96 protein-coding genes (1 of these 96 only partly in view) are annotated in these 111,338 nt (G+C 33.1%); 53 read left to right on the top strand and 43 right to left on the bottom strand.

Going from position 1 to position 111,338, the window contains the following annotated elements:
* Positions 1 to 492: 492 nt before the first annotated feature.
* From thrS to JJQ60_RS16030, 11 genes are all read left to right on the top strand, one after another.
* Complete coding sequence (thrS, locus tag JJQ60_RS16080) at positions 493 to 2,439, top strand: threonine--tRNA ligase (protein ID WP_201922558.1); 1,947 nt, start codon at positions 493 to 495, stop codon at positions 2,437 to 2,439.
* Between the two features lie 79 nt (positions 2,440 to 2,518).
* A complete protein-coding gene (gene infC / locus JJQ60_RS16075) occupies positions 2,519 to 3,028 on the top strand; it encodes a translation initiation factor IF-3 (protein WP_074408604.1) in 510 nt (169 codons plus the stop codon).
* A gap of 61 nt (positions 3,029 to 3,089) precedes the next feature.
* Positions 3,090 to 3,287, top strand: coding sequence for a 50S ribosomal protein L35 (rpmI, locus tag JJQ60_RS16070; protein ID WP_201922554.1), 198 nt, complete (start codon positions 3,090 to 3,092; stop codon positions 3,285 to 3,287).
* Between the two features lie 95 nt (positions 3,288 to 3,382).
* Positions 3,383 to 3,727, top strand: coding sequence for a 50S ribosomal protein L20 (gene rplT, locus JJQ60_RS16065; protein WP_073320319.1), 345 nt, complete (start codon positions 3,383 to 3,385; stop codon positions 3,725 to 3,727).
* A 174-nt stretch (positions 3,728 to 3,901) separates the two neighbouring features.
* Complete coding sequence (locus tag JJQ60_RS16060; RefSeq protein ID WP_201922551.1) at positions 3,902 to 4,306, top strand: hypothetical protein; 405 nt, start codon at positions 3,902 to 3,904, stop codon at positions 4,304 to 4,306.
* A 7-nt stretch (positions 4,307 to 4,313) separates the two neighbouring features.
* A complete protein-coding gene (locus JJQ60_RS16055; protein WP_201922548.1) occupies positions 4,314 to 7,088 on the top strand; it encodes a PAS domain-containing hybrid sensor histidine kinase/response regulator in 2,775 nt (924 codons plus the stop codon).
* 42 nt (positions 7,089 to 7,130) lie between these two features.
* Complete coding sequence (locus JJQ60_RS16050) at positions 7,131 to 7,940, top strand: TrmH family RNA methyltransferase (protein WP_201922543.1); 810 nt, start codon at positions 7,131 to 7,133, stop codon at positions 7,938 to 7,940.
* 84 nt (positions 7,941 to 8,024) lie between these two features.
* Positions 8,025 to 9,257 carry a M48 family metallopeptidase gene (locus JJQ60_RS16045; RefSeq protein WP_201922540.1) on the top strand — a complete coding sequence of 411 codons (1,233 nt, stop codon included), beginning with the start codon at positions 8,025 to 8,027 and terminating at the stop codon, positions 9,255 to 9,257.
* A gap of 270 nt (positions 9,258 to 9,527) precedes the next feature.
* A complete protein-coding gene (locus JJQ60_RS16040) occupies positions 9,528 to 11,732 on the top strand; it encodes a RelA/SpoT family protein (RefSeq protein ID WP_201922537.1) in 2,205 nt (734 codons plus the stop codon).
* A gap of 30 nt (positions 11,733 to 11,762) precedes the next feature.
* Positions 11,763 to 12,230 carry a Fur family transcriptional regulator gene (locus JJQ60_RS16035; RefSeq protein ID WP_201922534.1) on the top strand — a complete coding sequence of 156 codons (468 nt, stop codon included), beginning with the start codon at positions 11,763 to 11,765 and terminating at the stop codon, positions 12,228 to 12,230.
* On the top strand, positions 12,230 to 13,501 hold the full coding sequence (locus JJQ60_RS16030; RefSeq protein WP_201922532.1) for an adenylosuccinate synthase: 1,272 nt from the start codon (positions 12,230 to 12,232) through the stop codon (positions 13,499 to 13,501). Before JJQ60_RS16035 ends, JJQ60_RS16030 begins: the two co-directional genes overlap by 1 nt.
* Before the next feature lie 87 nt (positions 13,502 to 13,588).
* Here the strand turns inward: JJQ60_RS16030 and JJQ60_RS16025 are convergent, their stop codons facing one another.
* Entirely contained in the window at positions 13,589 to 14,761 is a 1,173-nt protein-coding gene (locus tag JJQ60_RS16025; protein WP_201922530.1) for a TolB family protein, read from the bottom strand.
* A 471-nt stretch (positions 14,762 to 15,232) separates the two neighbouring features.
* Between JJQ60_RS16025 and JJQ60_RS16020 the strand changes: the two genes are divergently transcribed.
* From JJQ60_RS16020 to JJQ60_RS15980, 9 genes are all read left to right on the top strand, one after another.
* On the top strand, positions 15,233 to 17,110 hold the full coding sequence (locus JJQ60_RS16020) for an OstA-like protein (protein ID WP_201922527.1): 1,878 nt from the start codon (positions 15,233 to 15,235) through the stop codon (positions 17,108 to 17,110).
* A 54-nt stretch (positions 17,111 to 17,164) separates the two neighbouring features.
* Positions 17,165 to 18,358 (top strand): aspartate aminotransferase family protein, encoded by a 1,194-nt coding sequence (locus JJQ60_RS16015; RefSeq protein ID WP_201922524.1) that lies wholly within the window; start codon positions 17,165 to 17,167, stop codon positions 18,356 to 18,358.
* A 324-nt stretch (positions 18,359 to 18,682) separates the two neighbouring features.
* Positions 18,683 to 20,071 (top strand): tetratricopeptide repeat protein, encoded by a 1,389-nt coding sequence (locus JJQ60_RS16010; RefSeq protein ID WP_201922521.1) that lies wholly within the window; start codon positions 18,683 to 18,685, stop codon positions 20,069 to 20,071.
* A 79-nt stretch (positions 20,072 to 20,150) separates the two neighbouring features.
* Entirely contained in the window at positions 20,151 to 21,116 is a 966-nt protein-coding gene (locus tag JJQ60_RS16005; RefSeq protein WP_201922518.1) for a DUF368 domain-containing protein, read from the top strand.
* Between the two features lie 3 nt (positions 21,117 to 21,119).
* Entirely contained in the window at positions 21,120 to 22,145 is a 1,026-nt protein-coding gene (locus JJQ60_RS16000) for a DUF368 domain-containing protein (RefSeq protein WP_201922514.1), read from the top strand.
* On the top strand, positions 22,142 to 22,873 hold the full coding sequence (locus JJQ60_RS15995; protein WP_201922511.1) for a shikimate dehydrogenase family protein: 732 nt from the start codon (positions 22,142 to 22,144) through the stop codon (positions 22,871 to 22,873). The genes JJQ60_RS16000 and JJQ60_RS15995 overlap by 4 nt, the downstream gene beginning before the upstream one ends.
* Positions 22,874 to 23,042: 169 nt before the next feature.
* Positions 23,043 to 25,058 carry a DUF349 domain-containing protein gene (locus JJQ60_RS15990; RefSeq protein WP_201922508.1) on the top strand — a complete coding sequence of 672 codons (2,016 nt, stop codon included), beginning with the start codon at positions 23,043 to 23,045 and terminating at the stop codon, positions 25,056 to 25,058.
* A 5-nt stretch (positions 25,059 to 25,063) separates the two neighbouring features.
* Positions 25,064 to 25,690 (top strand): class I SAM-dependent methyltransferase, encoded by a 627-nt coding sequence (locus JJQ60_RS15985; protein ID WP_201922505.1) that lies wholly within the window; start codon positions 25,064 to 25,066, stop codon positions 25,688 to 25,690.
* A 274-nt stretch (positions 25,691 to 25,964) separates the two neighbouring features.
* Complete coding sequence (locus tag JJQ60_RS15980) at positions 25,965 to 29,411, top strand: starch-binding protein (protein ID WP_201922502.1); 3,447 nt, start codon at positions 25,965 to 25,967, stop codon at positions 29,409 to 29,411.
* 71 nt (positions 29,412 to 29,482) lie between these two features.
* Here JJQ60_RS15980 and mazG read toward each other — a convergent pair whose 3' ends face one another.
* From mazG to ruvX, 9 genes are all read right to left on the bottom strand, one after another.
* The gene (gene mazG, locus JJQ60_RS15975; protein ID WP_201922499.1) at positions 29,483 to 30,256 is read right to left on the bottom strand and encodes a nucleoside triphosphate pyrophosphohydrolase; all 774 of its coding nucleotides are present in this window, start codon (positions 30,254 to 30,256) and stop codon (positions 29,483 to 29,485) included.
* A 9-nt stretch (positions 30,257 to 30,265) separates the two neighbouring features.
* Complete coding sequence (locus tag JJQ60_RS15970; RefSeq protein ID WP_201922496.1) at positions 30,266 to 31,210, bottom strand: NAD(P)H-dependent flavin oxidoreductase; 945 nt, start codon at positions 31,208 to 31,210, stop codon at positions 30,266 to 30,268.
* Between the two features lie 92 nt (positions 31,211 to 31,302).
* A complete protein-coding gene (gene mnmA / locus JJQ60_RS15965; protein ID WP_201922479.1) occupies positions 31,303 to 32,490 on the bottom strand; it encodes a tRNA 2-thiouridine(34) synthase MnmA in 1,188 nt (395 codons plus the stop codon).
* Positions 32,491 to 32,594: 104 nt separating this feature from the next.
* Entirely contained in the window at positions 32,595 to 33,287 is a 693-nt protein-coding gene (locus JJQ60_RS15960; protein ID WP_201922477.1) for a toxin-antitoxin system YwqK family antitoxin, read from the bottom strand.
* A gap of 142 nt (positions 33,288 to 33,429) precedes the next feature.
* Positions 33,430 to 35,319, bottom strand: coding sequence for a membrane protein insertase YidC (gene yidC, locus JJQ60_RS15955; RefSeq protein WP_201922474.1), 1,890 nt, complete (start codon positions 35,317 to 35,319; stop codon positions 33,430 to 33,432).
* Between the two features lie 93 nt (positions 35,320 to 35,412).
* Positions 35,413 to 37,053: a CTP synthase gene (locus JJQ60_RS15950; RefSeq protein WP_201922472.1), complete on the bottom strand. Its 1,641-nt coding sequence runs from the start codon at positions 37,051 to 37,053 to the stop codon at positions 35,413 to 35,415.
* Positions 37,054 to 37,297: 244 nt separating this feature from the next.
* Complete coding sequence (locus JJQ60_RS15945) at positions 37,298 to 37,717, bottom strand: DUF5606 family protein (protein WP_201922470.1); 420 nt, start codon at positions 37,715 to 37,717, stop codon at positions 37,298 to 37,300.
* 76 nt (positions 37,718 to 37,793) lie between these two features.
* Positions 37,794 to 38,384: a peptide deformylase gene (gene def / locus JJQ60_RS15940; RefSeq protein ID WP_201922466.1), complete on the bottom strand. Its 591-nt coding sequence runs from the start codon at positions 38,382 to 38,384 to the stop codon at positions 37,794 to 37,796.
* 23 nt (positions 38,385 to 38,407) lie between these two features.
* Positions 38,408 to 38,818, bottom strand: a complete 411-nt coding sequence (gene ruvX, locus JJQ60_RS15935; protein WP_201922463.1) for a Holliday junction resolvase RuvX — start codon at positions 38,816 to 38,818, stop codon at positions 38,408 to 38,410.
* Positions 38,819 to 38,946: 128 nt separating this feature from the next.
* Between ruvX and JJQ60_RS15930 the strand changes: the two genes are divergently transcribed.
* The 3 genes from JJQ60_RS15930 (at position 38,947) to JJQ60_RS15920 (ending at position 41,817) form a co-directional block, all read left to right on the top strand.
* Positions 38,947 to 39,762, top strand: a complete 816-nt coding sequence (locus JJQ60_RS15930; protein WP_201922460.1) for a 2,3,4,5-tetrahydropyridine-2,6-dicarboxylate N-succinyltransferase — start codon at positions 38,947 to 38,949, stop codon at positions 39,760 to 39,762.
* A 71-nt stretch (positions 39,763 to 39,833) separates the two neighbouring features.
* Complete coding sequence (locus JJQ60_RS15925) at positions 39,834 to 40,898, top strand: glycosyltransferase family 9 protein (RefSeq protein ID WP_201922457.1); 1,065 nt, start codon at positions 39,834 to 39,836, stop codon at positions 40,896 to 40,898.
* 151 nt (positions 40,899 to 41,049) lie between these two features.
* The gene (locus tag JJQ60_RS15920) at positions 41,050 to 41,817 is read left to right on the top strand and encodes a glycosyltransferase family 2 protein (protein ID WP_201922454.1); all 768 of its coding nucleotides are present in this window, start codon (positions 41,050 to 41,052) and stop codon (positions 41,815 to 41,817) included.
* Here the strand turns inward: JJQ60_RS15920 and JJQ60_RS15915 are convergent.
* The 3 genes from JJQ60_RS15915 to JJQ60_RS15905 are packed head-to-tail and all read right to left on the bottom strand — an operon-like array spanning position 41,792 to position 44,496.
* A complete protein-coding gene (locus JJQ60_RS15915; RefSeq protein WP_236669148.1) occupies positions 41,792 to 42,589 on the bottom strand; it encodes a Kdo domain containing protein in 798 nt (265 codons plus the stop codon). The genes JJQ60_RS15920 and JJQ60_RS15915 overlap by 26 nt on opposite strands.
* Positions 42,590 to 42,592: 3 nt before the next feature.
* Complete coding sequence (locus JJQ60_RS15910; protein ID WP_201922452.1) at positions 42,593 to 43,390, bottom strand: glycosyltransferase family 2 protein; 798 nt, start codon at positions 43,388 to 43,390, stop codon at positions 42,593 to 42,595.
* Positions 43,390 to 44,496, bottom strand: a complete 1,107-nt coding sequence (locus tag JJQ60_RS15905) for a glycosyltransferase (protein ID WP_201922449.1) — start codon at positions 44,494 to 44,496, stop codon at positions 43,390 to 43,392. The genes JJQ60_RS15910 and JJQ60_RS15905 overlap by 1 nt, the downstream gene beginning before the upstream one ends.
* A gap of 96 nt (positions 44,497 to 44,592) precedes the next feature.
* Between JJQ60_RS15905 and JJQ60_RS15900 the strand changes: the two genes are divergently transcribed.
* From JJQ60_RS15900 to JJQ60_RS15870, 7 genes are all read left to right on the top strand, one after another.
* Positions 44,593 to 45,579 (top strand): glycosyltransferase, encoded by a 987-nt coding sequence (locus JJQ60_RS15900; RefSeq protein ID WP_201922446.1) that lies wholly within the window; start codon positions 44,593 to 44,595, stop codon positions 45,577 to 45,579.
* Positions 45,579 to 46,148 (top strand): L-threonylcarbamoyladenylate synthase, encoded by a 570-nt coding sequence (locus tag JJQ60_RS15895; RefSeq protein ID WP_201922441.1) that lies wholly within the window; start codon positions 45,579 to 45,581, stop codon positions 46,146 to 46,148. The genes JJQ60_RS15900 and JJQ60_RS15895 overlap by 1 nt, the downstream gene beginning before the upstream one ends.
* Before the next feature lie 101 nt (positions 46,149 to 46,249).
* Entirely contained in the window at positions 46,250 to 47,677 is a 1,428-nt protein-coding gene (locus tag JJQ60_RS15890; protein ID WP_201922425.1) for a CCA tRNA nucleotidyltransferase, read from the top strand.
* A 119-nt stretch (positions 47,678 to 47,796) separates the two neighbouring features.
* Positions 47,797 to 48,813 carry a COX15/CtaA family protein gene (locus JJQ60_RS15885; protein WP_201922421.1) on the top strand — a complete coding sequence of 339 codons (1,017 nt, stop codon included), beginning with the start codon at positions 47,797 to 47,799 and terminating at the stop codon, positions 48,811 to 48,813.
* Positions 48,814 to 48,854: 41 nt separating this feature from the next.
* The gene (locus JJQ60_RS15880; RefSeq protein WP_201922418.1) at positions 48,855 to 49,364 is read left to right on the top strand and encodes an IS1096 element passenger TnpR family protein; all 510 of its coding nucleotides are present in this window, start codon (positions 48,855 to 48,857) and stop codon (positions 49,362 to 49,364) included.
* 82 nt (positions 49,365 to 49,446) lie between these two features.
* On the top strand, positions 49,447 to 50,505 hold the full coding sequence (locus JJQ60_RS15875) for a nucleoid-associated protein (RefSeq protein ID WP_201922416.1): 1,059 nt from the start codon (positions 49,447 to 49,449) through the stop codon (positions 50,503 to 50,505).
* Between the two features lie 8 nt (positions 50,506 to 50,513).
* On the top strand, positions 50,514 to 51,287 hold the full coding sequence (locus tag JJQ60_RS15870; protein ID WP_201922413.1) for a sulfite exporter TauE/SafE family protein: 774 nt from the start codon (positions 50,514 to 50,516) through the stop codon (positions 51,285 to 51,287).
* 19 nt (positions 51,288 to 51,306) lie between these two features.
* On the opposite strand, the gene JJQ60_RS15865 is transcribed toward JJQ60_RS15870, so the two are convergent.
* Together JJQ60_RS15865 and JJQ60_RS15860 are read right to left on the bottom strand one after the other, a co-directional pair.
* On the bottom strand, positions 51,307 to 52,002 hold the full coding sequence (locus tag JJQ60_RS15865) for a hypothetical protein (protein WP_201922410.1): 696 nt from the start codon (positions 52,000 to 52,002) through the stop codon (positions 51,307 to 51,309).
* Positions 52,003 to 52,058: 56 nt separating this feature from the next.
* Entirely contained in the window at positions 52,059 to 53,126 is a 1,068-nt protein-coding gene (locus JJQ60_RS15860; RefSeq protein ID WP_201922407.1) for a hypothetical protein, read from the bottom strand.
* Positions 53,127 to 53,273: 147 nt separating this feature from the next.
* Between JJQ60_RS15860 and JJQ60_RS15855 the strand changes: the two genes are divergently transcribed.
* The 6 genes from JJQ60_RS15855 (at position 53,274) to JJQ60_RS15830 (ending at position 61,445) form a co-directional block, all read left to right on the top strand.
* Positions 53,274 to 54,173 (top strand): ABC transporter ATP-binding protein, encoded by a 900-nt coding sequence (locus tag JJQ60_RS15855; protein ID WP_201922404.1) that lies wholly within the window; start codon positions 53,274 to 53,276, stop codon positions 54,171 to 54,173.
* A gap of 4 nt (positions 54,174 to 54,177) precedes the next feature.
* On the top strand, positions 54,178 to 55,014 hold the full coding sequence (locus JJQ60_RS15850; protein WP_201922402.1) for an ABC transporter permease: 837 nt from the start codon (positions 54,178 to 54,180) through the stop codon (positions 55,012 to 55,014).
* A gap of 27 nt (positions 55,015 to 55,041) precedes the next feature.
* Entirely contained in the window at positions 55,042 to 57,870 is a 2,829-nt protein-coding gene (locus tag JJQ60_RS15845) for a T9SS type B sorting domain-containing protein (RefSeq protein WP_201922399.1), read from the top strand.
* Positions 57,871 to 57,919: 49 nt separating this feature from the next.
* The gene (gene uvrB, locus JJQ60_RS15840; RefSeq protein WP_201922396.1) at positions 57,920 to 59,926 is read left to right on the top strand and encodes an excinuclease ABC subunit UvrB; all 2,007 of its coding nucleotides are present in this window, start codon (positions 57,920 to 57,922) and stop codon (positions 59,924 to 59,926) included.
* Positions 59,927 to 59,962: 36 nt separating this feature from the next.
* The gene (locus tag JJQ60_RS15835; RefSeq protein ID WP_201922393.1) at positions 59,963 to 60,982 is read left to right on the top strand and encodes an adenosine deaminase; all 1,020 of its coding nucleotides are present in this window, start codon (positions 59,963 to 59,965) and stop codon (positions 60,980 to 60,982) included.
* A gap of 118 nt (positions 60,983 to 61,100) precedes the next feature.
* On the top strand, positions 61,101 to 61,445 hold the full coding sequence (locus JJQ60_RS15830; protein ID WP_201922390.1) for a 5-carboxymethyl-2-hydroxymuconate Delta-isomerase: 345 nt from the start codon (positions 61,101 to 61,103) through the stop codon (positions 61,443 to 61,445).
* A 73-nt stretch (positions 61,446 to 61,518) separates the two neighbouring features.
* Here the strand turns inward: JJQ60_RS15830 and JJQ60_RS15825 are convergent, their stop codons facing one another.
* Positions 61,519 to 63,678 carry a molybdopterin-dependent oxidoreductase gene (locus JJQ60_RS15825; protein WP_236669147.1) on the bottom strand — a complete coding sequence of 720 codons (2,160 nt, stop codon included), beginning with the start codon at positions 63,676 to 63,678 and terminating at the stop codon, positions 61,519 to 61,521.
* A 141-nt stretch (positions 63,679 to 63,819) separates the two neighbouring features.
* Here JJQ60_RS15825 and JJQ60_RS15820 point away from each other — a divergent pair, with 141 nt between their 5' ends.
* Positions 63,820 to 64,245, top strand: coding sequence for a hypothetical protein (locus JJQ60_RS15820; protein WP_201922387.1), 426 nt, complete (start codon positions 63,820 to 63,822; stop codon positions 64,243 to 64,245).
* A 65-nt stretch (positions 64,246 to 64,310) separates the two neighbouring features.
* Here JJQ60_RS15820 and JJQ60_RS15815 read toward each other — a convergent pair whose 3' ends face one another.
* Both JJQ60_RS15815 and JJQ60_RS15810 read right to left on the bottom strand, forming a co-directional pair.
* The gene (locus JJQ60_RS15815; protein WP_201922384.1) at positions 64,311 to 64,850 is read right to left on the bottom strand and encodes a DUF1569 domain-containing protein; all 540 of its coding nucleotides are present in this window, start codon (positions 64,848 to 64,850) and stop codon (positions 64,311 to 64,313) included.
* A 26-nt stretch (positions 64,851 to 64,876) separates the two neighbouring features.
* On the bottom strand, positions 64,877 to 67,261 hold the full coding sequence (locus JJQ60_RS15810) for a TonB-dependent receptor (RefSeq protein WP_201922382.1): 2,385 nt from the start codon (positions 67,259 to 67,261) through the stop codon (positions 64,877 to 64,879).
* A gap of 326 nt (positions 67,262 to 67,587) precedes the next feature.
* Between JJQ60_RS15810 and JJQ60_RS15805 the strand changes: the two genes are divergently transcribed.
* Both JJQ60_RS15805 and JJQ60_RS15800 read left to right on the top strand, forming a co-directional pair.
* Positions 67,588 to 68,598 carry a sensor histidine kinase gene (locus JJQ60_RS15805; RefSeq protein ID WP_201922379.1) on the top strand — a complete coding sequence of 337 codons (1,011 nt, stop codon included), beginning with the start codon at positions 67,588 to 67,590 and terminating at the stop codon, positions 68,596 to 68,598.
* A 1-nt stretch (position 68,599) separates the two neighbouring features.
* On the top strand, positions 68,600 to 69,358 hold the full coding sequence (locus JJQ60_RS15800; RefSeq protein WP_201922376.1) for a LytR/AlgR family response regulator transcription factor: 759 nt from the start codon (positions 68,600 to 68,602) through the stop codon (positions 69,356 to 69,358).
* Positions 69,359 to 69,391: 33 nt separating this feature from the next.
* On the opposite strand, the gene JJQ60_RS15795 is transcribed toward JJQ60_RS15800, so the two are convergent.
* The 4 genes from JJQ60_RS15795 to JJQ60_RS15780 all read right to left on the bottom strand — a co-directional run bounded on the left by JJQ60_RS15795 (position 69,392) and on the right by JJQ60_RS15780 (position 75,968).
* Positions 69,392 to 70,555, bottom strand: coding sequence for a hybrid sensor histidine kinase/response regulator (locus JJQ60_RS15795; RefSeq protein ID WP_201922373.1), 1,164 nt, complete (start codon positions 70,553 to 70,555; stop codon positions 69,392 to 69,394).
* Positions 70,556 to 70,590: 35 nt separating this feature from the next.
* Complete coding sequence (locus tag JJQ60_RS15790; RefSeq protein WP_201922370.1) at positions 70,591 to 74,106, bottom strand: two-component regulator propeller domain-containing protein; 3,516 nt, start codon at positions 74,104 to 74,106, stop codon at positions 70,591 to 70,593.
* 293 nt (positions 74,107 to 74,399) lie between these two features.
* Complete coding sequence (locus JJQ60_RS15785; RefSeq protein WP_201922368.1) at positions 74,400 to 74,834, bottom strand: Hsp20/alpha crystallin family protein; 435 nt, start codon at positions 74,832 to 74,834, stop codon at positions 74,400 to 74,402.
* Positions 74,835 to 75,557: 723 nt separating this feature from the next.
* Positions 75,558 to 75,968, bottom strand: coding sequence for a TerB family tellurite resistance protein (locus JJQ60_RS15780; protein WP_317194021.1), 411 nt, complete (start codon positions 75,966 to 75,968; stop codon positions 75,558 to 75,560).
* A 77-nt stretch (positions 75,969 to 76,045) separates the two neighbouring features.
* Between JJQ60_RS15780 and JJQ60_RS15775 the strand changes: the two genes are divergently transcribed.
* Together JJQ60_RS15775 and JJQ60_RS15770 are read left to right on the top strand one after the other, a co-directional pair.
* Positions 76,046 to 76,309, top strand: a complete 264-nt coding sequence (locus JJQ60_RS15775) for a DUF1456 family protein (RefSeq protein WP_201922361.1) — start codon at positions 76,046 to 76,048, stop codon at positions 76,307 to 76,309.
* Between the two features lie 71 nt (positions 76,310 to 76,380).
* On the top strand, positions 76,381 to 77,985 hold the full coding sequence (locus JJQ60_RS15770) for a class I SAM-dependent methyltransferase (protein ID WP_201922358.1): 1,605 nt from the start codon (positions 76,381 to 76,383) through the stop codon (positions 77,983 to 77,985).
* A gap of 6 nt (positions 77,986 to 77,991) precedes the next feature.
* Here JJQ60_RS15770 and JJQ60_RS15765 read toward each other — a convergent pair whose 3' ends face one another.
* The 3 genes from JJQ60_RS15765 to JJQ60_RS15755 all read right to left on the bottom strand — a co-directional run bounded on the left by JJQ60_RS15765 (position 77,992) and on the right by JJQ60_RS15755 (position 80,554).
* Positions 77,992 to 78,501, bottom strand: a complete 510-nt coding sequence (locus tag JJQ60_RS15765; protein ID WP_201922356.1) for a cupin domain-containing protein — start codon at positions 78,499 to 78,501, stop codon at positions 77,992 to 77,994.
* A gap of 70 nt (positions 78,502 to 78,571) precedes the next feature.
* Positions 78,572 to 79,765, bottom strand: a complete 1,194-nt coding sequence (gene sucC / locus JJQ60_RS15760) for an ADP-forming succinate--CoA ligase subunit beta (protein ID WP_201922352.1) — start codon at positions 79,763 to 79,765, stop codon at positions 78,572 to 78,574.
* A gap of 153 nt (positions 79,766 to 79,918) precedes the next feature.
* On the bottom strand, positions 79,919 to 80,554 hold the full coding sequence (locus JJQ60_RS15755) for an LON peptidase substrate-binding domain-containing protein (RefSeq protein WP_201922348.1): 636 nt from the start codon (positions 80,552 to 80,554) through the stop codon (positions 79,919 to 79,921).
* A gap of 152 nt (positions 80,555 to 80,706) precedes the next feature.
* Here JJQ60_RS15755 and lysA point away from each other — a divergent pair, with 152 nt between their 5' ends.
* On the top strand, positions 80,707 to 81,939 hold the full coding sequence (gene lysA / locus JJQ60_RS15750; RefSeq protein ID WP_201922344.1) for a diaminopimelate decarboxylase: 1,233 nt from the start codon (positions 80,707 to 80,709) through the stop codon (positions 81,937 to 81,939).
* Between the two features lie 202 nt (positions 81,940 to 82,141).
* The gene (locus JJQ60_RS15745; protein WP_201922341.1) at positions 82,142 to 82,654 is read left to right on the top strand and encodes an SRPBCC family protein; all 513 of its coding nucleotides are present in this window, start codon (positions 82,142 to 82,144) and stop codon (positions 82,652 to 82,654) included.
* Position 82,655: 1 nt separating this feature from the next.
* Here JJQ60_RS15745 and JJQ60_RS15740 read toward each other — a convergent pair whose 3' ends face one another.
* The 4 genes from JJQ60_RS15740 to guaA form a co-directional block, all read right to left on the bottom strand.
* Positions 82,656 to 82,880 carry a DUF3820 family protein gene (locus JJQ60_RS15740; protein ID WP_201922338.1) on the bottom strand — a complete coding sequence of 75 codons (225 nt, stop codon included), beginning with the start codon at positions 82,878 to 82,880 and terminating at the stop codon, positions 82,656 to 82,658.
* A gap of 22 nt (positions 82,881 to 82,902) precedes the next feature.
* Positions 82,903 to 83,439: a DUF922 domain-containing protein gene (locus JJQ60_RS15735; protein ID WP_201922335.1), complete on the bottom strand. Its 537-nt coding sequence runs from the start codon at positions 83,437 to 83,439 to the stop codon at positions 82,903 to 82,905.
* 407 nt (positions 83,440 to 83,846) lie between these two features.
* Complete coding sequence (locus JJQ60_RS15730) at positions 83,847 to 86,009, bottom strand: LysM peptidoglycan-binding domain-containing protein (RefSeq protein ID WP_201922333.1); 2,163 nt, start codon at positions 86,007 to 86,009, stop codon at positions 83,847 to 83,849.
* Positions 86,010 to 86,059: 50 nt separating this feature from the next.
* Positions 86,060 to 87,592 (bottom strand): glutamine-hydrolyzing GMP synthase, encoded by a 1,533-nt coding sequence (gene guaA, locus JJQ60_RS15725; RefSeq protein ID WP_201922330.1) that lies wholly within the window; start codon positions 87,590 to 87,592, stop codon positions 86,060 to 86,062.
* Positions 87,593 to 87,809: 217 nt separating this feature from the next.
* Here guaA and JJQ60_RS15720 point away from each other — a divergent pair, with 217 nt between their 5' ends.
* Positions 87,810 to 88,355, top strand: a complete 546-nt coding sequence (locus tag JJQ60_RS15720; RefSeq protein ID WP_201922327.1) for a pyridoxamine 5'-phosphate oxidase family protein — start codon at positions 87,810 to 87,812, stop codon at positions 88,353 to 88,355.
* Positions 88,356 to 88,374: 19 nt separating this feature from the next.
* Here JJQ60_RS15720 and bshC read toward each other — a convergent pair whose 3' ends face one another.
* Complete coding sequence (gene bshC, locus JJQ60_RS15715) at positions 88,375 to 89,967, bottom strand: bacillithiol biosynthesis cysteine-adding enzyme BshC (protein ID WP_201922323.1); 1,593 nt, start codon at positions 89,965 to 89,967, stop codon at positions 88,375 to 88,377.
* Between the two features lie 126 nt (positions 89,968 to 90,093).
* Here bshC and JJQ60_RS15710 point away from each other — a divergent pair, with 126 nt between their 5' ends.
* The 4 genes from JJQ60_RS15710 (at position 90,094) to JJQ60_RS15695 (ending at position 96,153) form a co-directional block, all read left to right on the top strand.
* Entirely contained in the window at positions 90,094 to 92,577 is a 2,484-nt protein-coding gene (locus tag JJQ60_RS15710; RefSeq protein WP_201922319.1) for a M14 family metallopeptidase, read from the top strand.
* 11 nt (positions 92,578 to 92,588) lie between these two features.
* Positions 92,589 to 94,748 carry a M3 family metallopeptidase gene (locus JJQ60_RS15705; protein WP_201922317.1) on the top strand — a complete coding sequence of 720 codons (2,160 nt, stop codon included), beginning with the start codon at positions 92,589 to 92,591 and terminating at the stop codon, positions 94,746 to 94,748.
* A gap of 98 nt (positions 94,749 to 94,846) precedes the next feature.
* Entirely contained in the window at positions 94,847 to 95,539 is a 693-nt protein-coding gene (locus JJQ60_RS15700) for a hypothetical protein (RefSeq protein WP_201922314.1), read from the top strand.
* Positions 95,540 to 95,964: 425 nt separating this feature from the next.
* Entirely contained in the window at positions 95,965 to 96,153 is a 189-nt protein-coding gene (locus tag JJQ60_RS15695; RefSeq protein ID WP_201922310.1) for a hypothetical protein, read from the top strand.
* Between the two features lie 152 nt (positions 96,154 to 96,305).
* Here JJQ60_RS15695 and rimO read toward each other — a convergent pair whose 3' ends face one another.
* Positions 96,306 to 97,607: a 30S ribosomal protein S12 methylthiotransferase RimO gene (gene rimO / locus JJQ60_RS15690; RefSeq protein WP_201922308.1), complete on the bottom strand. Its 1,302-nt coding sequence runs from the start codon at positions 97,605 to 97,607 to the stop codon at positions 96,306 to 96,308.
* Between the two features lie 138 nt (positions 97,608 to 97,745).
* On the opposite strand from rimO, the gene JJQ60_RS15685 reads away from it, so the two are divergent.
* Positions 97,746 to 98,852: a serine hydrolase domain-containing protein gene (locus JJQ60_RS15685; protein ID WP_201922305.1), complete on the top strand. Its 1,107-nt coding sequence runs from the start codon at positions 97,746 to 97,748 to the stop codon at positions 98,850 to 98,852.
* A 13-nt stretch (positions 98,853 to 98,865) separates the two neighbouring features.
* Here the strand turns inward: JJQ60_RS15685 and JJQ60_RS15680 are convergent, their stop codons facing one another.
* The 3 genes from JJQ60_RS15680 to JJQ60_RS15670 all read right to left on the bottom strand — a co-directional run bounded on the left by JJQ60_RS15680 (position 98,866) and on the right by JJQ60_RS15670 (position 102,855).
* Complete coding sequence (locus JJQ60_RS15680; protein ID WP_236669146.1) at positions 98,866 to 101,406, bottom strand: TonB-dependent receptor; 2,541 nt, start codon at positions 101,404 to 101,406, stop codon at positions 98,866 to 98,868.
* Positions 101,363 to 102,274 carry a FecR family protein gene (locus JJQ60_RS15675; RefSeq protein WP_201922302.1) on the bottom strand — a complete coding sequence of 304 codons (912 nt, stop codon included), beginning with the start codon at positions 102,272 to 102,274 and terminating at the stop codon, positions 101,363 to 101,365. The genes JJQ60_RS15680 and JJQ60_RS15675 overlap by 44 nt, the downstream gene beginning before the upstream one ends.
* A gap of 62 nt (positions 102,275 to 102,336) precedes the next feature.
* Positions 102,337 to 102,855 (bottom strand): RNA polymerase sigma factor, encoded by a 519-nt coding sequence (locus tag JJQ60_RS15670; RefSeq protein WP_201922299.1) that lies wholly within the window; start codon positions 102,853 to 102,855, stop codon positions 102,337 to 102,339.
* Between the two features lie 107 nt (positions 102,856 to 102,962).
* On the opposite strand from JJQ60_RS15670, the gene JJQ60_RS15665 reads away from it, so the two are divergent.
* Positions 102,963 to 104,057, top strand: a complete 1,095-nt coding sequence (locus JJQ60_RS15665; RefSeq protein ID WP_201922296.1) for a hypothetical protein — start codon at positions 102,963 to 102,965, stop codon at positions 104,055 to 104,057.
* A gap of 484 nt (positions 104,058 to 104,541) precedes the next feature.
* On the opposite strand, the gene ftsY is transcribed toward JJQ60_RS15665, so the two are convergent.
* The 4 genes from ftsY to rpmB all read right to left on the bottom strand — a co-directional run bounded on the left by ftsY (position 104,542) and on the right by rpmB (position 106,230).
* Positions 104,542 to 105,495 (bottom strand): signal recognition particle-docking protein FtsY, encoded by a 954-nt coding sequence (gene ftsY / locus JJQ60_RS15660; RefSeq protein WP_201922292.1) that lies wholly within the window; start codon positions 105,493 to 105,495, stop codon positions 104,542 to 104,544.
* Between the two features lie 129 nt (positions 105,496 to 105,624).
* The gene (locus tag JJQ60_RS15655; RefSeq protein WP_201922289.1) at positions 105,625 to 105,777 is read right to left on the bottom strand and encodes a DUF4295 domain-containing protein; all 153 of its coding nucleotides are present in this window, start codon (positions 105,775 to 105,777) and stop codon (positions 105,625 to 105,627) included.
* A 6-nt stretch (positions 105,778 to 105,783) separates the two neighbouring features.
* Positions 105,784 to 105,966: a 50S ribosomal protein L33 gene (gene rpmG / locus JJQ60_RS15650; RefSeq protein WP_201922286.1), complete on the bottom strand. Its 183-nt coding sequence runs from the start codon at positions 105,964 to 105,966 to the stop codon at positions 105,784 to 105,786.
* A 24-nt stretch (positions 105,967 to 105,990) separates the two neighbouring features.
* Complete coding sequence (rpmB, locus tag JJQ60_RS15645; protein ID WP_066313819.1) at positions 105,991 to 106,230, bottom strand: 50S ribosomal protein L28; 240 nt, start codon at positions 106,228 to 106,230, stop codon at positions 105,991 to 105,993.
* A 237-nt stretch (positions 106,231 to 106,467) separates the two neighbouring features.
* Between rpmB and JJQ60_RS15640 the strand changes: the two genes are divergently transcribed.
* The 3 genes from JJQ60_RS15640 to JJQ60_RS15630 all read left to right on the top strand — a co-directional run bounded on the left by JJQ60_RS15640 (position 106,468) and on the right by JJQ60_RS15630 (position 107,967).
* The gene (locus tag JJQ60_RS15640; protein ID WP_201922284.1) at positions 106,468 to 106,869 is read left to right on the top strand and encodes a hypothetical protein; all 402 of its coding nucleotides are present in this window, start codon (positions 106,468 to 106,470) and stop codon (positions 106,867 to 106,869) included.
* A gap of 80 nt (positions 106,870 to 106,949) precedes the next feature.
* Positions 106,950 to 107,351 (top strand): hypothetical protein, encoded by a 402-nt coding sequence (locus JJQ60_RS15635; protein WP_201922281.1) that lies wholly within the window; start codon positions 106,950 to 106,952, stop codon positions 107,349 to 107,351.
* Positions 107,352 to 107,574: 223 nt separating this feature from the next.
* Positions 107,575 to 107,967 (top strand): hypothetical protein, encoded by a 393-nt coding sequence (locus JJQ60_RS15630; RefSeq protein WP_201922278.1) that lies wholly within the window; start codon positions 107,575 to 107,577, stop codon positions 107,965 to 107,967.
* Between the two features lie 3 nt (positions 107,968 to 107,970).
* On the opposite strand, the gene JJQ60_RS15625 is transcribed toward JJQ60_RS15630, so the two are convergent.
* The 5 genes from JJQ60_RS15625 to JJQ60_RS15605 form a co-directional block, all read right to left on the bottom strand.
* A complete protein-coding gene (locus JJQ60_RS15625) occupies positions 107,971 to 109,224 on the bottom strand; it encodes a competence/damage-inducible protein A (protein WP_201922276.1) in 1,254 nt (417 codons plus the stop codon).
* Between the two features lie 5 nt (positions 109,225 to 109,229).
* Positions 109,230 to 109,568 (bottom strand): Hpt domain-containing protein, encoded by a 339-nt coding sequence (locus JJQ60_RS15620; RefSeq protein WP_201922273.1) that lies wholly within the window; start codon positions 109,566 to 109,568, stop codon positions 109,230 to 109,232.
* Positions 109,568 to 110,179, bottom strand: a complete 612-nt coding sequence (locus JJQ60_RS15615) for a fumarylacetoacetate hydrolase family protein (RefSeq protein ID WP_201922271.1) — start codon at positions 110,177 to 110,179, stop codon at positions 109,568 to 109,570. The genes JJQ60_RS15620 and JJQ60_RS15615 overlap by 1 nt, the downstream gene beginning before the upstream one ends.
* Before the next feature lie 21 nt (positions 110,180 to 110,200).
* Complete coding sequence (locus JJQ60_RS15610; protein ID WP_201922268.1) at positions 110,201 to 110,980, bottom strand: 3'-5' exonuclease; 780 nt, start codon at positions 110,978 to 110,980, stop codon at positions 110,201 to 110,203.
* 81 nt (positions 110,981 to 111,061) lie between these two features.
* Positions 111,062 to 111,338: the end of a metal-dependent transcriptional regulator gene (locus JJQ60_RS15605; RefSeq protein WP_201922265.1), read on the bottom strand. It continues 410 nt past the right edge of the window; 277 of the gene's 687 nt are visible here — the last part of the coding sequence; its start codon lies beyond the right edge, outside the window; it ends in the stop codon at positions 111,062 to 111,064.

The following is a 111,338-nucleotide window of genomic DNA, read 5'->3' as shown; positions in this document are numbered from 1 at the left end:
CCTATGAACTTCGCTTATCTCTCAAAGCGGGTGCAAATATACAACCCCTTTTTTAACCACCAAAACTTTTTTGAAATAATTTGAAAAAAAGTTTCCCAGAAAAAATAAAGCCCCAAAATCCTCAATGAACTCGCAAAAAGAACCCCCTTTTTGCGGGTGCAAACATAACACCTTTTTATAAACCAACAACACCTTTTACAATCTTTTTTTAAACCTTTTTACAACTAACTGATACACCATGACTTAAAATTAGAAAAACGGGATAACGATTGTAATGGCATCCTTTTTTAAAACTCACCATACACTCTACAAACCTACTTATTTGAATTAAAAAAGATATAATGGAAAGCGTGGTCAAGATCCCCAAAGGATCTTGAATCCTCCAAAATAACAGCAAAACTGAAATACAATAATTTAATCAATTAAATATATACTATATTATTGTATGGGTTTTATTATCGTATTATCTTTGCAGCTTTAATTAAAATAAAGATGATCAAAATTACATTACCGGATGGTTCGGTTAGAGAGTACAGCAGTAGCATTACAGCTATGGATGTTGCAAAAGATATTAGTGAAGGATTTGCCAGAAATGTTATTTCTGCACAATTTAATGGAACCACTATAGAAACCTCTACCGAGTTAACCCAAGACGGTAATCTAATTTTATACACATGGAGAGATGAAGAAGGAAAAACAGCCTTTAGGCATTCTACATCTCATGTTTTGGCCCAAGCATTAGAACAACTTTATCCAGGTGTTAAATTATCTATTGGCCCTGCTATTGATAATGGGTTTTATTACGATGTTGATTTAGGAGACAGAACTATTTCTGAAAAAGATTTTAAGGCGATTGAGGATAAAATGTTGGAAATCGCCAGAGGTAAACATGATTTTAAAATGAGATCGGTATCTAAGGCCGAGGCATTAGAAAAATATAAAGGAGAAGGAAATGAATATAAGGTTGAACTTATAGAAAATCTTGAAGATGGAACGATAACATTTTGTGACCATGACACCTTTACTGATTTATGTCGCGGTGGTCACATCCCGAATACTGGCATTATAAAAGCTGTAAAGATTATGAGCGTTGCCGGAGCATATTGGCGCGGTGACGAAAACAACAAACAGCTTACTCGTGTTTACGGAACATCATTTCCGAAACAAAAAGAGTTAAAAGAATATCTTGAATTACTGGAAGAAGCCAAGAAACGTGATCACAGAAAATTAGGAAAAGAGCTTGAGCTTTTTACATTTTCACAGAAAGTAGGTCAAGGGTTACCGCTTTGGTTACCAAAAGGAGCTGCTTTGAGAGATCGTTTAGAACAGTTTTTAAAGAAGGCTCAGAAAAAAGCTGGATATGAAATGGTAATGACACCTCATATTGGTCAAAAAGAGCTATATGTAACCTCGGGACATTATGCAAAATACGGTGAAGATAGTTTTCAACCTATCAATACACCTGCCGATGGAGAGGAATTTCTTTTAAAACCTATGAATTGCCCTCATCACTGTGAAATCTACAATAGTGCCCCATGGTCTTATAGAGATCTACCAAAACGGTATGCAGAATTTGGTACTGTATATAGATATGAGCAGAGTGGTGAGTTACATGGACTAACCAGAGTACGAGGCTTTACTCAAGATGATGCACATATTTTTTGTACTCCTGATCAGTTGGATGAAGAATTCAAGAAAGTAATTGACTTAGTACTTTATGTATTTGGGTCTTTAGGTTTTGAAAATTTTACAGCTCAGGTATCTGTAAGAGATCTAGAAAACCCCGACAAATATATTGGAGATGTCGCCAACTGGGAAAAAGCAGAGAATGCTATTATTAGTGCTGCCAAGGATAAAGGATTAGATTACGTTATTGAAAGTGGAGAAGCTGCTTTTTATGGACCTAAACTGGATTTCATGGTTAAAGATGCATTAGGCAGAAGCTGGCAATTAGGAACAATACAAGTTGATTACAATCTACCAGAACGTTTTGATTTAACATATAAAGGAAGTGATAACGAGTTACACAGACCCGTAATGATCCATAGAGCTCCTTTTGGAAGCATGGAACGATTTATTGCTATACTACTAGAACACACTGGAGGTAATTTCCCGTTATGGCTAATGCCAGAACAAGCTATTATACTCTCTATCAGCGAGAAATATGAAAAATACGCTGAAAAAGTTTTAAATTTGTTAGAAAATGACGAAATTCGCGCCCTTGCGGATCATAGAAATGAAACGATAGGTAAAAAGATAAGAGAAGCTGAAATGAATAAGTTTCCTTATATTGTAATCGTTGGAGAACAAGAAGAAAAAAATAATACAATATCTGTTCGTAAACATGGAGGAGAGGATTTAGGAGCGATATCTATTGAAAAGTTTTCCGAAATAATTACAGAAGAAATTAACAGAACACTAAAACCGTTTAACGGATAATATATAATAAACTAAGTTTAATTTAAATTTTTAAGCCATAGCAATAAGAAGAAGAAGGTCTCAAAAACCACTAAGAGTAATTAAAGAAGATGCTCACAGAATTAACCACAAAATTCGTGTTGATGAAGTGCGTCTAGTAGGTGACAATGTTGAAGTTGGTGTATACCCAACCAAAAAAGCACTTCAACTGGCAGAAGAACAAGAACTTGATCTTGTAGAGATTTCACCTAAAGCAGTACCTCCTGTTTGTAAAATAATGGATTATAAAAAATTCCTTTACGAACAAAAGAAAAGAGACAAAGCTTTAAAATCAAAAGCTACAAAAGTTGTTATCAAAGAAATTAGATTCGGACCTAATACCGATGAGCATGATTATGAATTTAAGAAAAAACATGCTATCAAGTTTCTTAGCGAAGGCGCTAAACTTAAAGCTTATGTTTTTTTCAAAGGTCGTTCTATCATTTACAAAGACCAGGGTCAGATATTACTTCTAAGATTAGCTCAAGAGCTGGAAGAGTATGGTAAAGTAGAACAGATGCCTAAATTAGAAGGTAAACGTATGATTATGTTTATTGCTCCTAAAAAATAAAGAATATAATTCTATTTGGAATTATTAAGATAATAAGTGAGATTATTAAAACAAGGATCAAATGCCTAAAATGAAAACAAAATCCAGTGCAAAAAAGCGTTTTAAGCTTACCGGTACTGGTAAATTAAAAAGAAAGCACGCTTTTAAGAGTCATATCTTGACAAAAAAATCTAAGAAGCGTAAGCTTGCTTTAACGCACGCAACATTGGTGCACAAAAGCGATGAAAACAGTATTAAAGAGCAATTACGTTTAAAGTAATAATCTTTTTAATCAGGTTAGAATTATTATAAACCGGGGAGTTAGGCTTTTAAAGTGTTGATTATCGACCGCCTTCTACCAAAAAATTTAAAATTATGCCAAGATCAGTAAATTCTGTTGCAAAAAGAGCTAGAAGAAAAAAAGTTCTTAAGCAAGCAAAAGGTTACTTTGGACGTCGTAAAAACGTTTGGACAGTAGCAAAAAATGCGGTTGATAAAGCGATGCAATATTCGTATAGAGACCGTAGAAATAAAAAGAGAACTTTCCGTGCTTTATGGATCACACGTATTAATGCAGGTGCCCGTTTACATGGTATGTCTTATTCTCAATTTATGGGTAAAGTAAAAGCTAATAACATCGAACTTAACCGTAAGGTTCTTGCCGATTTAGCAATGAACAATCCAGAAGCTTTTAAAGCGATTGTAGAAAAAGTAAAGTAATCTTTTAAATCATAAATACTATCTCACTTATATATAAAAAACCGCTCAAATGAGCGGTTTTTTTTGTTTGCATCTCTTTACAAAAAAGCACTTAATCGGTAAAATTGGTTTTTTATCTGTTAAAAATGAGAGAAAACCGTATTTTTTACCTATTTTTAACTAAACTAGACAGATATGAAAAAAAACTACTTCTTACTTACATCTGGATTACTTTTATTAAGTAATGGGTTATATGCTCAAGAACATAACACACATTCTGAGGGCTTATTAGGAGTCGAACAAATCTTTGGCTTATTAGAAATGCCTTTTCTAGCCATAGCACTTGTTTTCAGTTTTCTTACCGCTACAAGATTAAAAGGAGGTAAATTCGGATCAGGAATGACGTTATTGGCATGGGGTTTTGTAGTTATGGCATTAGGGCATCTTCATATGCAAATTGCCCATATTTTTAACTACAACATTTTTAAGAATATTTTTGGAGATACTTTAGGTAACTATATTTGGTTTATTGCCTTAATACTAACATGGGGGCTATCTGCATTAGGGTTTTACAAAATATATAAAGCTAGCAAAATATAATCCATAAATGATCAATTGGCTAAAAAGAATACTATCCCTACAAAAAGCCGATTTTCCAAAAAATCAAGAGGAACAGGAAATTACCAATCTCGTCGATTTTTTATGGAAAAAAATTGACGCACCCGAAAACAATACCGCTTTAAAAACAAAAATCGACGCTTTTAATGAGTATTCCTCAAGTAAAAAAATAGAAGCTTTACCAGAATTATATTTACTGCTTGAAGAATTCATTACAGAAAAGAATACGACTAATCGTCACAATAAAAAATCTATACAAGATTTAGTTTTTTTAAACTATAGTAACTTATTTAAGAATGTAAATTTTAAGTTGATATTTGAGCCTCTAAAGAAACAAGAACTATCTCTTTGCAAGGTTTTTCTTTTGCAAGTACTTAAAAAATCATCAGAATTAGTTGGCAATTATAATGACTCAAAAATTATAAAGATTGAAAAACACTTAAGCACTCCCTATGACTTTCAGTCTATAGATTTAATAAAAGAGAGGAAAAACTTATTAGATTTTTCTAATCAGATTTTCTTCAAAATGAAAAACGTTTTAGGTATAAATGCAATCACTAATATTTATTTACTGATTTATAAACAACATTTTCAATCCTATCATTTGCTTGATTCATTTACAGCTACACTCAATGTTATTCCCGAAGAAATTTTAGCAAAGGATCTTATTAATTTCCCGAGCAAGCAGCAAATGCTAAAGATGCTGCAAAAACAGCTATACAGTTTAGAAGAAATTAACGAACGTCTTACCGAAGAAATTATTGAGAAGAAGGAGGTTGAAGAAGAGCTAAAACATAGCGAACATCTGAAAACTACGATTCTGGAAACTGCAATGGATGGCGTAATTCTTGTAAACAGTGAAGGCACCGTACTTAATTGGAACAAACAAGCTGAAAACATTTTAGAAGTACCAAGAGAAGAAACTATCGGTAAAAGCCTATTTCCTCTTGTTCCTTATAAACTCAGACAAGAACTAAAAAGAAGTTTTAGCAACTACATAAAAACCGGAGATGATGAGCTAATCAATAAACGAGTAGAAACTTCTGTAAAAAGAAAAAATGGATCAACAGTGTATGTTGAACTTACCATTATAGCTATCGAAGCCAAAGATGATTTTCTTTTCAATGCATTTTTTAGAGATATCACGAATAAAAGAATAATTGACAACGAAATCAGAGAAGCAAAAGTCTTGGCAGAAAAATCTGCCAAAGCAAAATCGGTTTTTTTATCCAACATGAGTCATGAGATAAGAACTCCTCTAAATGTAATTCTAGGATTAACAAGTATTCTTCAAAAGAGTGATTTTAGCAATCCGGAAATAGACAAAAAAAATCTGGACGGGATCCAATTTTCTGCGGAGAATCTTTTGGTCTTAATTAATGATATTCTCGATTTTTCTAAAATTGAAGCTGGAAAGTTGACCTTACACAATACTGATTTTAACATCAGGGAACTTATTGCTAATATATCAAGAGGTTTTAAAATAAAAGCCGATGAAAAAGGATTAGAATACCAGATGCATATCGAATCTTCGGTTCCAAAATTCATTATTGGAGACCAATTAAGACTCAATCAAATCTTGATCAACCTTTTAGGAAATGCAATAAAATTTACTCATACAGGGGAAGTGGCAATTCATGTAAAAACGGAAAAGGTAGATGACACCTCTATTACAATAAATTTTTCTGTAAAAGATACCGGAGTGGGAATCCCAAAAAATAAGCTTAAGAACATTTTCGAGAGCTTCTATCAAGTCCATAAACCCGGGAAAAATAAAATAGAAGGCACCGGACTTGGGTTGTCAATTTCAAAACAACTTATAGAATTACAAGGAGGTCGGCTTAACGCGCATAGCGAATCGGGTATTGGATCTACTTTTGACTTCTCTATAACGTATAACAAAAGCAACTTTAAATCTTCTGATATAGATGTTACATCATCTACAAGTGAAGATATAAATAGGTTGGCGGGCATGAAAGTTCTCGTTGTTGAGGACAACAAAATGAATCAATTTTTTATGGCACAATTACTTTCTAACTGGAATATAGATGCCGATATTGCAGAGAATGGAAAAATAGCATTAGAAAAAATTGAAGATCATCCTTATGACTTGGTCCTTATGGATATGCACATGCCTGTTATGGACGGTCCTGAAGCGGCAGAACAAATTAGACAATCAAAAAATGCAAGAGTTAGTCAGACCCCAATAGTAGCATGTTCGGCAGATGTGTTTCCTGACTCAAAAAAGAAAGCAATCGAGTCTGGAATGAATTTTTATCTCACAAAACCACTTAGTGAAGATGCCTTAGAAGAAATACTTTACAGTCTAAACCCAAGGACAACCCCAAGCATAATTTCAAATCCTATACAACCAGATATCCCAAAAGAATCTGCTTCACCTGAGACTAAAAAAATCTGCAACCTCTCTTTCCTAAAAAAAACTTTTGATAACGATACCACTACGATTTTGGGAGTACTTCAAATGTTTATTGAAGAAACTCCTGACGACTATAATAAACTAAAACATGCTATTGAAAAACAGGACGCTGTACCAATAAAGGAATATTCTCATAAGCTTAAATCAAGTTTCAAAACTTTAGGAATACAAGAGGAATCTGTTACACTAGGAAAGATTGAACATCTTTCAAAAGAAAACAAATTAAACGAAGTTTCTGATTTATTTAGCAAATTAGATCAAGCGTATCCGAAAATAATTGAAGAAATTAGATTATCTATTAAAGAACTTACTACTTCAAATTCTTAAAAAGAACATATTTTATATTGCACTATCATTATCTTTGCTCTTATGCAAAACCAAATTACAAGTCTACAGAATACCAAAATAAAATCATTAATACAACTCAAAGAAAAATCCAGAATTCGAAAAAAGGAAGGTTGTTTTATTATTGAAGGGAAACGTGAAATTAAACTAGCCCTAAAAGGAAATTACACCATCAAGCAACTATACTATTGCCCTTCAATTGTATCAGATGTTGAGATTTCTTCCATTATTGACAATCATGATAATCAAATTGATCTTTACGAAATCACCATGGAGATCTATCAGAAGCTTGCATATCGCACAACCACAGAAGGAATTATAGCGGTGGCAAAGTCAAAAGACCTGGAGATTAAAAATTTGGTATTATCATCAAAAAAACCACTTATTCTTATTGCTGAAGCGCCCGAAAAACCAGGTAATATTGGCGCTTTACTACGCACAGCTGATGCTGCCCAATTAGACGCTGTTCTTATTGCAAATCCAAAAACAGATATTTATAACCCAAATATTATCAGATCTAGTGTAGGATGTTTATTCACTAATACTATTGCAACCGGAACTTCTAAAGACATCATTAATTTCTTAAAAAAACAAAAAATCAACATCTATGGAGCAGCATTACAAACCTCTGTAAATTATCACACTCAAGATTATACTAAACCCACAGCTATTGTCGTTGGTACAGAAGCAACCGGGTTAAGTGAAGACTTTTTGCAAAGCACCACCCAAAATATTAAAATCCCAATGAGTGGGGTGATAGATTCGATGAATGTATCGGTGGCAGCAGGAATTCTGATTTTTGAAGCCAAACGTCAGCGAAACTTTATAGACTAAAAGATAAAAAAGTAGCATTATAAATAAATTAAAATCATTACCTTTCGATTCCTACAAATCCCAAACTACTAATTACACTAACCAATGACCCCAGAATCTCTTTTTTATTTATTGATCACCATTATTATTATTGTATTTCTAATAGATTCTCTATTAGACATTCTTAATGCAAGACATTATAATGATGAAATCCCTGAAGAGCTTTCTGATGTTTATCCAAAAGAAGAATATCAAAAATCTATTGAATACAAGAGAGCAAATTATAAATTTAAGCTAGTATCATCCACTATATCTCTTTGTATCATGCTACTTTTTTTCTTTTTAGATGGTTTTGCATGGGTAGATAATTTTGCCAGATCAATTTCAGACAACTCAGTTGTCATTGGACTTATCTTTTTTGGCATCATAATGATAGGCAGTGACATTCTATCGACTCCTGTTGCCTATTATAAAATTTTTGTCATTGAAGAAAAATTTGGTTTCAATAAAATGACCACTAAAACTTTCTTCATTGATAAAATAAAAAGTATCATCATGATGGCTATTGTTGGTGGAGGGCTTTTAGCATTAATAATGTGGTTTTATGAAATTACCGGAAAATCTTTTTGGATTTATGCATGGGCATTAGTTTCGATCTTTACGATAGCTATGAATATGTTTTATGCAAAACTTATTGTTCCGATTTTTAACAAACAAACTCCCTTAGAACCTGGCGAACTTAGAGATACGATTAATGAATATTCTAAAAAAGTAGGATTTCAGCTAAAGGATATATTTGTAATTGATGGCTCAAAAAGAAGTACAAAAGCAAATGCATATTTTTCAGGGTTTGGAAGCGAAAAAAGAATTACACTATATGACACATTGATTAAAGATCTTAATAAAGAAGAAATTGTAGCTGTACTTGCACACGAGGTTGGGCATTATAAGAAAAGACACGTAATTTTCAACCTAATATTATCTATAGCCCTTACGGGAATAACCTTATGGTTCTTATCGCTTTTCATCTCAAACCCACTTCTTTCCGAAGCTCTAAGAGTTCAGGCTCCTTCATTTCATATAGGTCTAATAACTTTTGGAATACTCTATAGTCCAATCTCAGAAGTTACTGGGTTGATTATGAATGTTGTATCGAGAAAATTTGAATACCAGGCAGATGAGTATGCCAAAAACACATACAATAGCGAGGCGTTAATAAATAGCCTTAAAAAACTTTCTAAAAACAACCTTAGCAATCTTACACCACATCCTGCCATGGTTTTTATCCACTACTCTCACCCTACTCTATTACAAAGAATCAAAAAACTCAGAAAATAAACCATCTAGAGGGAACCCTGCTAGGCATCGGTAGGAAAATAATTTTGATTTTGTGGTAAGCCTTAAGGTATTTAAATCTCGATTATCGAGTAAAATCCATGAGATAAGTGCTTGGTGGTTACAATTCTTAGTTGTACTTTTAATTAATATTGCAAATTAAAAATTTGTGACAGATATCAACTTAAGGCACAATTTTTGACTTATAGTTAATATCATTAAGGGGGACATTGCACATGATACTAAATAGGGCTTTCTTATAAACTTTGTGATATGACCGAAGCTGCTATAGAGGAAGAAAACAAACAGATTGCTAAGCAATACAAAGAATTGCTTCGTATTAGTTATAGAGATCTTTCTAAAGAAGATAAAACACTAATACGTCAAGCATTTGACATTGCCGTTGACGCACACAAAGATCAACGACGTAAAAGCGGTGAAGCATACATTTTTCACCCTATCGCTGTTGCAAAAATTGTAGCAAGTGAGATTGGGCTCGATGCTACTTCTATTGCGGCGGCATTACTTCATGATGTAGTTGAAGATACAGAATACACCCTGGTTGATATAGAGCAAATGTTTGGAGAAACAGTAGCTCGTATTGTTGATGGCTTAACTAAAATATCTTCTCTAAAAAAAGATAGGGACATTTCCCTACAGGCAGAAAATTTTAGAAAAATGTTGCTTACTCTTAATGATGATGTACGAGTTATTATCATTAAGATTGCAGATCGTTTGCATAATATGCAAACAATGGATGCAATGCGACCAGATAAGCAAGTAAAAATTGCCTCAGAAACCTTATACATTTATGCTCCCTTAGCACATCGAATTGGTCTCTATAATATTAAAACAGAATTAGAGGACCTGGGATTAAAATATACCGAGCCTGAAGTCTATAAAGATATCCTTGAAAAAATTAAGGAAAGTAAGGAAGAGCAAGATGAATACATTAAAAGGTTTTCTGACCAGATACGTGTCGGATTAGATAGAGAAGGACTAAATTATGAAATAAAAGGAAGACCGAAATCGATTTTCTCTATTCGTAGAAAAATGGTAAAACAAAACATCGCTTTTGATGAAGTTTATGACAAATTTGCCATACGAATTATTTACAAGTCGGATCTTGAGAATGAAAAATTTATTGCCTGGAAAATATATACCGTAGTAACAGATTATTATCGCCCCAACCCTATTCGTTTAAGGGATTGGATTTCGCAACCTAAATCTACAGGTTATGAAGCTTTACATATTACTGTTATTGGTCCTGACAGCAAATGGGTCGAAGTACAAATACGAAGCGAACGCATGCATGAAATTGCCGAAAAAGGGTATGCAGCACATTATAAGTACAAAAACACTGAAGAAAAGCAAGATCAAGGACTAGATGGTTGGCTAAACAGATTGCAAGAAGCTCTAGAAAACTCTGAAACAAATGCCGTAGATTTTGTTGAAGAATTCAAACTAAATTTATACGCCAAAGAAATATTTGTTTTTACACCGGAAGGTGATTTAAAATCGCTTCCTAAAGGAGCCACTGCTCTAGACTTTGGTTTCAGCGTTCATACTGAAGTCGGGTTAAAAACTCGAGGAGCGCGAGTAAACGGAAAATTAGTTCCTTTAAGTCAAGAACTAAAAAGTGGAGATCAAGTTGAAATCATCACATCAACCAAATCAAAACCATCCTCTAGTTGGTTAGATTATGCCACCACAGCCAGAGCACGATCTAAAATTAAATCTGCATTACGAGATGAAAAGAAACAAATTGCAGAAGATGGAAAAGTTATATTAAAACGCAAATTACGCTCTCAAAAAATAACCATGAGCGAAAAAGTTGTTAATGAGCTTGTGCTATATTTTAAATTAAAAACAAGCCTTGACCTTTTTTATAGAGTTGGTATCGGAACCATAGACAATCAAAAAATCAAAGAATTCGCCAATACGCGTAGTAATGTCTTCATGAATTTTATTAAAAATAGAATTCGCAGAGGTAATATTAAAGACGTAAACAAGGAAGAAATTACTTCAAAATTTGATTTACTTGTATTTGGTAAAGATTCAGAAAAATTAGAATACAAACTGTCTAATTGTTGCAATCCAATCCCGGGAGATGATGTTTTTGGATTTATAACTGTAAATGAAGGTATAAAAGTGCATAAAAAGAATTGTCCAAATGCACTGCAACTACAAAGCAATTATGCCTATAGGATTATGCCTGCCAAATGGATAGACTCTAGCCAAGAAGAGTTTAAGGCGGTTATAAGACTTAACGGGATCGATAATATTGGTGTTGTTAATGAAGTAACACAAGTAATTTCTAACAATATGCACCTTGCCATCTATAATATGAATTTTGACACTAATGACGGCGTTTTTATAGGGAAAATCACGGTTGGGGTTACCAACAAAAATACCTTAAAAACTGTGATGAAAAATCTTTCAAAAATAAGTGGTATCGATAAAGTGGTTAGAGAATAAAAAATAATGTAACTTTGCTTTTTTAAGCTTATGAGTACTAGAGCAACCACACAAAACGACCAAAATATCGTTAAAAACGTGTTTACCAGTTTTTTAGAAGAAAACGGTCATAGAAAAACACCTGAACGATATGCCATACTTCAAGAGATTTATGAAAGTGATGAGCATTTTGATATAGAATCTTTATATATCAAAATGAAAAACAAAAACTACAGGGTTAGTCGTGCCACCTTATACAATACAATTGAATTATTGTTAGAATGTAAACTTGTTAGAAAACATCAATTTGGTCAAAACCAGGCGCAATATGAAAAATCATATTTTGACAGACAGCATGATCATCTTATTCTAACGGATACAGGAGATGTACTTGAATTTTGTGATCCAAGAATTCAATCCATAAAAAAAACTATAGAAGAAATTTTTAATGTAGACATTACAAATCATTCATTGTATTTCTACGGAACTAAAAAGAAACCAACTAATCAAGACAACTAATGGCAGTAAATTTATTGCTTGGTCTTCAATGGGGAGACGAAGGTAAAGGAAAAATTGTAGACGTTCTTACAAAAGATTATGATATAATAGCTCGATTTCAAGGGGGACCAAATGCAGGTCACACACTGGAATTTGACGGAATCAAACATGTATTACATACCATTCCAAGTGGTATTTTTCATGATAAAGCAATTAATTTAGTAGGTAATGGAGTAGTTATCGATCCAGTGATTTTCAAAAAAGAATTAGACAATCTGGATAAATTCGATTTAGACTACAAATCCAAATTACTGATTTCAAGAAAAGCACACCTCATCCTTCCTACACATCGAATTTTGGATGCAGCTTCTGAAGCTTCTAAAGGAAAAGCAAAAATTGGTTCTACTTTAAAAGGTATTGGCCCAACATACATGGATAAAACCGGAAGAAATGGTATTCGTGTTGGAGATTTAGAACTAAGTGACTGGAAAGAACGCTATCGTAACCTAGCCAATAAACATGAAGCAATGATCGACTTCTATGATGCGAAAATAGAATATGATCTTGAAGAATTAGAAAATGAATTTTTTGAAGCCGTAAAAACCTTAAAAACACTTAAATTTATTGATAGTGAAGAGTATTTACATCAAGCACAAAAAGATGGCAAAACTATTCTTGCTGAAGGCGCACAAGGATCTTTATTAGATATTGATTTCGGAACCTATCCTTTTGTAACCTCTTCTAATACTACCGCGGCAGGAGCATGTACCGGTTTAGGTATTGCTCCAAATAAAATCAAAGATGTTTTTGGAATTTTTAAAGCATATACGACACGAGTAGGTAGTGGCCCATTTCCAACCGAATTGTTTGACAAGGATGGAGAAACCATGGCACGTGTAGGACACGAGTTTGGAGCCACGACAGGAAGACCAAGACGATGTGGCTGGTTAGATCTTGTAGCCTTAAAATATGCTGTACATGTAAATGGAGTTACCAAATTAATGATGATGAAGGGAGATGTACTAAGTGGATTTAAAACCCTAAAAGTATGTACTGCATATAAATACAAAGGAGAAACTATTACACACCTGCCTTATAATATTGAACCTGAAAACGTAACACCAATTTATACAGAAATGAAAGGTTGGTCTGAAGATCTAACGGGTATGACAGATGCTTCTGAACTTCCTAAGGAACTTAATCAATATATAACTTTCTTAGAAAAGGAACTAGAGACACCAATTACTATTGTCTCTGTTGGACCAGATAGAACACAAACCATTCATAGGTAAATAAAAAAATTCGAAAGAATATATTTTATATAAAAAAAGAAGCTACTTAATGTAGCTTCTTTTTTTAGTTATTCTAATACAAAACCACTAAAACGAAGTGATTTTTTCTTCACTTGAGTGTATATCGATTACGCGTTCTACCTCTTTTATAGTCTCCGGCTTTTGACCAAAATATTTAGAAAATGAAACTAATTGTCTAAATCCATATATATCATCATCACCATCTCCTCCCATACGATTACTGGCAAAATATCCTATTTTACTTTCCTCATTAATAATAAAAGTGAAGTCATCCTCAGTACTATTAATTGGCACTCCAAGGTTATACACCCTTGCATTATTAGACTGATCAGGCATAACAACAAAAACATCTAAACCACCAAACCCAATATGACCATCACTGGCAAAAAATAATTTTCCTTTATCACTTACATATGGGAAAGTTTCGCGACCTTCGGTATTGATTTGTTCACCTAAATTTTGTGGTATACCAAAGCTTCCATCATCATAAATTTCTACAACGTATAAATCTGATTGACCTATACTTCCTGGCATATCGCTAGCAAAATACAAAAACCTGCCATCAGGAGATAATGTTGGATGAGCTATCGAATATTCATCACTACTAAAAGGCAGTTCTTCTACATTTTTCCATTTTCCATCTTCATAATAAGCCCTATATATTTTTAACAGAACATTCCCTTTTGTATTGGTTTTTGATTTTCTTTTAGAATAATTATTCCTGGTAAAATAAACTGTCTTGTTATCCTTACTAAAAGCTGCTGAAGATTCGTGAAATTTTGTATTTATACTCCCTTTCAATTTTCTGATTCTTTGTTTATCTGATCTTTTGGAGGTAGTAAATAAATCTAAAAAAGGTTGATTACTTTGATTGTCAAATGATTTAGAAATACTACTGACATTTCTTGAAGAAGAAAACACCAATTCGCCTTCAAAAAAAACAGGAGCATAATCAGAATGTTCTGAGTTTATATTCAAGAAATTTAGTTTAAAATTCCCTACCTCCTTCTCCACAACAGTGAGAGAATCCAACAAAGAATTATATTCATCCCCTCTCTTCAGAATTTCACCATCATCAAAGTATAGATTAAATGTTGATTTTAAATGCTTTTCATTGATGTCAACAAAAGCAACTTCGACAAAAGTTTCGTTTATTCTTTCTAACTGTTTCCATTGAGAAAATACTGCACCCCAACAAAAGAAAAAAAACAGCCCCCAAAGGTTTTTTTTCAATAGCATCTATTAGTTTTTTTGATGATTGTGTTATAAAACTTAATCTTTTTCTTCCCTACTTATATATAATATTATACGTCAAAAACCCTATTATTAAAGGTCAAGACAGATATTTACAAATTTAAAAGTGGGGTAAAAATCGAAACCATCCCCATAGTTTCGATAATAGTTTTTGTTGTTTTCCTAGTGCAATTTACTGATGCTTAAGCACATAAAGTGTTAAAAAAACTAAAAAAATTATAAAAACTCAGTTTCACTACCAAAAGTAGTGGCGTGCAGCCTACTAAAAACCATGTTTTTCTTCAAATCGATCAACCCAACTATTTCTTATAAACAGTAGATACCTTGCAACATAAATGAGATTCTGTAGTACTTATGAAGTATCCTATGATTAAAATTAGATAAAATTCTATTTCAATCACTTTAGAGCAATCATTAGATACAATTTTCGTTATTTTGCATACAAATTAAAAACCATTGAAAAACATACTATTCTATATATTTATCTCTTTTCTATTTTCTATAAGCGCATTTGCACAGGAAGGAAAACAAATCAAAGTTAAATCTGATCGAACAATCAAAGATGAAAACAGATTTCCTGGCGCAACAATATTAGCTAAAGTGGATACACAAGTTTATATGCAACATGAAGGAGTTGAGATCTGGTGTGATCAAGCCGTACACTATGGCGAGGATAAATTTGTTAGAGCTTTCGGTAATGTAAAAATGAAACAAGGAGATACCATTTCTATGATAAGCAAATATGCAGAGTATAATGGTAATACCCAATTTGCATATGCCAGTGATGATGTATTTATGGAAACCCCATCAAATACATTGCGAACGGATACCTTATTTTTTGACAGATTAAAGCAGCAGGCATATTATCGTAGTGGAGGAACTGTTAAAGACTCTGCAAATAATACACTAACCAGTAAGATTGGTCGTTATTTTATGGATAGAGATCAATTTTCTTTTAATACCAATGTAAAAGTAGTAAACCCAGAAAACACAATTGATTCTGATCGCCTGGATTATTTCCCTGAGCTTGATCATTTTTACCTTTATGGCCCTTCTACAGTGAAAGGAAAAGAAAGTACTCTATATTGTGAACGCGGGTTTTATGATACAGAAGTTAAAACAGGATATGCAATTAAGAATGCTCGAATCGACTATGATAAGCGTACCGTTTTTGGCGATAGTATTTTTTATAATAGTGCTGCCCAATTTGCATCTGCAACCAATAATATAAAAGTATTGGATACTGCTAATAATTCAGTAATCACAGGACATTATGCAGAGGTATTTAAAGATAAAGACTCTGTTTTTATTACCAAAAGAGCGCTAGCCGCAACATTACAAGAAAAAGATTCTATATTTATCCATAGTGATACCCTGATGGTAACAGGAAAACCCGAAAAGAGAATCATGAAAGGGTTCTATGATGTAAGAATATATAAAATTAACATGAGCGGTAAGAGTGATTCGATTAATGTAGATCAAACCACTGGATATACAAAGCTTATTGGCAGACCGATTCTTTGGGCTCAAAGAAATCAAATGACTGGTGATACGATAAAAATCATTTCGAACACCGAAACGGAAAAGTTGGATTCGCTTGTAGTATATCAAAATGCCTTTCTTGCTCAAGAAGATACCTTAAAAGCTGGTTATAATCAGGTAAAAGGGCAAATCCTCTATGGGTTATTTAAAGACAATGAAATCTATCAGGTAGATATTGATAAAAACACAGAAACCATTTTTTATCAAAGGGAAAGTGAAGGTAACCTTAAACTAATAGGGATTAATAAAGTGCTCTCTAGTTCCATTAAATTGTTACTAAATAATCAAGAGATTGAAGATGTCTATTATTATCAAAATATTGATGGCACTTTATACAGAGAAATTGATTTACCCCTAAATGCCAGGGAGCTCTCCGGTTTTAATTGGCGTGGTGATGAACGTATCAATAGCAAATCAGATCTTTTTAGAGGAGAATCGCCACCCAAACTTATTAAAATAAAAGGAATCCCTTTACCAGAAGATGAAGCCGATTTCTTTGATGAAGAAACTATAAAACGTATCGAAGACAACAAATCTGAAGGCTCTCGACTCTTAGAACAAGAACTTAAAGATGCTGAGCTCAAAGAGTCAAATGAACAATTAGATTCAATACTTCCAAAAAAAGAAATAAAAGAACAAATTGATTCAGAAAAGAAAAAGACAAAAAAGAAAACCTCTTTTATGGATCAGGATCTTAATCGTACTGCTAAACAAAGAGATAGTATAACAGTGACCACTTTACAATATCCTAAAAAAGAAATAAGAGATAGCATTAAGATTAGTAGTCAATAGTTGTGCTAATACTATATATACATCAAATTACTCAAAAGTATCTACAGATCAACTTTGAAAAAAGATTTTTTCAAATACCAGGCACAAACAACACCACATCCTTTGGCAATGGAGGTTTCTCATGCCGAGGGCACATATATATATGCTACAGACGGAAAAAAATATCTGGATTTTGTCGCTGGCGTATCGGCTTGCAGTCTTGGGCATAGGCACCCAAAGGTTGTTAGTGCCATAAAAGAACAATTAGACAAGTACTTGCACGTCATGGTGTATGGAGAATATATCCAACAACCAGCTGTATCTCTAGCCAAACTATTAGCCTCTAACCTTCCCGATCCTTTAGAAAAAACGTACCTTACTAATTCAGGAACCGAAGCCATTGAAGGATCTTTAAAATTAGCACGAAGAGTTACAGGACGCAGTCAAATTATCGCCGCCAGACAAGCCTATCATGGAAATACCATGGGGTCCATGAGTGTTATGGGCTTTGAAGAACGTAAACAAGCCTTTAGGCCTTTAATTCCAGATGTTCATTTCATATCTTTTAATGAAGAGGAAGATTTAAAAAAAATTACAAAAAAAACGGCGGCCGTAATTCTTGAAACCATACAAGGTGGTGCAGGATTTATTGAACCAAAGAACAATTTTCTAAAAAAGGTTAGAAAACGATGTGATGATGTTGGAGCTCTTTTGATATTAGACGAAATACAACCTGGATTTGGTAGAACAGGAAAACTATTTGGTTTTCAAAATTATAATATTACTCCTGATATTGTTGTTATGGGAAAAGGTATGGGAGGAGGATTACCTATCGGGGCCTTTACCGCTTCGACAGCAATGATGGATCAACTTCAGGATAACCCTAAATTAGGCCATATTACTACTTTTGGAGGAAACCCAGTCATTGCAGCTGCCGCTTTGGCAACATTACAAGAGGTTACCGACAGTGACGTAATGGCAGCTTCTTTAGAAAAAGAAAAATTGTTCAGATCCTTATTAATACATCCTCTAATTGAGGAAATAAGAGGATTGGGATTGATGTTGGCTATTATTACGTCTTCTGCAGAAATAACTAATGATATTATAATAAGATGTCAGGATAAAGGTCTAATCCTATTTTGGCTACTTTTTGAACCTAAAGCTATACGTATCACGCCCCCTCTAACGGTATCTGAACAAGAAATCAGAGAAGGTTGTGACATTATTCTTTCTGTTTTGGATGAAGTGAAGGATAGCAAAAAAATATAAAAATCTACCCCAGATATCATCTAAAAACCTTATCTTTAGTAGTGTATCTTCACAGAATGACGACTATATCAAATATAATAGCTTACTCAATTGTTAAACTCAATGCCATTAATAATTAATGGTACATATTTTGTTAATTAGTTTGTTAAAAACAATTGATTCCTGAAGTTCAATCATTCAATTTCATTTGTAATTTTAATACTTGAGGAAATCAATAATGCGAAAATAAATTGAGTATTGTAGTATTTTACTATTGTGACGTATAAGGGAAAAAAGTAATCAATAGTACTCCTATAATTTATTTCGCATCTTTAAAGAACGTGTATGAAGTTTAACCGCGAAGAAGAAAATAATTTCTCAATTACTCGATACGAGTCTATGCTGAGATCTAATGACGTTAAATTTTTTGATTCTGATGAGTTTGAATCTATTATTCATCACTACCTGGAAAACGGAAAAATAGCTAAGGCAAAAAAAGCAATATCTCTTGGTCTTTCTCAACATCCATCTTCTGTAAACCTAAAACTCTTACAAGTAGAAGTTTTGGTTTTTGAAGATCGTTTGGAAAAAGCAGACAATCTTTTGGCTCAATTACATGCATTAGAACCTGAAAACGAAGAGATTTATATCCAAAAAGCTAATATCCTATCCAAGCAAAATAATCATATCAAAGCTATAGAGCTATTGATGATGGCGCTAAGCTATACTAATGATGTGGCAGATGTATACTCCCTTATTGGAATGGAGTACCTCTTTATGGATGATTTTGAAAATGCAAAAATCAACTTCATGAGGTGCCTTGAAGCCGATGAACAGGATTATTCTGCACTTTATAACATTATCTATTGCTTTGATTTTCTAGAGCAACACCAAGAAGCTATAGAATACCTTAATATGTTTCTTAATAAAAATCCGTATTGTGAAGTTGCCTGGCATCAGGTAGGTAAACAATATTATGATTTAAAAGAATATGAAAAAGCCCTGGCTGCTTTCGACTTTGCAATTATAAGTGATGAATACTTTATTGGAGCATATTTAGAAAAAGGTAAAGTACTTGAAAAACTAAAACGCTATAATGAGGCTATAGAAAATTATCGCATTACTTTAGAGTTAGACGATCCTACTTCATTTGCATTATTAAGAATCGGAAAATGTCATGAAAAATTAGGCAATGATGATTTAGCTATTCAACATTTTTCTAAAACAGTACATGAAGACCCATTATTAGATAAAGGATGGATTGCTATTACTGATTTTTATCTACGCCAGCGCAACTATCAAAAAGCCTTGTATTATACCAACAAAGCAATCAATATTGATGGGGAAAATGTATTATACTGGAAGCGATATGCTAAAATAAATAATAGGTTAGCTTTTTTTGAAGAAGCCGAAAGAGGGTATCGAAAAGCACTCGAACTGGGCAACTACGAATTAGAAACCTGGTTAAATCGCTCTGATATTCTTAGATTTCTTGGCGAATCTGATGCTGCAATACAAAATCTATATCAGGCTCTAGAATTTTATCCGGAAAATGCAGAAATACAATATAGATTAGCCGGAATATATTACGAAATGCAAGATTTCGAAAAAGGCGAATACCATATCCGAAAGGCTCTAGAACAAGATTATGAGTATCATATTGTATTAGAAGAACTTTTTGAAAAAGTTTTTAACCTTACTTTGGTTCGAAATATTATTTCAGAGTATCAGTAATTTCAAAAAAAGACTTCTTTTTTTCTATTAAGTTTTGCATACATTTGTTTTGAATACAAATCGCAAAAAAATAGTTCGAATGCAAAGAAGTCTTAAGGACTACCTAGTTATTTCTCTAAAAGGCCTTGCCATGGGAGCTGCAGATGTAGTTCCTGGAGTTTCAGGAGGAACAATAGCTTTTATATCCGGAATCTATGAAGAATTAATAGAAACCATAAATACTCTAAATTTCTCTTTCTTTACTGTATGGAAAAAAGAAGGCTTCTTAAATGCCTGGAGAACGTATAATCTCTCTTTTCTCTCTACTCTCTTCTTAGGTATTGCCATTAGCATTTTATCACTGGCAAAGATTATAAAATGGCTACTACACAATGAACCTTTATTATTATGGGCATTTTTCTTTGGATTAGTACTTGCAAGTATTATATATATCGGAAAACAAATTACACAATGGAGACCTAAAGTATTTATTGGTATCCTGATCGCCGCAGTTATTTCATATCTAATCACTATTGCAGAACCTATAGCTTCTCCAGAAAATAACATATACCTTTTGTTTTGTGGATTTATCGCCATCATTGCTATGATACTACCTGGAGTATCTGGTGCCTTTATACTTCTTATCTTAGGAGCATATCAAACTTTTATAGACATTCTTAATCAACTTCGAGAAGGGTTAATTTCTATGGACTTTGATCTCTTATGGCAAGCCATTTATAAGATAGCAATTATTGCTATAGGTGCAATAACTGGTTTGAAATTGTTTTCTAAAGTACTTAATTGGATGTTTAAACATCACAAAAACACCACACTTGCAATACTTACTGGCTTTATGATAGGTTCTCTAAATAAACTTTGGCCTTGGAAAAAAGTAGTATCCTGGAGAATAAATTCTGAAGGACTCAAAGTACCGTATATTGAAAAAAGCATACTTCCCAATAATTTTGATGGTGATCCAAAGATCATCTGGGTGCTGTTATTTATTGCCATAGGTTTTTTATTAATTCTTATCTTAGAACGCCTTGCTGTAAAAAAAGCTGAATAACCTATGCAACAAAGTACCAGAACTTTTACTGATAGAATATTTCTCGTTATCAAAGGTCTTGCCATGGGTGCTGCGAATAAAGTACCTGGAGTTTCTGGAGGTGTAGTTGCCTTTGTTGCAGGTTTTTACGAAGAATTCATTTATTCGCTCCAGAAAATAAATCTAAAAGCATTTAAATTGTTTATTAATTTTAGGTTTAATAGCTTCTGGAGATATATCAATGGCCGATTTCTAGGACTACTTATTTTGGGAATGTTGATCAGTTATTTTAGCGTTTCTAAAATTCTAGATTACCTTATTATACATTATGAATTGTATGTATGGGCCTCTTTTTTCGGTATGATCGTGGGTTCTATATATTATATCGTAAAAGATTTTAATGACTGGAGCAAGCGAAATATTTTTTTAATCACTATAGGTACCATAGCCGGAATTAGTATTAGTCTATTAGACCCCGCCAAAGAAAATGATAATCTGTGGTTTGTTTTTATCTGTGGAATTATTGGTGTTTCTGGTATGACACTGCCTGGGTTATCTGGCTCTTTTATTTTAATTTTATTAGGGAATTATGTGCTTTTGCTGGTAGATTCTGTAAATGCTCTGTATGACACTATAGCAGACCTGATACGCTGGGATCTATCTTTTCTTGAAAATGCAAAAAGAATAAGACTATTGAAAGTCCTTATTGTGTTTAGTATAGGATCCTTAACCGGTCTCGTTACACTATCACACTTTTTAGGTTTTGTACTAAAACGATACAAAACGGCAACGTTTGCCTCAATAATCGGGTTTATTACAGGTTCATTAGGGGTCGTATGGCCCTGGAAAAATAAAATATACAAAGTTGACACTTTAGGCAATAAATTAGTTGATACGGAAGGTAACCTCATATTGGATAATTATGATCGTTACCTTCCCGATTTTTTAACTTTAGAAACCTATATAGGTATCGTATTTATTCTAATAGGAATTGCTATTGTTTTGTGGTTAGAATGGTATGGTCAAAGAACTTTAAAAAATTCAAAATGATAAAAATATATGGTTTATTAGGAAGAGATATTGGCTATTCTTTTTCTAGAAATTATTTTTCCGAAAAGTTTGAAAAAGAAAATCTTGATTGCCAATATAACAACTTTGATCTCAAACACATTGAAGAATTAAGACAGATTAAAGAAAATACCAGCATTAAAGGCCTAAATGTAACAATTCCTTATAAAGAAGATGTGATTTCGTACTTAGATCATCTCGATCCTATTGCAAAAGAAATTGGTGCTGTTAACGTAATTAAGTTTGATGAAAATCAGCAATCAATAGGGTACAATAGTGATTATTATGGCTTTACAGAATCTTTAAAACCATTGCTAAACAAGACTATAAAAAAGGCCTTAATTTTAGGTACTGGTGGAGCTTCAAAAGCTATTGCTTATGCCTTAGATCGATTAAATATACACTATACATTTGTATCCCGAAACCCAGATTTTAATGAACTGAGCTACAATGATCTTGACGAAGACATTATTAGAGAATATAAATTGATCATCAATTGCACTCCTTTAGGCACTCACCCCAATGTTGATTATTATCCGGATATCCCATATGAACACCTTACCAAAAACCATGTATTGTACGATCTAATTTACAATCCGGATCAAACCACATTTATGAAAAAAGGGCAAGAAAAAGGAGCAAAAACTACGAATGGATTGCAAATGCTAATTTTACAAGCTGAAAAATCATGGAAAATCTGGAATGATTAATTTCTAATCCTAATTTTCAATATAACATCTTATATACAAGTGTAAGAAACTCCTAAAACGCCTCAATAACTTTGAGGTTTTCTAATATGTTAGTATCTTAGTCATTGAATATACCTGTTTTGAAAAAAATAATGGTATCTGAGCTCACACAAACAAAAACGTTTACACAATGCCAACACGTGATAACCTGCCTCAGGCAGATGGAGAGAAAGAAAATAAGATAGAAACTTTAGAAACAAAATCTGAAAACACTATCGATACTGATCAAGAGTCATCCACAACTGAAGAAACTAAAGCTGATAACCCCAAAATAGAAGTTTTAGAAGCCGAAACTAAAAAATCTAATGATGACACTAATGTTTCTTCTGAAGAAGATACTTCAGAGGACAGTCATGATCATGTTCAAAATCAAATGGATGAAGCTGTTGCAGAACACAGTGAAGACGAAAGCACTATAGAACGGCATGATATAGAAAAGAAAGATTATCATGCAATGGACAAAGAAGAACTCGTTAAGGAACTTCGATATCTTATTAAATCAGAAAAAATACAGGCGATAAAAGAGCATGTAGAAGAAATTAAAAGTGAATTCAACGAAAAATTTAACGAAGAAGTAGAGCAAAAAAAAGAAGAGTTTTTAGCTGATGGTGGTGATATTATTGACTTCTATTATTCTACGCCCCTAAAAAAAGAATTCAACTCGGTATATTTTGATTACAAAGAAAAGCGTAACGCGTATTATCAAAATCTAAAAAAAGATCTACAAGAAAACCTTAAACGAAGGTTAGAATTGATTGAAGAATTAAAAGGCCTTCTTAATGTTGATGAAAATATAAATACAACCTACAATCATTTTAAAAGCATTCAGGAAAGATGGCGTAATGCAGGTGCAATCCCAAGAGACAAATACAATACTGTTTGGAACACCTACCATCATCATACCGAAAATTTTTATGACTTTTTGCATCTAAACAGAGAGTTTAGAGATCTTGATTTTAAGCATAACCTAGAGCAAAAGCTTAAAATTATAGAACGAGCCACCGAATTAGCCCAGGAAACTGATGTAAACAGGGCTTTTAGAGAGTTACAGCTACTTCATAAAATGTGGAAAGAAGATCTTGGACCTGTTGGTAAAGAGTATAGAGAGCCTATTTGGGAAAAATTTAGCGCTCTGACCAAACAAATCCATGAAAACCGTCAAAAATACTTCAAAGAGCTTGATAAAGTTTACGAAAAAAACCTCGAAGCAAAACAAAGTATTATTGCAAAAATAATTGAAGTTAGCTCTACGCACCCTCATAATCATAGTGGTTGGCAGCAAAAAATAAAAGAAATTGAAGCTTTAAGAGAAGAGTTTTTCAAGGCAGGTAAAGTTCCTTCTAATGTAAATGAAGAAACCTGGAGTCAGTTTAAAACTGCCGTAAGAGATTTTAATCGCAATAAAAATGCGTTCTATAAAAGTCTTAAAAAAGAACAGTTTGAGAATCTTAATAAAAAGATGGAGCTGATCAAAATTGCTGAAGATAATAAGGATAGCGAAGATATGGCTGCTACTACTCCTTTAATGAAAAAGATTCAGGCAGATTGGAAAAAAATTGGTCATGTCCCTCGCAAAGATAGTGATCGTATATGGAAAAGATTTAAAGAAGCATGCAATTCGTATTTTGATCGTTTGCATGCCGAAAGAAATGAAGCAAACAAAGAAGAAATTGCATCTCTTGAGAAAAAACAAGCTCATATTGATGCTCTTAAGGAGTTAAAACTCTCAGGAGATACCGAGGCAGATCTTAATACCATAAAAGAAAATATTGCAACCTGGAAGACCTTAGGTAGAGTTCCATATAAAAAGAAAAATATTGAATCAGAATATAATAAGGTTTTAGACACCCTTTTCCAGCAACTTAATTTAAGCCGTAAAGAAACTGAACTTATTAAATACGAAAATAAATTAAATACATTATCCAATCAAAGCGATGATAGAGCTTTAAAAAATGAACAAAGTTTTATTCGTAAAAAGATTGACGATGTTAATGGGGAAATTCGTCAGTTAGAAAACAACCTTCAGTTCTTCAAAAATACTAAAGATGATAATCCTCTGGTAAAAGAAGTACAGAAAAATATAGAAAAACATAGAGAAACTTTAGAGCTCTGGAAAGCTAAGCTGAAAAAAATTAAGCAATTATAAAATACATGCAGTGTTCGCTTTGTGGTTCAGAAACTAAGTTATATTCAGAAATACTCGACAAAACATATTTTAAATGTACCCACTGTAAGGGGATTTTATTAGATCCTTTTCATTATCTCTCTACTGAAGCTGAAAAAGATAGATATCAATTACATGTAAATGATATAACTGATCCTGGGTATCAAAATTTTGTGTCACCCATAGTCAATGCCGTTTCTCAAAAGTATAACGCACATCACAAAGGGCTTGATTTTGGTTCGGGTAGTGGTCCGGTTATTTCTTATTTGTTAAAGAAAAATGGGTACAACATCACTACATATGATCCTTTTTTTAATCCAAACAACACAGCACTAAAATCAACATATGATTACATAGTTTGCTGTGAAGTGATTGAGCATTTCTACCATCCCTTAAGAGAATTTGAATTACTTAATGCTCTTTTATTAGAAACCGGTACCTTATTTTGTAAAACCAGCATATACCATCCATCTATCGATTTTGATGCTTGGTGGTATAAAAATGATCCTACCCATGTATTTTTCTACTCTCCTGATACGTTACAGTGGATAAAAGAAAATTTCAAATTCAAAACTTTAGAGATCTCCGACAAACTCATTGCTTTTAGCAAATAATATTCTTCACATTCTGTCCAAAAGAAAAGTCAGAACTTAAACAAGGTCTTATTTACTAGTAAAAAGCAATATTATACATGCAATTTATCAACACGAAAACGTTTGAGGTATTGGAACGAATTTAACGCATGTAAGAATTTACCTAAATTGCATTATCACCAAAAAAAATATTAAAAAATTGAATTATACGTAAGTATAAAACCATTTTATTCACACAATCTCAATTTAATTGCTTCGTGTTTTATTTAAAATACGGCGACGCAAGTTTACACACATGAAAAAATTACTACTCAGCATATTCGGAATCATAAGTACGGGTATTTTATCGCTTAATCCATTATCCATCTATAGTCAGACTGATTTTAGAGAAGAAACTATTTATTTTTTAATGACTACACGTTTTTTTGACGGTGATCCCTCTAACAATGCTCCAACAGAATGGTCTTCTTACAACGCTGATCCATCTATAAATCCAACCATCACAGACCCTAATGATGTTACATGGAGAGGCGACTTTAAAGGCTTAATACAAAAATTAGATTACATCAAAGATCTTGGGTTTACTGCAATCTGGATTACTCCAATTGTGCACAATCGTAGTCCATTAGATTATCATGGTTATCATGCTTGGGATTTTACTAAAGTAGATCCAAGATTAGAATCTCCAGGAGCTACTTTTCAAGACTTGATAAATGAAATTCATTCTCGCGACATGAAAATTGTTCTGGATATTGTTACAAATCACTCAGGCCGATTTGGTATAAAAGATGTAGCAGAAATAAAATACAACACTGATCCTACTGCGCCTTGGTATGCTCCTGATAATCCAAATTGGGAATATGATGGATTAACCCCTAATCCTGAGGATAACCTAATTTGGAGCAGGGCTAATCTTCCAAAAATGCCTGCTCCGTATAATGAAAATTTGGCTGCTTTTAATTTCCCAAGTAAAGAAAATTATGTTGACACCTCAGACCCTGACTGGTACCATCATTCTGGTAATGGTTTTGCTCAAGGGTTTGATGATATAGAAAATTTACAAAATCGTGCTTTGGCTGGAGATACTCCAGACCTTAACACAGGAAGTCAAGTCGTTCGAGACTATCTCGTTGATGCATATACAACTTTTATAAATATGGGTGTTGATGCTTTTAGATGGGATACTGTCAAACACATGAGCAAAGAAGACATACTGTATTTTTATGATGCTTTTAAAGCGGTAAACCCTGACTTATTTATTTTTGGTGAAGTAGCTCAAAAACGCCATGAATTACATCCTGTTGATGAAATCAATCCGCATTACTATACTTGGAGAGGAGCTGTAAACAATTCAGATCCTGTAGATCTTGCCGTAATAGACTTTTTTGCTGAAGCTACGTTTCATGGAACTTTTGAAGAAGGACAATCTTTTTCTACGGTAAAAGCTGCATCCAGATATGATAATCTGTATAGTGATCCTTCTACATTAGTAACTTGGTTAGACAATCATGATTTCGGCCCTAACAATGACTGGAATAGACGCTATGGTGGGTCAGATGAAAACCTCGCTGCTTGTATGAATTTTATGTTTACTTGGCGTGGAATTCCAACCGTGTATTATGGTACCGAAATGCGCTTTAAAGCAGGAGAATTTGCTGATATTCATGATGCATCAGGTATAGAAAGATCAATCAATGAAACTGGTAGAGCGTATTACGGAGATGTTATTGATCAGGCTTCAAATCATAAAATATATCAACATATAAAAAAATTAAATGCCATTCGTCGAGCTGTTCCTGCATTGCAAAAAGGTGCCTGGAGTTGGAAAGACGCCCCTGGAAATGCAGTAGCATATCGCAGAACATTTCAAAATAGCGAAGTGGCTGTAGGACTTGCAAAAGATGGGAATGCTTCATTCTCTATTTCAGGGATGACAAATGGGATCTATAGAGATGCTGTGACTGGCAGAGAAATTGCAGTTACAAATGGTTCTCTAAATTTTAATGTCACTTCTGGTTCTGCTGGTATTTATGTACTTAATGGTCCAGGATTAATCGGAGGTTGTGGTAGCGGATTTTTTGAAAATTGTGTCAATGGACCTTCAAATCCTATTGCCATAATAAACCCTAACAATAATCAGTCTGAAAATCCAATTCAGATCTTTATGGAAGGTACAGGAGGAGCTGGATCACCATATGAAATCTATTACACAACAAATGGTTCAACTCCAAATACCTCAAGTACGAGATACGGCACCTCTTTTACGATAACTGAATCCACAACAATAAAAGCTATTGCCTATGATAAAGATGGTACTGCTTCAGAAGTTTCTACAAAAAACTATAATATAGGCCCTATAGAAGGTTTACGTATATATTTCAAGAAACCAAGCAGCTGGTCCCAAGTAAATGTCCATTATTGGAACGAATCTCCCGATGTATTACCGTCAAGCAATTGGCCCGGTCCACAAATGACAAAAATTGATAATACAGAGTGGTATAAATACATTTTTGAAGGTGTTGAAAGCATTAATCTGTTATTTAGCGACAATGGCAGTAATAAAACCCCTGACCTTTCTAGAAATAGAGATGGATGGTATGAAGACGGAATTTGGTATGACACTCAACCTGGTGGAAATACAAATACTCCTCCTACTCTTGCCATGTCTCCTGATGGAGGCTCTTTTTCCGAAGGTGATACTGTATCGGTATCACTAAGTGCGAGTGATGATAATCCGTCAGGAGTACTAATCTATTACACGCTTAATGGGGATCAACCAACAAATACATCAAACTTATATAGTTCATCAATTACATTAACTGAAAATACTACAGTTAAGGCAATTGCTTATGACTCTGAAGGGTTAAGTTCCAATGTGATTAGTAATACTTTTACCTTTTCAACTTCGACAGGTTCTATGACAATATATTATAAAGGTCCAATATCTAATCCTAATTTATATTATTGGGATACAACCCCAGTGAACACATCAACTAATTGGCCAGGAATATCAATGATAGATGCTGGTAACGGTTGGTATAAACACACCTTTACTGATGTAAACTGTACAAACTTAATCTTTAGTGCTAACGGAACCAACCAAACCCAGGATCTAAATAGATGTGGAGATGGGTGGTATTACAATGGCACATGGTATGATAACAATCCTGAACAATCGCAAGAATTAACCGTATATTTTAAATCCGACTCTTATACATCGCCAGAAATATACTTCTGGGATGTTACTCCTTCTAATCTAACGACCACTTGGCCAGGAGAATCCATGACAGAAGCCACAGATGGATGGTATCGTTATACGTTTACAAACACTACCTGTGCTAATCTTATTTTTAGTGATAATGGATCTTCAAAAACACCTGATCTTAATCGGTGTACAAATGGATGGTATTATAATGGTATTTGGTATGATAGTAACCCAGATGTTGCCAGATCTGCCAGCAATTCGGAAAGTGATATTTCAATTTCCAAAACGTTAATTTTCCCTAATCCGATAACAGAGAACTCCACTATACTTTGGTATACCGAAAAAAATAATAGTAAAGTGCGCATAGAAATTACAAATCTTTATGGAGCAACAAACACTATTTATGAAGACATTATCGATAAAGGTGAACATTCTCTTACCTTAGATAAGGCTACTTGGCTGAAGGCTTCAGGTATTTATTTTTGTAGAATTACAATAAACGGCAATACTCAAATCAAAAAAATAATCAAAAACTAAAGAATCGCCCCTTGATTATATATTCCAGGTTGCCCATTATACACCAAGTATTGATGGGCAACTTTTTATAATTACATTTTTTTTGCTTCTTCCCAGAAAACATCCATTTCAGAAAGGGTCATATCCTTTAGGCTTTTATTATTTTCTCTCGCTTTACTTTCCAGATACTGAAACCGTTTGATAAACTTTTTATTAGTACGCTCTAATGCATCTTCAGGATTAACGTTAAGAAAACGCGCATAATTAATCATTGAAAAAAGAACATCTCCAAATTCAGATTCTATTTTATCCTGATCTTGAACTTTGATTTCGTGCTGTAATTCTTCGAGCTCCTCTTTGAGTTTTTCAAATACCTGATGAGGCTCTTCCCAATCAAAACCTACACCAGCTACTTTATCCTGAATTCTACTGGCTTTAACTAACGCCGGAAGTGATTTTGGAACACCCTCTAAAACACTTTTCTTGCCTTCCTTTAATTTTAGATTTTCCCAATTACGTTTTACATCATCTTCATTGGGCACTTCTATATCTCCATATATATGAGGATGCCTATTGATAAGTTTTTCACAGATTTCGTTTGTTACATCTGCTATATCAAAATCCTTAGTTTCGCTTCCTATCTTGGCATAAAAAACAATATGCAATAGCAAATCACCTAATTCTTTTTTTACTTCATCCAAATCATTATCAAGAATTGCATCACCAAGTTCATATGTTTCTTCTATAGTAAGATGCCTTAAAGACTGTAATGTTTGCTTTTTATCCCAAGGACATTGCTCACGCAATTCGTCCATAATGGTTAATAATCTGTCAAAAGCTTTGAGCTGTTCTTTTCTAGAATTCATATGTAAGGTTTATATAGAAACTTGTCCCATTTTACTTTGAGTAGCTTTAAATTCATCAACCATATCTTTTATGATCAAGGCCGCTGGTTTGATATCATGAATTAATCCAGACACTTGTCCTATCTCTAGTTCGCCTTCATCAAGATCACCTTCAAACATACCTCGCTTTGCTCTAGCCCGTCCCAGTAAATCTTTGAGTTCATCAACAGAGGGACCTTTTGAATATAATGTTGCTACATCATGATAGAATTTATTTTTGAGCATTCGAACAGGTGCTAGTTCTTTTAAAGTAAGGTGTGTATCCCCTTCTTTTGCATCTACAACCATTTTCTTAAAATCCCTATGTGATGATGCTTCATCACTGGCAACAAAACGGCTCCCCACCTGTACCCCATCAGCTCCAAGGGCCATAACTGCAAACATGGATGCCCCTGTTGCAATACCTCCGGCAGCAATCAGTGGGATATTTATTTTTTCTTTCACCATAGGAATTAAAGCCAATGTGGTGGTTTCATCTCTACCATTATGCCCGCCAGCCTCAAAACCTTCTGCTACCACAGCATCAACTCCTGCGTCTTGTGCTTTTAAAGCAAATTTAAGGCTGCTCACTACATGCACTACAGTGATATCATGCTCTTTTAGATACGCTGTATATGTTTTTGGATTCCCGGCAGAGGTAAACACTATCTTGACCCCTTCTTCGATGATAATTTGTATAATTTCTTCTAGATTAGGGTACAACATCGGGATGTTTACTCCAAACGGTTTGTCTGTTGCTTTTTTGCATTTCTGAATATGCTCTCTCAATACATCTGGATACATAGATCCAGACCCAATGAGTCCTAATCCTCCTGCATTGCTAACTGCACTTGCAAGTTTCCAGCCGCTTGTCCATATCATACCCCCTTGAATAATTGGATATTGTATATTAAATAGATCTTTAATCGTATTCATTACTATAGTGTTTTAAGACCCCACAGGAATACCAGATTTGATCTGGTATTCCTGTGGGGTCTTTTATAATTAAATTTATTGTTGATCACAAGTTACGAAATCACTCCAGATCCAACTAATTCTTCATCAAGGTACCAGGCAACAAATTGTCCTTCGGTTATTGCACTCTGGCCATTTTCAAAAACAACATACATCCCACCATCGACTTGGTATAATGTTGCCTTTTCTAAAGGTTGTCTGTATCGAATCCTAGCCATTACTTCAAGCTCTTCATCAATATTAAGTTTTAAATCATCTCTAACCCAATGTAATTCTTCATTAGTGATAAATAAAGCTTTACGGTAAAGGCCTGGATGATTTTTACCTTGGCCCGTATAAATTGTATTCGTTTCGACATCTGTTTCTATAACAAAAAGTGGTTCTGGTGTACCACCAACGGCCAAACCTTTTCGTTGTCCTTTGGTGTAATAGTGTGCTCCCTGATGCTTACCTACTACTTTTCCTTCATTTACATCATATTGGTATTTTGTAGAAAGAAATTCTAATTCTTCTCTTTTAGATGAAAATGTTGGTATTTCACGCAAATATTTATCTTCAGAAGATGGTATTTCAATAATATCTCCTTGTTTTGGTTGTAATTTTTGCTGAAGAAACTCTGGTAAACGAACCTTTCCTATGAAGCACAGTCCTTGAGAATCTTTTTTATCTGCAGTCACTAAATCTTGCGCTGCAGCAATTTCTCGAACTTCCGGTTTTAGTAATTCTCCAACCGGGAACAAGGTTTTAGCCAACTGATCTTGTGATAATTGACATAAAAAGTATGATTGATCTTTATTAGGATCTTTACCTGCTAATAAACGATGTACTTCTTGTCCATTTTTTATTATAGTATCTTTTCTGCAATAATGTCCTGTAGCAACATAATCTGCTCCAAGAGACAGTGCAATCTTTAGGAAAACGTCGAATTTAATTTCTCGATTACATAAGACATCTGGATTTGGTGTTCTTCCTTTTTCATATTCATTGAACATATAATCCACTATGCGCTCTTTATATTGCTCACTTAAGTCTACTGTTTGAAATGGTATTCCTAATTTTTCTGCCACCAGTAATGCATCATTACTATCATCTAACCATGGACATTCATCAGAAATGGTTACCGAATCATCATGCCAATTTTTCATAAACAATCCTATAACCTCATACCCTTGCTCTTTCAGCAAGTATGCGGCTACACTAGAATCAACTCCTCCTGATAATCCTACGATTACTCTCTTCATCAAAAAATGCTTTAATCTTTATAAATTTTATGCAAAAATAATAAATAAAAAAAGCAACGCTTACGCATTGCTTTATGGTTTTATCTATATATGTATTTTATAAATCAATTATTGGCTCCACTACGGCTTAAAGGAAATAGTTTTTGCTCCGATAATTTTCCGTTTTCGTAGTAATTCCAAATACTATCTTTGCGATCTCTCTTATAATTTCCTTCAATGATTAGCTCTCCTTTAGTATCATAATATTTGGTCATACCGTGTAACTGATCATTTTCGTATGTAAACTCTTTGATCTTAATTCCATCCTCAGAATACATAATTCTTTTTCCTTCTCTTTTACCTTCTACATAAGCATTCTTCTCTGTAAGTTGACCATTATCAAAATAAGTAAGTTGTTCTCCATGTAATTTCCCTGCTAGATAGTGCTCAGTCATCATAACTTTATTAGAATCATTATGATAATATTTCCACAACCCTTCACGATTTTTACCGATCATCTTACCCTCACTAATCACTTTTCCTTTCTTGGTAAAATACTTTACTATTACTGTATCATGATCTTTAGAAAATATTTTGGTAGCTGTAGGAGACGTTCCACTACTTGGTTTATAGAATTTAAACTCCCCTACTTCTTTTCCATGATCAAAACTTCCTTCATATCTAATTTGATCGGTATTTTCATATCGTTTACGCCATTTCCCATGTCTTTTCCCCTCGGCATCAAACTTGTTATACCCTTGGCCAAATACTAAAGAGCATGTAAAAATCAGAACACAAAACAAAAATGTACTTCGCATAGTTATATAATTTGGGACGTTATTTCAACGAATGTAATTTCCAAAAAGTATACCATTATTTGAAATTCAAAGTAATAAAACTAAAATTTAAAATACAAAAAAGCTCCTAAAAAGGAGCTTTTATTCTTAATATATAAAAAAATTACTTTCTTTTATTTGTCTTTTGCTGCTGCTCTGCTTGCTCCATAAGCTCTTTCATTTTTTTCTGAAATTTACCTTGCTTTTTAGGCTTCTTCTTATTTTCCTGAATTTTAGCATGGATTTTATCTTCATCAATAATTACATTTTTAATCACTAACATAATTCCTATAGTAATTAAATTTGAGATAAAGTAATATAATGATAATCCACTAGCATAATTATTAAAGAAGAATAGCATCATTAGTGGTGACAAATACATAATAAATTTCATATTTGGCATTCCGGGTTGTTGTGTTTGCATGGTCTGCCCTGTTGTCATCATCATATAGATAAATATCGCTACAGAAGCAAGTATTGGAAACAAACTAATATGATCTCCATAAAACGGGATTTCGAATGGTAGTTGTGCTATGGTATCATAACTTGATAAATCATCAGCCCATAAGAAACTTTTCTGTCTTAACTCGAACGCACTAGGAAAGAAATTAAACAAGGCATAAAAGACTGGAATTTGCATTAAAGCTGGTAAACATCCACTCATAGGATTTACTCCAGCTTTACCATAAAGAGCCATTGTTTCTTGCTGTCTCTTCATGGCATTATCTTTATGCTTTTCGTTAATTTCTGTAATCTCAGGGCGCAGAACTTTCATCTTTGCCTGTGATAAGTATGATTTATACGTAACAGGCGACAAAATAATACGAACAATAATTGTCATTATAATTATAGCAATACCATAAGGCAAAAAGCTACTTAAAAAAGTAAAAAACGGAATAAATAAATATCTATTTATTACCCCAAAAATCCCCCAACCTAAGGGTACAATTTCATCAAGGTTTCTTTTGTATGAATTCAATATTTTATAATCTGACGGTCCATAATACCAATCCATAGCATAATTAAGCTCTCCCCCCTGTAACTCTAAAGGCATGGTAGCAGAAAACTCTTTTGTTACTTTTATATCCTTGTCATCTAAGTCGCTAGAATTAGCTATATTTTTTGAAGTAAAAGCAGCTGTCTTAAATGGTATATCTGTTAATAGTATTGAGGTAAAGAAATGCTGCTCAAAAGCAATCCAGGTAACATCTTGTTCTTCGTCATCTGTAAATTCTCCTTGCCCGAGATAGTCATCTTTTCCTCCATCATACTCATAAGACAATTCTGTATAGCGATTTTCGTAAGAAGCACTCTTTGCATGCCTCATTCCTTGAAGTTTCCAATCTAAATTAATAGTTTGACTGCTATTAATCACTTGCTGCAACCCTTGTGATCGAATGGTGAAATCTACCATATAATCATTTGGTTTTAACTCATACCTATATTCTAAAAACTGAGAATCTGAAGCTTTAAGCCTCATGGAAAGGATTGTATTATCTCCATTCTTAGTAACTTTTGGTTCAAAAAACAGGTCTTTGGTATTTAGAATTCTATTATCTGTTGTACCAAAATTTATATTTAAAGATGCATTTTTACCATCCTTAATCAAATATACAGGAACAGAATCATAGGTTTTGAAGTTTTTTAATAAAGCTTCAGAAATATACCCTCCTCTATTATTAATCTTAAGGCTTAATACTTCATTTTCTATCTTTGTATATTGATCTTTGGCCGAAGGCAAACTTGCTGAATAAGCAAATGCACCAAGTTGTGATTTAGCATTTACGACTGCTAAAGAATCTTGTGGGTTAACAACAATAGGCTGGCTTTCTGTAACAAAATCTGAAGTCTTTTTTTCTTCGGTCTTTTTTTCTGTTTCAACTTGCTCTTGTTTGGCTTTCTCTGCTTCAATTTCTTCTGGAGTAGGTTGATTTAGATAGAACATCCAAACGATGATTCCAAAAATAAGTGCAAATCCAATTATCGAATTAAGGTCAAATTTTTTTTCTTCCATTTACTATATGTATAAAAAGCCTTTATCTGATGACTCAGAAAGGCTTTAGAAATTATTTATGTATTATCTCAATGTCAATTACCTAGCCAATTACTATCTCTGTGACACTTTGGCACTTTTATTATTTTTTGAGTACTCTACAGCTGCTTTCACAAAGGCTATGAACAATGGATGTGGATTCGCAACGGTACTTTTATATTCTGGATGGTACTGCACACCAACAAACCAAGGGTGATCAGGAATTTCAATAATTTCTACTAAGCCAGTTTTAGGATTTATTCCAGTAGTTTTTAAACCTGCTCCCTCTAGTTGGTCCTTATAATTATTATTGTATTCGTACCTATGTCTATGACGTTCATCAATCAATTTTTCCTTATAGGCATCAAATACTTTACTATTTTCAATAAGTTCACAATCCCAGGTACCTAATCGCATTGTCCCTCCCATATCCGTAATATTTTTCTGCTCTTCCATTAAATCAATAACAGGATGTGGTGTATTCTGATCAACTTCTGCAGAACATGCATCTTTAAGTCCTAAAACATTGCGAGAGTATTCTATCACTGCCATTTGCATTCCCAGACAAATACCAAAGAATGGCAATTTATGTTCTCTGGCGAACTGCACAGCCTTTATTTTTCCTTCTATTCCTCTCTCACCAAATCCAGGTGCAACAAGCACTCCATCAAGGTGTGCGATCTTTTTTTCAATAGTTTCATCATCAATATACTCAGAATGTATACTAACAACATTTACTTTTACTTCATTTTCTGCACCAGCATGAATAAATGCCTCAAGAATAGATTTATACGAATCTTGCAATTCAACGTACTTACCTATTAACCCAATCGTCACTTCACATTTTGGGTTTTTGTGACGTTTTAAAAAGTTATTCCAGTTTTCTAAATCAGGTACATTATCATCTCTGAGTACTAATTGCTTCAATACAACAGCATCAAGTCCTTCTTCTAACATCAAATTAGGCACATCATAGATCGTTGATGCATCTATGGATTGAATTACGGCTTCTTGTTTCACATTACAAAACAATGCCAATTTTCTGCGTAAATCATCTGATAGTTCGTGCTCAGTTCTGCATACCAAGATATCTGCCTTAATCCCGCTTTCCATCAATGTTTTTACACTATGCTGAGTTGGCTTTGTTTTTAATTCGCCAGCAGCAGAAAGATATGGAATCAATGTTAAATGGATCACCAATGCATTTGTGTCTCCTAACTCCCATTTTAATTGTCGAACTGCTTCTATATAAGGTAATGATTCTATATCACCTACCGTTCCTCCAATTTCAGTTATTACAATATCATAGTTACCGCTTTTTCCTAAAATCTGAATTCTCTCTTTAATCTCATTAGTAATATGAGGAACTACTTGTACTGTTTTTCCTAAAAATTCTCCTCGACGTTCTTTTTCAATAACACTCTGATAAATTCTACCTGTAGTAACATTATTAGCTTGCGAAGTTGGAGTATTTAAAAAACGTTCATAGTGTCCAAGATCAAGATCGGTCTCTGCTCCATCATCAGTTACATAGCATTCACCGTGTTCATAAGGGTTTAGGGTTCCCGGATCAACATTAATATATGGGTCTAACTTTTGAATAGTAACCCTGTATCCCCTTGCTTGTAGTAGTTTTGCCAAAGAAGCTGCTATAATTCCTTTTCCTAAGGAAGAAGAAACACCTCCTGTAACAAAAACATATTTGGTATTAGCCATGTAAACTAAATATTTGTAAGGTTGTATTAAATTTTGCGCAAAAATACAAAGAACTCATGAATTGATACATTGAAAATCAAGCAATATTTGTTCAATTTACACACATTCTTTTAATAGTTTTAAAAACTTAGAACCAATATCGCTTTCAAAAAATGAATTATACGGACGTTGATTTCTTTGTTTCCATAAAAAAAGAGAATCCGGTAATCCCGAGATTCTCTTTTTTCATACAATAGTATTTTTACTATTCTTCCTCCTCTGAAGAATTCTCTTCTTTTTCAGAAAAATCGGTTATCCCTTTAGATTGTAATATATTATACCATTGTATTACTTTTTTCATATCACTTACATACACTCTATCCTCATCATAGTCTGGTAATATCTCACTAAAGTAGCTTTCTAGTTTGTTTTTGGATTCTTTATGACTAATGGCTTGTTCTCCATTTTCTTTTTCTTGAATCTTTTCAAAAATCTCTCTTAAAGGAACTTCTTCAGTAAATGTATAAATTGCAATTTCACTAAGCACACTAACATTATGTCTAATGCTAACTGATAGTCTTTTACCATCTATTAAAGACTCTGCCAAAAAACCACTTCTGGTTTGTGTTTTCAATTCGTATAACCCAGGTTTACCTGAAATTGCTAATATTTTATCTAAGCTCATATTTTTTCGTTTCAAAGTTGGCAAATATCTGTAGTTCGTTTCAAAAAATCAAACATTGACCAACATAAAAATTTAATTATCTACCCTTTTTTGCTAAAGGAAAACGCATTCGATAATCAGCACTAATTTTTCCTTTAGAAATATTGGCTAGTTTTCCTTTTATTAAACGTTTTTTTAGGCTTGAAAGTTTATCTGTGAATAAAATCCCTTCGATATGATCATACTCATGTTGTATTACTCTAGCTGCTAAACCACTATATATTTCTGTATGTTCTACAAAGTTTTCATCAAAATAATTAATCTTGATGGTTTCATTACGAAATACATCTTCACGAATATCAGGTATACTAAGGCAACCTTCAGTAAAAGCCCATTCTTCTCCGGTTTCTTCAAGAATGGTTGCATTGATAAACACTTTTTTAAAACCCTTTAATTGATCTGCTTCATTATCTGATAATTCATCATCCTCAGAAAAAGGCTCTGTATCTACCAAAAACAATCGAATGGGAATGCCAATCTGTGGAGCTGCCAACCCTACACCATGAGCTGCATACATGGTTTCAAACATGTTTTCTAGCAACTCTTCTAATTTAGGATAATCTTTTGCAATCTCCTTTGCTTTTTTCTTTAATACCGGGTCTCCGTATGCTACAATAGGAAGTATCATATATTTTATTACTATTTCTTTTTTTATTGATTATACAAGTAATCTTGTAAAATTATGGTGGCGCTAATTTGATCAACTAATGCTTTATCCCTTCTTCTCTTTTTTGAAATCCTACTTGCCAACATGGTGTCAAAAGCTATCTTAGAGGTAAAGCGCTCATCTATTCTCTTTACTGGAATATTGGGAAGCATATTATTTAATTTTTCCAAAAAAGGTCGAATCAACTTTTCACTTTCTGAAGGTTCTCCATGCAATCTTTTGGGTTCTCCAACTACAAAAAGCTCAACCTCTTCATTAGACACATAGTCTTTTAACCAAGATAACACATTCTTGGTATCAACAGTAGTCAATCCCGAAGCGATAATTTGAGACTCATCAGTCACTGCAATACCACAACGCTTACCTCCATAATCTATTGCCAATATTCTAGCCATCTACATATTTTGTGCAAAAATATGATATTATGACAAATAAACACCTTATTTATTAATGGTTTCCTAAAATACATTAAATCGATATGTTTTTTGAGTTAAGCTATTATCTTTACCAAAATTTTTGATCAATGAACCAACTAAAAGAAACCATAGAGAAAGCTTGGGATAATAGAGAGCTTTTAAAAGAGCAAAATACTCAAGATGCAATTAGAAAAATAGTTAGTATGTTAGACACTGGTGAACTGCGTGTTGCAGAACCTGTTGATGGTGGATGGCAAGTAAACGAATGGGTAAAAAAAGGGGTTGTTTTGTACTTTCCTATTCAAAAAATGGAAACTCTGGAAGCAGGAATTTTTGAATATCATGATAAAATCCCATTAAAAAGAGGATATGAGGCTAAAGGAATTCGTGTAGTTCCTAATGCAGTAGCACGTCATGGTGCATATATTTCTTCTGGAACTATTTTAATGCCAAGTTATATAAATATTGGTGCATATGTAGATGAAGGAACAATGGTAGATACATGGGCAACTGTGGGTAGCTGTGCACAAATTGGAAAAAACGTACATTTGAGTGGTGGAGTTGGTATTGGAGGCGTATTAGAGCCATTACAAGCTGCACCTGTTATCATTGAAGATAGCGCATTTATAGGATCTCGTTGTATTGTAGTAGAAGGTGTACGTGTAGAAAAAGAAGCCGTACTTGGAGCTAATGTAGTATTAACCGCTTCTACAAAGATAATCGACGTTACTGGAGATACACCTGTAGAAAGAAAAGGAGTAGTTCCCGCTAGATCAGTAGTAATTCCTGGTAGTTACACTAAGAAATTTGCTGCTGGAGAATATAATGTTCCATGTGCTTTGATTATTGGAAAACGTAAAGAAAGTACCGATAAGAAAACCTCGCTTAACGACGCACTTCGTGAATACGATGTTGCCGTTTAATTGAAGAAAAAACAAATACCAGGGCTTGCCTTAAACAAAAAAACAAGTTCTGGTATTTTGATCAATAGTTTATGAAAATACTAGTTATTCAACAAAAAATGATTGGTGATGTTCTCACAAGTACAGTTATTTGTGAAACTTTAAAAAAAGAATATCCCAATGCTACTATTGATTATTTAATTAACACCAACACCATACCCGTAGTAAAAAATAGCCTTGCTTTTGATCATATCATAGAATTTAAACCAGAATATAGAGAAAGTAAAAAAGCTTTTTATAAATTCTTAAAAGAAATAAGAAAAAAGAGATATGATCTGGTTATTGATTCTTTTGGCAAATTAGAAAGTAATTTAATTACCTTATTTTCTCGAGCTCCAAAAAGGATTTCTTTTTACAAATGGTATACACAATTTTTTTACACCAAGGTTATACATAGAAAAAGCCAACCAATTACTAATGCCAGTACAGCTATAGAAAATAGATTGCGCCTGGTTCTTCCTGAGAATAGAATTGCTACAGAAATTTTAAGACCAAAAATAGTTCTTACTATTGAAGAAAAAGAAAAAGCTAAAGAGTTTTTAGAATCTAATGGTATTGAAACTAAAAAACCTATAATAATGATTAGTGTATTGGGAAGTGAAGCTATAAAAACACTTCCTTTTAAAGAAATGGCAAAAATAATTGATGAAATTGTTTCTGTGACTAAAGCCAGTATTCTTTTCAATTATATGCCTAATCAGGAAAAAGACGCTAAAGCAATTTATGATCTAACCTTTCCAAGTACCCAAAAAAATATATATTTTAATGTATATGCAAAGAGTTTAAGAGGATTTATTGCTATTCTATCCCATTGTGATATGTTGATAGGTAATGAAGGAGGTGCTGTTAACATGGCAAAAGCAATCGATGTGCCTTCTTTTACTATTTTCTCGCCATGGATTATTAAAAAAGATTGGAATATGTTTGAAGATGGAATTGAACATGACTCTATTCATTTAATAGATGTAAAACCAGAACTATATGGCAATACGTCTCCAAAAAAAATGAAAAAAGAAGCTTTGCATTTATATCAAGAGTTTTCTTCGGATCTAATTATCCCAAAACTCAGAAACTATTTAATTCAAACCATAGAATAGATGACATAAAAATACGTATAACACAGGGTTGATTCTGAAACTTTTAATTATATAAAAAATCTTTATAATTTGATTTTAGTTTCTAACAAAATATCAATCCCTCAAAAAATAACTATTTTTATATTTATAACCTGTAAAATTACACCAACTTATGATTAAGCTCTCTGGAGTTATTATTACCTATAATGAAGAAAGAAAAATCGAAGAATGTCTAGCGTCACTTCAAGGAGTAGTAGATGAAATTGTCGTTGTTGATTCTTTTTCGACTGATAAAACTGAAGAAATTTGTAAAAAATATGATGTCAAATTTGTAAAGCAGAAATTTCTAGGGTATAAAGAACAAAAGAACTTTGTTATAGAACAAGCTTCTTACGATCATATAGTTTCACTTGATGGTGATGAGGCCCTATCTCCTGAGCTTCAAAAATCTTTACTAGCATTAAAATCTAATTGGGTTCATGATGGATATTACATGAATCGCTATAATAATTTTTGCGGACAATGGATAAAACATTCTGATTGGTACCCCGATAAAAAATTGAGAGCTTTCAAAAAAGGAAAGGGAGAATGGAAAGGTATTAACCCTCATGATTCTTATAAACTATATAACCCTAAAAGTTCTGGAAAATTAAAAGGTGATATCTTACATTGGAACTATCCAACATACAGTGCTTACAATTCGCAAATCGAAAAGTTCTCAACAATATCGGCACATTCATATTACGAATTAGGAAAAAAAGCAACTCTATGGAAAATCTTATTTAATCCAACTTGGGCTTTCTTCAAAGCATATTTTCTCCGTTTAGGATTTCTTGATGGTTTAAATGGGTTTGTAATATGTGTTCAGACGGCCAACCTAACTTTTTTAAAGTATATCAAATTGAGAGAAATAATTAAATCGGAGACTCAGAAGGAATAGTTCTGTACTTTTTTTTCCAGAAAAATATTCTTTTTTTAATTCTTATTTTACGATAAAATCTATATTGAAATTCTCTTGTGTATTTCCACATGAGATCAAATATCATTTTTTCATCTTCTCCTGTACATTTAGCATATTCATTACTCATTACCTTAATCATTGATTCATGAATAGTAAGTTTAACAAAGTTCTTAATCCTTGTATCAAAATCCATTTTTCCAAATTGCATACGATTAAGGTCAACTAAATAAAATCTATACTCTTTTCCTTCTCTTTTAATTAAAGTATTACCGGGAGAATGATCTAAGAAATTAATCCCTTTCTCATGTAACTTATAAGTAAACCTAGTGAAAGCTCTAAGGATATTATCATAATCAGGAATAGAAAAATCAGTTGTTAGCTCTCTATAGGTTAAGTCACAATTTACCAACTCACTCACATAATAACTTCTTTTAAATAAAACCGGAGACATATAAAGATCATATGCTACCGGAAAAGGAGTATCAATACCTAAATCTAATAATTTATTTGCATAAGTATATGATCGCTCTGCTTTTGATTTCCTAAAAAACCGGTAAGCAATTTGATTAATGATATTAGGTACTTTAAACGATTTTATAGTATATTTTTTATCATCTACATCAACAATTTTAATCACATTTCTCTCTGCCTCTCCAAGCACATCATCATACCTGTCAAAGTTATGAATAGCATTCTTTATTTGCGGTTCAAAAACTGCCTGAGCAGGATGTATTACAAATTGGTTTTGCATTTATTAATTATTAAGGTATTTATCAATTCCGTCTTCGCACCAAATCAATGCCTTTTCTTTTGAAAGTTGTTGAATTCTATCATTTTCTTGAACTTTATCCCTAGATTTTTCAGAATGCCATATATGGTAAACAATCCCCCTGTACCGAAGTCTTCTACCGACACAACCATTATTTAGCATTCTCACAATCAACTCACTATCCTCTCTACCCCAACCTTCTATAGATTCATTATAGCCATTAACTTTTATAACATCTTCTCGCCAAAACGATATATTACATCCTCTTATTTTTTTAGAGAGTTTTGATTTTGGTGTAAAAAGATAACCAAAAATTGGTATTCGCAAAGCTCTTGTTCTTTTTTTAATACCCTTTGACAAAAAATTAAAAGATATTTTTTGTTTTTTGAATAATACAGGTAAATAATCTTTTTGGATATTTACTCGAGATCCATAAAGAAAAACATCTTTTTTTATAAAATCTAAATGGTCTTTAATAAAATCTCTATGCATAATGCAATCGCCATCAACCTCGATAATATAATCCGCATTTGTAGACGCTATCGCTTTATTTAAAACTTTTCCTTTTCTAAACCCTAAATCCTCATGCCAAACATGATTAAGCGGTATTGATACTTGTTCTCTAAACTTTTCTATAATTAGCTTTGTTTCATCACGAGAACCGTCATCAGCTATTAAAACTTCGTTGGTCATTATACTTTGGTTTGCTACACTCTTTAAAACTAACTCAAGTGCTTCAGGCCAATTATATGTTGATATGATAAGTGCTGTTTTAACCTTCATCAAACAATTTCTTTATATACATTAAATGTATTCATCCCTAAATGCTTGGCTGTGTAAGAGTTTACAAATTTATTATAAGAGATCTTCACAAAAGAATTTCTTAACACATCATCATTAAGCAATTGCAATACTTTTTCGCCAAGAACTCTATAATCGCTAATTGGAGCTACATACCCATTTACACCGTCTTCTATGGCCTCACTTACTAATCCTACATTAGTCGAAACCACAGGTACTTTCTTATAAAATGCCTCTAAAACAGTTGTGGGTCCACCTTCTCGTTCTGAAGTCATAAGATATACATCAAATTGAGGTAAAATTGAAGATGCTTCATTTTTAAAACCTACAAACGATATATAATCATGTAAACCATATTCAGAAACCATATCTTTAAGTTCTTGAGAACGTTTTGAAAATTCTCCAATTTGTACCAAATGTATATCTGTAGTATTTTCTTTATTCACCAATATATCTAATGTTTTTATTAAAGTTTTTAGATCTTTGGCCTTTGTATGATTTGCAATATTACCAATGATTTTGGTATCTTTTTCAATATTCAATTCTTTTCTAAGATCATATGAAGAAGTCATTTCGTTGTTTTCTTTATGTACCTTAACACCATCATATACTACACAAAGTTTGTGATGATTTTTAGCGTATAAAACACCTTTAAAATAATCAGAAACAATTTCAGACACACATAAAACTTTATGAATATTCTTATAATTATACTTAAGCTTACTTAAAAAACTAACACTGCTTCCTATACCTTTCTTTGAAAACACAGCTTTTACTTTAAGCCCATAAAAAAGATCTGTAATCATATACCCCGTAACCGCATTACTTGTATGCAGATGAAGAAGATCAAACTGATGCTCTTTCACAGCACTATTAAGCAATTTTCTATAAGCTTTCTTACGAGATTTTATATTAGGAATTGAAATAATAGCAATATTTTGGTCCTTAATTTTTTCAATCAAAGGTGTATTTTCATAACAAAACAAGAACTGTTCAACTCCGTATGAGTTTAGTTCTTCTACCAAATATAACAATTGCTGTTCGTTACCTCCCCAACTAGTGGCTCCAGAAACGTGTAAAACTTTCATAAATTATCGTATAGATATATCGACAAATATATAGTAATTTAGATTTTTATTTGGGATAACAAAAAAATAACATTCAACAAAAATTTTAAACGAAAAATGAAAATACTTATCGAAGATAGAACCGCTACTCTCCCTGCAAAAAAATACGGTGGTACCGAGCGCGTTATTTGGGGATTAGGCAAGGAGCTGGTTAAGATGGGGCACAAGGTATATTTTTTAGCAAAAAAAGGTTCTTATTCTGATTTTGCAACAGTAATACCATATGATGAGGAAAAAGATTTTCAGAGCCAGGTACCAGAAGATGTTGATGTTGTTCATCTTTTTTATTCCTTACATGAAACTATTGGCAAACCCTACATTTTTACAATGGAAGGTAACCCAGCTCCAGAAAGAGTATTAGATAAAAACATGGTTTTTGTATCTAAAAATCATGCAAAAAGATATGGTTCAACAGCATTTGTATATAATGGAATTGACTGGGATGATTATCCTGATCCAGATTTGAATAGTAATAGAACCTATCTTCACTTTCTGGCAAAAGCATCCTGGAAAGTAAAAAACCTATTCGGAACTGCAAAAATCGCCTTAAAATCTGGAAATAAACTTCATGTTATGGGAGGAAACAGATGGGAATCTCGCAATATCAAAAGAGGATTAAAATATATTCTAAATCCGAATATCATTTTTCATGGAATGGTTGAAAATGATGTTAAAATGAAAGTTGCGCAAAATTCAAAGGCATTAGTTTTTCCGGTAACCTGGCATGAACCATTTGGTATTGCTATTACAGAAAGTATGTATGCCGGTTGTGCAGTATTTGGAACCAAAAATGGTTCTTTAGCCGAATTAATTACACCAGAAGTTGGTTTTACAGGAAACAATTCTGATGAAATTGCTAAGGCCATCAAAGAATTTGATTACGATCCGAAACGATGTCATGACCACGCCGTTAAATATTACAACTCCAAAGTTATGACCGAAAAGTATTTGAAGCTGTATGAAAAAGTAATTTCTGGAGAAACTATAAATACTGAAACTCCAAAATATATCGAATCAGAAAACACAATTCCAAAATTTAAATAATGGCTGATCAAATCATAGAAATAGAAAAAGCGATTACAGTATTAAAAAGAGGCGGTATAATACTATACCCCACAGATACTGTTTGGGGAATTGGTTGCGATGCTACTAATGCTGAAGCTATTGATAAAATATATGCGCTTAAGCAGAGAGCAGAAAGTAAATCTATGATCTGCCTAGTTAGTGATTTTAAAATGTTGCAACAATATGTTGAAGAAGTTCCCGAAGTAGCTTATGACATCTTAAAATATGCAACAAAACCCACAACTATTATCTATGACCGCCCTTTAAGAGTTGCCGAAAATATAATTGCAGAAGACAATACATTGGGTATTCGCGTTGCTCGAGATCCCTTTTGCGGAAAATTGATACGAAAACTTAAAAGGCCCATAGTTTCTACTTCAGCAAATATTAGTGGAGCTCCTACTCCAAAAAATTTTAAAGAAATATCTGCCGCCATTTTGGAAGGCGTTGACTATGTCGTAAATTTGCCCCTGCAAAATAAAGGTGCAAAACCTTCTTCAATTATTAAAATTGGAAGTAATAGCACTGTAAAAATTATCAGGAAGTAAATTCTATCGAGGTAAGTCCGCAAGGCATCGGTTGGAAAATAATTTTAATTTCGAGGCAAGCCTCGAAACATTTAAATCTCGATGATCGAGTAAATTGATACATGTCGGAAGCTAAAAATTATAAAGAAGCCCTACAACATCCTATTTTTAAGACTATTGCAAAAGCAGCTACTAATCTTCAACTAGATAGTTATGTTATTGGAGGATATGTAAGAGATCATATCCTACAAAGAGGGACTGCAAAAGATATCGATATTGTCGCTGTAGGTAGTGGTATAAAACTAGCTAAAGAGGTTTCTAGTCTTTTACCTAAGCAACCAAAAGTACAGGTTTTTAAAACCTATGGCACCGCAATGCTCAAAACTGATGAAATCGAAGTTGAGTTTGTTGGCGCCCGCAAGGAATCGTATTCCGAAGATAGTCGCAACCCCATTGTAGAAAACGGCACATTACAAGACGATCAGAACAGAAGAGACTTTACTATAAATGCTCTTGCATTAAACTTATCATCAGAAAATTTTGGAGACATATTAGATCCATTCGAAGGATTAGAGGATCTGAAATCCAAAATAATTCGTACGCCTTTAGATCCAGACATCACCTATTCTGATGATCCGCTACGAATGATGCGCGCTATACGCTTTGCAACACAATTGGGGTTCAAAATTGAAGAAAAATCGTTACAAGCTATCTCTAGAAACAAAGATCGAATCAAGATCATTACTAAAGAACGAATTGTAGATGAGCTTAACAAAATTCTATTGAGCAATAAACCATCAATAGGATTTAAATTACTAGAAAAAACTGGGCTTCTAACATTCATACTTCCAGAACTTATTGCTCTTAAAGGCATAGACGAAATTGAAGGACAACGCCATAAAGATAATTTTTACCACACCTTAGAAGTAGTTGATAATATTTCAGAAAACACGGAAGATTTATGGTTACGATGGGCTGCATTATTACATGATATTGGTAAAGCCCCAACTAAAAAATTTAGTAAAAAAGTAGGTTGGACTTTCCATGGACATGAATTTGTAGGTTCAAAAATGGTGTTTAAATTATTTAAACGTTTAAAAATGCCGTTGAATGACAAGATGAAATTTGTTCAGAAAATGGTATTAATGAGTTCGCGCCCTATAGCAATTGCAAGCGATGTTACAGATTCAGCAGTAAGAAGATTAGTATTTGATGCTGGAGATTATATTGATGAATTAATGACACTTTGCGAAGCTGATATCACAACCAAAAACCCAAAAAAATTCAAGAAATATCATAACAATTTTAAGATTGTACGACAAAAAATGGTTGAAGTTGAAGAACGAGACCACATTCGTAATTTCCAACCGCCTGTTAGTGGAGAAGAGATCATGAAAACATTTAAAATCAAACCTTCTCGTGAAATCGGTATTATCAAAGAAGCTATAAAAGAAGCTATTCTAGAGGGAGATATTCCAAATGAGCACGATGCCGCATATCAATTTATGCTACAAAAAGGAAAAGAGTTAGGGTTGATGGTTGATGGTTGATGGTTGATGGTTGATGGTAAAAGTAGATATTTTACTTTTTTGGGTAAGACTCAAATATAAATAATATAGAAAAGGGAATAAATAGATTTCCGCCCTTTCGGAAATGATATAGTGCATTTATGAAAAAAGACAATAAAAAAGTAATATACTGGCTTCTCACTGGATGTTTCTTAATTTTTATAATGGTTGTTGTCGGAGGAATTACAAGACTTACACATTCTGGATTATCCATTTCAAATTATAAATTAATTTCGGGTACTATTCCACCAATGAATGAAACCGAATGGAATGAGGCTTTTGAACTCTATAAGCAATACCCAGAATATCAAAAAATAAACAATCAATTTACGCTTCAGGATTTTAAAGATATTTATTTCTGGGAGTGGTTACACCGAGTTATTGGAAGGTTTATCGGAGTGGTATTTATGCTACCTTTCGTATATTTTTTGTTAACCAAACAACTTACACGATCGACCATAAAAAAATCCATTATATTGATGCTTTTAGGAGGTTTTCAAGGGTTTTTAGGATGGTTTATGGTTAAAAGTGGATTGGTAGACAGGCCAGATGTAAGTCATTATAGACTTGCCATGCACCTAACTGCAGCATTTATAACCTTTGCTTATACTTTTTGGGTCGCCTTAGATCTTATATATCCTGATAAAAAAGAGGTTGATCAAAAATTCAGAAATCTAATACGCTGGGGACTGGCATTACTTTTAATACAAATAGTCTATGGAGCTTTTGTTGCAGGGCTTGATGCTGGTTTTCTACATAACCATTGGCCTCTAATGAATGATGGGCAATTAATTCATGAATCTGTATACATAGAACAATCTCCTCTTATCAAAAATTTTATCGAAGGAAAAAGTGGAGTACAATTTATACATCGATATCTTGCTTATATCGTAGTCGGGTTCATTATTTTTATTTGGTATCGAAGTAAAAAAATTGAAAAAAGCACTCTGCAAACCAACTCTATAAACACTCTACTGATTATTGTGTGTATTCAGTTTTTACTGGGGATTTTCACCTTACTTTATAGGGTGCCAATTACCCTAGGAGTACTACATCAAGTTGTTGCATTTTTCTTACTTGGGGCAATGACTTTTTCATTACACCGTTTTAGTAAATAACAACCCATTTATAGTATCTTTGCAAATCAAAATATTCAACAATGATTTACCGTTTCAGAATTATACTGGACACTGAAGAAGATGTCTTTAGAGATATTGAAATAGAACAAGAAGCTACCTTAGAGCAATTTCATAACGTAATTACGCAATCTTTTGGTTTTGATGGTACAGAGATGGCATCTTTTTATATAAGTGATGATCAATGGAATCAAGGTGAAGAGATTTCATTATTTGATATGAGTGACGGAAACCAACCCGTTAGATTAATGAATGAAACTACCCTTATAGATATAGTTCATGAGGCATCTCCTAAATTGATTTACATCTACGATTTCTTAAGTATGTGGACATTTTTGGTAGAGCTTGCAGAAATAGCAGAATATGAAAGTGGAATGGAATATCCTAATGTAATGTTTGTACATGGACAATTACCAGATCAAGCTCCTGATAAAGAGTTTAAAGCCGATCAGTCTGATGAAGAAAGTGATGGAGAAAGTTTTATGGATCTGGATGAATATGATGATCTCGGGTTTGATGAAAATTGGAATTAAACTCAATTGCCTATAATCAAGAAGTATTGAAGTAATAAAACTAAGTAACTTGGTCGCTTTGCGCCTTTGAAACTCAAAAAATATGATTAACCTATACAGCACCCAAATCGAATCACTTTCGGTTCATAAAATCGGAAATAAAAATAAAGGTGAGAGCATATTCCTATCAGAATCTCCATATTCAATTAATGATGAATTAACGGCGATCCTAAAAGAATATTTCTTTAAACCTTTTAGAGAAAAAGAAGAAAACTACTTTCAATTTGCAAATGAAGTAAATGTAGAATTTAATCCATTGTATAAGATTGTAACCGAGATTTTTGAAAACCCATCTTCTGTTCATGAAAAATCTAAGCGAATTGCTTCATTATTGTATGAACAATCTCAACATCCACATATCAAAAGTGGTGAGGTATACGTTACCTATCTTGACAATGTGACTATTGATAATGAAAAAGTTGCAGCACTGGGTATTTTTAAATCAGAATTAAAACATGATTTCCTTCAGTTTGAAGAAAAAGAATCTAATCTGGAGTTGCTAATACAGCAAGGAGTTAACCTCAACAAACTCGATAAAGGATGCCTAATTTTTAATCATAAAAAAGAAGAAGGGTATAAAATTTTATCGGTAGACTCTAACCGTTATGATACAAAATATTGGTTAGAACATTTTTTAGGTGTTGAAGCTTTTGCCGATGAGAATTTTTACACCAAAAAGTACATGAAGTTTTGCCAGGATTTTGCAAAAGATGTAGTCCTACCCGCCGAAGATAAAAAAGAAGAAGTGATGTTTATGAATCGGGCTGTAAACCACTTTGCAAAGAATGACGAATTTGAAGAAACTGCATTTTTAAACGAAGTAATCGATAATCCAGATTTAATCCCCGAGTTTAAACATTACAAAGAAGAAAAAGCACCAAAATATCAAATCGAGGACCTTACCACTTTTCCTATTGCGAATAATGCCGTTACCGCTGCTCGTAAAAAAATGAAAAACGTTATCAATCTGGATACCAATGTGCAAATTAAAATGGATTTTATAAATCCCGAATCTGCAGAAAAATTTGTGGAAAAAGGTTGGGATGAAGAAAAACAAATGTATTACTACCTCGTCTATTTTAATAAAGAACAAAAAACATAATACAAAACATGGATTTTGTTTTCATTGGCATTGTTGCTTCATTGGGGTCAGGATTAACCTTTTTTTCGGGCTTCGGTTTGGGCACATTGTTGATGCCTGTATTTGCTTTATTTTTTCCAATAGATATTGCAATTGCACTTACTGCTATAGTTCATCTACTCAACAATTTATTTAAGCTGGTTCTTATTGGCAAAAAAGCGAATTTAAAAACAGTATTTCGGTTTGGTTTACCTGCAGTTTTATTTGCCTTTCTTGGTGCGTACCTACTAGGTACTTTGACCGATATACAACCTTTATATACGTATAGAGTTTCAGACAAAGAGTATCAAATCACTGCTGTAAAAATATGTATTGCCACACTATTGATTTTCTTTTCTTTCTTTGATCTTATCCCTAAGCTAAAGAGATTAGAAATTAACACCAAATACTTACCTCTAGGTGGTGCTTTAAGTGGTTTTTTCGGAGGCTTATCTGGTCATCAAGGGGCATTGCGAACTGCCTTTTTGATACGGGCACAACTAAGCAAAGAAGCTTTTATTGCTACTGGAGTTTCTATTGCATGCTTTATCGATGTTTCCAGAATTTCTATATACGCCAAAGATCTATGGCAATTGCGCAATAGTTTAAACTACCCCATGCTCGTTACTGCTTCTGTAATGGCCTTTATCGGGGCATATTTTGGAAATAAATTTCTAAAAAAAATAACGATCAATACCATACAAGTAGTGGTTGGTATTTTATTGATTGTTTTTGCAATTCTTCTCGGTATTGGCATTATATGAAATAAGACATCCAACTACATTATAAGTTACTTCCACTTAACTTAAAATTACAGCCTGTACGTATCTCTACAATATGATTATTAGAAACCATTAAAAAATCACTTATTTCAAATTCTTCTAATTGTCTATTAATTGGTTTTATTTCTTCTATCAAAGTACCGCCAACCCTTACATCATCGTAATACATTAAAGAAGTTAGTTTAATCGTATCTCCTGTTTTCTTAAATACGCCTGTAGTTTTTATTAATTTCTTACCATATTCGGCATAGTCTTCATAAGTGAATAAACTTTCAACCAATTCTAAATTTTTATATCCATTTTCTTTTATGTGATGAAAGTTTTTTCGGAATTGCAGTCTCTTCGTTTTTCTTTTCCTTAAAGACTTTGTATACCTAACCTTGCTTGGATCACCAGTACTATATTCAACCATTATAGAATCTCCTTCTTTTTGAAACATGGATGCTTTATAAGCCCTATATTCAGAAATAAAGACCTTTTGATTTACTTTATAGATAAATTTAATACTTAAATCAAATTCGTTGCGAAAATCAGCGAAAGGTAATTTTGGAGGAATTTTCTCCGAATAAAAAACCAAAGCTTCAGCCTTCTCTATTCTTTCAAAAGGATAAAATTTCGGCAATTCAAAATTATTCCACATCCAAAAAAACATTATTCCGAAAAACACTAATACATAACGCCAGGATTTGATTCTCATATCAATTTAGACTTTAATAAAATCTCAACTCAAATACTTTTTGGTTTAATAACTCTTTATTTATCCAATAAGTTTTTCATATTCACATTCTCATAATTACGCCTTACAAAATCAAGAGCTGTTTTAAGTACCTCTCCCATAGAACCGCTTCGTCTAAATTTTAAATCTAATGTAAAATTATAAAGATGTTCTCGTAGTTCTTTTAAGTTTTCTTCAGTCGAAATACGATCTTCACACATACACTCTACCAAATTCTCATATCTGGATCTCGAAGCTAAAATACGTTTAGCTAATATCGAACGTTCTTCCTTTTTATATTGTTCTATCGAATTAGGCTGTAACTTTTTCATTACTACATCCACCATATCAAAGTTTTCCTTAAAAAATTGAGGTTGATATACTTTTAGTTTTCCTTCAAAACATTGTTGATCAAAATCGATCGCTCTAATTTTATATTCTACATGGTCAAAATCATGAATAGGGATAATCACATAATTATAAGACCTCATATCACCTAATAACCGCATCTGGCAGCGCTCATTAAACTTTACAAATTCTTTAGCAATTTGCGATTTTGCTTGATCGCTTAGATCCGGTAAAAAATCTTTTATAAATACATCCCCGGGTATCCCCGCAATATGTTCTTCTATCAAGGTGTTTTTATAGACTAAAAAATTGATACGATTAGGAGAAAACATATGCTCAAGTTCTAAACCATAAATACGAGAGGCATCAGCTTTCTTTACATAGATATAGGTATAATTGTCGTTTAGGATATTTCGAACTTTAATTCTAAAAGGTTTGGAGTTCCCGAAAGTACAATAGTCAATGGCATCAATATTAAGAAACTCTATAGCATCTTCATTTCCATCAGAATGAAGAATTGTATATACTTTTTTAAGACTAGATTCTATTTCAGGTCTTTCATGCTCTTCATAATATACACGAACCCACAAAGTATCCTCATCATTACTGTCATATACCACAATTGACCCAGAAAAACGCAGCAAATCATCATAAAATACAGGGATCTTAATTTTTCTATTGCACGCTTTTAAGTAGGTATCCAGCAGGTCATTTATTGGGTAAGTCGGCTTCTTTTTCGACATTAACTTTTCTTCCATAACAAACTTCTATAAGACAAGCAATTTACAAATTTCAAACCCTAAACACCAAAATGTTCAAAAAACCACAACAAACCATTTTACTTTGGATGTAACAAAAAGCCGTATTTTTCGTCTTGTTTAATATAACCGCCTAAAAAATCGCAATTGGAAACTATTCTTACACTCAATAATCTAACCAAAAAATTTGGTCCAATTACTGCCGTAAAAAACCTTTCTTTTACAATCAAAAAAGGAAATGTATATGGTATTCTTGGTCCTAATGGAAGCGGGAAATCAACAACTTTGGGTATTGTTCTCAATGTAGTTAATAGAACTTCTGGGAATTTTACATGGTTTGATGGCAACACCTCAACGCATGAGGCTCTTAAAAAAGTAGGCGCTATAATAGAGCGTCCTAATTTTTATCCGTATATGACCGCTGCTCAAAATCTAAAACTAGTATGTCAAATCAAAGAAGTTTCTTCTGCAAAAGTTGAAGAAAAATTGGAAATTGTAGGTTTACTAGATCGTAAAGACAGTAAATTCAGAACATTTTCTCTTGGGATGAAACAGCGACTTGCAATTGCTTCGGCATTATTAAATGATCCCGAAATCTTAATTCTTGATGAACCTACTAACGGTTTAGATCCCCAAGGAATACATCAAATCAGAGAGATTATAAAAAAAATTGCTTCAAAAGGAACTACCATTCTACTTGCCTCTCACCTGCTTGATGAAGTAGAGAAAGTATGTAGTCATGTCGTCATTATAAGAAAAGGAGTAAAATTATATTCTGGCCCAGTTGATGAAATGAATGCAAGCTATGGATTCTTCGAATTAAAGAGCAATCAAAACTCTATTCTCAAAAAATGGATATCTGATCATAAAGACTTCAAAAATTATAAAGAAGAAGGAGATAAGATCATTGCTTTCTTAGCACATGAATTAGATGAAGAAAGTCTTAATAGACAATTATTTAAAGAGGGAATTGTACTGACTCATCTCGTAAAAAGAAAAGAAAGCCTAGAAGAACAATTCTTACAACTTACCAACAACTTAAACTAAATCAATGTTACGATTACTTAATATAGAATTTCAAAAATTCAGATACAATAAAGCCGCCAAAGTAATTACAATAACATACTTTGTCCTCTTTACTTTTATAGCTTTAATTGCCTCAATAGAATTTAACTTTGCAGGTATTAAATTTAGAATTGCTGACCAAGGGATTTTCAACTTTCCATATATTTGGCATTTTACTACATATATAGCATCGTGGGCTAAGCTTTTTCTAGCTATTGTTATTGTTTCTATGATGGCAAATGAGTATAGCCATCGAACTCTAAAACAAAATTTAATTGATGGACTTAGCAAAAAGGAGTTTATTGGATCCAAATTTTTGACCGTTATTGTCTACGCCTTAGCATCGACATTGTTTTTGTTTACTGTATCTCTTATTCTAGGACTCAGTTTCTCTGATTACAACGAATTTTCGATCGTTTTCTCAGATTTAGAATATGTGTTAGCATACTTTACCAAGCTCATGGGCTTTTTTGCTTTTTGTATGTTTTTAGGAGTTCTGGTTAAACGTTCTGCCTTTGCTCTAGGTTTTTTGTTTATTTGGTGGATTATCGAAAATATCGTTTACGCTCTATTAAAGTTTAAAATATTTAAAGGGACACAAATAGCAGATAATATTGTTCAATTTTTTCCTTTAGAATCAATGAGCAATCTTATTATTGAACCATTTAGTCGATTAAATTTCATACAATCTGCTGCAAATCAACTTGGTGAAAATTTTCAAAAAGACTATCTAGTGCATTGGTATGAGGTTTTAATTGTGATGGTATGGACAGCGATTTTTGTCATTCTTTCGTATCGATTGCTTAAAAAGAGAGATTTATAATATCTTTAGAGCTTGATAGTGTGCTCAATGAGATATTTATATGTCCTCTTTTTTATCGGTTTACTCAGTACTACTCCAGTCATAGGCCAAGGAGAAGCCAACAACTGGTACTTTGGACAAAATGCAGGGATTAGTTTTAACACCACCCCACCTACAGCACTTACCAATGGACAAGTAAACACATTAGAAGGGTGCACAACAATATCTGATGCTACGGGTAGTTTACTTTTTTATACTGATGGAATCACCGTTTGGAATAGGTTTCATAATATTATGCCTAATGGTACTAATCTTAAGGGAGATCCATCTAGTACTTCATCTGCTTTGATCGTTCCTCAACCTAATAACCCAAACCTGTATATTATTTTTACAGTTGATGAGCCTCATCATTTTAACGCAGACAATGATGCTTCTACTACTGATGGAGATGGCATTAACGATGGATTCATGTACTCTGTTGTTGATATCACTTTGGATGGAGGAAATGGAGATGTACTGAATTCTCAAAAGAATATTCCTCTAATCACTTATGACACATCCAATAACCTGGAAAGCCAATATAAATGCTCAGAGAAAATTACAGCTGTGAAAAGTGATGATTGTGATTCGTTTTGGGTTATTACACATTTTGTAGATACATTTTATTCGTTTAGAATTAGTTCAACAGGTGTAGATCCTACTCCAGTCACCTCAAAAATTGGTGTTACAGTTCCTGCTTCGGGATATCGTCGTAACGCACTTGGTTATATCAAAGCATCGCCAGAAGGTGATAAATTAGCTGTAGCACACTTTGGATTTTCGAATATACCTGGTGGAGATGCCAATGGGAAAGTTCTTATATATGACTTTGACAATGTTACAGGTCAAATTACTAATGAAATTGAACTAAGTAATATTGATTCTCCTTACGGAATAGAATTCTCTCAAACAGGACAACGGCTATATGCTACATATGATATTGGACCTGCTGGTAATGGACAAAGTTATATGGTGCAATATGATCTATCATTGCCCGATAATCAAATTGCTTCAAGCGGAACAAGAATTCAGAATCAACTTAATCAGCAAACCTCTTCATTTGCTGCAGGTGCCATACAATTAGGACCTGATGGCAAAATTTATCGTTCATTATTTGATATTATTAACCAAACCGGAAGCCACTTAGGCGTAATAGAAAATCCCGAAGATTTGGCATCAGTACTAATCTATAATGAAAGAGGTGTATTAGTCAATACCGATGGAATTAGATTTCCGTTGTTGGGGCTTCCACCCTTCATTCAATCTATTTTTGCACAAACGATTGATATTATAAACAATGGAGACCCAAATAATGTAAATTTACCTCTTTGTGAAGGAGACACCTATCAATTGTCTTATCCCAATATTCCCACAGCAACGTATACTTGGTTTGTAGATAATGTTCAAATAGCAAATACCAACAATTTCTTGGACATAACTACCACAGCAAATTATAGATTAGAAGTCGACTTAAATGATGGTAGTTGTCCTCTTATCGGTGTGGCAAATGCAACTTTTTATGAAGTGCCGGCAAATATTCCTTCAACGTTAATACAATGTGATGCTTATCAAACCATAGGAGACAATATTACACTGTTTGATTTAAGCTTTGCGAATAATCAACTCACTGGAGGTAACAGCAATTTTTCAACACAATTTTTTCTAGACATGCCCTCGGCACAAGCCGGATCTCCAGAAATTACAAATATCAATACGTTTCAAAACAACCAAAACAATCAACAGATATATGCCAGAGTAATAAACAATAATAACACAAACTGTTTTAGCATCTCAACACTTACATTACAAGTGAGTACAACCAGTGTAAATGATGTAGAACTAAGGGCATGCGATGATGATGGAAACGAGGATGGTTTTACAACTTTTAATCTTTCTGAAGCCAACCCGCAAATACTCTTTGGGATTCCAACCCCTGGATTGATTGTTCGTTATTTTGAAAGCCCAGAAGATGCGTTACTCAATATAAACCCTATTACGACCTATACCAATCCCACACAAAATTCTCAAGGAGATGATATTGTTTATGCTAAGGTCGAAAATGGTGCAGATTGCTTTGGAATTAGCACTATACAATTATTTGTAGTTTCGTTACCTGATATAGAAGATGAAGAACAATATTTTATCTGTCAAAATCAAAGTGCTATAGAAATTGATGCAGATATACAACCTAATAACATTCCAGATGATTTTACCATCTTATGGTCTACTGGAGAAACGACAGACATTATTTCGGTAGCTCAAGCTGGTATTTATACTGTAGAGGTTACTAGTAATCTAACTGGGTGTTCAAAAACCAGAACCATCGAGGTAATTGCATCTAGCATTGCTTCTATAACATCAGTAGACATTATAGATGCCATAAACAACAATATCGTTACTGTTAATGTTGAAGGATTAGGAGACTATGAATATGCCATAGAATTAGAAGGAGAAGAAAGAGTACCTTCGTATCAAGACAGTCCCACCTTTGTAGATGTTCCGCCAGGATTTCATACCGTATATGTCAGAGATAAAAATGGATGTGTTCCCATAGTTACCAAAGATATTTCAGTGGTAGGATTTCCCGGCTACTTTACACCAAACGGCGATGGTTTTCATGAAACATGGAATGTAGAAGGAATATCAACAGAGGTTATGTCGGGATCCTTAATTCTAATTTTTGATCGTTTCGGAAAGCTATTAAAACAGCTTAGAGCTGGAGGAGTTGGATGGGACGGAACCGTGAATGGTAAGCTCATGCCCGCCAGTGAATATTGGTTTAAGGTGGAGTTGGATGATGGCAGAATTCTTACCGGAAGTTTCTCTTTGATTCGATAAACATATACACAGGATTCTGTATCTTTATTCTGAAAAAGAAAGTGCATTTATGAAGTTCGAATTAGAATCAGAATTTAGCCCTACAGGAGATCAACCAGAAGCAATAAAACAGCTGGTTGAGGGAATAGAATCTAACGAAAAATATCAAACCTTATTAGGGGTTACGGGATCAGGAAAAACGTTTACTGTGGCTAATGTGGTAGAGCGAGTGCAACGACCAACATTAGTTTTAGCACATAATAAAACATTAGCAGCCCAATTGTATTCTGAATTTAAACAGTTTTTTCCAAACAATGCAATAGAGTATTTTGTCTCTTACTATGATTATTATCAACCAGAAGCTTATATCCCTACTACAGGAACGTATATAGAGAAAGATCTTTCTATAAACGATGAAATTGAAAAGCTTCGTTTGAGTGCTACATCTTCCCTCCTATCTGGAAGAAGAGATGTATTGGTTGTGGCTTCGGTTTCCTGTTTGTATGGAATTGGAAATCCAGCAGAATTTCAGAAAAACGTAATTTCTATTGAACAAGGACAATTTGTATCCAGAACAGCGTTATTGCATCGTCTTGTACAAAGCCTGTATTCGAGAACCGAAGGAGAATTTAAACATGGAAACTTTAGAATTAAAGGAGATACCGTAGATATTTTTCCTGGATATGCTGATGACGCTTTTAGAGTACATTTCTTTGGTGATGAAATTGAGGAAATTGAAGCTTTTGATGTGCAAACTAATACCATTATTGAAAAATATAATCGATTAAATATCTACCCTGCCAATATGTTTGTGACTTCTCCGGAAGTATTGCACAATGCTATTGATCAAATTGCTTTAGATTTAGGGAAACAAGTAGAATATTTTAGAGAAATAGGAAAACCATTAGAAGCCAAACGCCTTGAAGAGCGCACTAATTTTGACCTCGAAATGATCAAAGAATTAGGATATTGCTCTGGAATAGAAAACTACTCTCGCTATCTGGATGGTAGGGACCCCGGCACAAGACCGTTTTGCCTTTTGGATTATTTTCCTGATGATTATTTAATGGTAATCGATGAAAGCCATGTAACCATTCCTCAAACACATGCTATGTATGGTGGCGACCGATCCAGGAAAGAAAATTTAGTAGAGTTTGGTTTTAGACTTCCTGCGGCCATGGATAATAGACCCTTAAAATTTGAAGAGTTGGAAGCATTACAAAACCAGGTATTATATATTAGTGCAACACCTGCAGATTATGAACTTCAAAAAAGTGAAGGCACTTATGTAGAGCAGATTATTAGACCTACAGGCTTATTAGATCCAGAAATTGAAGTTCGTCCTAGCTTAAACCAAATCGATGACCTTATCGAAGAAATGCAAAAAAGAATTGATGTTGACGAGCGTATACTAGTGACTACACTAACCAAAAGAATGGCAGAAGAATTAACCAAATATCTTACTAGAATAGATATTCGTTGTCGATATATTCATAGTGATGTGGATACACTAGAGCGTGTTGAAATTATGCAGGATTTACGAAAAGGTATTTTTGATGTATTGATCGGGGTAAACCTACTTCGTGAAGGGTTGGATCTCCCAGAAGTGTCCCTGGTAGCAATTCTAGATGCGGATAAAGAAGGATTTCTTAGAAATCAAAGATCTTTGGTACAAACCGTTGGTAGAGCAGCAAGAAATGTTAACGGAAAAGCAATCATGTATGCTGATAAAATTACGGATAGCATGCAAAAAACGATAGATGCTACAGAGTATCGACGCGAAAAACAAATCGCATACAACACCCAGCATGGAATTACACCTAAAGCCATTAAAAAATCTCTGGATAATGCTTTGGCCGGAAAAAAAGTAGAACCTTATCAATTTGAAGCTGCTCCCTCTTTACAAGCCGCAGAAGAAGAAACAGCTTATTACACTAAGGAACAACTAGAAAATCGAATTAGAAACGTACGCAAAGAAATGGAAAAAGCCGCAAAAGAACTTGATTTCATGACAGCTGCCAGATTGCGAGATGAGATCAAGATGTTACAAGATAAAATTCAAAATCAAAAAGTGTAGTTTCTCTGCTATAATAGTATAAATATCAAACAACGCATGAATACAACTTCAATTGAAAAATTTATAGAAGGTATCCCCAAGGCAGAGCTTCATTTACATATCGAGGGAACTTTTGAACCCGAGTTAATGTTCGAAATTGCCAAAAGGAACAATAAAACGATAAAGTATTCTTCTGTAGAAGAATTAAAAGAAGCCTATAGTTTTAATAATCTTCAGGAGTTTCTTGACATCTATTATGCCGGTGCCAATGTGCTTATAGAAGAACAGGATTTTTATGATCTCACCTGGGCATATTTAACTAAGGTACACCAACAAAATGTTGTGCATGTAGAAATATTTTTTGATCCACAAACGCATACGGATCGTGGAGTTTCTTTTGATACTGTGATTAAAGGGATTTATCGTGCTCTTGAAGATGGAGAAGAACAGTTGGGAATTAGTTTTAAATTGATTATGTCTTTTTTAAGGCACCTTGACGAAGCTTCGGCTTTTAAAACACTTGAGCAGGCTTTACCTTTTAAAAAGTGGATTAGTGCTGTAGGATTGGATTCTTCGGAAGTAGGGAACCCTCCTTCTAAATTTGAACGCGTATTTGCAAAGGCAAGAGAAGAAGGATTTATTACGGTAGCACATGCAGGAGAAGAAGGACCTTCAGAATATATCTGGGAAGCATTAGACCTTCTAAAAGTTACACGAATCGATCATGGTAATCGTTGTCTAGACGATGATTCTCTAGTTAAACAACTCGTTGAAATACAGATGCCATTGACCGTATGCCCTTTATCAAATCTAGAGTTAAAAGTAGTAACCAATTTAAAAGATCACCCAATAGCTAAGATGTTAGATTTAGGTCTTTTAGCGACCGTTAACTCTGATGATCCAGCTTATTTTGGCGGATATATGAATGAAAATTATTTGGGCATTACCCGTGCACTCAATCTTTCGAAACATCAGATTACTGAGCTAGCTAAAAACAGTTTTAAGGCGAGCTGGTTATCGGATCAGAAGAAAAGAGATATGATTGCACAAATTGATACTTATTTTCAGAACAATTAACAACATACGTTTGATATATTAAAATTACGTCAGTTTGAGTGTTTTTGCATTGGCGAAAATGTATCGAAAACAAGTGATTTTCATATATCGAATTCACGTTAATTAAATATAAAAACTTATGCCACATTTCATATTAGATTGCTCAGAACATATAATTGAACTAAAATCACCTAAAAAAATTATAGAAGCTGTTTATGCCGCCGCAGAGTCTACACGTCTTTTTACTGAAGGCGATATTAAAGTAAGAATCAACCCTTTTAAATATTACACTATAGGCAGCACTCAAGACGACTTTATCCATGTGTTTGGCAATATTATGGAGGGTAGAAATGATCAACAAAAGGCCGATCTTTCCAAAAGAATCGTTAGCACACTCAAATCTATGTTTCCTGATGTCCCCATCCTTTCTATCAATATACGAGATTTTGAAAAATCATCATATTGTAATAAATCAATGGTTTAGTATATCATCTGGACAATTTTTATGATTAAAAAACCTTCCTACATGGCTCAGTAAGTAATTCTAAACCATAAGATTATGTAATAACCTTTACAATCTGCCCAGAAAATGCAGCATTACCTGTTAAGGCATCTATTCGGTTATGATCAGAAATATCATTAAAACTTACTCCAGCGGCATGTGCTTCGGCTACTTTTAATTGAGACCCTTTTCTAGTATGTCCAAATCCATGAGGGATGCTAATAACACCTGGCATCATATTTTTGGTCAACTCTATCGGAATTTTAATCTCTCCTACCCTTGATTTCACCTTAACCTCATCTTCTTCTTTGAGTCCCAATCGTTCTGCATCTTGAGTGTTCATCATTGCAGTGCATCTATTTTTTCCACTTACCAGCTTATCAACATTATGCATCCAGGAATTATTACTTCGTAAATGTCTTCTTCCAATAAGATGAAATTCATTATCAGCTAGTGCATTTTTCCCATCAGAAAACGCAACATGCAACTCCTCTAGTTGCTCTAAAAATAAAGAAGGTGCTAGATGTATTTTTTGATCTTCAGTTCTTAATAGCTTTGGGAACATAGGAACTAGTGGTCCTAGATCTATACCATGAATAGATCTTTTAATCTTCCGTAAATTGAGCCCTGTAAACAATCGTTTAATACTACTTAAATTACCATAAGGACCATTAAGTAAAGCCAGTTTTAGCAATAGTTTAGGGGTGCTAACTCTATATAATAACGGTAGTTTCTTTTTGGACAACCGTTTGGTTAGATTCTTAAAAATCTGCCAATCATGCAATTGACCATATTTTGGAGGAAATAGAGCTTCAGAAAACTTTGTCGTATTCGATACAGCAAAAGAGTTAAATATAAGATCATAATGATCTACTTCTAATCCAGTGGTTGGTGGTAAAATGATATCTGCATGTTTTGTCGTTTCATTGAGATAAATATCTATTGAAACCATAAACTCTAATTGATCTAACGCTTCATCTAAACGACCTCCATTAGGTGATGATAGTACTGGATTTCCGGCATGGGTAACTAATGCTTTGATTTGCCCTTTGCCTTTGGTAGTCATTTCTTCTACCATAGTAGATACCGGTAGTTCTCCTTGAAACTCTGGTAACCCCTGCACCCTACTTTTCCACCTATTATAAGGTTTATGTCCAACTTTATTTTTTACCATAGGTACTGCAGGGTTTGTAAACATTGCACCTCCTTCTGTATCAAAATGCCCTGTAAGAATGTTGATCAAATTAATAAGCCAGTTGCATAACCCTCCAAACTCTTGAGTGCTCACTCCCATTCTACCATACAGTACAGCTTTTTCGGTATTTACATACTCGTCAGTAATGCGTTTAATATCTTCTGCTGCAATACCTGTGATAGATGAAACACTTTCTGGTGAATATGGTGTTGCTATTGATAAGACTTTATCAAGACCTATAACATGAGAGGTTAATTTTTTAAGATTATATTTTTTTTCTGTGGTAATTATATGCAGCATAGCCAGCAGAAAATACACATCGGCACCTGGAACAATAAACAAATGCTCATCTGCCGATTTTGCAGTTTCGGTTTTTCTGGGATCAATAACAATATACTTTCCGCCACGTTGTTGAATATCTCGTAATCGTTTTTGCACACCAGCTGCAGTCATAATACTACCATTTGATGCGGATGGATTGGCCCCCATAATAATCATATAATCAGTCCTATTAATATCGGGAATTGGCACGATCATACCGTTTCCAAACATAAATTGCGAGGCAAAATGATGAGGCAACTGATCCATTGAAGTAGCGCTGAAATTATTTTTGGTTCGTATTGTTTTTTTAAAGTCTGCCACATACATCATAGCACCATAATTATGCACAGTTGGGTTTCCAAAATAAAGCCCGACTGCATCATTACCTTGTTCTTTTCTGATAGCATTAAGTCGTTTACCTACGATATCAAAAGCCTCTTCCCAACCGATTTCCACAAAGCCTGAACTAGTCTTTTTTAAAGGTTTTCGTAATCGATCAGGATCATTATACATCTCGGCAATCACTGCACCTTTGGGGCAAATACTTCCCTTACTAAATGGATCTTTTTCATCCCCTTTTACACTAAGTACTTGCTTACCGTCATGTTCTATAGCTAGGCCACACATCGCTTCACAAAAATTACAAACTCGATAGTGCATAAAAGTTTTGGATTGGGTATTTATAGAAGATGTAGTCATGTGCGTTTTGGTTTTTAGAGCGATTATTATATTACTAAAAATAAGAAAAAGTCTTTAGTATATCCTTATCGTATAGAAAATGAAGTATTGAATCTGAAAAAATTTATCTTTACGCACAATTATTTGACTTCAAAAGATACCATGGAAAAAACATTTAAAATTTTTCACTATATCAGTTTTTTACAATATCCTTTTTTGATTATTGCACTATACTATTGTTATAAGCCCATAATTTTCGAAAGTGAAGATTTTGCTTCAGATTACAATTTCGGATTATTATTTCTTGGAATCGGTTTAAGTTTTACCTCATTAGCAGATATTAAAAAACGTACTAAATTGGGAGATAGAATATTTGGAAAACCTAAAAATGCCAAACGTTGGATTATCTATTTATCCATTCTAATTGTTATAATATTTACTTTAGGTATTTTTACAATGTTCTTTACAAAACATCAGGAATTAAAAGACATTTCTGTTGGTTTACTTGTATTAGGAATTGGTATTATTGGGTTATTAAGAATGAACCTAGAAATCATCAAAACATATCAAGAAGACTGGAAAAAATGACGTCACCCCATCATATAGAGTTCTGAAAACACACTCAAGACTTCAATGAAATTTTCATTACTCATTTATTCTTTCAAGATATCTTTTACAATTTTTAAATGATGGCGGGTATGAATCTCAATAAAGCGCCTAGCTTGTTTTTTATTTAATTGATCAAAAACTGGATGCTTAAAATTTGATTTATCATCCAAAGCATCCAAACTTGTTAATTTATCCCTGGCAATAGACAATTGCGAAACAATATCATCTGTTTTTATGGTATCTGGTGGCAGAACAGACTTAGGTGATTGTGCTCTACCTCTTGGAATAAACCCAAAAGTAAACGAAAATGTACGGGCTATATTAAATCTTTTTTTATACGACTCTGGTTTTGAAGCGTGTAAAGAATCACAAATCCCATTAATTACTTTGAGGCTATGATCAAGGTGCCATGCCACGGCCACTTTTGAAACTTCTTTATTAAGACTATCTCTATGAATAAGATACTGTTCTATTCTATTTAATTCACTTGTCATAAAATTATCTTTTGAAGGTTGACTACATACACTAACGGCATATATTAGAATAAGGCTGAAGATAATACTTGTCGTTATTATTTTTTTCATGATTTCGATTCTAAATATTTATGGAGTTAAAACTGAAATCTATATCCAAAATCTGGAAAAAATCCGATCTGATCCACTTGATCTACTTGATTGGTTAATCGATTATAGCGTCGGGTAAATACGTTTTCATTACTAGTAATATTCTGTAGATCAACATAAAATTGATGCGAACGTTTTTTTGATCTGCTATTTATTTTATATCCAAATTTCACATCCCATCGAAAATAATCATCAATCTGCTCACTAAAAGCAATGTCCTCTTGCAAGATTTCAAACCCGGCCTGCTGTGAAGCTTCAAGATCAACAGGAGTAAAATATCGCCCTCCTGAAAAAGTAACCCGTGTATCGAAAAACAGTATGTCTTTTTGAGATTTCCCCATTTTAAATTCCTTTCCGGCTAAGAAATTAATTACCTGCCCATTATTAAAAGGAGTATTACGCTCTACACCATCGCTACCTTCATACTTACTTTCAAAAAAGGAAGCCGTTAACAGGCCATAATATCCTTTGCTAAAAAATTTCTCAAGGGTTAACTCAACTCCTTGATTAAATCCGGTTCCGTCGTTAATTAAGGATACACGGTCATTTTCGAATCCAAAATCGGCTCCTTCGGTTAGCGAAGAATAGCTAGAAGAGAACGATTCTACAGCAGCATTACTTATATCCTGATAATACAGTTCTACTTTACCTCTCCAACCTTTACTAATTCTCACATCATATCCCAAAACATAATGATCACTTCTTACAAATTCAAGATCTCTATTGGTTTGAACCAGCTGACCATTAACATCTTCGTTTAAAAACAATAATGGAAGAGAAACTGGTTGATGATGAACGCCATACCCCAAACTTATACGATGATTTTGTCCTACTTTATAGGATAGGCCAGCTCTAGGTTCGAAAACGAGTTGTTCATCTAATGTACTATATTGACCATGCACCCCAGCATTTAGTGTAAGATTTTTTGTAACTCTAAATTGTCCTTGTATATAAGGTTGTATAATACTTAGATCTTCATCTATATCTCTAAATGTAAATAAATCAGGATCACCATCCCCATTGTTATCAGCTTGTTCTTCACGGTCACGCTCTAGTAATTCTAAACCAAAATTTTCTACTAAAACTCCTGCTCTTAATGTGCTTTTATTACTCAATTTAGAATTAAATAAGGTAGAGAATGAGTATCGCGTTTCTCTATTGTCAGCTTCGGTATAGCGTATAATCCTTTCTTGTGGGGTATCTTTATCAATAAAGCGATCTGCTTTAAAGTCATTTGAGCTAAATGATCCGGATGCAATTGACCTTAAGAAAGCGCTTTTGCCAATATTAATCTGATGTTTTACTCCTACAACTCCAAAACCAGATTCAACAAAGGCATTTTCATCTTCGGCTGCAAAAAGATCATCCTCATCTATATCATCTCCCAAAAACTCTATATCCGAATTTCCAATAATTCCGAATAGAGAAAAGTTCCCTAATTTTCCTTTTCCAAAATCAATATTAAACGATACATCATTATAATTTGGTGTTGCCGATGTTCCTCCGGCTCCTCCTCCGATAAGGCTTATCAAAGAGTATCTTCCTGCAATCAAAAAGGAACCTTTGTTTTTTCCCAAAGGACCTTCGGCCATTGCTTCAACACCAGTAAAAACTCCAACCTGCCCGGTAAACTCATAATCATCTTGATTTCCCTTTCTAAAACCTAAATCAAACACTCCACCAATAGCATTACCATATTCTGCAGGAAATGCAGAGGTAATAAAATCTGAATTCTTCAAAAGATTCGGATTTAGTGCAGATACAGGACCACCAGTTGTACCTGCAGTCGAAAAGTGATTAGGACTAGGAATTGGAACTCCCTCTAAGCGCCATAATAATCCAACTGGTGAATTACCACGTACAACAATATCATTTCGACTATCATCTGGTGCTGATACTCCCGCAAAATTTGCTGCTAATCGACCAACATCACTTCTACCTCCAGAAAAACGCGTAACTTCTTCAACACCAAACTGACGAGCAGAAACCGACGCCAATTTGTTAATCGCTTTTGCTTTTGCATTGCTGTTAGTAATAATCACTTCATCTAACTGATCGAAAGCTTCGATAAGTGATAGATTCACGATAGCATCTTTACCAGAAGTAACTACGATATTAGGTAAAATTATGGACTCAAAACCAATATAGCTTACTCGTATTGTTTGACGCCCTACTGGAACGGCTTGTAATGAAAAATACCCATCAATATCTGTTACCACTCCGTTGGGTTGCTCTACATTTAACAATTCTATGGCAGCACCAACCAAAGGAATTTCTGACTGCTTATCGACAATAGTTCCTTTAATTATACCGGTTTGAGCATTCGTAATATATGTTATTGTAACACATAAAATAAAAACAATCTTTTTCATAATAGTATTGGATTTTGAATATTTCATTCAAAACTGCAGACTTATTAAAAAGATTGAAAATGGAATACCCTGAACCGTTAGTTTTTAACTTGAAATGACGAATCCCTGTTTTAGTATTGTTTATATTCTTTGAAAGTGATTTTTTCAAGTCAGGTTAACTTAATAACAGTTCAACTCTTAATATAACAATTGAAATTGTGTATCCATTACTTTTGACTTTCAGTTATGTATCTTTATGATACTAATAGCTCGTGTAGTTTATGATTTCAAATACATACATAAAAAAGTTTATTGTTCGCTTTCTTATTATTAACCTGATTTATTTTATGGTAAAGCTTACTATTGTCCATGATGATGGTAATTTTCTTGATCCACCTGCTATTTTTTATTATTTCAGCGCTTTTTTTCTTCTCATGTTGTCTTGGGAAACAAACGATTGGCTAATTCGTCGCGAAATGAATTCGAATATAGATAAAAGTTTGGATGTCTCTAATGGATTTAAAATCCTAGGTATCAACCTTTCTATTGTACTTCCTGTAGCTGCATTTCTTTATTACTTAGCAATTTTCGAATTTGAAAATATCTGTAAAATAGATGCTGATGATCCATGGCTACGATTCAGAATTGATTTTTTTAGAGCCGCTGTATTAGGTCTGGCCGCTATTCTTTTCAATATGTTTTACTACGCTCTTAAGCAAAAAAAAGAATTAGAAAACCGAATGAATAAGCTGAAAAAGGAAGCGATGACTTCTAAGTATAAATCTCTAAAAAATCAAATAAGCCCACATTTCTTATTCAATAGCTTAAATACATTGACATCTCTCATGTACGAAGATCGTGATTTGGCTTCTGATTTTGTTTCACGCTTAGCGTCATGTTATCGATATATTCTTGATAATAGAGAAGAAGATTTGGCAAGCCTTGAAAAAGAGCTTAGTTTTTTGGATTCGTTTATTTTTATGATGAATGTTAGGCATGAAGGAGCACTTAGTATCAATACCCATGTATCGATTAACCCAAAAGAGTACTTAATCCCAACGTTGGCCTTGCAAATGCTTGTTGAGAATGCTCTAAAACACAATTACTACTCCAAAGAGCAACCTTTGGAGATAGCCATTCTATCTGTTAATACAAGTAGTATTATTATTCAAAATAACATGCATGTAAGGAAACAGAAGGAGAAATCAACAAAATTGGGGCTTAAAAATATACAGAAGAGATATGCATTTTATACCAATGAAAAAGTAAAAATTGAAACCCAAAACGGTTTTTTTAAGGTTACTATTCCACTTCTGTCTAAGGATATTAAAGATGTACCCATGATAAAAGTTTCTTGAGATGACTGCTGTAATTATTGAAGACGAAAATATTGCCTCTAGACGCCTGGCCAACCTTGTTGCCGAGCTTGCACCAGAAATAGAAATTGCCGGACAGATTACCTCTGTTGAGAACGGTCGGGTATGGTTTGACAATAACCCTTTGCCTGATCTTATCTTTTTAGATATTCAGCTTAATGATGGATATGGCTTTGATATCCTGGACTTTTTAGAAGATCACCCTCCTGTCATATTTACGACAGCCTATAACGAATACGCCATTAGGGGTTTTAAATACAATGGATTAGATTATCTTCTAAAACCAATAGACAAGAAAGACTTAAAGAAGGCATTAGCAAAATATCGTAAAAACTATACTGATATTGATACATCAATAGATCAAGATCAATTGGAGCGCATTAAAAAACTATTCAATAAAGAATATAAAAAACGTTTTATGATAAAAGTAGGTAATCACTTTAACACATTTAATGTAGAAGACATCGCTTATTTCAAATCTCATGATGGTATTATTTTTTTATATTCTTATAATGGACAACAATACCCTATAGAATATTCTATTGATCAATTAGAAGAAATTTTAGATCCAGTACACTTTTTTAGAATTAACAGAAAATACATGGTTTCTGTTAAAGCTGTCATAGAAATCCATAGTTATTTTAATAGTCGATTATTATTAAAGCTAAAGCCTAAAGATGATGAGCAAATTATAGTATCTAGAGAACGAACTTCTAATTTTAAAAAATGGCTAGATCTATAAATTTTAAACAACGCCCACTCCTGAACTAAGCTTTTAATCAACTTCTTTAAGAATTGGCAAAGTAAAGCTAAATGTACTTCCTTTTCCTAATTCGCTTTTAATACTAATAGTACCTTTGCTTTGTTCTATTAATTCTTTGCATAATCTAAGTCCCAAGCCGGTGCCTATTTCGCCAGATGTTCCTCTTTTTGATGATACCTTTTGATCGTCAAAAAGAGCATTCAAGGTTTCTGAATCCATACCAATTCCTGTATCCATCACTGAGATTTTGAAAGCATCCTCTGTAGACTCAAAACCTACGGTTATTTTGCCTCCTTCTGGTGTAAATTTAATAGCATTAGCAAACAAATTTCTGGAAACAAATGATATGGTATTTACATCTCCAAATACAGTCTCTTCTAAATCCACATCATTATGAAATTCGATGTTTTTCTTTTTCATCCTCTCATTAAACAGATCAAAAATCTCCTGCATGATATCATATACATTTACTTCAATCCTATCTTTTCGTTTTTTAGCCAATTGAGAGGTAACCCAATTCAACAAGTTATCCATTAATGATTGAATACTATTAAGTTCTCTCTGTACTAGTGTAGTATATCTTGTTAATTCTTGGGGCCCCATTTTAATATTACTATCATTAAAGATATTCAAAAGACCATCAAGGGTAGCCAATGGAGCTCGTACATCATGAGATATGATTGAAAATATCTTGTCTTTTAGCTCGTTTAACCTTTTGAGTTCTGCATGTTGTTTAGAAATCAACATTGCCTGATTAGCAATTTCTTCATTACTTTTTTTTATTCTTAAATATGCATCTTGAAGTTTTAGTGTAGCATTTACTCGAGCCATAAATTCTAATTTATCAAATGGCTTTTTAAGATAGTCATGTACTCCTGCTTCAAAACTTTCTTTCATCGATTTAGCATCTACTTTTACGGCAGAAATCATGATAAAAGGAATATCATTTGCTTTACTGGACTGCTTCAAAGACTTCAATAGCTCTAGTCCATTCATTTCTGGCATTTCCCAATCAGATAAAATTAAATCTGGAGTTACTTTTTCTATTAATTCTAAAGCAACTTTCCCATTAGGAGCAGAGTAAATCTTTTTACCTAACCCCATTTCTTTTAACAGAAGGCTTATGTACTTAATATTTTCTGGTTGATCATCAACAACCAATATGGAGTATTCCATAGGTGGGTAATAGGTTTATTAGAGTTGTTTACTTATTATTTAATAATTGTATTTACTATCATTTTTTTGAGATACGAAAACGCGCTCTCATCAAAATTGGTCAAAGCTTCCATCATCAGATCCTTCCATATTTGGATATTTTTTGTTTCGTTAACAGCGAGATCATCAAAAACACCAAGCCACTCACCCATTTCATAGATCGTCAACGTATTAATCTTTTCTATAAACGGAAATAACACATCAAAGTCTTTTGTTTCAAATTTAAGATTATATAAAGGATTTTCATAGACATCCTCATCCTTGTTGTCATCCTTTGTAATCATACTATCCTCTATTCTAGGCAAACTAAAAAAGAATGAAGCTCCTTTTTTTATTTCAGACTCTACCCAAATATTACCGTTGTGCGCTTCTACAGCCATTTTGCAAAATGTAAGCCCTAGTCCCGTTGACCTAGAGTTTCCTGAATTTCTAGCTTCTACTTGAGAGAATTTAGAAAAAACTAGTGGTAATTGATCTTGTGGTATACCATCCCCATTATCCCTTACACACAAAATTACTTCCTCTGGTTTATGACTTTTAACTTCTACCAAAATTTCAATTTCAGTGTCTGTATGAGAGAATTTAATAGCATTAGTAAGTAGATTCACAAAAACCCTTTCTATCATTTCCTTATCAACTTCTACATTATATGCTGTGTCAATACCGTTTACAATTTGTATTCTTTTCTCTCCAGCTAGAACATCCACTTGATTTATGGCTTCTATTGCTAAATTTCTCAAGTTATTTTTTGCATAATTAAGTTGTACTTCGGTATTCTCAAACTTTTGCACCTCAAGCATATTTTCAATTAAATAAAGCATTCTTTTACCCGATTTATTGATACTTTGAAGATCAGAATCAGAAGAGTTTTCTGAAGAATATCCTAAAATCGTAACCAAAGGGTTCTTAAGATCATGAGCCAGCATACCAGTAAACTCATCTTTAAAACCTTCTAACTTCTTTAATTGCTTATATGCTTGCTCCGTTTTATCTTTTTCTTCTTTTAAGGCTATGTTTTTTTGTGCAATGGTTCTTGTTCTTTGGCTCACCGTTTCTTCAAGTAATTTGTTACGACGTCTTACTTGATTTATTTTTATTTTATAGTAGCTATATATAGATATCAACACTATCAATACCATACCAACTCTAAAATACCAGGACATATACCAAGGTGGAGAAATATATATCGAAATACTCGTATATTTTTCATCCCATAAGCCACTACTATTCGTAGATTTTACTCTTAATTCATAATGACCAGGATCCAAATTAGTAAATTCGAGATATCTATTTTTATTCATAGAACGCCAATCTTCATCTCGACCTATAAGTTGATAGGCATAATTGATATTATTGACCTTATCAGGATTGATGGCTGCATACTCAAACGTAATTCGTTTTTTATATGGTACTTCTATTTTTTTTGGAATAAAACCATGAATACTATCCTCTATCTTAAAAGTGGTATATAATACACTTGGAAACTTTTTATTGGGTGATACATCTTTAGGATTAAAATACGTGATTCCATTTTTACCACCGAAATAGAGCGTTCCTTCCTTTGTTTTAATGTACGCTTCAAGATTATAATCATCACTATTTAATCCATCATTCATTGTATAATTTGTGAATGTTTCCTTATCTGGGTTAAAACGTGACAATCCATTGTTAGTACTTATCCAATACATTCCTTTATGGTCTGATAACATACCCATTGTAGAATTATTTGCCAACCCATCCTTTTCGGTATAATGTATAAACTTCTTCTCATTGTAATACAACTTATTAATTCCTCCTCCAAGTGTTGTAATCCAGAAAAAGTTTTGTTCTGGCTCATCAAATATGTGTAGTGTTTTATGATTATTAAGACTAAATTCTTTTTCAGAATCTGGTAAGAATCTTTCAAATTTCCCGGTATGTTTATCATAAGCATTAAGACCTCCTCCGTATGTGCATATCCATATTATTCCTTTTTCATCTTGATAAAATGAGGTAATATGATCATCACTCAGAGATTCCAGATTATTTGGATCATGCGTTATTGATTTAAAATCATCGGTCTCGGGTTGATATATATTAATTCCTCCTCCATATGTACCAATCCAAAGCTCACCATCTATATCCTGGAACAAGGCTGTTATGATATTGTGATTGAGGCTATTGTTTTTTTCGGGTATTGGTAAATAACGTTTAAAACGGCCTGTATTTTTATCAAATCGATTTAGGCCTCCTCCCCATGTTCCAATCCACATAGTATTTTCTCTATCTTCAAAAATGATACGTACCCAATCATGACTTATTGAATTTGGATCATTTTCATCATATCTATATTGTTTAAATTGATTTGTTTGTGGATTAAATCGATTAAGCCCACCTCCAAAAGTGCCGAACCAAAGCATTTCATCTCTATCCTTGTACATGCAATAGACATTATTGTTGCTTAGCGTATTCTCTTTTTTCGGATTATTTTTAATTGAAAAAAAGGGAGTAGAAATGATTTTATCAAATCCTTTCATGTAAAAGCCAACATACAATACTCCATTGGCACCAGCAAATATGCTACTCACATCATTATCAAATAATGAATTGGCATCATAAGAATCTTTTATATAATTATAAAAACGATTTTCTTCATAAGAAAAATAAGAAAGTCCTTTAGTTGCACTACCGATCCATATTTGACCTTGATGTCCTTGGGTTATCGTTTTTATTTTATCGCCAGCTTTATAATCGTATATATCAGATTGGTTTTTATAAAAAATAAACTGCTCTGTGTCTGTACTATATCGTACCAGTCCATCAGAATCCGTTCCTATCCAAATGTTCCTTTTTTGATCAGCATATAAACTCCAAATGCCTTTACTAGTAAAAGGCTGTGTATTGGTAACATGAATTACTTTAGAACGATCAGAAGATATTTGAAAAAGTCCCAGGTTTTCTGTAGCCACCCATAAATTGCCTGAAAAATCTTCTGTAATTGCACTTACTTTAGCATTTTTAGGAATGTTTTTTACTGGATAAAAAGATTCTTCTTCTTTAGAAAAAACAAACAGTCCATCTCCTTCTGATCCTATATAAAATCGACCTTTTTTATCTTCATAAAGAGCCTTTACTGCTAATGTTCCTGATTTTTTACTAGTATCACGGATAAAATAATTTGTGAAATTATCGTGTTTCTTATTATACTTACTCAGACCTGTTTTTGTTCCGAACCACAGTGTATTATGACTATCTTCAATTATGACCCATACTGAATTATCTGAGATAGAAGTGTTATTATTAAATTCGTTAACATAAGAAGTGAAGGTATAGCCATCGAATTTATTAACTCCCCCAAAATTTGCAATCCATAAGTAATCCTCAGAATCTTGATAAATAAAATTTACACTACTTTGGTTTAAACCGTTCTGTTTTCCATAGTGTATATACTTAAGCGAGGTTTTTTGTGCATGAATCGGGAAATACAAAAACAAGATACCAACGAGAATGATAAGGTATTCTTTTATCTTCAAATTCAAAAAATCTATCGATAATCTTATAACCATCACCCTAATTAATCATTTAGATATATTACTATTCTAAATTACCACTCTGTTTTTATGATATGGCAATTATTATTTTTTTAAAAATACTACAAATAGAAAACTCTTATCTACCTATGTACAAGTTTTTGATCAAAACAGTATAAAAAAGCTTTTTTATATGTTGATACACTATACTTTTAGAGATACATCTTAAAAATGAAAAACGCCTATAAAAGGCGTTTTTCGTAACATTAACTAACTAAATAAAATCTCAAATCAAATTATGAAATCTCAATCAACCTCTTTGGTTGTACTTTTGCTTCTTCTTTTTTAGGCAATACCGTTACCAATACTCCATTTTCATAAGAAGCTTCTATTCTTGTTCCATCTACAGTATCGGGTAAATTAAATGACCTTTTAAACGTACTATAGTTAAACTCTTTTCTAGTATATTTACCGTTTTCTTTGGTTTCTTTTTCTGATTTTATTTCAGAAGAAATTGTAAGCACATCATTATCTAATTCGATATTAAAATCCTCTTTTACAAACCCAGGAGCCGCAAGTTCAAGAATAAAATCTTCATCGGTTTCTTTTACATTAACCGCTGGAGTATTAAAGCCAATTTTGCTTACACTTGTTGTTCCTCCTAACCAATCGTTAGTAAAGAAATCATCAAAAAGAAAAGGTAGTCTGTCTGTTTTTTTTATTAAACTCATTGTATATTTTTTAAAGGTTAATCTTAATTTTAGATTCGCTTTACATATATCAATTTGAGTTCCATTTCGATTTTAATGACGTTTTGTCATTTTTACAAGAAGAGATAGTGTCAAAATGTCATTTTATTATGTAGTTTAATGACAAAATTAGACAAAAAGAAGAGGATAGCTTAAAAATGGATGATTACATATACATCTCCACTTTTAAAATACCCTCTAAAAAATCTAAAAAAATAAATCGTTCTTTTTTATTGGATTAGAACCAATAAACTACCTATGAATTGCATTACTACAAGCAGCAGGTAAGTCCTGAACAAATGCTTTAAACGCCTTAAGGTCAATAAATAAAATTCCGTAAAAAATTTTCATACACTTACTTTTTAAGGTTAAACATAAGATCCCAAATACTACAACTTAAAATCTGACATCAATTATTAGTACAATACATAATTGTACTTTTATACATAACAAATAAAACACATCTAAAATTACTTTTTACAGATACAGAATTTTTAGTACCCCCTGAATTCGACAAAATGTGTTAAAAATCGATAAAAAACACATTTTCAAGCACTTAAATTATGTCATTAACGCATAGCAATAATAAAAAAACCATATTTACAAGTATGAAACAATGCATTTGTTTCATTAAAAAGGCATAGTCAAGAAGCCTAATCAATTCAGAAAAGTTACCGATACAAGTCGCTTACACTGAAAAGCGCATTAATTATAAAAACGAGTAAAGATTGAGATTAGCTCATTTGGCGGAATCACTTTATTCGGATAGTTATGCATTGTTTCTAAAACCACATCTATTGCTTCTGGACGCAATCCCATTTGCAATCCCATTTCTTTAATCTTATGAATCTCAGAAAAGGAAGCTTCTTGATCAACATTCATAAGCAATACCAATCTATGAAATTGAAGGATGCGTTGAGACTCTGGCTGAAGGTTTTTCTTATCAACTTCTTCTTCAATCAAAAGATCAATTTCCTCTTTTGTGATCCCTAATTGCAAAGCCACGACTAGTATAAAATTATATTCCTGTTCTTTAAACTTTTTATCTGCTTTTGCAAATTGTATCATCTCAGAAAGCAAACTCAATTTTTCCTCTTTACTATACATTAAATCAATTACTTTTTTTTGCCGAAAATAGTAAATTTCAAATTATAATACTGTACATTCTCTTTACAAAACTTACCTTTGCCTCTATGGGTTTAACAAATAATGATATTTTCAAGAAATTAAGGGTTGCACACAAATTACGTGACGATGAGATCGTAAAAATATGCGCTCTTGTGGATTTCAAAGTTACAAAAAGTGAATTAGGAGCAATTTTCAGAAATGAAAACCACCCAAAATATATGGAATGTGGAGATCAGATTCTTCGTAATTTTTTAAATGGACTTATCATTCATCTTAGAGGTCCGATGCCTGATAAAAAAGAAAAACAAAATCCGGATAAGAACACGTAGTCAAGTTCTTAATTTCTAAAATAAATGCTTAATTTGGTGGAGACTAATAAAACACTCTCAATTAAGTATTCATGCTCACTTCAACAGAAAAACAAATGTTTAGAGAAGAGCTTTTTCGTCATTTGGATGGAATTGCTGTAGCTCCAGTTGCCTATTCGTTATTCAAAAGCGGAGTAACAGATTATCTTTTACAAAACAAAGAAGCATTAGTTTCACAAATCGCAACTAATTTTAAAGCTAATGAAGGATATCTTAATGTAGCGTTGCGAATCTTGGCTTCTCAAGGCTGGCTCACCTATCAAGTTGATCAGAAAGAAGTAAAAGTAAGCAGTAATGAATATTCAGAAATTGCTTTCAAAAGCTTTTATTTATATGAAGATGTTATTGATTTATTAGCGTACTCAGGAAAGTTTCATCCCCGAAAATTTGAGCTTGAGCCTTTTCATAAATTAGAAAAACTATTTCAAAAATACCAGAATCGTTTTTCTTTAGAATCAAATCAAAACTCAAAAGTTGTTCAAATTCAGAATCAAATTTTAAAACATATTGAAGGTATTCTTGTAGGCCCAACCACTGTTCATCTTGGCATGGGAGGTATGTTTCATAAATATTTTATGGAAGCCTCTTTTAGTGCAGACGAGTATCATCATCATCCGGAAAGTTTTGACAAAATACTTTCGTTTTTATCATACTTAGGGTGGTTTATAAAATCTAAGAACAATTATACATTTACAGAGAAGGGTTTATTTTTTGCTAAAAGAGCTTCTGCGTATGGCGTTACAGTATCATACATCCCAATGTTTAGAAAAATTGAGGAATTATTATTTGGTGACCCTAATATCTTATGGAATTCAACCGAAGAAAACGAAACCCATGTTGACCGCGAAATGAATGTATGGGGAAGCGGTGGTGCACATATCAACTATTTCAAAAAAATTGACGAAATAATCATCAGTTTATTTAATAAACCACTAGATGAACAACCCAAAGGGATTTTGGATATGGGTTGTGGTAATGGCGCTTTCTTGATTCACCTTTTTGAAGTAATTGAATCCAAAACACTAAGAGGAAAACACCTAGATGACTACCCTTTATTTTTGGTGGGGGCCGATTTTAACAAAGCTGCTTTAAAAGTTACCCGAGCTAATCTTATTCAAGCAGATATATGGGCTAAAGTAATTTGGGGAGATATTAGTGACCCAGATTTATTACAAAAAGATTTAAAAAATAATTACAGTATTGAATTGAAGGATCTTCTATCGGTAAGAACATTCTTAGATCACAACAGGATTTGGAGTAAACCTATATCTGCATTAGACAGCCCAAGTCAATCTTCTGGAGCCTTTGCATATAGAGGAAAGCGATTAGACAATAATGACGTAGAACGAAATCTAAAAGATCACTTTAAAAAATGGGTGCCTTATATTTCGCAATTTGGATTAATCGTAATCGAGCTACATACTATTGACCCTAAACTTATTGCAAACAACATAGGTAAAACTGCAGCCACAGCTTATGATGCCACCCACGGCTTTTCTGATCAATATATTCTTGAGATTGAATCTTTTTTAAAAGTCATTAAAGAAACGGGGCTTCAAAGCGATCCCACATATTTCTCAAAGTTTCCAGATTCTGATCTAGCAACCGTTAGTATTAATTACTTAATTGGAAAATAATCCCCACTACTTTCTGGTGAGCTGTGTAATTATATTTTCGTGTTCAGGAAATTGTTCTATTAAAGACTTTCGTTTTGCTAGTTCAAAATCATCAAAATCGAACCCAGGAGAAACCGTACATCCTACTAAGGAAAACGCATCGACATCTTTTACACTAGAAGCAAACCAACATCCTGCTGGAACAACTAATTGAGGTGATTCGCCCTGTTCAATATTTACACCAACTACATGTCTTTTGTACTCACCATTTGGATCAATCACATGCACATAAAGTGAAGAGCCTTTGTAATAATGCCATATTTCATCCTGTTTAATCCTATGAAATGCCGAAAAATTATCTGAAGTAAGTAAAAAGTATATTGCAGTACAATAGTTACGATCTCCGTTAAAACTCTTTTCTAGACCATTTTTAGCAATAACCCCACTACTTCTATACGTTTCTTTATAGAAACCACCTTCTGGATGGGGGTTCATACCTAACGTCTCTACTATATTTTCTATACTCTCGTTTTTCATAAATTCTTTAGATAAAAAAAGAAGCGATCTTAGACAGATCGCTTCCTATATATAATAAATTTTGCTTTTATTATGCTAATACCGCCTGCACTTTATCAGCAGCTTCCTGGAATTGAACTGCACTTTGTACATCCAACCCACTATTATCGATTAGCTCTTTTGCTATATCTGCATTTGTTCCTTGTAAACGAACGATGATAGGCACATTAATTGCGTCACCCATATTTTTATAAGCATCAACAACTCCTTGTGCTACACGATCACAACGAACAATTCCTCCGAAGATATTGATCAAAATTGCTTTAACATTAGGATCTTTAAGGATAATTCTAAAAGCAGTTTCTACACGTTTAGCATCTGCAGTACCTCCCACATCAAGGAAGTTTGCTGGCTCTCCACCTGCTTGTTTAATTAAATCCATTGTCGCCATTGCAAGTCCCGCACCATTCACCATACAACCTACATTTCCATCTAGATCAACATAGTTAAGTCCAACTTCTTTAGCTTCAACTTCGATTGGATTTTCTTCACGAATATCTCGCATATCTACATAGTTCTTATGACGATATAAAGCATTATCATCTAAAGTAACTTTAGCATCAACTGCCATAATTTTATCATCACTCGTCTTAAGAACTGGGTTAATCTCAAATAATGAGGCATCAGATTTTACATAAGCCGTATACAATGCCATTACAAATTTGGTCATTTCTTTAAAAGCGCCTCCACTTAATCCAAGGTTAAATGCTACTCTCCTAGCCTGAAAAGGCAATAACCCGACAGACGGATCCACTTCTTCGGTAAAGATCAAATGTGGTGTTTCTTCTGCCACAGTTTCGATATCCATACCTCCTTCTGTAGAATACATAATCATATTACGTCCAGTAGTACGATTTAAAAGCACAGACATATAAAACTCATCTGGCTCACTATCCCCAGGATAATATACATCTTCAGCAACTAGTACTTGATGAACTTTTTTACCCTCTGCAGATGTCTGTGGCGTAATAAGATTCATCCCTATGATTTGCTCTGCAATTTCTTCTACCTCTTGAAGATTTTTAGCCAGCTTAACTCCGCCACCTTTACCGCGACCACCAGCATGTACTTGTGCCTTAATAACATGCCAACCTGTCCCTGTTTCGGCAGTAAGTTGTTTTGCTGCTGCTACAGCCTCATTTGCATTTTGCGCAACAATACCTCGTTGAATACGCACTCCAAAGCTGTTTAATATCTCTTTACCCTGATATTCGTGTAAATTCATAATGTTATATTTTGCCTTTTTTATAGGAGTCCCAAAAATAGGAAAAGTGAAGTAACTGTGCCAATCTTTTGTATTAAAAAACAAAGAAGGCAGTGAACATGTTATACAGCACAAAAATTTTGAAATGCAATACGTCCTTCTAAAACAAAATCGCTAGAGTTTGTAGTCTTCAAAATCTAAAGGATCAAAGTTTTTAAAGTGCCCGTTCATCTTAATCACTTCTCTCGCTTTATTCATTTCTCTAACCACAGGAATTGTAATTTTTAGATGACCTAAGAGATAGTTGAGACGTTCAAACTCGCTACGTAACTTTAATAAATGATATTCCTGATGCAAGGTTAAACCAACTTTATGAGCCACTTGATAACTAACAAAAGGAATATTAAACACTGGTGGGTTATCAATTGTTAATTCTACATAAAGAATTGCAATATTTTTAAGTAACTCTTCTTGAAGTTCTTCTGCACCACCATCCGAATCTTTAAGAAATTCTACTTCACCTCCAGCATATAATTTACCAGGAAATTGTTGATAGAAACTTTTTATTTTAAAAATCCTCGTCCCAACACAAACAATATCACTCTCTCCACCTGGGTATTTTTTTGCAATTTTATCAAGTTTTACCTCAGTTCCATATTCTAGTTTTTTATCTATATATGTTGGAATACCAAAAGAAATACCTTCAGAATCGCAATCATCAATTAATTGCTGATATCTCTTTTCAAAAATATGCAAAGGAAGCCGCTCACCTGGATACACTACCGCTTGTAAAGGAAATAGAGGTAACATTTTTTTTATTAAAAATACTAATTAACGCATTGGTTCGCACTTAAACACAAGTTAAAACTATGAAAATATATCGTTGTAGTAGATTTTTTCGTTGTCAAACATTAATATCTCTAATTTTATTGATAATTTCGTAAGCTTAAATTTGTGACACGATGGAAAATGAAAATTTATTAGCAGTAGCTAGAGAGTTTGGGAGTCCAGTTTATGTATACGACTCCTCAAAAATTACTTCACAGTACAACCGCCTTACGGATGCCTTCAAAAAAGTCAAACGGGTAAAATTAAACTATGCAGTAAAAGCACTCTCAAACATAGCTATTTTAAAGTTAATAAATTCGTTGGGAGCAGGATTAGATACCGTTTCTATTCAAGAAGTAAAACTCGGATTATTAGCAGGTGTAAAACCAGAAGATATCATCTTTACTCCAAATGGTGTTTCTCTTGAAGAAATTGAAGAAGTTTCTGCAATGGGTGTTCAAATAAATATCGACAACCTTTCTATTTTAGAGCAATTTGGAACCAAACACCCTAATACTCCCGTATGTATTCGTATTAATCCACATGTATTAGCTGGTGGTAATAGCAAAATTTCTGTAGGTCATATCGATAGTAAATTCGGAATATCTATTCATCAAATTCCACATATTTTGAGAATAGTTGAAAACACAGGAATGAATATCAACGGTATACATATGCATACGGGGAGTGATATTTTAGATGTTGAAGTGTTTTTATATGCAAGTGAAATTTTATTTGAGACTGCAAAAAACTTTAAAAATCTTGACTTTATAGATTTCGGAAGTGGTTTTAAAGTTCCTTACAAACCCGGAGATATCGAAACCAATATTGAAGAATTTGGTGAAAAACTTACAAAACGCTTTAATTCATTTTGCAAAGAATACGGCAAAGAATTGACTCTTGGATTCGAACCTGGTAAATTTCTTGTTAGTGAGGCGGGATATTTCTTAGCAAATGTTAATGTTGTAAAACAAACTACATCTACCGTTTTTGCTGGTATCGATAGCGGTCTGAATCACCTGATAAGACCTATGTTTTATGGCTCTCATCATGAGATCGTCAATATATCAAACCCAGATGGGAGAGAACGATTTTATTCAGTTGTTGGATATATTTGCGAAACGGATACTTTTGCTACAAATAGAAGAATTTCTGAAATCACGGAAGGAGATATTATTGCATTCAAAAATGCCGGAGCATATTGTTTCTCTATGGCTAGCAATTATAACTCTCGTTTCCGCCCTGCAGAAGTATTATGGCATGAAGGAGAAGCGCATTTAATTCGCAAAAGGGAAACTTTTGAAGATCTTACAAAAAACCAAGTAGATGTTGATATATTTTCTAAAGTAACCGAATCTATATCGTAAATATCCGTTATAAAAATTTATCTAAAGTGCTAGATTTTGATCTAGCACTTTTTTGTTTATTATTTTCTTCAGTTAAATGTAACAGAATCATTACAAAATCAAACCTATTACACGTAAATATTTGAAATTCAAATATTTAATATTAATTAAGTTCATTTTTTATTATTTTTATTGATTCACAGCAATCAAATCATTTTTAATTATGGAAAAGTTAGAATGGAATTCGTTTACCAAAAAAATTTACATCCATACCACGGTTGAAAAACTATATGATCTTTGGGCCACCGAACACGGAATCTCCTCTTGGTTTTTAAAAAAAGCTACATATAAAAATGCTGAAGGAGAAATTCGAAATCCACTTGAACATATTGAAAAAGGCGACACCTATATTTGGCAATGGCACAACTGGGATGGAAAAGAGGAAGGAAAGGTTCTTGAAGCGAATGGAAAAAATTATATAGAAATTACATTTGAAACTTCTAAGGTGTCTGTACTATTAGAAAAAGTGAATGATATAACTATTATTACGCTAACTCAATTTGACATTCCTACTGATGACGAAAGTAAATTAAGAGTTCATTTTGGGTGTAGTAACGGATGGACTTTCTGGCTCGCAAACTTAAAGGCCTTTATTGAACATGGAATATTATTAAATGAAACAGAAATTGATTTAAGAGAAAACGAATTGGCAGGGTATCAATTTGTAAATATGTAGGCTATAATTTTTGAATATTTCTTACTAAATATTCTAACCCATTTAACTTAAGCTCATAAACGGTTTGTAATTGTTGCCCCAGCAAACCTTTAGGGAAACCTTTGCCATGATACCAGACAATATAATATTCTGGAAGGTCAATCAGAAATCTATCTTTATATTTACCAAAAGGCATTTTGGTATGAGCGAGTTTAATTAGGAAGTCTTTTTGAAGTTGCTTATCCACTGAGTTAAGAGAAGAGAAAAGATTATTTATGATAATCCCTATAATACCACATTAGGGTTTGAATTTTTTTCTCCCATTTTTTTTGATTTGCAACATTCTTTGAGTGGTTCGTTTCTTCATCATATCGTTCCTGCATATTAATCCTCATACGCTCCACTAATTTATACATTTTATTAAGATCTCTTCTGATATTACCCCCAGGCTTATACTCTTTAAGCCTTTTTCTCATGATTCTGGCATGCAATTCAGAAATATCAAAATGTAATTGTTCGTGAGAAAGAAGATGCTCCGACATTTGTCCTCTTTTTACCCAGGACAACGAAGGATAGCAAAAGCTATCAACTTGATAATTTAATTCAATATCATCTTTATCTTTACCATAGGACCATTGGTAGGTAATCCCAGTATTAACACTTGCATCAAAAGTACTACTTATTTGTGGTCTTCCTCTAAAATCTGACCAAGCTAATTCGCTTCTTTCAGTATATGAGAACTTTCCGACATAACCATTATTGTTGGCAAAAAATAAAAATAAAATAATAGTAAAGTATTTAATCATAATTGTAACAATTATGCCCAACCAAAAGTCAATATTCCTCTATTTCAAGGCCTTAGAATAACAATATGGGGCAAATACCGTTAATATCCCTTAAAATAGTCTTACCATTTTGCTCCTAAATATACACGTATTTTTTAAATTATGCATATTTTTTTTGAACAATGCATGTGGTTCATCTTCATCACATACCACACAATGCTATTTAATCAATTATAATGCCAAGGTAAAAATCTCTTAAATTTTTATTAAAAAAAGAAGGTAACCTTAAGAATATCAAAGATATACAAAAATCTTTTTTTTTCTATAAATATCTATATTTATTTAGTGATAAATTTTGATTTTTCAAAAATTGATACTGTAATTTTTCGTTTTTTTTATGCTACACTAAGTGTAACACTAACTATAAATCAATCAACTACTGAAAGCTTTAAATCATCATCAAACTTAATAAGATAGACTTCTTTGTTATAATACCCCCCCAAAAGCTTTTTATCGTAATTAAATTTATTCTTAACATACTGTGTAGTACCTTCAAAAGAAACCGCATGATAGAGATCATCTGCTGTACCTAATCGCATTAAAACATCATAAGCAATATCAAATCCTCGCACTGCCCAATTGCTAGGATTTACATTATATGCTTTCCGATACCTCGTTACAAATAGAGAAACTGTCTTTTCTTTCTCATTTTCATTAGTATCATCAAATTCTCTATATACAGACGGATAATGCAGATGCAGTTTTGACAGATGTTCATTTTTTATATTATCATCATCAAACGCGTTGTTTTTATCTGTTGTAAACAAGGTTACTTTATGACTTTCTGATTTAGCATTAAGTAACGGGATTACATTACTTATCATGGCTACATCATTTGATTCCAGAAAAACCCAGTTAGGTTTTTCATTATCCAAAACTTTATTAAGTCGCACTTCATAAAGGTAGTTTCCTTCTTCTATCTTAGCCACTTTAGCTCCAGGGAATTTAGCAATAAGTTTTTCTTTAATTCCTTCATGTTTTTTTCCTTGCTGCACTATTATTACAATATTCTTATCCGTCGAATCTTTTTCAACAAATGATAAGATTCTATCCTGAAGCATTGCATTAGTAGGCCTTGTTTGAAAGAAGTTATCATACATTGTCGACTCTTTACGCGATGCTGGAGAAAACACTGGTGTATTATACTTCTTGAGCTCTGCAGCTACGGTTTCTAAGTTAGATTGATACAACGGTCCAATAACAGCATCTGTATCTTCAAAGCTATTTTGATCAATTAACTCTTTTATATGTTTTCTGTTCTTACGTTTTTGAGTATCAAAAACATTAAGCTCTGTTGTAATTCCTTTTGCTCTAGCCGAATCTATAGCAATCAAAATCCCACTATATAGGTCCAACGAAATTCGTAGACTTTGTTTGCTTTTAAGATACTCTTCGGTTTGTTGTCTGGCATTAAGATCTAAGGTATCCAAGCTAAAAGGTAGCATTACAGCCAGTTTTTTAGGTTTAAAATTGTATAATTTATTCTCTAAATTGATATACTTACCTACTTTAGAGACATCTTCAACCACCAATGTATCTTTAGGAATTGTGATTACCATACCTGCCTTAAGCCCTTCTCGTAAATAAGGATTCATTTTAAATAAAGAGTCAGAAGAAATCCTAGTACGCTTTAGAATACCAAAAATAGTCTCCTTTGGCTTAACTTCATATAACTCAAACCCAGGTTGTATTGATTCTTTTATTGGCACAAAAACAGAGGTAGGCACTGTAATTTGCATCCCTATAGGAAAATCAGTATCCATGTTAGGATTAAGTCTCTCTAACTCGCCAATAGTGATACCATGTCTTCGTGCAATACCATACCGGGTATCCTTTGGTTGCACAATGTATTTTGTGGTAGTGGTTAACCTGCTAACTGCGGTATCCACAACGGTATCTTTTACTGTAGGAGTTTTAGCATATACAGGTATTCTGATTTTATCCTTTTTTTTGATTTGCTCGGAATACAATCTTTTATTGTGCTTTTTTATATCTTCAACAGTGATTTTATAATTTTTGGCAATACCATATAATGTCTCTTTTCTTTTTACTTTGTGAGTTATAAAACGAATAATACTACGCTCTTCTGGAGTTGCTTTTAGACTATCTAATACCGAATCCTTACCTTGTTCTGACGATCCGTCAATAGCCGTAGGGTCCTTTTTCTCAATTTTTCCTACGTTAAGGATTTGATTGATGTTAATACCATTAACAGCCTCTGGATTAAGAATATATATCGTCTCAACGGTTATACCATATTGTTTAGACAAACTATACACGGTATCCCCTTTTTCAACTATATGTGTTTTATATTCTTGATCATCGGTAACCGGAATCGCCAGGATTTCACCTTCTTTAATTCCATCTTTGGCTGTTGGGTTAATTCTATATATAGCCTCTGGAGTTGTATTATATCGTTTGGCTATTCTATATACATTTTCCCCTTTGGCAACTTTATGACTTTTATATTGTTGCGCAAAAGCGATATTACTTATTATTAATAATAGAAAGATTAATAAATACTTTTTCATTCGGTCGCTTTTTTTTTATTCCCTAACTTTAAAAACTCTGTGTAACTCTACTATTCCCACTCTATAGTTGCAGGAGGCTTAGAGCTTATATCATACACTACTCTATTAACGCCTTTTACACGGTTTATTATTGTATTAGAGGTTTTTTGTAAAAATTCATATGGCAAATTTACCCAGTCCGCGGTCATTCCATCGGTACTTTCAACGGCTCTAAGTGCCACACAATTTTCATAAGTACGCTCATCACCCATTACTCCAACACTTTGAACTGGCAATAAAATTGCACCTGCCTGCCAAACTTTATCATATAAACCATTTTCTTTTAATCCATTAATAAAGATAGCATCAACTTCTTGCAAAATACGAACTTTATCACTGGTAATATCTCCTAGTATTCGAATAGCTAATCCTGGCCCCGGAAAAGGATGTCTCCCAAGCAACTCCTTATCCATATCCATTGATGCTCCCACACGACGTACTTCGTCTTTAAACAACATCTTTAAGGGTTCAACTATTTTCAGTTTCATATAATCAGGTAATCCTCCTACATTATGATGACTTTTGATTGTAGCACTTGGTCCACCCGTTACAGAGACACTCTCTATCACATCTGGATATATTGTTCCTTGTGCTAACCAAGTAACATTCTCAATGGCGTGTGCTTCATCATCAAAAACCTCAATAAAAACTCGCCCTATAGCTTTGCGCTTTTTTTCTGGATCACTTTCTCCTGCAAGAGCTTCCAAAAAACGTGCCGAAGCATCTACTCCTTTAACATTTAGCCCCATTCCTTCATAACGATCTAATACCGTAGAAAATTCATTCTTACGCAGTAAACCATTATTAACAAAAATACAATGAAGGTTTTTACCAATAGCTTTATGTAACAACATAGCAGCAACTGAAGAATCAACGCCTCCCGAAAGTCCTAACACAACTTTATCATCTCCTAACTGCTCTTTTAAACTATTTACAGTTTCCTCTACAAAAGAATCAGGAGTCCAATCTTGAGCTACACCAGCAATATTAACTAAGAAATTCCTTAAAAGTTCTGTACCGTCTTTGGAATGATATACTTCAGGATGAAATTGAATCGCATAGGTTTCTTCGCCATCAATTTTGAAAGCAGCATTTTCAACATCATGGGTACTTGCTAAAAGCTTACCATTTGTTGGTAATTTTTTAATAGTATCACTATGACTCATCCAAACTTGCGATCCTTCAGATATATTTTGAAATAGCTCATTATTATTGACATAAGACAAATTTGCACGCCCATACTCACGCGTATTAGATTCTGCTACTTCTCCACCCCCAAAATGAGCGAGGTATTGTGCGCCATAACAAATCCCTAGTAGTGGTTTTTTACCACGTATCTCACTAAGATCTGGATGAGCTGCATTATCTCCTCGTACAGATAGCGGACTACCCGATAATATTACGGCATTATAACTATCAATATCCTTTGGTGGTTTATTGTATGGATGTATTTCTGAATAAATATTGAGCTCTCTCACACGGCGCCCAATAAGTTGTGTTACCTGTGACCCGAAGTCTAAAATAAGTACCTTGTTGTTTTGCATAGGCAAAAATAAAATTAAATTGATAACCCTGAAATACTGAATGAGATAATTTTCAAAGATTATTTAAGTCATAGAGTTTTTTAATGTTTTTTGTTAAAAATTAACCTGCTTTAACGAATAGAGTGAGTTATTAACTTTCTTTTTAGAAGGTAAAAGCATAAACAATGCATTTAAAAATTAACTAACTTTAGAATGCCAACTAAAACTAACCTGTTTTATGACCAACATTATCTTCTCTTCTATTTGTAATGACCTTAAAAATGCGTCTAAAACTGCAGGACATCCTTTTCGATATTTTACTTTAGCAACTTCAGATATTAATGGAGCACCAAGACTTAGAACTGTCGTTTTAAGAGATATAGATGATCAACTGAATCTTATTGTCTACACAGACCAAAGGTCAAAAAAAATCACACACATTAACGAACAAAACAAAGTAAGTCTCCTTTTTATGGACTCAAAACGGCTTATTCAATTATCCATTCGCGCTAGGGCAGAAATCATAAAAGACAATAGCACCTTAAAAAAGATTTGGGATCAGATTCCGCAAAAATCTAAAAGAGATTATACGACAGAATTAGCTCCGGGTAAAGAGATAAAAGATCCTGATGAGATTGATTTTTTAGAAGACAAACATTTTTTCTCTGCAATCAAGATAATCCCGCGTCGTATAGAATTTTTACGCTTGCAACGCCCTAATCATATTAGAGTATTATTTAAAAGAGAAGACGATCGTTGGAATGGCACCTATCTAGTGCCATAATTGATATTTCATCTAATTCTCACATCTTCAAGACGAGAAACTCTCCTTTTAATGGATCCAGATTTTCAACTAAAATCGGAATTAGATCTTCTCCATACTCTAAATACATTTCAGAAAAGTTAACAATACGCTCTTGCAAGCTTTGATTAGGAAACAACCCGTTTTGGAGGGTAGTTAATCGTTTAACATGATCACTCAACTTACGTCTTTGAGCTTTAAGCAAACGTTTCTCAAGTGTATCTAATCCTTTAAGCTGCTTCACCTCTTGTGCTTTTACCGCATTTTTAAAAGTAACATCGGTCTGCTCTGCCAATTGATACATGGCTTCAAACTGTTCTTTTAGATGTTTACGTTGTGGGTTAAAATTAATATCGATATTAGATATCCGACGCACTTTCCGATTAATCAATTCATGTTGTTTTAGAAACAATTCTATATCTGATATATGGAGCTTTTCAATTTTTTCGGCCTGTTTTTTTGTTTGAATTAATACCGAATTACGCAATAACAATATAGGAAAAGGGACGTTGACCGCTTTAAAATAATCCTTTAGCTCAAACCAATATGCTAACTCTCCTCCCCCACCTATATAACATAGGTTTGGTAAAATCACTTCTTGATACAAGGGCCGCATCATTACATTAGGACTAAACTTTTCTGGAAATTCAGCAATCTCTTTTAAAAGATCATCTTTTGTCCATTGTATATCAGTTTCGTTAACAAAATACTGCCCTTCTTTCTCTATAATTCGTTCTCGTAGCCCTTCTGACAAATAGAACAAATTAATCTCCCTAGGATTAACCTGTACTTTATACCCTAGGTTAGCCAGTTCATTCGCTTTTCGCATTACTGTTCGATAAGAAACCTGCTCAAGTTCTTTTTCGATATATGGAATGAACAGTCGTTTCAACTCATGATCATTTCCATCAACAATAACCAAACCATAATCACCAAACAACTCGTTAGCAAGATATCGGGTAGCATCTGCAAGGTTATTATGAGTTATATACGCATTCTTAAAAAGTGATTTTAGTTGTTCGGCATTTCTTCCTGAGCCAATTTCAGAAGAAAAAATCTCAAAAACCTTATCTAAGCCCATAGTATCAAAAACACCAACGGCTCCGCCATCAGGGCGATTCCACCGTATCTTTTTCCCTGATAAGTTAAAATAATTAATCTCATCAAAATCATGATCTTCTGTAGCCATCCAATATATTGGCACAAAATCATAATTAGGGTGTTTTTCTTTTAGCGCCTTAGTAAGATTTATGGTCGATATAATTTTGTACAAAAAATATAGTGGACCCGTAAAAAGGTTTAATTGATGACCCGTAGTAATGGTAAACGTTGAGGATTGCTCTAATAAATTTACATTTTTCAATGTCGTTTTAGAACAATCGAAATTATGATATTGTTCCTTTAGCGCATTAACCAATACTTTTCTATGCTCATTAGAAAACGATTGTTGTTTCTCTGCGATTTGAGCTTCAAAATTTTGTATCTCGGGAAAGCGATTATAAAAAGGCTGTAATTCAGCTTTTTGATCTAAATAATCACAAATAAGGGGTGAAAAGTAATTCGTATCTCTAAAGGGAATACAGTCACTAGGCATATACTACACTTTTTTTAGACGTTAAATATACATTAGATTGTGATTGTAAATCCTAAATTTTAGTTAATACAGATTATATCCTAAATTTAACTCGGTAATTTACCGCTTTAAAATTTTAATCAGTCAATGAAAAAACTAATATTTACGCTATTTGTCGTAATAAATTCTGCTACATTTTCACAACACAAATTACAATCACCTTCTGAATTTTTGGGTTATGCTATCGGCGATCAATTTACACGTCATAATGATGTCATTAATTATTTCTCTCATGTTGCTAACCACTCCGACAAGGTTACATATCACACTTATGGAAAAACAAATGAACGAAGACCACTAACCTATGCTATTATTTCTTCAGAAGAAAACTTAAAAAAAATTGAGAATATACGACTGGATCATCTTAAAAACACAGGGATTGTAAAGGGAGATGCATCTCCAAACATCGCTGTGGTTTGGTTAAGTTATAATGTACATGGTAATGAAGCCTCCAGCACAGAAGCCGCTATGCAAACCATTTATGAATTGATTAATAAAAAATCTGATTGGCTCAAAAACACAGTAGTGATTATGGATCCTTGCATAAATCCCGATGGTCGCGATCGCTATGTTAATTGGTATAATCAGACAAAAGCCGCACCATATAATATTGATCAAAATGCTACAGAGCATAATGAACCGTGGCCTGGAGGAAGACCAAATCACTATCTTTTTGACTTAAATAGAGATTGGGCCTGGGCAACGCAGACAGAATCAGAACAGCGTTTAAAAATATACAATCAGTGGATGCCTCATATTCATGTAGATTTTCACGAACAAGGTATTAATGAACCTTATTACTTTGCTCCTGCCGCAGAACCTTTTCATGAAATTATCACTCCATGGCAGCGGGATTTTCAGACTCAAATAGGTAAAAATCACGCTAAATATTTTGATGCGGAAGGTTGGTTATTCTTTACTCGTGAACGATTTGATCTATTATACCCCAGTTATGGTGACACATATCCTACGTTTATGGGAGCCATCGGGATGACCTATGAACAAGCCGGGCATGGTCGTGCTGGATTAGGCATTCAAACCGATGAAGGATATGTACTTACTCTTAAAGATCGCGCATTACATCATACCACAACTGGCTTATCGACAATAGAGATTTCTTCAAAAAATGCCACAAAACTTAATACAGAGTTCAATAGTTTTTTTAACAACTCAAATCTTAAATATAAAAGCTATGTACTGAAAGGTGAATCTGACAAGATCAATGCACTCACAAAGTTGCTTGATAAACACGACATAAAATATGGTTTCACCAATACATCCAAGGTTTCAGGATTTAATTTTAGAGATAATAAATCAGGAAGTATTAATGCAGATGGTGCTTTGGTAGTAAGTACCAATCAGCCAAAAGGGAAAATGGTAAAAGTTCTTTTTGAACCTAATGCAAAATTAAGTAATCCTCTTACCTATGATATCACTGCATGGAGTGTACCTCATGCATATGGTCTAGAAGCAATTGCATCTTCTTCATTAATTCCAGCAAAAAACGCTAAGACCAAAAATAATATAAACAATACTACCACACCCTCAGGAGCAGGATATATCGCAAAATGGAACAGCTTGAACGATGCTGTTTTTATGGCAGATTTATTACAAAATAATGTTAGAGTGCGTTTCAGCGAGAAAGATTTTTCCAACAATGGAATCAATTTCAAAAAAGGAAGTCTAGTGATTACCAAAAGTGATAATCGCAAGATCAAAAATTATGATAAAGTTGTTACTGATATTGCAAACAAGCATCATAGAAAACTACATGCGGCGCCATCTAGTTTTGCTTCCTCAGGAGTTGATTTTGGCTCTCCAGATGTAAAACTAATTAATAAACCACGTGTAGCGGTATTAAAGGGAAATCATACTTCATCATTAAGTTATGGTGAAATATGGCATTTCTTCGAACAACAACTCAAGTTTCCTATCACATCAATAGATACTGATTATTTCGAAAAAATTAATCTAAGCAAATACGATGTATTAATTATACCTAATGGTAGGTATAGTGATTTTTTAAGTAAAGAAAACATATGGCAACAAGTAAATAAATGGGCAAAAAATGGTGGTAAAATAATTGCTATTGCTAATGCTGTAGATTTTTTTGTTAGCAAAGAAGGTTTTGAACTTGTAAAAAACAAACCGGAAGAGAAGAAAAAAGATTCTATTGGCAATCTTACTCCATATGACCAACGTGAGCGTGAGAGTGTAAAAGATTTTATTACCGGTAGTATTTTTAAAACCAAAGTAGACACCTCACACCCAATGGCTTTTGGATATGAAGACACTTATTTTAGTCTTAAGTTAGGAAGCAATTCATACAAACTTCTCAAAAAGGGATATAATATAGCCTATATACAAGCTCCAAAAAACATATCGGGTTTTGCAGGAAAAGACGCTTTAAAAAACCTGAATAATTCTTTGGTTTTTGGTGAAACCAGAATTGGAAGCGGAAGTATCATATACATGGTAGATAATCCGCTGTTTAGATCCTTTTGGGAAAATGGAAAGCTTTTCTTTGTTAACGCTATCTTTTTGACAAACAATAATAAATTCAGACTTTAAAATAAATACTCATGAGCAATTCATATATTTCAATTACCCTGAAGACAATAACACTATCTCTTATTGTCCTTATTTCTAGTTGTAATCAAAAGAAAGAACCTGTAAAAGCAATGACATCAGAAAAAACGGAAAACATATTACTTGCAGAATGGACCGGTCCTTTTGGAGGCACTCCTGCATTTGATAAGATGAATATTACCGACGTTAAACCTGCATTATTAAAAGCAATGGAAATCAATCTTAAGGAGATTAAAGACATTGTAAATAACCCTGATGCTCCTACTTTTGACAATACAATTGTAGCATTGGAAAAATCTGGTGCACAATTTGACCGAGTTTCTACATATTACGGAATTTTAAGAAGTAACACCTCATCTCCAGAATTTAGAGAAATTCAAAAAGAAATGGCTCCTAAATTATCCGAATTTAGATCAAAGATTTTTCAAAACACTAAATTATTTCAACGTATTAAAGCGGTTTATGAAAACTCTTTAAAGACTCCACTTGAAGATGACCAACAAAGAGTGGTTCAACTTATATATGAAAATTATGCCATGAGAGGAGCAGAGTTAGATGAAGAAAAAAAACAACGCTATGCTCAAATTAATAAAGAATTATCAGAATTATATACCAGTTTCTCTAACAATGTATTGGCCGATGAAGAAGGATATGTCACTTACATTACCAAAGATCAGTTGGGAGGCTTGTCTGAATCTTTAATCAAATCGTATGCTAAAGCAGCAAAAGATCGTGGTCAAGAAGGAAAATACGCAATAACCAATACTCGTTCTTCTATGGATCCTTTTCTCACCTATTCTACCGAGAGAGAATTACGAGAAAAAGTATGGAAGAACTATTACTCTAGAGGAGATAATGGAGATCAATACGACAACAATGAAAATATTGCCAAAATTTTAAAATTAAGAAAAGAACGTGTTGCTCTATTAGGGTATGAAAATTATGCCGATTGGAGATTACAGAATAGAATGGCAAAGAACCCCCAAAATGCCAATAAATTAATGAATGCCGTTTGGCCTGCAGCTATTGCACGTGTAAAAGAAGAAGTGGCAGATATGCAATCAATAGCTAGTGCCAATGGAGATAAGATTACTATTGAACCTTGGGACTATCGCTACTATGCCGAAAAAGTTAGAAAGAAAAAGTATAACCTCGATTCTGACGAAGTTAAACAATACCTACAACTAGATAAACTAAGAGAAGCCATGTTCTTTGTTGCTGGTGAATTATTCAATTTTAAATTCACACCTACAGAACCAGGAAAGGTTCCTGTATTTCATGAAGATGTAAAAGTCTGGGAAGTAAACGACAAAACTTCAGGAGAACATATTGGACTTTGGTACCTCGATCCTTTTGCCAGAACGGGTAAGCGATCAGGCGCTTGGGCAACAACATATAGAAGCCATACAACTTTTGACGGTAAAAAAAATGTATTAGGATCAAATAACTCAAACTTTGTAAAACCAGCTCCTGGAGAACCGGTATTGGTTTCTTGGGATGACGCCGAAACGTTTTTTCATGAATTTGGTCATGCGTTGCACTTTTTCTCTTCTGAAGTAAGATATCCTACATTAAACGGTGGTGTAAGAGATTATACCGAATTTCAATCACAATTATTAGAACGTTGGCTATCTACCGATCAAGTAATTGACAATTATTTGGTGCACCATAAGACAGGAAAGCCAATGCCAAAATCGTTAATTGATAAAGTAAAAAAGGCTGCTACTTTTAATCAAGGTTTTGCTACAACAGAATATTTAGCCTCTGCAATTATAGATATGAAGCTACATCTGGCCGATCCAAGTAACATAGATATAGACACATTTGAAAGAGAAACTTTGGCAGCACTCAAAATGCCAAAAGAACTCGTAATGCGTCATAGAACACCGCATTTCGGGCATGTTTTTTCGGGTGAAGGGTACGCAACGGCATACTATGGTTATATGTGGGCTGATGTATTAACTTCGGATGCTGCAGAAGCTTTTGCCGAAGCCCCTGGAGGATTCTATGATAAAGAAGTTGCCTCTAAACTAGTAAAATACTTATTTGCACCACGTAACGCTATGGATCCAGCTGAAGCATATAAAAAATTTAGAGGACGTGATGCTAAAATCGAAGCTTTGATGAAAGATCGTGGTTTTCCGGTAAACTAAACTTTTTATTATAAAAGATGTATTTAAAAGCACACAAAACGACTTTAAAATCGTTTTGTGTGCTTTTTTAGTTTAATATTTTATATATATTGCCGCTTATGAATGAAGCGATAGTTTTAAAACCAGAAAAGATTATTAAAACCATTGATTTATTAGAAAAGCGAATCTCAGATCGCTTTCCCGAATCTTCTCTTAAAGATGTTTGCCTCCAATTCTTACATGTCGCTCAACAAAGTAAACGCAATATTGACTGGATTTCTACCCCAAATATTGCATTAAGAATATGTTCTTATCTAATTATATTAATTGGTCTTGGAGGACTACTTTATAGTATTACATATATAGATCTAGAAATCGAAAATACTACATTGGCCAATGTGGTTACAATTTCTGAGGCTATATTTAACGACATTATATTGATTGGTGCAGCAATATTTTTTCTTATATCTCTGGAATCAAGATTAAAAACGAAACGAGCTCTTACTTCTCTAAATCAATTGCGAGTAATTGCACACGTTATAGACATGCATCAATTAACGAAAGATCCATATGTAGCAGATTTACCCGAAACTGCAACACAAAATTCTCCAAAACGATCACTTACAAAGTTTGAACTTCAACGCTATCTTGATTACTGTTCTGAAACTGCAGCGCTTATTGGAAAAGTTGCTGCACTATATTCTCAAAGCTTGCCCGATGAATCTGTTGTAAGAGCTGTAAATGAAATTGAAATTCTCACTACAGGCTTAAGTAGAAAAATCTGGCAAAAACTGACTATATTAAATGCATAAAGCTTTGTAAATTATGAAATCAATTTATGCTCTTCACAATTATTAAGAAGGCGACATATTCATCATCAATAAAATGAATTATTATCAATTAAACATACGTTACACTGAATATACATCAATACTAAACTAAAAAATAGCCCCAATGTTATCAAATTGTTAATAATACTGGTTTTTAAACCCTTTTTTAGATTTCTTTTTTTTCAATAAAATTGATCAAAATTTAAACAAAACTCACTCGATTCCTTTAGAGTGTTATTATTTCCGAAGTCATTCCCTTAACTCCGTTACAAACTTCTTAATTCACACTTCACTATCCCTATAGATTACAAGCCTTTCATTAGTAAATCTTTAAGATTTTGCTTTACTATTTTACATACATTTGCCGCCGAATTTAACGAACAAAAAAAAACAAAAATTTAAAAAAGATGATTAAAAAATTACCACTTCTACTAGTTATAGCTATTGCACTTTTTTCTTGTGAAGCAGAATCATTTGAAGATGCAACATTATCAAGAGAAAACACCCCTGGTTTAACTCCAGATACAGACCAAGAAAAAATCATCGATCAGTATAACGAAACTGATGGAGGTTTAGAATTCAACACTGTAGGATAATCTTACATCATATATAATACCCCAAATCATAATAGTTCTCTTTGTATTTGAGTTAGCCCTAAAATAAAAGATCCTATTAAGATTACAAAAGGAAGCTTACCACTAAGCTTCCTTTTTCTTTTGTAAAAAATCATCCAAATTAATCTTTAGAACTATATCGGTTCTCCATAAAGATCAAAATCTTCTGCTTCAATTATTTTAACCGTAGTATACTCACCTGTTTTAAGATAAAAGTTTGAAGCATCGATTAACACTTCATTATCAACATCTGGAGAATCAAACTCGGTACGACCTACAAAATAGTTTCCTTCTTTGCGATCAATAACGATCTTAAAAGTTTGTCCAATTTTTTGTTGATTCAATTCCCAAGAAATTTGAGATTGAATTTCCATGATCTCATTTGCACGTTGCATTTTTATCTCTTCTGGCACATCATCTTCCAGATTATAAGCATGAGTATTTTCTTCATGCGAATATGTAAAGCATCCTAATCGCTCAAAACGCATTTCTTTAACCCAATCTCTAAGAGTTTCAAAGTCTTCTTGTGTTTCACCAGGATATCCTACAATAAGTGTAGTACGAATTGCCATTTCGGGTACAGCACCTCTAAACTCTTCTAAAAGTTTTGTGGTTTTTGCCTTTGTAGTACCTCGACGCATCGATTTTAATATAGGATCTGCTATATGCTGAAGAGGTATATCGATATAGTTACACACTTTATCTTCTTCTTTCATTACTTCCAATACGTCCATAGGAAAACCAGTAGGAAATGCATAATGTAAACGAATCCATTCTATACCTTCAACTTTTACCAATTTTTTGAGTAAATCGGCAAGTTTTCTTTCTTTATATAAATCTAAACCATAGTACGTAAGGTCCTGGGCAATTAATATTAATTCTTTAACCCCATCCGTGGCAAGTTTTTCTGCTTCTACTACCAACTCTTCAATAGGCGTAGATTTATGTTTCCCTCTCATTAAAGGAATGGCACAAAAAGAGCATGGACGATCACATCCTTCGGCAATCTTAAGATAGGCATAATTTTTTGGCGTAGTAGTACATCGTTCTCCGATCAACTCATGTTTATAGTCTGCTCCTAATGCCTTTAATAGCCCTGGAAGTTCAGTAGTTCCAAAATATTGATCTACATCTGGAATTTCTTCTTCTAAATCTGGTTTGTATCTCTCTGACAGACATCCTGTAACAAAAACTTTATCAACTACACCTTCATCTTTTTTCTGTACGTATTCGAGGATTGTATTTACAGATTCTTCTTTTGCATTTGCGATAAAGCCGCAGGTATTAATAACTACAATATTCCCTTCCTCTTCATGTACAACTTCTTTATTGTTTGCTTTAAGCTGCCCCATAAGTACTTCGCTATCATAGACATTCTTACTACAACCAAGGGTAACTACGTTAATTTTATTTTTCTTCAGGCTCTTTGTTCTCATATCTTTTGAATAAAGGTGTGCAAAGATACAACGATTAAGTAAAGTATCGACTATAAATCTAATATCTCTAAATATTAAAGATAGCCTTTGTTAAACCTTTTGTATATTGTATAGTCTTAACCTACAAAGCCCTTGTTTATGAATAAGATTTTTATGCTAATACTCGTCATGATTTTTTTTAATATTTCATGTTCTGATAGTACCTCTGAAATAATTAATCAAAATTCTGAAAACCCCAACCCTTTAGACGTTTCAGCACTCTATTTCCCTCCAATAGACACCAACTCATGGCAAACCGTTTCTGTATCAGATTTGGGATGGAATTCAAATAATGAACAACAACTGTATGATTTTTTAAAAGAAAAGTCTACTAAAGCTTTTATTATCCTTAAGAACGGTAAAATAGTAATAGAAAAATATTTTAATGGGGCCACCGCAGAAGATAATAATCCATGGTATTCTGCTGGAAAAACCTTAACCGCATTTACTATTGGAGTCGCACAACAAGAAAATTTATTAAGTATTAATGAGGCTTCACATAACTACTTGGGTACCGGATGGGCTACACTCACCAGTGAACAGGAAAACATGATTACTATTAAAAATCATTTAACCATGACCACCGGGTTAGATTATAATGTTTCTAACCAAAATTGCACAAATAGCGACTGCCTAACCTATCTAAACAAACCGAGTACTTTTTGGTATTACCACAATGCTACATATACAGTCTTAACCGACATAGTATCTGGAGCCGCAAATCAAAATTTTGAAAGCTATTTTGATACCAAAATAAAAAACAGAATTGGTATGAATGGCACTTGGTTAAGTTTTGGATTTGCTAATATTTATTATAGTACAGCCAGAAGCATGGCGCGTTTTGGCTTATTAAATTTGAATAATGGTTCCTGGGATACAGAGGAGATTTTGTCCGATCAAGATTTTTTTAAAGAGATGACTACTATGTCACAAAATTTAAATCAAGCCTATGGATATTTATGGTGGTTGAATGGAAAAAATAGCTTTAGAACACCTGCTGCTGAAATAGAATTTCCCGGAAAACTAATACCAAATGCTCCAGACGATCTTATTGCTGGTCTAGGTAAAGATGATCAAAAACTATATATCGTTCCAAGTCAGAATCTTGTTATTGTAAGAATGGGGGACAATGCAGGAGAATCATTATTGGGTCCATCAAGCTTTGATAATAGTTTATGGGAAAAAATTAATTTACTAATTAACTAATCATTCCTAACCTCTAAAAAGACACTCTAAATGTAGCATTTGGAGTAATACTTAGAGATGATTCTATTACTTCCTGAGGTAGGTTTTGTTCATTAATTCGATAATAATTATTGATCACATTTTGTCTATCTGTAAGATTCCATATCGAAAACCCCGTATGTGCCTGAATATTTTTGCTAATTTTAAAATCATATGTTGCTGATAGGTCAATTCTAAGATACTCGTCTAACCTACTACTATTTGAGCTTTGATAATTAATTTGATTGGAAGCAATTGGACTATCCGGAATTGGTCTAGTCGTTGGCAATCCTGAATTCCAATTCAGACCTGCAGAAATTTTAAAATCACGAAAAGAATACGAGGATCCCAATGTTACAGAATGCGTAATTTCAATATTATTAGGAAACTTACGTTCTTCAAAGGTTTCAAAAAGATACTCGTTATGTGCATAAGAATAACTCATCCATGTGCTCAAATTCTTGTATCTTTTATTCAATAAAAAATCAACTCCTTTTACTGTATAATCGCCAATAGCACGAACAAATTCGTATTGATTCTGGAATCCCTGACTTCTTGCAGTTATGCCTTTAACTTTTTTGTAGTATCCCTCGGCATTTACAAGCCAACCAAATCTATTGTATTGTAAACCTAAGGAGATTTGCCTGCTTTTGATTACCGGGATATCATCATCGTTAGATAGTACCCATCTTCTTTTTTCTATCCCTAAAAAATCATTTTGAAAATTTATAATCTGTGATGTGTTCTGATGTTTAAATTCTCCCAATATTTCTATATTAAAATACTTGAAGACTTCTTGATTATAACTTAACCTGGGCTCTACGATATGCGTATTAAATTTATCATTATAATTATAACGAACTCCTAAATTAAAAGAAGCAGATCTATGAGGTGTATAATGTATTTGAGAAAATAGGCTATGGGTACGTATAACTCTATCTCTTTTTTCTCTAAAAACAGGAGAATCTATGTCATTAAGGTTAGACACTCCCGTCTCTATAAATTGATAACCATTTAAAAAAGTAATCTTATCATTGAAATCATAATACCCCTTTAACTTAAGACCTGTTTCAGACACAGTATTTTTTTGTAAAAACCGTTGTTCTTGTTGAAGGTTAGCATTAATGGATTTAAGGATATAATCTGTTTCGTATATCTGCAACACTGATCTAAACTTATCATTCCAATTTCTTTGATACCATACACCTCCGGCAAAGCTATTCTGACTTAAGCTACTCTGTCTAGATATCAGAGTATTATCTATTGTTGCATTTTCTGAAAAAACGAGTTCATTGTTAATGGTCAAAAAATTTATTCTTAGTTTATCCTTATGGGTTACATTATAATTCCATCGCAGGTTGACATCATAAAAATCGAAACCAATGTCTGAGGTTAAGAAATTTTGACCTTCGACCTCACTGTCCTGCGAAATTCTATCGGAATATTGAGAATAAGTTGGTGTTTCTGCTATATCTCGAATTGATTTTCTCGCTGTCACTTGTATAGAAGATTTATTTCCTAAAGGAATATCAGAAAAAACATCGGTATTAATCATATTAACACCTATACCTGCTCTAAAATCATCATTAATCGCAGTATCAGTATTCATTATCATAGTTCCAGAAACTCCATCTGTAAATTCTGGGCTAGTTCCATTTTTTAGCAACTTTGCTTTTCTGGTGATCAATGGATTTATAGCAGATATTAACCCAAAAAAATGACCCGATTGATACATTTTTATTCCATCCCAAAGTATGAGATTCTGGTCATGAGTACCGCCACGTATATTAATATTAGAAACTGTTTCATCTGCACTTTGGATCCCTGGCAATGCCTGTACGGTTTGTAAAACATCTGCCTCAATAAGTCCTGGAAGAATACCAAAATTTTTATAGTCTATTTGAAAGCTTCCATCACTGGTCTTATCAATACCTTTAACTATATAATTACTAAGTATTACTTCTGATAATGTTTCTGTTTTAACATCCATAAAAATTTCAGAGCACTCATTGACAACAAAAGAATTTGCAAGTCGGTATAACGTATTATATCCCAAATGACCAATAATAATAGTTTCGGTATCAGCAAAAACCTCGAGTTCAAACTCTCCATTTGAATTGCTAATAACGGCTGTTTTTTTTCCTTGCACAGAAGCGCCTTGAAGAAAAGATTTGGTGTAATTATCTTTAAGAACTCCACAAATTACGAAAGAAGAGCTCTTCTTGTTTATGGACACAAAGTTATTTGCGAGTATGCTATATCTTAAATTAGTTTGTAAATCAAGAAATTTTAAAACTTCTTCAAAAGAATATTCTACGTTAGGGGGAGGTACAAAAATTCCTTCAATAGTATCGTCTGCAAATGTAAACTTGTATTGAAAGCGATCTTCTAAATCCGAAATAACATCGATCAGTGCTATTTTATTATCAATGTCTTGTGCATGAGAAGAGAAAATACAAAACAACAACCATAGTGCGGCAATAGCATGCCAACTATAGTTTACTTTTATATAATGTAATATGCTTTTTTGAATCAATTTTATATTCCAAATCTAGAGGTAAAGTTATGGATTTTAACCCATCTTCTATATTAGTATGTACAAAACCTCCAGTAAATATACGCGAAGTATTTATATTCTCTAATGAAAAAATAACATCGTACTGTCTTTCAAATTCTTGAATAACTTCATGGAATGGGACACTTTTGAAATCGCTTATATTATTAATCCATTTCGGTTCGTTATCTGAGGTAGCATCAGAAGTTGCTACCCCATTTACAACTTTAAACGTAGATCCTGCTGGTAAATTTTTAGCATCACCATTGTATTGCACATTTACCAAGCCTTCGAAACACTGTACTTCAAAATATCCCTTACGATTTTTGACATTGAATTGTGTTCCCAAAACACTTACCTTACCGGCATTTGTAATTACATCAAAGGTAGATCCATTAGTTACTTTAAAAAAAGCTTCACCATCAAGAACTACTTCTCGTTTTTCGTTCCAATCACGCTTATTATATATAATATTTGATTTTGCATTTAATACCACAGCTGATTCATCAGGAAGTGTTACAGAAATTTTTTCACTTGCCAAAGAACCAACATTTGCGTCTCCATCAAAGAAGAAAAAAGATCCTACACCAAGTATAATTGCTACAATAGCTGCTACTCTTAAAAGAGGTTTGTACCATATGGTAGTATCTGAATGGGTAGGAGCACTATTTATCTTTTCATAAAACTCTTCTAAGCCTACAATCTCAGAAACTTCAGAAGCCTTAAAAAATTGAGCATCGTCAAGTATTTTTATGTGTGCTTTATAATCATCTAACGCTTCAAAAGCTTTAGCTTCAGAAGGCGTTAAATCATCTGCTAACCATTTCTTTAAAAGATATTCTTTATCCATTTTTATCGTGCTTCTATATATAAAACAACCAAGTATTTGTTTTTCCTTTAAAAATTTAAAATTTATTTAAATCCTTCTATTTCATTCTTAAGTTTTTTGTAAGCCGTATAAATTCTATTTTCTACAGCCTTTCGCGTAACTCCAAGCATTTCGGCAATTTCGGAGTGCTTTTTTCCTTCTACTTTATTTAACAAGAAGGCAACTCTTTGGTCCTCTGTTAGTCCGGCTAAAGCATTTTGATATTTACGTAAGAATTGTTTTTGTTCAATAATAAATTCTGGAGATTCATTTGTATATTCTTTGGGTTTAATTTCCCTATACCTTAATACAACTTTTTGATGTTTAATTTCATTCAACATCATATTTTTTGCAACACTAAACAAAAAACCTTTGGCTTTGGCAGGAGTAACTTTTTTACAATTATCTAACAGCTTGATAAAAGCATCTTGCATCTTATCATTAGGCCCAAGAGACTCACCATATTTATAATATAGATAATTATATAAATCCTTTGAATAGGTATTGTAGATCTTTGAAAATATCTTTTCCGAACAGACATTTTCATGTAGGTCTTTTGGCATTATGACGATTTTGTTAAGGTTAAATGTAAAAAAAAGAAAAAGAAAAAAGGATTTTTTATAAGTTAGTTGTTATAATTATACCAATCATTTTGAAAGGATTATACGTCATGAACATTAAGATCAATTCAATTCTATATACTATTACACTATTTTTAGTGGTTTTTGCCACTTCGTGTAGAAGTGAATCAGATGAAGTTACACAACCCAATGCAGATAACCAATTACTAAAGGCTAATTCTAAAATAGCAAACTTAATGTTGCGAACCACTTCTAATGATGGGTCCATTGATGATGGTATAGATCGCTCAAATTGCTTTAGCATTTCGCTACCATATACAATAACCGCTAATGGGCAAGAAATTACTATTAACTCTGATGATGAGCTAGAATTGTTAGAAGATGTTTTTGACGATTCTGATGAGATTATTTTTAGTTTTCCAATCACAGTTATATTTACCGATTTTTCTGAAACCATAGTAAACACTATAGATCAATTTGAACAACTTGTTAATGATTGTAATGAAAGTAAAGACAATGATGATGAGCACATAGTTTGCCTTGATTATGAATATCCGTTTTCTGCATCTGCTTTTAATGTTCAAAGTGAATTAATAACAACTATAACCTTCAAAAACGATAGAGACTTACATCTATACATCAAAAATTTAGATAAAGAAGACATTGTAAATATCGACTTTCCGATTACAATACTTCTCTCTAACGATTCTGAAATTAGAATTGATGATCTTGAAAATCTAGAAGATGCTATTGAAACAGCTATCGCAAATAACTGTGATAATGGTAATGATGACGATGATGACGATGATGACGATGATGACGATGACGACGACGACGATGATGAATTCTCGGAAATTCTTATTAGCAAAAATTGGGAAGTATTGAAGTATAAGGATAATGAAAGTAATGAATCAAAAAATTACAAAGATTTTATATTCGATTTTTCTGAAAGCAATACTCTAGTCATTGAAAATGAAGTTACTCGAGAAACAACTAACGGTACTTGGTTTATATCTACTACCTCTGAAGGAAAAAAAGAAGTTCGTTTTGATTTTGGTACGGAAACACCTTTAGATAAACTTAACGGTATCTGGAACATAAAAAAAATAAAAGAAAACCAAATACAATTAGAAAGAGAAGATAATGGCGTAAGTAAAGATCAACTGTTTTTTAAATCAAAATAATATACTGTTATCATAATAAAACCCCATACACCCCTTGAATTATGAAAAACAAACTAAAAACCATAATAAGTCTATTATTTATTTTTTCAATGCTATTCTTTATAACAATATTGATCACCTCTAAAAAAAAATCAATCACTACTACCACAATTGTTAAGACCGAAACACAAACCCACGTCAAAAACTATTAAAATCATGTCAAAATACAGAATATTAATAAGTGGAGCTTTTTTAGTTATATATTGCATCTTTATGGCATATCTAGTTCTACTTAAAACAAGCTAACCAATCCCAATATATTGCCCCATACTTATAATCACAGTCTTTGTATAACGGGAATTATTTACAATAAAGATTATGTGAATTGGGAATAAACCTTCAATTTCTTGAAGGTTTATTTATGTAAAAAATCACTTGTGACTACAAAATTAGTAGAAGCAAGACATTAGACTTAGATGAAAAATGTATACTTTACAACATCTTCTTATTTGAAAAATGAGTCAACAAACTCATACTTATTAAATACCTGAAGATCTTCAATACCCTCACCTACTCCAATATATTTTACGGGAATCTGAAATTGATCACTAATACCAATAACAACTCCTCCTTTTGCGGTTCCGTCAAGTTTTGTTACCGCTAAAGAATTCACCTCGGTAGCTGCTGTAAATTGTTTTGCCTGTTCAAAAGCATTTTGACCAGTAGAACCATCTAAAACTAATAATACATCATGCGGAGCATCCTCAACTACTTTCTGCATTACTCGTTTCACTTTTGTTAATTCATTCATTAAATTAACCTTATTATGCAACCTTCCTGCCGTATCAATAATAATAACATCGGCATTTTGATTAACTCCAGATTGTAATGTATCAAACGCTACAGAAGCAGGATCGCTTCCCATTGCCTGTTTTACAATAGGAACATCTACCCTATCAGCCCAAACCTGTAATTGATCAATAGCTGCCGCTCTAAAAGTATCTGCAGCACCTAAAACAACATTCAAGCCTTTATTTTTAAACTGATGAGCCAATTTACCTATTGTAGTTGTCTTACCAACTCCATTAACTCCTACCACCATTAAAACATACGGCTTCTTACCTTGAGGAATTTCAAAATCTACAGCTTCTCCAACATTGGTTTCTGATAGTAAATTAGCGATCTCTTCACGTAATATTTGGTTTAACTCTTCTGTTCCTAAATATTTATCTTTTGCTACACGCCCTTCAATTCTTTCAATAATCTTTATTGTAGTTTTTACACCAACATCACTAGACACCAAAACCTCTTCAAGTTCATCCAGCACCTCGTCATCTACTTTAGATTTACCGGCTACAGCTTTACTTAATTTTGAAAAAAAACTCGTTTTAGATTTTTCTAACCCTTTATCTAGCGTTTCTTTTTTTTCTGAAGAAAATATATTCTTAAAAAGTCCCATTTCTATTAATTCAATATACTATAAATTCAAAAAAATGAATTTATCTAATTAGATTACCTAAATATAAAAAGAAAGAGCCATTTCAATACAATTGAAACGGCTTCTTTTTAAAAGATTTTAAAAGGGAAACTACTTTTGCTTTAAAAAGTCATTTACAGCTTCTGGAGCCATGATAGACTCTACAAAAGTATAAGCCCCTGTCTTTGGAGACTTTACCATTTTGATGGCCTTAGTTAATCTCTTTGATCCTGTCTGTAACGATGCTACTGATTTCTTTGCCATGTCTTATTATTTAATTTCTTTATGAACAGTCATTTTCTTTAGAACAGGATTAAATTTCTTTAGCTCCATTCTGTCAGGTGTGTTCTTCTTATTTTTAGTAGTAATATATCTTGATGTACCTGGTTTACCAGAAGCTTTATGCTCTGTACATTCTAAAATTACCTGTACTCTATTGCCTTTCTTTGCCATTTGTATATCTTTTAAAAATAGAGATTATTTAGTTAAAAAACCTTTTGCTCTTGCTTCTTTTAAAACAGCAGAGATCCCATTCTTATTTATATTTTTTAATGCTGAAGTAGACACTTTAAGGGTTACCCATCTATCTTCTTCTGGAATATAAAAACGTTTTTTGATCAAATTCGCATTGAATTTACGTTTTGTTTTATTCATCGCGTGAGAAACATTGTTTCCTACCATTGCTTTTTTACCTGTAAGCTCGCAAACTCTTGACATCTCTTCTTAATTTTGGTATTATTTCAAAACAGGGTGCAAATTAACAAATTATTTACCGAACCACCAATAATAGCTTCGTAAATTTTTCTGTTTTTTTTATTTTCCCAATTTCCCTCCTCTCAAAACGAAAATAAGAGGTTTTATCAATCAAAAATAAAAATATTTACCTCAACAAGAATAAGGTCAAACCATAATTTTCATATTTATTACATATTTTAGCAATACAAATAGATTAAAATGGTTAAAAACTTTGAAGGTTCACTTATACAAAAGCATGAAATCGACATAGGAATGTTTTATTTCTATGAAAATTTTGTGGTTGGCGAAGTAAATGAAGGATCTGACCTTAACTTTGAAAGTGGAAAGAAACTATATCAATTAATCGAAACCTATTACAAAGGAACGATTCCTTATACTTACATTTCCAATAGAGTTAATTCATATTCTTTCAAACCCACCAGAATTCATGGATCTTCAGAAAAATTTCCAAATCTTAAAGGATACGCCATAGTGACATATGATCCAGTAAATCACAAAATCGCATGTCTCGAAAAGACCTTCGCTGATATCCCAACAGATGTTTTTAATAGCCTTGAAGACGCTATTACGTGGTCTAAAAAAATGACTACAGTTAATTAAGCCTTGGTACAAAAAAATCTTTGAATATTGATTTTTAATATCTAATTAGTTTATCTTAGATATACCAACTTTTTTATATTATGACTCCAAAAACGAACAGGAAACCTGTCAAGGAATACACTCTTGATATAGGAGTATTTTATTTTTACCAAAACTTTGTCATTGGTGAAATTAAAGAAGGACTAAATCTCAATTTTGAGAGCGGGAAAGAGCTTTTTAATCTTACCAAAACACATTACAAGAATATTATTCCATTTGTTTATATTTCTAATAGAGTTCATTCATATTCGTTTATTCCAACCGGACATTATAAATCCTCTAAACTTTTCCCAAATCTTAAAGGATATGCAATTGTCGTTTATGATAACATTAATTTAAAAATTGCAGAATTAGAACAGACATTTATGAGTTGGCCAAACCAAATATTCACCAATCTAGATGACGCAATTGACTGGGCAGAAGAACTAATCGAACGGGAATAACACTTTGTATAAGTGCATCACAAAATCATTTTGCAATAAAATCACAAACTAGGCATAACTATTCATGAATTTCATTTCAGAAAACCTTGATGTATAAATAAAGTTATCAACTATAAGGTTTGAAATAGCCAAAAACAATATAAATAACTGAAAAACAACATTTAAGAATAAGGATAACGATCATTTATCGACTCAATCTTCACTAACAAAAAGTTAAACAATCATGAAAACTGAAGACGATAAATTAATAGAAGTAAGAAACCTCACACTTGGCACTTATTATTTTTATGAGAAATATTTTATTGCCGAAGTAAATGAGGGAGAGGTCATAACTCTTGAAAAACTTGATGACCTCATCCCACTAATTCTTAAACATTATGCAGATACAAAATCCTTTTCATATATTTCCAACAGAATTAATTCTCATTCAATAGCCCCTGTTGACTATTTATTTTGCCCTCTTAACACAATGAAAAACTTCAATGGTTATGGTGTAGTCACATATAGCAAAGCATGTGAGAAATCTATTGTTGTAGAAAAGCATTTTGCTAGGAAACCGTTTTATCAATTTAATGATCTTAAAGATGCAATTAACTGGACTAAAAAAAGTGCTTAAAAGTTAATTATGCGCATCTTTTAATTCCAACAATAATAACTCAAAAGACTTAGCAACAGCTTTACCTATTGTACGTTCTCTTGAATTACCAAAGACAAATTTCTCTGAAAAGACCTTTTCCGGAGTTGCTATAGCTATAAAAACGGTACCTACCTCGACATCTCCATCTCCTTTCGTAGGACCAGCATTACCAGTGGTAGCTATTGCGTAATCTGATTTAAATTTTTCTTTAACCGTAGCGGCCATAGTTTCGGCCACTTCAGCACTGGTTACGGTATATTTCTCAATAATATCACTATCCACTCCTAAAACATCAATTTTGGATTGTGTAGCATATGTAACTACCCCTCCATTGAAATAGGCAGAAGACCCTGCATTTGAAGTAAAGGATTGCGCTATTTTACCACCTGTACAGCTTTCTGCTACAGATATCGTCTTTCCATTTTTTATCAATAACTGCCCTATTCTTACCTCTATCTTTTCATCTTCTTCGTACCCCACTATAATCTCTCCAATAATGTCATGAAGCCCTTCTATCCTATTTTCAATAGTATCTTCAAGAAGTTTTTTATCTGTACCCCTACCCGATAAACGTAACCTTACGCTACCAAGATTTGGCAAATAGGCTAACTTTATAAAAGAGGGAAGATTATCTTCCCAATCTTCAATTTTTGCAGCTATAGCACTCTCTCCCATACCATAAGTAAGCACTGTTTTATGAATAATATGAGGCCTATCAAATCTTTTTTGCAATCTTGGAAGCACCTCATTTTTCATTAAACCTTTCATTTCGTAAGGCACTCCAGGCATAGACACAAATACTTTATCATTCTGTTCTATCCACATACCAGGAGCAGTACCATAAAGATTCATTAATACTGTGGATCTACTTGGCACTAATGCTTGTTGGCGGTTTATGTCTGAAATTGGTGTCGAAATATACTTCTCAAAAAGCTTTTCTATATGCCTTAACACCTTAGTATCTTGTATTAATTCATCATCAAAATAGGTACAAATGGTATGTTTGGTAATATCATCTTTTGTAGGACCTAGACCACCAGTAAGTATAACTATATCTACACGCTTTTCTGCTTGAGCCAAAGCATTTAAAATATCCTGCTTATCATCACGTATCGAAGTAATCTGTAAAACATCAACACCAATCTTATTAAGCTCTTTACCAATAAAGGCAGAGTTAGAATCTATAATTTGACCAATAAGAATTTCATCACCAATAGTAATTATTTCTGCCAGCATATTATTTATTGAAAATCAGCTTTCAAATCCTCTATAGCTCCATTTACTGTAACTACTATATGATCTAGCACTGGTTTTATTTCTTCTTTTGCTTTATTGGTTTTGGACCATGCTTCTATTTGCTTTATTTGCGATAAAAGATTTATATCAAATAATTGAAGATTAGGTTTCATTTTATGAGCATACTGATATGCCATCTGCGGATTATCTGATTCTACAGCTTGTACCATACTATCAAGATCTGGCGGTATTTCTTCTAAAAAAGTTTGTACCAAGACAGCTATAAACTCATTATCCCCACCGGACAATTCATCTACATTTTTTAAACTATATCCTTTGCTCATTATTTTACTTTTATTGAAAAAACTTGTTTGTTACTTATATATCCTGTTAAAATATCTTCTGGTTTTACAGGTCCAACACCAGCTGGTGTTCCTGTAAATATAACATCTCCTATCTTTAAAGTAAAATATTTTGAAACATATTCTATCAATTCATCTATTTTCCACAACATAAATTTGGTGTTCCCTTGTTGTACAAGCTGTTGGTTTTTCTCCAGACTAAAGTCAATATCATTAACATCCTGAAATTCATCTTTTGAAATCCAATTACCAACAACTGCTGCCCCATCAAAGGCTTTGGCTTTCTCCCATGGCAATCCTTTTTCTTTAAGATTACGTTGCAGATCTCGAGCAGTAAAATCTATCCCCAAACCAATTTTGTCATAATATTTATGAGCAAATTTTCTGTCTATATATTTTCCAACTTTATTAATCTTTACCAAAATCTCAACTTCATGATGTACATCATTAGAAAAGTCAGGGATAAAAAAGGGTTGCTTTTTTAATAAAATTGCTGTGTCAGGTTTCAAAAAAACCACAGGATCTACTGGTTTTTCATTTTCTAACTCTTCAATATGATCAGTATAATTACGACCTATACAAATAAGTTTCATTATTCTAAATTCTGTTAAACACTATAAATTTAAGCTATTATTTAACTTACGAAGTCTAACTGCGGTAAGAACCTTTTTGGTATATAAAGGAAAGTCTGCATTTTGTATCCAACCAAAGTATCCCGGCTCATCCTCCATAACCTGCTCCACCAATTTACCCTTATGTTTACCAAAGGAGAAAATTTCTTTACCATTATCATCATAAGCAATAAAGCCTGCAAAATCGGCAAACTGTTTTCTTGAACTAAACTCTGATAAAAATTTGGCGTCATTCTCTAATTCAGGATACCTATCTAATTGTGCTTTTAAAACCTCATATGTTGCATTGGTATCTGCCTCTGCAGAATGAGCATCCTCTAGGTCCTTATCACAATAAAACTTATACGCCGCGGATAAGGTTCTCTTTTCCATTTTATGATAAATGGTTTGTACATCGATAGCTACAGTATTTTTCATATCAAAATCGAGCCCAGCCCTCAATAGCTCTTCTGCCAATAAAGGAATATCAAATCTATTAGAATTAAATCCTCCTAAATCGCACCCCTTAATCATTTCACTAACTTTACTTGCAAGCTGTTTAAAAGTGGGTTCATTAGCCACCTTAGCATTATCTATACCATGTACAACAGTTGTTTCTGGTGGAATAGGCATCTCTGGATTTACCAACCAGGTTTTACTTTCCTGAGTACCATTTGGAAATATTTTTAGGATAGAAATTTCAACAATTCGATCTTTAGAAATATTTACACCGGTAGTTTCAAGATCGAAAAAACATATCGGTTTTTTTAAATTAAGCTCCATAAATTGATTGTGTGATACTCAAAGATAACAGCTATTCTTTAACATTGTTATAGCCTAACTCTATTTTAACATTTACAAAAATCACGTTATCTTCTTAACAAATACATTATCAGCAAATTTCCGTGTTACGGTCTCTACAACATTATTAAATTCTATTCTGATAGATTTATCAAACTCTCGTATTTCGAGGACTTTTATCTCACTACTTAACACGAGACCTATCTCGGAGACGTATTTCAAAAAATTAACCGATCCATCGTTTACCGCCTCTAATTTACAAACATCACCCTCAGACAATGAAGACAACATCACTTTAGGCAAAACCGAATAATCGCCATCTGCACTAGGAATCAATTCT

Source organism: Aquimarina mytili (assembly GCF_016735115.1).
GTDB lineage: Bacteria > Bacteroidota > Bacteroidia > Flavobacteriales > Flavobacteriaceae > Aquimarina > Aquimarina mytili.
This window is presented reverse-complemented; position numbering and strand designations above follow the sequence as displayed.

Excerpts from the sequence above, each read along its gene's own strand:
- thrS (WP_201922558.1), top strand. The coding sequence starts at position 493 with ATGATCAAAATTACATTACCGGATGGTTCGGTTAGAGAGTACAGCAGT.
- rpmI (WP_201922554.1), top strand. The coding sequence starts at position 3,090 with ATGCCTAAAATGAAAACAAAATCCAGTGCAAAAAAGCGTTTTAAGCTT.
- rplT (WP_073320319.1), top strand. The coding sequence starts at position 3,383 with ATGCCAAGATCAGTAAATTCTGTTGCAAAAAGAGCTAGAAGAAAAAAA.
- JJQ60_RS16060 (WP_201922551.1), top strand. The coding sequence starts at position 3,902 with ATGAAAAAAAACTACTTCTTACTTACATCTGGATTACTTTTATTAAGT.
- JJQ60_RS16055 (WP_201922548.1), top strand. The coding sequence starts at position 4,314 with ATGATCAATTGGCTAAAAAGAATACTATCCCTACAAAAAGCCGATTTT.
- JJQ60_RS16050 (WP_201922543.1), top strand. The coding sequence starts at position 7,131 with ATGCAAAACCAAATTACAAGTCTACAGAATACCAAAATAAAATCATTA.
- JJQ60_RS16045 (WP_201922540.1), top strand. The coding sequence starts at position 8,025 with ATGACCCCAGAATCTCTTTTTTATTTATTGATCACCATTATTATTATT.
- JJQ60_RS16040 (WP_201922537.1), top strand. The coding sequence starts at position 9,528 with ATGACCGAAGCTGCTATAGAGGAAGAAAACAAACAGATTGCTAAGCAA.
- JJQ60_RS16035 (WP_201922534.1), top strand. The coding sequence starts at position 11,763 with ATGAGTACTAGAGCAACCACACAAAACGACCAAAATATCGTTAAAAAC.
- JJQ60_RS16030 (WP_201922532.1), top strand. The coding sequence starts at position 12,230 with ATGGCAGTAAATTTATTGCTTGGTCTTCAATGGGGAGACGAAGGTAAA.
- JJQ60_RS16025 (WP_201922530.1), bottom strand. The coding sequence starts at position 14,761 with ATGCTATTGAAAAAAAACCTTTGGGGGCTGTTTTTTTTCTTTTGTTGG.
- JJQ60_RS16010 (WP_201922521.1), top strand. The coding sequence starts at position 18,683 with ATGAAGTTTAACCGCGAAGAAGAAAATAATTTCTCAATTACTCGATAC.
- JJQ60_RS16005 (WP_201922518.1), top strand. The coding sequence starts at position 20,151 with ATGCAAAGAAGTCTTAAGGACTACCTAGTTATTTCTCTAAAAGGCCTT.
- JJQ60_RS16000 (WP_201922514.1), top strand. The coding sequence starts at position 21,120 with ATGCAACAAAGTACCAGAACTTTTACTGATAGAATATTTCTCGTTATC.
- JJQ60_RS15995 (WP_201922511.1), top strand. The coding sequence starts at position 22,142 with ATGATAAAAATATATGGTTTATTAGGAAGAGATATTGGCTATTCTTTT.
- JJQ60_RS15990 (WP_201922508.1), top strand. The coding sequence starts at position 23,043 with ATGCCAACACGTGATAACCTGCCTCAGGCAGATGGAGAGAAAGAAAAT.
- JJQ60_RS15985 (WP_201922505.1), top strand. The coding sequence starts at position 25,064 with ATGCAGTGTTCGCTTTGTGGTTCAGAAACTAAGTTATATTCAGAAATA.
- JJQ60_RS15980 (WP_201922502.1), top strand. The coding sequence starts at position 25,965 with ATGAAAAAATTACTACTCAGCATATTCGGAATCATAAGTACGGGTATT.
- mazG (WP_201922499.1), bottom strand. The coding sequence starts at position 30,256 with ATGAATTCTAGAAAAGAACAGCTCAAAGCTTTTGACAGATTATTAACC.
- JJQ60_RS15970 (WP_201922496.1), bottom strand. The coding sequence starts at position 31,210 with ATGAATACGATTAAAGATCTATTTAATATACAATATCCAATTATTCAA.
- mnmA (WP_201922479.1), bottom strand. The coding sequence starts at position 32,490 with ATGAAGAGAGTAATCGTAGGATTATCAGGAGGAGTTGATTCTAGTGTA.
- JJQ60_RS15960 (WP_201922477.1), bottom strand. The coding sequence starts at position 33,287 with ATGCGAAGTACATTTTTGTTTTGTGTTCTGATTTTTACATGCTCTTTA.
- yidC (WP_201922474.1), bottom strand. The coding sequence starts at position 35,319 with ATGGAAGAAAAAAAATTTGACCTTAATTCGATAATTGGATTTGCACTT.
- JJQ60_RS15950 (WP_201922472.1), bottom strand. The coding sequence starts at position 37,053 with ATGGCTAATACCAAATATGTTTTTGTTACAGGAGGTGTTTCTTCTTCC.
- JJQ60_RS15945 (WP_201922470.1), bottom strand. The coding sequence starts at position 37,717 with ATGAGCTTAGATAAAATATTAGCAATTTCAGGTAAACCTGGGTTATAC.
- def (WP_201922466.1), bottom strand. The coding sequence starts at position 38,384 with ATGATACTTCCTATTGTAGCATACGGAGACCCGGTATTAAAGAAAAAA.
- ruvX (WP_201922463.1), bottom strand. The coding sequence starts at position 38,818 with ATGGCTAGAATATTGGCAATAGATTATGGAGGTAAGCGTTGTGGTATT.
- JJQ60_RS15930 (WP_201922460.1), top strand. The coding sequence starts at position 38,947 with ATGAACCAACTAAAAGAAACCATAGAGAAAGCTTGGGATAATAGAGAG.
- JJQ60_RS15925 (WP_201922457.1), top strand. The coding sequence starts at position 39,834 with ATGAAAATACTAGTTATTCAACAAAAAATGATTGGTGATGTTCTCACA.
- JJQ60_RS15920 (WP_201922454.1), top strand. The coding sequence starts at position 41,050 with ATGATTAAGCTCTCTGGAGTTATTATTACCTATAATGAAGAAAGAAAA.
- JJQ60_RS15915 (WP_236669148.1), bottom strand. The coding sequence starts at position 42,589 with ATGCAAAACCAATTTGTAATACATCCTGCTCAGGCAGTTTTTGAACCG.
- JJQ60_RS15910 (WP_201922452.1), bottom strand. The coding sequence starts at position 43,390 with ATGAAGGTTAAAACAGCACTTATCATATCAACATATAATTGGCCTGAA.
- JJQ60_RS15905 (WP_201922449.1), bottom strand. The coding sequence starts at position 44,496 with ATGAAAGTTTTACACGTTTCTGGAGCCACTAGTTGGGGAGGTAACGAA.
- JJQ60_RS15900 (WP_201922446.1), top strand. The coding sequence starts at position 44,593 with ATGAAAATACTTATCGAAGATAGAACCGCTACTCTCCCTGCAAAAAAA.
- JJQ60_RS15895 (WP_201922441.1), top strand. The coding sequence starts at position 45,579 with ATGGCTGATCAAATCATAGAAATAGAAAAAGCGATTACAGTATTAAAA.
- JJQ60_RS15890 (WP_201922425.1), top strand. The coding sequence starts at position 46,250 with ATGTCGGAAGCTAAAAATTATAAAGAAGCCCTACAACATCCTATTTTT.
- JJQ60_RS15885 (WP_201922421.1), top strand. The coding sequence starts at position 47,797 with ATGAAAAAAGACAATAAAAAAGTAATATACTGGCTTCTCACTGGATGT.
- JJQ60_RS15880 (WP_201922418.1), top strand. The coding sequence starts at position 48,855 with ATGATTTACCGTTTCAGAATTATACTGGACACTGAAGAAGATGTCTTT.
- JJQ60_RS15875 (WP_201922416.1), top strand. The coding sequence starts at position 49,447 with ATGATTAACCTATACAGCACCCAAATCGAATCACTTTCGGTTCATAAA.
- JJQ60_RS15870 (WP_201922413.1), top strand. The coding sequence starts at position 50,514 with ATGGATTTTGTTTTCATTGGCATTGTTGCTTCATTGGGGTCAGGATTA.
- JJQ60_RS15865 (WP_201922410.1), bottom strand. The coding sequence starts at position 52,002 with ATGAGAATCAAATCCTGGCGTTATGTATTAGTGTTTTTCGGAATAATG.
- JJQ60_RS15860 (WP_201922407.1), bottom strand. The coding sequence starts at position 53,126 with ATGGAAGAAAAGTTAATGTCGAAAAAGAAGCCGACTTACCCAATAAAT.
- JJQ60_RS15850 (WP_201922402.1), top strand. The coding sequence starts at position 54,178 with ATGTTACGATTACTTAATATAGAATTTCAAAAATTCAGATACAATAAA.
- JJQ60_RS15845 (WP_201922399.1), top strand. The coding sequence starts at position 55,042 with ATGAGATATTTATATGTCCTCTTTTTTATCGGTTTACTCAGTACTACT.
- uvrB (WP_201922396.1), top strand. The coding sequence starts at position 57,920 with ATGAAGTTCGAATTAGAATCAGAATTTAGCCCTACAGGAGATCAACCA.
- JJQ60_RS15835 (WP_201922393.1), top strand. The coding sequence starts at position 59,963 with ATGAATACAACTTCAATTGAAAAATTTATAGAAGGTATCCCCAAGGCA.
- JJQ60_RS15830 (WP_201922390.1), top strand. The coding sequence starts at position 61,101 with ATGCCACATTTCATATTAGATTGCTCAGAACATATAATTGAACTAAAA.
- JJQ60_RS15825 (WP_236669147.1), bottom strand. The coding sequence starts at position 63,678 with ATGACTACATCTTCTATAAATACCCAATCCAAAACTTTTATGCACTAT.
- JJQ60_RS15820 (WP_201922387.1), top strand. The coding sequence starts at position 63,820 with ATGGAAAAAACATTTAAAATTTTTCACTATATCAGTTTTTTACAATAT.
- JJQ60_RS15815 (WP_201922384.1), bottom strand. The coding sequence starts at position 64,850 with ATGAAAAAAATAATAACGACAAGTATTATCTTCAGCCTTATTCTAATA.
- JJQ60_RS15810 (WP_201922382.1), bottom strand. The coding sequence starts at position 67,261 with ATGAAAAAGATTGTTTTTATTTTATGTGTTACAATAACATATATTACG.
- JJQ60_RS15805 (WP_201922379.1), top strand. The coding sequence starts at position 67,588 with ATGGTAAAGCTTACTATTGTCCATGATGATGGTAATTTTCTTGATCCA.
- JJQ60_RS15800 (WP_201922376.1), top strand. The coding sequence starts at position 68,600 with ATGACTGCTGTAATTATTGAAGACGAAAATATTGCCTCTAGACGCCTG.
- JJQ60_RS15795 (WP_201922373.1), bottom strand. The coding sequence starts at position 70,555 with ATGGAATACTCCATATTGGTTGTTGATGATCAACCAGAAAATATTAAG.
- JJQ60_RS15785 (WP_201922368.1), bottom strand. The coding sequence starts at position 74,834 with ATGAGTTTAATAAAAAAAACAGACAGACTACCTTTTCTTTTTGATGAT.
- JJQ60_RS15775 (WP_201922361.1), top strand. The coding sequence starts at position 76,046 with ATGGGTTTAACAAATAATGATATTTTCAAGAAATTAAGGGTTGCACAC.
- JJQ60_RS15770 (WP_201922358.1), top strand. The coding sequence starts at position 76,381 with ATGCTCACTTCAACAGAAAAACAAATGTTTAGAGAAGAGCTTTTTCGT.
- JJQ60_RS15765 (WP_201922356.1), bottom strand. The coding sequence starts at position 78,501 with ATGAAAAACGAGAGTATAGAAAATATAGTAGAGACGTTAGGTATGAAC.
- sucC (WP_201922352.1), bottom strand. The coding sequence starts at position 79,765 with ATGAATTTACACGAATATCAGGGTAAAGAGATATTAAACAGCTTTGGA.
- JJQ60_RS15755 (WP_201922348.1), bottom strand. The coding sequence starts at position 80,554 with ATGTTACCTCTATTTCCTTTACAAGCGGTAGTGTATCCAGGTGAGCGG.
- lysA (WP_201922344.1), top strand. The coding sequence starts at position 80,707 with ATGGAAAATGAAAATTTATTAGCAGTAGCTAGAGAGTTTGGGAGTCCA.
- JJQ60_RS15745 (WP_201922341.1), top strand. The coding sequence starts at position 82,142 with ATGGAAAAGTTAGAATGGAATTCGTTTACCAAAAAAATTTACATCCAT.
- JJQ60_RS15735 (WP_201922335.1), bottom strand. The coding sequence starts at position 83,439 with ATGATTAAATACTTTACTATTATTTTATTTTTATTTTTTGCCAACAAT.
- JJQ60_RS15730 (WP_201922333.1), bottom strand. The coding sequence starts at position 86,009 with ATGAAAAAGTATTTATTAATCTTTCTATTATTAATAATAAGTAATATC.
- guaA (WP_201922330.1), bottom strand. The coding sequence starts at position 87,592 with ATGCAAAACAACAAGGTACTTATTTTAGACTTCGGGTCACAGGTAACA.
- JJQ60_RS15720 (WP_201922327.1), top strand. The coding sequence starts at position 87,810 with ATGACCAACATTATCTTCTCTTCTATTTGTAATGACCTTAAAAATGCG.
- bshC (WP_201922323.1), bottom strand. The coding sequence starts at position 89,967 with ATGCCTAGTGACTGTATTCCCTTTAGAGATACGAATTACTTTTCACCC.
- JJQ60_RS15710 (WP_201922319.1), top strand. The coding sequence starts at position 90,094 with ATGAAAAAACTAATATTTACGCTATTTGTCGTAATAAATTCTGCTACA.
- JJQ60_RS15705 (WP_201922317.1), top strand. The coding sequence starts at position 92,589 with ATGAGCAATTCATATATTTCAATTACCCTGAAGACAATAACACTATCT.
- JJQ60_RS15700 (WP_201922314.1), top strand. The coding sequence starts at position 94,847 with ATGAATGAAGCGATAGTTTTAAAACCAGAAAAGATTATTAAAACCATT.
- JJQ60_RS15695 (WP_201922310.1), top strand. The coding sequence starts at position 95,965 with ATGATTAAAAAATTACCACTTCTACTAGTTATAGCTATTGCACTTTTT.
- rimO (WP_201922308.1), bottom strand. The coding sequence starts at position 97,607 with ATGAGAACAAAGAGCCTGAAGAAAAATAAAATTAACGTAGTTACCCTT.
- JJQ60_RS15685 (WP_201922305.1), top strand. The coding sequence starts at position 97,746 with ATGAATAAGATTTTTATGCTAATACTCGTCATGATTTTTTTTAATATT.
- JJQ60_RS15675 (WP_201922302.1), bottom strand. The coding sequence starts at position 102,274 with ATGGATAAAGAATATCTTTTAAAGAAATGGTTAGCAGATGATTTAACG.
- JJQ60_RS15670 (WP_201922299.1), bottom strand. The coding sequence starts at position 102,855 with ATGCCAAAAGACCTACATGAAAATGTCTGTTCGGAAAAGATATTTTCA.
- JJQ60_RS15665 (WP_201922296.1), top strand. The coding sequence starts at position 102,963 with ATGAACATTAAGATCAATTCAATTCTATATACTATTACACTATTTTTA.
- ftsY (WP_201922292.1), bottom strand. The coding sequence starts at position 105,495 with ATGGGACTTTTTAAGAATATATTTTCTTCAGAAAAAAAAGAAACGCTA.
- JJQ60_RS15655 (WP_201922289.1), bottom strand. The coding sequence starts at position 105,777 with ATGGCAAAGAAATCAGTAGCATCGTTACAGACAGGATCAAAGAGATTA.
- rpmG (WP_201922286.1), bottom strand. The coding sequence starts at position 105,966 with ATGGCAAAGAAAGGCAATAGAGTACAGGTAATTTTAGAATGTACAGAG.
- rpmB (WP_066313819.1), bottom strand. The coding sequence starts at position 106,230 with ATGTCAAGAGTTTGCGAGCTTACAGGTAAAAAAGCAATGGTAGGAAAC.
- JJQ60_RS15640 (WP_201922284.1), top strand. The coding sequence starts at position 106,468 with ATGGTTAAAAACTTTGAAGGTTCACTTATACAAAAGCATGAAATCGAC.
- JJQ60_RS15635 (WP_201922281.1), top strand. The coding sequence starts at position 106,950 with ATGACTCCAAAAACGAACAGGAAACCTGTCAAGGAATACACTCTTGAT.
- JJQ60_RS15630 (WP_201922278.1), top strand. The coding sequence starts at position 107,575 with ATGAAAACTGAAGACGATAAATTAATAGAAGTAAGAAACCTCACACTT.
- JJQ60_RS15625 (WP_201922276.1), bottom strand. The coding sequence starts at position 109,224 with ATGCTGGCAGAAATAATTACTATTGGTGATGAAATTCTTATTGGTCAA.
- JJQ60_RS15620 (WP_201922273.1), bottom strand. The coding sequence starts at position 109,568 with ATGAGCAAAGGATATAGTTTAAAAAATGTAGATGAATTGTCCGGTGGG.
- JJQ60_RS15615 (WP_201922271.1), bottom strand. The coding sequence starts at position 110,179 with ATGAAACTTATTTGTATAGGTCGTAATTATACTGATCATATTGAAGAG.
- JJQ60_RS15610 (WP_201922268.1), bottom strand. The coding sequence starts at position 110,980 with ATGGAGCTTAATTTAAAAAAACCGATATGTTTTTTCGATCTTGAAACT.